General features: G+C 72.5%; 100 protein-coding genes, 1 tRNA gene and 2 pseudogenes (2 of these 103 running past the window's edge). 56 read left to right on the forward strand and 47 right to left on the reverse strand.

What is annotated here, in order from left to right; all coding sequences use genetic code 11:
• The 5 genes in view from ACQZOG_RS13950 to ACQZOG_RS13970 are tightly spaced (at most 28 nt apart) and all read left to right on the forward strand, a layout consistent with a single transcriptional unit that may run on beyond the window.
• Positions 1-155, forward strand: partial view of a sugar ABC transporter substrate-binding protein gene (locus ACQZOG_RS13950; RefSeq protein ID WP_033277292.1) — the final stretch only. 865 nt of this gene lie to the left of the window's left edge; 155 of the gene's 1020 nt are visible here — the last part of the coding sequence; the start codon falls outside the window, past its left edge; the stop codon is at positions 153-155.
• A complete protein-coding gene (locus tag ACQZOG_RS13955) occupies positions 155-1234 on the forward strand; it encodes an ABC transporter permease (protein WP_430741530.1) in 1080 nt (359 codons plus the stop codon). The genes ACQZOG_RS13950 and ACQZOG_RS13955 overlap by 1 nt, the downstream gene beginning before the upstream one ends.
• 5 nt (positions 1235-1239) lie before the next feature.
• Positions 1240-2151, forward strand: a complete 912-nt coding sequence (locus ACQZOG_RS13960; RefSeq protein WP_033277294.1) for an ATP-binding cassette domain-containing protein — start codon at positions 1240-1242, stop codon at positions 2149-2151.
• 1 nt (position 2152) lies between these two features.
• A complete protein-coding gene (locus ACQZOG_RS13965; RefSeq protein WP_033277295.1) occupies positions 2153-3055 on the forward strand; it encodes a sugar phosphate isomerase/epimerase family protein in 903 nt (300 codons plus the stop codon).
• Positions 3056-3083: 28 nt separating this feature from the next.
• Positions 3084-4103 (forward strand): Gfo/Idh/MocA family protein, encoded by a 1020-nt coding sequence (locus ACQZOG_RS13970; RefSeq protein ID WP_193468505.1) that lies wholly within the window; start codon positions 3084-3086, stop codon positions 4101-4103.
• 45 nt (positions 4104-4148) lie between these two features.
• Here ACQZOG_RS13970 and ACQZOG_RS13975 read toward each other — a convergent pair whose 3' ends face one another.
• Entirely contained in the window at positions 4149-4823 is a 675-nt protein-coding gene (locus ACQZOG_RS13975) for a hypothetical protein (protein ID WP_430741531.1), read from the reverse strand.
• Between the two features lie 187 nt (positions 4824-5010).
• On the opposite strand from ACQZOG_RS13975, the gene ACQZOG_RS13980 reads away from it, so the two are divergent.
• The 3 genes from ACQZOG_RS13980 to ACQZOG_RS13990 all read left to right on the forward strand — a co-directional run bounded on the left by ACQZOG_RS13980 (position 5011) and on the right by ACQZOG_RS13990 (position 9462).
• Complete coding sequence (locus tag ACQZOG_RS13980; RefSeq protein ID WP_193456198.1) at positions 5011-6204, forward strand: HupE/UreJ family protein; 1194 nt, start codon at positions 5011-5013, stop codon at positions 6202-6204.
• Positions 6205-6327: 123 nt separating this feature from the next.
• Positions 6328-8283 carry an FN3 domain-containing metallophosphoesterase family protein gene (locus tag ACQZOG_RS13985; RefSeq protein ID WP_058917455.1) on the forward strand — a complete coding sequence of 652 codons (1956 nt, stop codon included), beginning with the start codon at positions 6328-6330 and terminating at the stop codon, positions 8281-8283.
• A 174-nt stretch (positions 8284-8457) separates the two neighbouring features.
• Complete coding sequence (locus tag ACQZOG_RS13990; RefSeq protein WP_430741532.1) at positions 8458-9462, forward strand: WxL protein peptidoglycan domain-containing protein; 1005 nt, start codon at positions 8458-8460, stop codon at positions 9460-9462.
• 342 nt (positions 9463-9804) lie between these two features.
• Here the strand turns inward: ACQZOG_RS13990 and ACQZOG_RS13995 are convergent, their stop codons facing one another.
• From ACQZOG_RS13995 to ACQZOG_RS14010, 4 genes are read right to left on the reverse strand one after another with little or no spacing between them, the layout of a single operon-like run.
• Positions 9805-10815 carry a Gfo/Idh/MocA family protein gene (locus ACQZOG_RS13995; protein WP_382001026.1) on the reverse strand — a complete coding sequence of 337 codons (1011 nt, stop codon included), beginning with the start codon at positions 10813-10815 and terminating at the stop codon, positions 9805-9807.
• Positions 10812-11816 carry a Gfo/Idh/MocA family protein gene (locus tag ACQZOG_RS14000; protein WP_037642948.1) on the reverse strand — a complete coding sequence of 335 codons (1005 nt, stop codon included), beginning with the start codon at positions 11814-11816 and terminating at the stop codon, positions 10812-10814. Before ACQZOG_RS14000 ends, ACQZOG_RS13995 begins: the two co-directional genes overlap by 4 nt.
• 36 nt (positions 11817-11852) lie before the next feature.
• Positions 11853-12629, reverse strand: coding sequence for an SDR family oxidoreductase (locus ACQZOG_RS14005; protein ID WP_033276354.1), 777 nt, complete (start codon positions 12627-12629; stop codon positions 11853-11855).
• A gap of 14 nt (positions 12630-12643) precedes the next feature.
• Positions 12644-13819 carry a phytanoyl-CoA dioxygenase family protein gene (locus ACQZOG_RS14010; RefSeq protein ID WP_193468509.1) on the reverse strand — a complete coding sequence of 392 codons (1176 nt, stop codon included), beginning with the start codon at positions 13817-13819 and terminating at the stop codon, positions 12644-12646.
• 109 nt (positions 13820-13928) lie between these two features.
• On the opposite strand from ACQZOG_RS14010, the gene ACQZOG_RS14015 reads away from it, so the two are divergent.
• Entirely contained in the window at positions 13929-14963 is a 1035-nt protein-coding gene (locus ACQZOG_RS14015) for a LacI family DNA-binding transcriptional regulator (RefSeq protein WP_191882399.1), read from the forward strand.
• Between the two features lie 93 nt (positions 14964-15056).
• Positions 15057-15632 carry a TMEM175 family protein gene (locus ACQZOG_RS14020; protein WP_354793864.1) on the forward strand — a complete coding sequence of 192 codons (576 nt, stop codon included), beginning with the start codon at positions 15057-15059 and terminating at the stop codon, positions 15630-15632.
• A 12-nt stretch (positions 15633-15644) separates the two neighbouring features.
• On the opposite strand, the gene ACQZOG_RS14025 is transcribed toward ACQZOG_RS14020, so the two are convergent.
• Positions 15645-16808: a Gfo/Idh/MocA family protein gene (locus ACQZOG_RS14025; protein WP_033276351.1), complete on the reverse strand. Its 1164-nt coding sequence runs from the start codon at positions 16806-16808 to the stop codon at positions 15645-15647.
• A gap of 182 nt (positions 16809-16990) precedes the next feature.
• Here ACQZOG_RS14025 and ACQZOG_RS14030 point away from each other — a divergent pair.
• A tRNA-Pro gene (locus ACQZOG_RS14030) sits at positions 16991-17064 on the forward strand.
• 118 nt (positions 17065-17182) lie between these two features.
• On the forward strand, positions 17183-17851 hold the full coding sequence (locus tag ACQZOG_RS14035) for an MSMEG_1061 family FMN-dependent PPOX-type flavoprotein (protein ID WP_193456204.1): 669 nt from the start codon (positions 17183-17185) through the stop codon (positions 17849-17851).
• Here ACQZOG_RS14035 and ACQZOG_RS14040 read toward each other — a convergent pair.
• The 4 genes from ACQZOG_RS14040 to ACQZOG_RS14055 form a co-directional block, all read right to left on the reverse strand.
• Positions 17842-18234, reverse strand: a complete 393-nt coding sequence (locus tag ACQZOG_RS14040) for a DUF6069 family protein (RefSeq protein WP_193468515.1) — start codon at positions 18232-18234, stop codon at positions 17842-17844. The two genes, ACQZOG_RS14035 and ACQZOG_RS14040, sit on opposite strands and share 10 nt — an antisense overlap.
• Positions 18231-18770, reverse strand: a complete 540-nt coding sequence (locus tag ACQZOG_RS14045; RefSeq protein WP_371232576.1) for a TetR/AcrR family transcriptional regulator — start codon at positions 18768-18770, stop codon at positions 18231-18233. The genes ACQZOG_RS14040 and ACQZOG_RS14045 overlap by 4 nt, the downstream gene beginning before the upstream one ends.
• Before the next feature lie 149 nt (positions 18771-18919).
• Positions 18920-19351 (reverse strand): ankyrin repeat domain-containing protein, encoded by a 432-nt coding sequence (locus ACQZOG_RS14050; RefSeq protein ID WP_037642954.1) that lies wholly within the window; start codon positions 19349-19351, stop codon positions 18920-18922.
• A 55-nt stretch (positions 19352-19406) separates the two neighbouring features.
• A complete protein-coding gene (locus tag ACQZOG_RS14055; protein ID WP_430741533.1) occupies positions 19407-22013 on the reverse strand; it encodes a CHAT domain-containing protein in 2607 nt (868 codons plus the stop codon).
• A 127-nt stretch (positions 22014-22140) separates the two neighbouring features.
• Here ACQZOG_RS14055 and ACQZOG_RS14060 point away from each other — a divergent pair, with 127 nt between their 5' ends.
• Genes ACQZOG_RS14060 through ACQZOG_RS14070 form a run of 3 tightly spaced genes read left to right on the forward strand, consistent with a single transcriptional unit; the run spans position 22141 to position 24685 of the window.
• On the forward strand, positions 22141-23574 hold the full coding sequence (locus ACQZOG_RS14060) for a S8/S53 family peptidase (RefSeq protein WP_351033824.1): 1434 nt from the start codon (positions 22141-22143) through the stop codon (positions 23572-23574).
• 59 nt (positions 23575-23633) lie between these two features.
• Positions 23634-24209 (forward strand): RNA polymerase sigma factor, encoded by a 576-nt coding sequence (locus ACQZOG_RS14065; RefSeq protein WP_037644295.1) that lies wholly within the window; start codon positions 23634-23636, stop codon positions 24207-24209.
• Complete coding sequence (locus tag ACQZOG_RS14070; protein ID WP_037642963.1) at positions 24206-24685, forward strand: hypothetical protein; 480 nt, start codon at positions 24206-24208, stop codon at positions 24683-24685. Before ACQZOG_RS14065 ends, ACQZOG_RS14070 begins: the two co-directional genes overlap by 4 nt.
• Positions 24686-25258: 573 nt before the next feature.
• On the opposite strand, the gene ACQZOG_RS14075 is transcribed toward ACQZOG_RS14070, so the two are convergent.
• The 5 genes from ACQZOG_RS14075 to ACQZOG_RS14095 all read right to left on the reverse strand — a co-directional run bounded on the left by ACQZOG_RS14075 (position 25259) and on the right by ACQZOG_RS14095 (position 31752).
• Positions 25259-26050: an N-formylglutamate amidohydrolase gene (locus ACQZOG_RS14075; protein WP_037642965.1), complete on the reverse strand. Its 792-nt coding sequence runs from the start codon at positions 26048-26050 to the stop codon at positions 25259-25261.
• Between the two features lie 174 nt (positions 26051-26224).
• Positions 26225-28444 carry an NADP-dependent isocitrate dehydrogenase gene (locus ACQZOG_RS14080; RefSeq protein ID WP_033276343.1) on the reverse strand — a complete coding sequence of 740 codons (2220 nt, stop codon included), beginning with the start codon at positions 28442-28444 and terminating at the stop codon, positions 26225-26227.
• A gap of 220 nt (positions 28445-28664) precedes the next feature.
• Positions 28665-29762, reverse strand: coding sequence for a mechanosensitive ion channel family protein (locus tag ACQZOG_RS14085; RefSeq protein WP_033276342.1), 1098 nt, complete (start codon positions 29760-29762; stop codon positions 28665-28667).
• Positions 29763-29987: 225 nt separating this feature from the next.
• Positions 29988-30752 carry a crotonase/enoyl-CoA hydratase family protein gene (locus ACQZOG_RS14090; RefSeq protein WP_191882389.1) on the reverse strand — a complete coding sequence of 255 codons (765 nt, stop codon included), beginning with the start codon at positions 30750-30752 and terminating at the stop codon, positions 29988-29990.
• Between the two features lie 70 nt (positions 30753-30822).
• Positions 30823-31752 carry a lysylphosphatidylglycerol synthase transmembrane domain-containing protein gene (locus ACQZOG_RS14095; RefSeq protein ID WP_203549664.1) on the reverse strand — a complete coding sequence of 310 codons (930 nt, stop codon included), beginning with the start codon at positions 31750-31752 and terminating at the stop codon, positions 30823-30825.
• Positions 31753-31893: 141 nt separating this feature from the next.
• Between ACQZOG_RS14095 and ACQZOG_RS14100 the strand changes: the two genes are divergently transcribed.
• Positions 31894-33786 (forward strand): ABC transporter ATP-binding protein, encoded by a 1893-nt coding sequence (locus ACQZOG_RS14100; RefSeq protein ID WP_430741534.1) that lies wholly within the window; start codon positions 31894-31896, stop codon positions 33784-33786.
• A gap of 192 nt (positions 33787-33978) precedes the next feature.
• On the opposite strand, the gene secD is transcribed toward ACQZOG_RS14100, so the two are convergent.
• From secD to ACQZOG_RS14120, 4 genes are all read right to left on the reverse strand, one after another.
• The gene (gene secD / locus ACQZOG_RS14105) at positions 33979-36261 is read right to left on the reverse strand and encodes a protein translocase subunit SecD (protein WP_051747735.1); all 2283 of its coding nucleotides are present in this window, start codon (positions 36259-36261) and stop codon (positions 33979-33981) included.
• Between the two features lie 65 nt (positions 36262-36326).
• Complete coding sequence (locus ACQZOG_RS14110) at positions 36327-36758, reverse strand: hypothetical protein (RefSeq protein WP_058917461.1); 432 nt, start codon at positions 36756-36758, stop codon at positions 36327-36329.
• The gene (locus ACQZOG_RS14115; RefSeq protein WP_051724584.1) at positions 36755-37447 is read right to left on the reverse strand and encodes a response regulator; all 693 of its coding nucleotides are present in this window, start codon (positions 37445-37447) and stop codon (positions 36755-36757) included. Before ACQZOG_RS14115 ends, ACQZOG_RS14110 begins: the two co-directional genes overlap by 4 nt.
• Positions 37444-38421, reverse strand: a complete 978-nt coding sequence (locus ACQZOG_RS14120) for a HAMP domain-containing sensor histidine kinase (protein ID WP_193456211.1) — start codon at positions 38419-38421, stop codon at positions 37444-37446. The genes ACQZOG_RS14115 and ACQZOG_RS14120 overlap by 4 nt, the downstream gene beginning before the upstream one ends.
• Positions 38422-38710: 289 nt before the next feature.
• Here ACQZOG_RS14120 and ACQZOG_RS14125 point away from each other — a divergent pair, with 289 nt between their 5' ends.
• From ACQZOG_RS14125 to ACQZOG_RS14150, 6 genes are all read left to right on the forward strand, one after another.
• Positions 38711-39034: a TraR/DksA C4-type zinc finger protein gene (locus ACQZOG_RS14125; RefSeq protein ID WP_033276337.1), complete on the forward strand. Its 324-nt coding sequence runs from the start codon at positions 38711-38713 to the stop codon at positions 39032-39034.
• Between the two features lie 64 nt (positions 39035-39098).
• On the forward strand, positions 39099-39467 hold the full coding sequence (locus tag ACQZOG_RS14130) for a TraR/DksA family transcriptional regulator (RefSeq protein WP_033276336.1): 369 nt from the start codon (positions 39099-39101) through the stop codon (positions 39465-39467).
• Positions 39464-40267 (forward strand): rod shape-determining protein, encoded by an 804-nt coding sequence (locus tag ACQZOG_RS14135; protein ID WP_261676007.1) that lies wholly within the window; start codon positions 39464-39466, stop codon positions 40265-40267. The genes ACQZOG_RS14130 and ACQZOG_RS14135 overlap by 4 nt, the downstream gene beginning before the upstream one ends.
• Before the next feature lie 656 nt (positions 40268-40923).
• A complete protein-coding gene (locus ACQZOG_RS14140) occupies positions 40924-41547 on the forward strand; it encodes an Rv1733c family protein (protein ID WP_033276334.1) in 624 nt (207 codons plus the stop codon).
• A gap of 237 nt (positions 41548-41784) precedes the next feature.
• The gene (locus ACQZOG_RS14145) at positions 41785-42813 is read left to right on the forward strand and encodes a glycoside hydrolase family 11 protein (protein ID WP_037642975.1); all 1029 of its coding nucleotides are present in this window, start codon (positions 41785-41787) and stop codon (positions 42811-42813) included.
• A 26-nt stretch (positions 42814-42839) separates the two neighbouring features.
• Positions 42840-43847 carry a polysaccharide deacetylase family protein gene (locus ACQZOG_RS14150; RefSeq protein WP_193456212.1) on the forward strand — a complete coding sequence of 336 codons (1008 nt, stop codon included), beginning with the start codon at positions 42840-42842 and terminating at the stop codon, positions 43845-43847.
• Between the two features lie 48 nt (positions 43848-43895).
• On the opposite strand, the gene ACQZOG_RS14155 is transcribed toward ACQZOG_RS14150, so the two are convergent.
• Entirely contained in the window at positions 43896-44540 is a 645-nt protein-coding gene (locus ACQZOG_RS14155) for a dienelactone hydrolase family protein (protein ID WP_033276331.1), read from the reverse strand.
• 135 nt (positions 44541-44675) lie between these two features.
• On the opposite strand from ACQZOG_RS14155, the gene ACQZOG_RS14160 reads away from it, so the two are divergent.
• A complete protein-coding gene (locus ACQZOG_RS14160; protein WP_058917463.1) occupies positions 44676-45011 on the forward strand; it encodes a DUF6343 family protein in 336 nt (111 codons plus the stop codon).
• 639 nt (positions 45012-45650) lie between these two features.
• Here the strand turns inward: ACQZOG_RS14160 and ACQZOG_RS14165 are convergent.
• Positions 45651-46670, reverse strand: a complete 1020-nt coding sequence (locus tag ACQZOG_RS14165) for a LacI family DNA-binding transcriptional regulator (RefSeq protein WP_078493077.1) — start codon at positions 46668-46670, stop codon at positions 45651-45653.
• Between the two features lie 138 nt (positions 46671-46808).
• Here ACQZOG_RS14165 and ACQZOG_RS14170 point away from each other — a divergent pair, with 138 nt between their 5' ends.
• The 5 genes from ACQZOG_RS14170 (at position 46809) to ACQZOG_RS14190 (ending at position 53035) form a co-directional block, all read left to right on the forward strand.
• Entirely contained in the window at positions 46809-48113 is a 1305-nt protein-coding gene (locus tag ACQZOG_RS14170) for an ABC transporter substrate-binding protein (protein ID WP_037642980.1), read from the forward strand.
• Between the two features lie 10 nt (positions 48114-48123).
• Positions 48124-49083: a carbohydrate ABC transporter permease gene (locus tag ACQZOG_RS14175; RefSeq protein WP_033276327.1), complete on the forward strand. Its 960-nt coding sequence runs from the start codon at positions 48124-48126 to the stop codon at positions 49081-49083.
• The gene (locus tag ACQZOG_RS14180) at positions 49080-49898 is read left to right on the forward strand and encodes a carbohydrate ABC transporter permease (protein ID WP_033276326.1); all 819 of its coding nucleotides are present in this window, start codon (positions 49080-49082) and stop codon (positions 49896-49898) included. The genes ACQZOG_RS14175 and ACQZOG_RS14180 overlap by 4 nt, the downstream gene beginning before the upstream one ends.
• Complete coding sequence (locus ACQZOG_RS14185) at positions 49895-52264, forward strand: glycoside hydrolase family 3 N-terminal domain-containing protein (protein WP_106963355.1); 2370 nt, start codon at positions 49895-49897, stop codon at positions 52262-52264. Before ACQZOG_RS14180 ends, ACQZOG_RS14185 begins: the two co-directional genes overlap by 4 nt.
• Positions 52265-52393: 129 nt before the next feature.
• The gene (locus tag ACQZOG_RS14190) at positions 52394-53035 is read left to right on the forward strand and encodes a hypothetical protein (protein WP_051747854.1); all 642 of its coding nucleotides are present in this window, start codon (positions 52394-52396) and stop codon (positions 53033-53035) included.
• A gap of 12 nt (positions 53036-53047) precedes the next feature.
• On the opposite strand, the gene ACQZOG_RS14195 is transcribed toward ACQZOG_RS14190, so the two are convergent.
• The 4 genes from ACQZOG_RS14195 to ACQZOG_RS14210 form a co-directional block, all read right to left on the reverse strand.
• Positions 53048-56017 carry a carbohydrate binding domain-containing protein gene (locus tag ACQZOG_RS14195; protein ID WP_037642983.1) on the reverse strand — a complete coding sequence of 990 codons (2970 nt, stop codon included), beginning with the start codon at positions 56015-56017 and terminating at the stop codon, positions 53048-53050.
• Between the two features lie 243 nt (positions 56018-56260).
• Positions 56261-56455 carry a DUF397 domain-containing protein gene (locus tag ACQZOG_RS14200; RefSeq protein ID WP_033276324.1) on the reverse strand — a complete coding sequence of 65 codons (195 nt, stop codon included), beginning with the start codon at positions 56453-56455 and terminating at the stop codon, positions 56261-56263.
• Complete coding sequence (locus ACQZOG_RS14205) at positions 56452-57309, reverse strand: helix-turn-helix domain-containing protein (RefSeq protein WP_037642986.1); 858 nt, start codon at positions 57307-57309, stop codon at positions 56452-56454. Before ACQZOG_RS14205 ends, ACQZOG_RS14200 begins: the two co-directional genes overlap by 4 nt.
• 128 nt (positions 57310-57437) lie before the next feature.
• The gene (locus ACQZOG_RS14210) at positions 57438-58175 is read right to left on the reverse strand and encodes a nitroreductase family protein (RefSeq protein ID WP_037642987.1); all 738 of its coding nucleotides are present in this window, start codon (positions 58173-58175) and stop codon (positions 57438-57440) included.
• A 144-nt stretch (positions 58176-58319) separates the two neighbouring features.
• Between ACQZOG_RS14210 and ACQZOG_RS14215 the strand changes: the two genes are divergently transcribed.
• Together ACQZOG_RS14215 and ACQZOG_RS14220 are read left to right on the forward strand one after the other, a co-directional pair.
• Entirely contained in the window at positions 58320-58556 is a 237-nt protein-coding gene (locus ACQZOG_RS14215) for a hypothetical protein (RefSeq protein WP_033276321.1), read from the forward strand.
• 94 nt (positions 58557-58650) lie between these two features.
• A complete protein-coding gene (locus tag ACQZOG_RS14220) occupies positions 58651-58890 on the forward strand; it encodes a hypothetical protein (RefSeq protein WP_037642988.1) in 240 nt (79 codons plus the stop codon).
• A 94-nt stretch (positions 58891-58984) separates the two neighbouring features.
• On the opposite strand, the gene ACQZOG_RS14225 is transcribed toward ACQZOG_RS14220, so the two are convergent.
• A complete protein-coding gene (locus ACQZOG_RS14225; RefSeq protein ID WP_430741535.1) occupies positions 58985-59824 on the reverse strand; it encodes an SDR family NAD(P)-dependent oxidoreductase in 840 nt (279 codons plus the stop codon).
• 165 nt (positions 59825-59989) lie between these two features.
• Positions 59990-62575, reverse strand: coding sequence for a GmrSD restriction endonuclease domain-containing protein (locus ACQZOG_RS14230; RefSeq protein ID WP_033276318.1), 2586 nt, complete (start codon positions 62573-62575; stop codon positions 59990-59992).
• 222 nt (positions 62576-62797) lie between these two features.
• Between ACQZOG_RS14230 and ACQZOG_RS14235 the strand changes: the two genes are divergently transcribed.
• The 3 genes from ACQZOG_RS14235 (at position 62798) to ACQZOG_RS14245 (ending at position 65625) form a co-directional block, all read left to right on the forward strand.
• Entirely contained in the window at positions 62798-63145 is a 348-nt protein-coding gene (locus tag ACQZOG_RS14235; RefSeq protein ID WP_359497609.1) for a deoxyxylulose-5-phosphate synthase, read from the forward strand.
• A 55-nt stretch (positions 63146-63200) separates the two neighbouring features.
• On the forward strand, positions 63201-64118 hold the full coding sequence (locus ACQZOG_RS14240) for an oxygenase MpaB family protein (RefSeq protein ID WP_430741536.1): 918 nt from the start codon (positions 63201-63203) through the stop codon (positions 64116-64118).
• Between the two features lie 277 nt (positions 64119-64395).
• A complete protein-coding gene (locus tag ACQZOG_RS14245) occupies positions 64396-65625 on the forward strand; it encodes an oxygenase MpaB family protein (RefSeq protein ID WP_058917468.1) in 1230 nt (409 codons plus the stop codon).
• 63 nt (positions 65626-65688) lie between these two features.
• On the opposite strand, the gene ACQZOG_RS14250 is transcribed toward ACQZOG_RS14245, so the two are convergent.
• From ACQZOG_RS14250 to ACQZOG_RS14265, 4 genes are all read right to left on the reverse strand, one after another.
• Positions 65689-66885 (reverse strand): TetR/AcrR family transcriptional regulator, encoded by a 1197-nt coding sequence (locus ACQZOG_RS14250; protein WP_430741537.1) that lies wholly within the window; start codon positions 66883-66885, stop codon positions 65689-65691.
• Between the two features lie 73 nt (positions 66886-66958).
• Entirely contained in the window at positions 66959-68050 is a 1092-nt protein-coding gene (locus tag ACQZOG_RS14255) for an NAD(P)-dependent alcohol dehydrogenase (RefSeq protein ID WP_033276314.1), read from the reverse strand.
• Entirely contained in the window at positions 68047-68565 is a 519-nt protein-coding gene (locus ACQZOG_RS14260; RefSeq protein ID WP_033276313.1) for a DUF4334 domain-containing protein, read from the reverse strand. The genes ACQZOG_RS14255 and ACQZOG_RS14260 overlap by 4 nt, the downstream gene beginning before the upstream one ends.
• Before the next feature lie 56 nt (positions 68566-68621).
• Positions 68622-69332 carry a TetR/AcrR family transcriptional regulator gene (locus tag ACQZOG_RS14265; RefSeq protein WP_033276312.1) on the reverse strand — a complete coding sequence of 237 codons (711 nt, stop codon included), beginning with the start codon at positions 69330-69332 and terminating at the stop codon, positions 68622-68624.
• Between the two features lie 259 nt (positions 69333-69591).
• On the opposite strand from ACQZOG_RS14265, the gene ACQZOG_RS14270 reads away from it, so the two are divergent.
• The 6 genes from ACQZOG_RS14270 to ACQZOG_RS14295 all read left to right on the forward strand — a co-directional run bounded on the left by ACQZOG_RS14270 (position 69592) and on the right by ACQZOG_RS14295 (position 78370).
• The gene (locus tag ACQZOG_RS14270) at positions 69592-70746 is read left to right on the forward strand and encodes a CaiB/BaiF CoA transferase family protein (RefSeq protein WP_084207038.1); all 1155 of its coding nucleotides are present in this window, start codon (positions 69592-69594) and stop codon (positions 70744-70746) included.
• Positions 70746-71771, forward strand: a complete 1026-nt coding sequence (locus ACQZOG_RS14275) for an LLM class F420-dependent oxidoreductase (RefSeq protein WP_430741538.1) — start codon at positions 70746-70748, stop codon at positions 71769-71771. Before ACQZOG_RS14270 ends, ACQZOG_RS14275 begins: the two co-directional genes overlap by 1 nt.
• Positions 71768-72931, forward strand: coding sequence for an acyl-CoA dehydrogenase family protein (locus tag ACQZOG_RS14280; RefSeq protein ID WP_430741539.1), 1164 nt, complete (start codon positions 71768-71770; stop codon positions 72929-72931). Before ACQZOG_RS14275 ends, ACQZOG_RS14280 begins: the two co-directional genes overlap by 4 nt.
• A 51-nt stretch (positions 72932-72982) precedes the next feature.
• Positions 72983-74197: an acetyl-CoA C-acetyltransferase gene (locus tag ACQZOG_RS14285; protein ID WP_033276309.1), complete on the forward strand. Its 1215-nt coding sequence runs from the start codon at positions 72983-72985 to the stop codon at positions 74195-74197.
• A 51-nt stretch (positions 74198-74248) separates the two neighbouring features.
• Entirely contained in the window at positions 74249-76429 is a 2181-nt protein-coding gene (locus ACQZOG_RS14290; RefSeq protein ID WP_033276308.1) for a 3-hydroxyacyl-CoA dehydrogenase NAD-binding domain-containing protein, read from the forward strand.
• Positions 76430-76537: 108 nt separating this feature from the next.
• The gene (locus ACQZOG_RS14295) at positions 76538-78370 is read left to right on the forward strand and encodes an AMP-dependent synthetase/ligase (protein ID WP_193468549.1); all 1833 of its coding nucleotides are present in this window, start codon (positions 76538-76540) and stop codon (positions 78368-78370) included.
• 13 nt (positions 78371-78383) lie between these two features.
• On the opposite strand, the gene ACQZOG_RS14300 is transcribed toward ACQZOG_RS14295, so the two are convergent.
• A complete protein-coding gene (locus ACQZOG_RS14300) occupies positions 78384-79523 on the reverse strand; it encodes an acyl-CoA dehydrogenase family protein (protein WP_033276306.1) in 1140 nt (379 codons plus the stop codon).
• Between the two features lie 127 nt (positions 79524-79650).
• On the opposite strand from ACQZOG_RS14300, the gene ACQZOG_RS14305 reads away from it, so the two are divergent.
• Entirely contained in the window at positions 79651-80277 is a 627-nt protein-coding gene (locus ACQZOG_RS14305; RefSeq protein WP_033276305.1) for a TetR/AcrR family transcriptional regulator, read from the forward strand.
• A gap of 37 nt (positions 80278-80314) precedes the next feature.
• Here ACQZOG_RS14305 and ACQZOG_RS14310 read toward each other — a convergent pair whose 3' ends face one another.
• Together ACQZOG_RS14310 and ACQZOG_RS14315 are read right to left on the reverse strand one after the other, a co-directional pair.
• Positions 80315-81832 (reverse strand): aldehyde dehydrogenase family protein, encoded by a 1518-nt coding sequence (locus ACQZOG_RS14310; RefSeq protein WP_033276304.1) that lies wholly within the window; start codon positions 81830-81832, stop codon positions 80315-80317.
• A 521-nt stretch (positions 81833-82353) separates the two neighbouring features.
• A pseudogene (locus tag ACQZOG_RS14315) lies at positions 82354-83235 on the reverse strand (oxygenase MpaB family protein); the annotation flags it as partial.
• 217 nt (positions 83236-83452) lie between these two features.
• Between ACQZOG_RS14315 and ACQZOG_RS14320 the strand changes: the two are divergent.
• A complete protein-coding gene (locus ACQZOG_RS14320; protein WP_033276303.1) occupies positions 83453-84835 on the forward strand; it encodes a DEAD/DEAH box helicase in 1383 nt (460 codons plus the stop codon).
• Between the two features lie 90 nt (positions 84836-84925).
• Positions 84926-85165 (forward strand): DUF5302 domain-containing protein, encoded by a 240-nt coding sequence (locus ACQZOG_RS14325; RefSeq protein WP_122216202.1) that lies wholly within the window; start codon positions 84926-84928, stop codon positions 85163-85165.
• 54 nt (positions 85166-85219) lie between these two features.
• On the opposite strand, the gene ACQZOG_RS14330 is transcribed toward ACQZOG_RS14325, so the two are convergent.
• Entirely contained in the window at positions 85220-86200 is a 981-nt protein-coding gene (locus tag ACQZOG_RS14330; RefSeq protein ID WP_261676013.1) for a DUF2804 domain-containing protein, read from the reverse strand.
• 199 nt (positions 86201-86399) lie between these two features.
• Positions 86400-86891 carry a carboxymuconolactone decarboxylase family protein gene (locus tag ACQZOG_RS14335; protein ID WP_430741540.1) on the reverse strand — a complete coding sequence of 164 codons (492 nt, stop codon included), beginning with the start codon at positions 86889-86891 and terminating at the stop codon, positions 86400-86402.
• Positions 86892-87064: 173 nt separating this feature from the next.
• Between ACQZOG_RS14335 and ACQZOG_RS14340 the strand changes: the two genes are divergently transcribed.
• Entirely contained in the window at positions 87065-87997 is a 933-nt protein-coding gene (locus tag ACQZOG_RS14340) for an RNA polymerase sigma-70 factor (protein ID WP_430741541.1), read from the forward strand.
• A gap of 87 nt (positions 87998-88084) precedes the next feature.
• On the opposite strand, the gene ACQZOG_RS14345 is transcribed toward ACQZOG_RS14340, so the two are convergent.
• From ACQZOG_RS14345 to ACQZOG_RS14355, 3 genes are all read right to left on the reverse strand, one after another.
• The gene (locus ACQZOG_RS14345) at positions 88085-88654 is read right to left on the reverse strand and encodes a DUF6328 family protein (RefSeq protein WP_033276298.1); all 570 of its coding nucleotides are present in this window, start codon (positions 88652-88654) and stop codon (positions 88085-88087) included.
• A 104-nt stretch (positions 88655-88758) separates the two neighbouring features.
• Positions 88759-90732, reverse strand: coding sequence for an FAD/NAD(P)-binding protein (locus tag ACQZOG_RS14350; RefSeq protein WP_430741542.1), 1974 nt, complete (start codon positions 90730-90732; stop codon positions 88759-88761).
• Positions 90729-91757, reverse strand: a complete 1029-nt coding sequence (locus tag ACQZOG_RS14355; RefSeq protein ID WP_430741543.1) for an amino acid ABC transporter permease — start codon at positions 91755-91757, stop codon at positions 90729-90731. The genes ACQZOG_RS14350 and ACQZOG_RS14355 overlap by 4 nt, the downstream gene beginning before the upstream one ends.
• Positions 91758-92358: 601 nt before the next feature.
• Between ACQZOG_RS14355 and ACQZOG_RS14360 the strand changes: the two genes are divergently transcribed.
• The 8 genes from ACQZOG_RS14360 to ACQZOG_RS14395 all read left to right on the forward strand — a co-directional run bounded on the left by ACQZOG_RS14360 (position 92359) and on the right by ACQZOG_RS14395 (position 100410).
• A complete protein-coding gene (locus ACQZOG_RS14360) occupies positions 92359-92904 on the forward strand; it encodes a GNAT family N-acetyltransferase (RefSeq protein ID WP_037643035.1) in 546 nt (181 codons plus the stop codon).
• The gene (locus ACQZOG_RS14365) at positions 92901-93845 is read left to right on the forward strand and encodes an ABC transporter substrate-binding protein (RefSeq protein ID WP_037643036.1); all 945 of its coding nucleotides are present in this window, start codon (positions 92901-92903) and stop codon (positions 93843-93845) included. Before ACQZOG_RS14360 ends, ACQZOG_RS14365 begins: the two co-directional genes overlap by 4 nt.
• 19 nt (positions 93846-93864) lie before the next feature.
• Positions 93865-94881: an amino acid ABC transporter permease gene (locus tag ACQZOG_RS14370; RefSeq protein WP_037643038.1), complete on the forward strand. Its 1017-nt coding sequence runs from the start codon at positions 93865-93867 to the stop codon at positions 94879-94881.
• On the forward strand, positions 94878-95642 hold the full coding sequence (locus ACQZOG_RS14375) for an amino acid ABC transporter ATP-binding protein (protein WP_033276293.1): 765 nt from the start codon (positions 94878-94880) through the stop codon (positions 95640-95642). Before ACQZOG_RS14370 ends, ACQZOG_RS14375 begins: the two co-directional genes overlap by 4 nt.
• Positions 95643-95681: 39 nt before the next feature.
• Entirely contained in the window at positions 95682-96662 is a 981-nt protein-coding gene (locus tag ACQZOG_RS14380; protein ID WP_261676019.1) for an ABC transporter substrate-binding protein, read from the forward strand.
• 89 nt (positions 96663-96751) lie between these two features.
• Complete coding sequence (locus ACQZOG_RS14385; RefSeq protein WP_430741544.1) at positions 96752-97954, forward strand: LLM class flavin-dependent oxidoreductase; 1203 nt, start codon at positions 96752-96754, stop codon at positions 97952-97954.
• A gap of 21 nt (positions 97955-97975) precedes the next feature.
• The gene (locus ACQZOG_RS14390) at positions 97976-99349 is read left to right on the forward strand and encodes an NtaA/DmoA family FMN-dependent monooxygenase (RefSeq protein ID WP_354793785.1); all 1374 of its coding nucleotides are present in this window, start codon (positions 97976-97978) and stop codon (positions 99347-99349) included.
• Complete coding sequence (locus tag ACQZOG_RS14395; protein ID WP_193468574.1) at positions 99346-100410, forward strand: LLM class flavin-dependent oxidoreductase; 1065 nt, start codon at positions 99346-99348, stop codon at positions 100408-100410. Before ACQZOG_RS14390 ends, ACQZOG_RS14395 begins: the two co-directional genes overlap by 4 nt.
• Positions 100411-100476: 66 nt before the next feature.
• Here ACQZOG_RS14395 and ACQZOG_RS14400 read toward each other — a convergent pair.
• From ACQZOG_RS14400 to ACQZOG_RS14415, 4 genes and pseudogenes are all read right to left on the reverse strand, one after another.
• Positions 100477-101306 (reverse strand): annotated as a pseudogene (locus ACQZOG_RS14400) (DUF1684 domain-containing protein).
• A gap of 27 nt (positions 101307-101333) precedes the next feature.
• A complete protein-coding gene (locus tag ACQZOG_RS14405; RefSeq protein WP_033276287.1) occupies positions 101334-101936 on the reverse strand; it encodes a nitroreductase family protein in 603 nt (200 codons plus the stop codon).
• A gap of 11 nt (positions 101937-101947) precedes the next feature.
• Complete coding sequence (gene metX, locus ACQZOG_RS14410) at positions 101948-103153, reverse strand: homoserine O-acetyltransferase MetX (RefSeq protein WP_430741876.1); 1206 nt, start codon at positions 103151-103153, stop codon at positions 101948-101950.
• Complete coding sequence (locus ACQZOG_RS14415) at positions 103150-104514, reverse strand: bifunctional o-acetylhomoserine/o-acetylserine sulfhydrylase (protein WP_084207037.1); 1365 nt, start codon at positions 104512-104514, stop codon at positions 103150-103152. Before ACQZOG_RS14415 ends, metX begins: the two co-directional genes overlap by 4 nt.
• A 351-nt stretch (positions 104515-104865) precedes the next feature.
• Here ACQZOG_RS14415 and ACQZOG_RS14420 point away from each other — a divergent pair, with 351 nt between their 5' ends.
• From ACQZOG_RS14420 to ACQZOG_RS14440, 5 genes are all read left to right on the forward strand, one after another.
• Positions 104866-104946: a putative leader peptide gene (locus ACQZOG_RS14420; RefSeq protein ID WP_350328476.1), complete on the forward strand. Its 81-nt coding sequence runs from the start codon at positions 104866-104868 to the stop codon at positions 104944-104946.
• A gap of 225 nt (positions 104947-105171) precedes the next feature.
• Positions 105172-105726, forward strand: coding sequence for an NADPH-dependent FMN reductase (ssuE, locus tag ACQZOG_RS14425; protein WP_037643050.1), 555 nt, complete (start codon positions 105172-105174; stop codon positions 105724-105726).
• 117 nt (positions 105727-105843) lie between these two features.
• Complete coding sequence (locus ACQZOG_RS14430; protein ID WP_430741545.1) at positions 105844-107001, forward strand: LLM class flavin-dependent oxidoreductase; 1158 nt, start codon at positions 105844-105846, stop codon at positions 106999-107001.
• A gap of 40 nt (positions 107002-107041) precedes the next feature.
• Positions 107042-108586 (forward strand): NAD(P)-binding domain-containing protein, encoded by a 1545-nt coding sequence (locus ACQZOG_RS14435; protein WP_430741546.1) that lies wholly within the window; start codon positions 107042-107044, stop codon positions 108584-108586.
• The gene (locus tag ACQZOG_RS14440; protein WP_058917490.1) at positions 108579-110021 is read left to right on the forward strand and encodes a class I adenylate-forming enzyme family protein; all 1443 of its coding nucleotides are present in this window, start codon (positions 108579-108581) and stop codon (positions 110019-110021) included. The genes ACQZOG_RS14435 and ACQZOG_RS14440 overlap by 8 nt, the downstream gene beginning before the upstream one ends.
• 60 nt (positions 110022-110081) lie before the next feature.
• Here ACQZOG_RS14440 and ACQZOG_RS14445 read toward each other — a convergent pair whose 3' ends face one another.
• The 4 genes in view from ACQZOG_RS14445 to ACQZOG_RS14460 are tightly spaced (each overlapping or abutting the next) and all read right to left on the reverse strand, a layout consistent with a single transcriptional unit that may run on beyond the window.
• Positions 110082-111368, reverse strand: a complete 1287-nt coding sequence (locus ACQZOG_RS14445; RefSeq protein ID WP_033276283.1) for a cation:proton antiporter — start codon at positions 111366-111368, stop codon at positions 110082-110084.
• Positions 111365-112729, reverse strand: a complete 1365-nt coding sequence (locus ACQZOG_RS14450) for a cytochrome P450 (protein ID WP_037643053.1) — start codon at positions 112727-112729, stop codon at positions 111365-111367. Before ACQZOG_RS14450 ends, ACQZOG_RS14445 begins: the two co-directional genes overlap by 4 nt.
• Positions 112726-113796: an alpha-hydroxy acid oxidase gene (locus ACQZOG_RS14455; protein ID WP_359521174.1), complete on the reverse strand. Its 1071-nt coding sequence runs from the start codon at positions 113794-113796 to the stop codon at positions 112726-112728. The genes ACQZOG_RS14450 and ACQZOG_RS14455 overlap by 4 nt, the downstream gene beginning before the upstream one ends.
• Positions 113793-114304 carry the 3' portion of an FAD-dependent oxidoreductase gene (locus tag ACQZOG_RS14460; RefSeq protein WP_359521173.1) on the reverse strand. It continues 1063 nt past the right edge of the window, so 512 of the gene's 1575 nt are visible here — the last part of the coding sequence; the start codon falls outside the window, past its right edge; its stop codon occupies positions 113793-113795. The genes ACQZOG_RS14455 and ACQZOG_RS14460 overlap by 4 nt, the downstream gene beginning before the upstream one ends.

The raw sequence follows: 114304 nt of genomic DNA on the forward strand, positions 1-114304 counted from the left end.
TCCAGGGCTACCTCGCCGTCGACGGCCTGTGGCTCTACAAGAACAACGGCAACTACAGCGGCGGCGGCGAGCAGCCCGTCCTGACGGGCCCGGCGTTCGTCGACAAGTCCAACGTCGAGGCGGTCTCCCAGTTCGCCGCGAAGGGCACCCGGTGATGAGCATGGCCCAACAGGCTGAGCCGGCGGCGACCACGCCGCCGGCCCCCGGCCCCGAGAGGCAGAAGGACGGACGCACCGCACGGCGCCCGCTGGCGCTGCGGCTCCTCGCCCGGCCCGAGGTCGGCGTGTTCCTCGGCGCGGTCGCCGTCCTCGTGTTCTTCCTGTTCGCCGCCCCGCCGGTGCGCGACGGCAGCTCGATGGCGAACATCCTGTACCAGTCGTCGACCATCGGGATCATGGCGCTGCCCGTGGCGCTGCTGATGATCGGCGGCGAGTTCGACCTCTCGGCCGGCGTCGCCGTCGTCACCTCGGCGCTCACCGCGAGCATGCTGAGCTACCAGCTCACCCTGAACGTGTGGATGGGCGTGATCGTCGCCCTCGTGGTGTCGCTCGCCGTCGGCTTCTTCAACGGCTGGATGCTGGTGAAGACCGGGCTGCCGAGCTTCCTCGTCACCCTGGGCACCTTCCTGATCCTCCAGGGCGTCAACCTCGCGGTGACCAAACTCGTCACCGGCAACGTCGCCACCGACAGCATCGCCGACATGGACGGCTTCGACCAGGCCAAGGCGCTCTTCGCCTCCAGCTTCGAGGTCGGCGGCGTCCAGGTGAAGATCACCGTGATCTGGTGGCTCGTCTTCGCCGCCCTCGCCACCTGGGTCCTGCTGCGCACCAAGTACGGCAACTGGATTTTCGCGGTCGGCGGCAACAAGGAGAGCGCCCGCGCGGTCGGCGTCCCCGTCACCTTCACCAAGATCTCGCTCTTCATGCTGGTCGGCCTCGGCGCGTGGTTCGTCGGCATGCACAACCTGTTCTCCTTCAACACCGTGCAGTCCGGCGAGGGCGTGGGCCAGGAGCTCATCTACATCGCCGCGGCGGTCATCGGCGGCTGTCTGCTGACCGGCGGCTACGGCTCGGCGATCGGACCCGTCTTCGGCGCCTTCATGTTCGGCATGGTGCAGCAGGGCATCGTCTACGCCGGCTGGAACCCGGACTGGTTCAAGGCCTTCCTCGGCGTGATGCTGCTCGGCGCCGTCCTCATCAATCTGTGGGTCCAGCGCACGGCGACCCGGAGGTGACCGCAATGACCGACAAGACGACCGGCACCGACGGTGCCGTCCGCACGGACACCCCGGCCGACGGGGACCGCCCCCTGGTCGAGCTCCGCGCCGCCGGCAAGTCCTACGGCAACATCCGCGCCCTGCACGGCGTCGATCTGACCGTCCACCCCGGCAAGGTGACCTGCGTCCTCGGCGACAACGGCGCGGGCAAGTCCACCCTCATCAAGATCATCTCGGGGCTGCACCAGCACACCGAGGGCGAGTTCCTCGTCGACGGCGAACCGGTGCGCTTCTCCACCCCGCGCGAGGCCCTCGACAAGGGCATCGCCACCGTCTACCAGGACCTCGCGGTCGTCCCGCTGATGCCGGTCTGGCGGAACTTCTTCCTCGGCTCCGAGATGACCAAGGGCCCCTGGCCCCTGCGCCGCCTCGACATCGAGCGGATGAAGAAGACCGCCGACGAGGAACTGCGCAACATGGGCATCGTCCTGGACGACCTGGAGCAGCCCATCGGCACGCTCTCCGGCGGCCAGCGCCAGTGCGTGGCGATCGCCCGCGCCGTCTACTTCGGCGCCCGCGTCCTCATCCTCGACGAGCCCACCGCCGCCCTCGGCGTCAAGCAGTCCGGGGTCGTCCTGAAGTACATCGCCATGGCCCGCGACCGCGGCCTCGGCGTCATCTTCATCACCCACAACCCGCACCACGCCTACATGGTCGGCGACCAGTTCAACGTGCTGCGCCTGGGCACCCTCGAGCTCAGCGCCGACCGCAGCCAGGTCGGCCTCGAGGAGCTGACCAACCACATGGCCGGCGGTGCCGAACTGGCCGCCCTCAAGCACGAGCTGGCGCAGGTCCGCGGCGTCGACACGGAGGGCCTGCCGGAGTCCGGCGACCTCCGGGCACCCACGGCCGCGACCCCGGAAGGGAAGTCCTGACATGGCAGTCGCCCTCGACCGCATCCGGGTCGGTTCCGCCCCCGACTCCTGGGGTGTCTGGTTCCCCGACGACCCCCAGCAGGTGCCCTGGCAGCGCTTCCTCGACGAGGTCGCCGAGGCCGGATACTCCTGGATCGAACTCGGCCCCTACGGCTACCTGCCGACCGACCCGGCTCGCCTCAAGGACGAGGTGAGCCGCAGGGACCTGAAGGTCTCCGCCGGCACCATCTTCTGCGGGCTGCACCGCGGGCCGTCCGAGTGGGACTCCACCTGGGAGCAGGTCAGCCGCGTCGCGGCGCTCACCCAGGCGATGGACGCGAAGCACCTGGTCGTCATCCCGTCGTTCTGGCGGGACGACAAGACCGCCGAGATCCTGGAGCCGCCGGAGCTCACCACCGAACAGTGGGGCCACCTCACCCGGGGCATGGAACGCCTCGGCCGCGAGGTGAAGGAGACGTACGGGCTCGACATCGTCGTCCACCCGCACGCCGACACCCACATCGACACCGAGGAGCACGTCGAGCGCTTCCTCGACTCCACCGACTCCGGCCTGGTCAACCTCTGCCTCGACACCGGTCACTACGCCTACTGCGGCGGCGACAGCGTCAAGCTGATCGAGACCTACGGCGAGCGCATCGGCTACCTGCACCTCAAGCAGGTCGACCCGGAGATCCTCGCCGACGTCGTCAAGAACGAGATCCCCTTCGGGCCCGCCGTCCAGCGCGGGGTGATGTGCGAGCCGCCCGCCGGCGTGCCGGAGCTGGGCCCGGTGCTGACGGCCGCGCAGAAGCTGGGCGTGGACCTGTTCGCGATCGTCGAGCAGGACATGTACCCCTGCGAGCCGGACAAGCCGCTGCCCATCGCGGTGCGCACCCGCAAGTTCCTCCGCTCCTGCGGCGCCTGACCACCACCCGCACCGGGAGGCGACACACATGAACCGGCGCGAGCCCCTCGGCATCGCCGTGATCGGCACCGGCCGCATGGGCGCCGACCACGTGCGGCGGATCGACCGGGTGATCAGCGGGGCGCGGGTCGCCGCGGTCGTCGACGTCGACGAGGAACGGGCCAGGACCGTCGCGGCCGGCGTCGACGGCTGCACCGCCCACACCGACGCCGACGAGGCGATGGCGTCGCCGGACGTCGACGCCGTGCTCATCGCCTCGTCCGGGCCCGCCCACGAGGCGGCCCTGCTCGGCGCGTTCGCCCGCGACCTGCCCGTCCTGTGCGAGAAGCCGCTGACCCCCGACGCGGCCTCCGCGCTGCGCGTCATGGAAGCCGAACAGGCCCTCGGCCACCGCCGGGTGCAGGTCGGCTTCATGCGCCGCTACGACACCGAGTACGTCCGCCTCAAGGCGCTGCTCGGGACCGGGCAGCTGGGCCGGCCGCTGATGCTGCACAACCGCCACCGCAACGTGGCCAGCCCGTCCTTCTTCACCAGCTCCATGCTGATCAGCGATTCCGTCGCCCACGAGGTCGACGTCACCCGCTGGCTGCTGGGCCACGAGATCACCGCCGTGACGGTGCTCCGTCCGACGCCCTCCTCGGGCGCCCCCGAGGGACTGCGCGACCCGCAGTTCGTCGTCCTGGAGACCGACGGCGGCGCCCTCTCCGACGTCGAGATCTTCGTCAACTGCGGCTTCGGCTACCAGGTGCAGGCCGAGGCGGTCTGCGAACGCGGCACCGCCCGCATCGGCGACGGCCACCAACTGGTCACCAACATGGCCGGACGCTGGGGCGGCACCATCGCCCAGGACTGGACCGAACGCTTCGCCCAGGCCTACGACGACGAGGTCCAGGCGTGGGTCGACGCCACCCGCCGCGGCGAGGTCACCGGCCCCAGCACCTGGGACGGCTACGCCGCCGCGGCCGTCTGCGAGGCCGGCGTCCGGGCGCTCGGTCAGGGCGGACGGGTCGAGGTCGAGCTCGCTGACAAGCCGCCGCTGTACGCCTGAACCCGCGATTTCCCCAGGGCCGGCCGTGTGTCCGCACGGCCGGCCCTACACCGCGTCGTCCAGCCACACCACGATCCCGGTCAGGCCGTTGAGCACCGCCGCCACCCCCGCCCGCACGGCGGCCCCGCAGCGGGCCGCCGTGAACGACGCGGGGTCGTACGTCGACGACATGCCGAGCCCTTCGCCGCGGAACGACGCCCCGCTCCAGTCGGCCGCCGTGACGTTCTCCGTCGGCTCGGCCAGCTCCGCGCCCACCACCAGGAACTGCTGGTCCAGATGGCTCGGCGTGACCGCCGCGAGCGGGTCCACCAGGTCGTTGCCCGCGCCGACCACGAGGTCCGGGCCCATGTCCACCGCCTCGCGGACCGCCGCGACGTGGCGGGCGGGGTCGTCGGCGGTCACCGTGCGCAGGTCGACGTCCTCCCCCTCGGCCCAGTCCCGCACGGCTGCCACCAGCGCCCGGGTCGGCCGGTCGTCCCCGGCGGTCAGCAGCACCACCCGGTAGCCCTCCGGCGGGTGCACGCCGTTCCACGACCCGGGGCGCGGGGTGACCGTCGCCTCCGGGGTGGGGGTGGCCGTCGGGTCGGTGAACCCCGGGCCGAGCGCGCCCACGGGGGTGGGGGCCGCGTGCGGACGCGACCAGTCGTCGGCGGAGGCGCATCCGGAGACCAGGGCGGCGACCGCCGCCAGCGTGGCGGCGGCCCGAAGCGGTGAACGCAAGACGATCGTCCCTCGAAGCTGTGGATGGTGCGGGCGGTGCGGGCGGTGCGGGCGGTGCGTCCTCATCCTGCGCCGCCGCACGCCCCACGGGAGCCCGGGGAACGGCTTGTTGTCCGACGTTTCGCCGCCGCGTCGGTTGCCGTTCATCCGTCCCGCGCACGGTGCTCCGGACACCTGAAGGAGCACCATGTCACAGCGGATTCGCCGCACTCTTCTCACCCTGTGCCTCGCCGTCGCCGCCCTCGCCTGGTCCGGCGGGCAGGCGCAGGCGCACGGCTTCACCTCCACCGCGTACGCCGACGTCGTCGAGACCGACGGCCGGCCCCGCACCACCCTGGAGCTCGAGTACGACCTGCTCGTCGTCTCCGCCGCCGACGCGGAGGACGACGACGCCCTCTTCCGGGAGGGCACGGCCGCCTTCGACAACGGCGACGACCGCGGCCGGGCCCGGGTGCTCGACACCCACGCGAAGGCGGTGACCGAGTACGTCACCGGCCGCTTCCTCCTGTCCTCCGGAGGCACGCCCTGCACCGCCCGCCCGCACGGAGGCGCTTCCATGACGAGGCGCGAAGGCGTGCCGTATGCCGTCGTCGTCCTCGACTGGAGCTGCCCGGACGGCGGTGGACTCCGGCTGCGCAGCACGCTGTTCCCCGACCGGGAGCAGTACGTCAAGGACACGAAGACGATCGTCACGTACACGGTCGACGGGCTCTCGGGAAGCGCCGCGCTCGACGGCAACCACCCGTCCTTCTCCGTCGACCGGCCCTGGTACGAGCGGTTCGGGGAGTTCTTCCGCCTGGGCGCCGAGCACCTGCTGACCGGGATCGACCACATCCTCTTCCTGCTGGCGCTGATCGTGGGCTCGCGCGGCCCGCGCGAGGTCGTCCTCGCCGCGACCTGCTTCACTCTCGCCCACTCCGTCACCTTCCTGCTCGCCGCGCTCGGCCTGGTGGACGTTCCCGCGGACGTCGTGGAACCCGTCATCGCCGCGTCGATCGCCGTCGTCGCGGGCTGGCACCTGTGGCGGCTCGCCCGCCCCGCCGACCGGCAGCCCTCGCTCGGGCGGGGACACCTGGAACTCGACCGGGCCGGCTGGACCCGCCTGGCCGTGGTGTTCTGCTTCGGCCTGGTGCACGGCCTCGGGTTCGCGGGCGCGCTCGGCATCGACGCCGCCTGGTCCTGGACCCTGCTGTGGTCGCTTGCGGTGTTCAACCTCGGCATCGAGGCCGTGCAACTGGCGCTCGTCGCCCTCACGTTCCCGCTCCTCGCCGTGGTGCGGCGCCGGGCGCCCGGCGCCGCGCGGCTGGTGACCGGCCTCGTCGCCGCCGGGGTCGCCGTCATGGGCCTCGTCTGGTGCGCGCAGCGCATTACCGAATTCTGAACCGCCCTTGGCGGAACGTTCAGGCAAGGCGGCCGGACCGTTCCCCGCCGGTTCATGGCGGGCCGACACCGTTCACACCGCCACATCCGTGCACTCATGGACGCGCAAGGAACGAAAGAACGCATGAGACCCAGCAGCAAGACCCAGACCGACGGCTCCGTCGGACGCCGTGTCGCCGGCGGCGCCGCCACGGTCGTCCTGGGACTGACCATGGCCCTCGCCGGCGGGACGGCGGTCCCGGCCGTCGCGGCCGACTCCGCCGGACCGTCCGGGGTCGTCCTCGGGGTGGGCGCCGACGAGACCCAGCGGATCGTCTCCTGGTACTCGACCGAGGACACCGCGCAGCAGCTCCAGGTCGCCCCCACCGCCACGCTCGTCGGCGGTGAGTTCCCCGCCGGCGCGGCCACCTTCGCCGCGACCGGCGGCGCCAACATCACCTCCGGCGGCGGCTACAACCGCCACGCCACCGTCACCGGACTCAAGGAGAACACCGCGTACTCCTACCGGGTCGGCTCCGAGGGCAACTGGTCCCCGGTCCACACCTTCAAGACCCGCGACTTCGAGGGCGACTACGACTTCCTCTTCCTCGGCGACCCGCAGATCGGCTCCAGCGGCAACGCCCAGAAGGACGGCGCCGGCTGGGCCGACACCCTGAAGGTGGCGACCGAGGCCAACCCCGACGCCGAACTGCTCGTGTCCGGCGGCGACCACGTCGAGAGCGCCAACAACGAGGAACAGTGGACCTCGTTCCTCGCCCCCGAGCAGCTCCGCCAGGTCCCCCTGGCCGCCACCATCGGCAACCACGACGTCGGCGGCAAGGCCTACGAGCAGCACCACTTCACGCCCAACACCGACAAGTCCGACGCGTACTACGACAAGGACGCGGCGACCCGGTCCGGCGGCGACTACTGGTTCATCCACAAGGACGTGCTGTTCATCGACATCAACAGCAACGCCCAGAGCGACACCAAGGACGCCCAGCACGTCGGTTACATCACCGACGTCATCAAGAAGCACGGCTCCGAAGCGAAGTGGAAGGTGCTGGTCTACCACCACTCCATCTACTCGCCCGCCAGTCACTCCTACGACCAGGGCAACAAGGACCGCAGGAAGAACTTCACCACGGAGTTCTCCGACCTGGGCATCGACATGGTCCTCCAGGGGCACGACCACAGCTACTCCCGTAGCTACGCCCTGAAGAACGGCCAGAAGGCCGATCCGTCGGAGCAGCCGGGGCAGGCCGAGGTGTATCCGGGGCCCGGCGGGGTCATCTACGTCACCGCCAACTCGGCGTCGGGATCGAAGTACTACGACATCCGGAAGCCGGACGGTTCCGGCACCGGCGTCACGGGGAACGGGCCCGACCCGCTCAACCCGGACAACTTCTGGTTCAACTCGGTGGAGAACCAGGAGCACGTGCGGTCCTACGTCCGGGTCAAGGTGCGGTCCGACAAGCTGGTGCTGGAGAACGTCCGCTCGGGTACGTGCGACGCGCCGAACCCGGCCGTCGACAACGGCAACGTTCCCTGTTCCAACCCGGACAAGCCGGTCGGCTCCGTCGTCGACAAGGTCACCGTCCACCCGTACAACGGTGACGGACAGTCCCTCCAGGTGAACGTCCCCGACGCGGCGCCCGGCGAGTTCGGCTGGACCATCGACGGCTACAACGGCCTGGTGGACCTCGGTACGGCCAAGGAACGCGACGGTGACCACTTCGAGGCCGCGGGCAGGATCAACCCGATCCGGGTGACCGACAGCCGCCGCTCGCTCTCGCCCTGGTCGGTCTCGGCCAACGTGAGCGACTTCCAGGACGCGGACAAGAAGTTCTCCGGGTCCTACCTCGGCTGGAAGCCGTACGTCCTGAACGGCGGCGCCGGCGCCAAGGCGGCCTCCGCCGTGGCCTCCGGCTACGACGACAAGGGCGCCGGTCTGTCCGTCTCGCGGGGGCTCGCCTCCGCCGAGCAGGGCCACCCGCGGGGCGAGGCCCGGCTGGGTGCCGACCTGGACCTGAAGATCCCGGACAGTGTCGCGAAGGGCTCCTACCGGGCGACCCTCACGATCACCGCGCTGAGCAGCTGATTCTTCGTCCGAGTCCGAGTCCGAGTCCTAGTCCGACGGCGTGGCGGGGCACGCACCTTGAGTGCTGCGCCACGCCTCCCGCTTCTGGAGAACCCTCCTATGCACGTGCTCGCCGTGTCCCGACGGATTTGGATACCCCGCCTTCCTTTCCGCCTCTCCGTTCCGGTCCGGGCCGTGGTTCTCGGACTGCTCACGGCCCTCGCGCTCGTCTGCGCGCACCCGACACCCGCGGCGGCCGCCGACGGCGACGTCAGCTGGCGGGTCCGCACCGGCGCCAACGCCTACGGCGACGACCGCTCCAGCTTCAGCTACGCGGTGAACCCGGGCGGCACGGTCGAGGACACCATGGTCGTCACCAACCGCGGCAGGACCCCGCTGCGGCTCGCCGTCTACGCATCCGACGGCTACACCACCGACGCCGGACAGCTCGACCTGCTCACCCGCGACAAGAGGTCCACCGGTGTGGGCGTGTGGACCCACCCGAAGGTCACCTCCGTCACCGTCGCGCCCGGGAAGTCGGCCGACGTCCCCTTCACCGTCACCGTCCCGGGCAACGCCACCCCCGGCGACCACGTGGGCGGTCTCCTCACCTCCCTCAAGCAGGCCGACACCGCCGCCGGCATCAACGTCGACCGGCGCCTCGGCCTCCGTGTCGCCGTCCGGGTCGGCGGCGAGCTGAAGCCGCGCCTCGCGGTGGAGGACGCGCACCTCGACTACCACGGCAGCGCGGGGCCCTTCTCGAAGGGCTCGGCCACCGTCACCTACACGGTCCACAACACGGGGAACGCCCTGCTCTCCGGGCGGCAGGAGGTGGCCGTGCGGGGGCCGTTCGGATGGCTCCGCACGGGCGCGGGCGACCTGCCCGACACGCCCGCGCTGCTGCCGGGGGAGCGGTGGAAGGTGACGGTGCCCGTGCCGGATGTCGCGCCCGGGGTCCGGCTCACGGCCACCGCGACGGTGCTGCCGCTGCTGACGGACGCCTCCGGGTCCACGACGCCGCTCGACCCGGTCGAGGCGAGCGCGGGGGCGTGGGCCGTTCCGTGGGCCCTCGCGCTGATCGTCCTGCTGCTGCTCGCGGCGGTCGTCGCGGTGGTGCTCCTCGCCCGCCGCAACCGCGCCCGCCGCACGGCCCGCGAGGCGGCACTGGTCCGTGACGCGGTGCAGGCTGCCTTGAGCTGAGGTGTGACGCCTGCGGCGCATTCACCTGTCCGGTGGGGGTTGATGTAGCGCCCAGGGTGGGGTGGTGGTGCGGGGCCGGGGCGGGGGTGGTCGTCCTCGGTCTGGCGCGAGAGTGCGTGTTGGAGAGGTTCAGGGGGCGGACGCGCCAGCCGCTGCGGGCGCCCACCCCCACCCCGTCCCCTCCCCGCCGCGTGCGGCTACACCGACACCGGTGGCGGCGCCAGCCCCGCCCACTGCGGGCAGTCGTGCCGCTGGGGCGGCACGGGTGGGCGCGGCGGCACCTCGTTGGCGCCGAGGTGCGCCGACACCCCCCGGCCCGCACCCACACCGGTACCGGAGTGATCAGCGCTCCGTGCGGGGCCGCGGCCCCAACCCCGCCGCCGTGTAACACGCGTCAACCATCCGCATCGTCGCCACCGCGTCATCCGCGTCGAGGGGCAGGGACGCCTCCCGCCGTACCCGTGCGGCGAACGCCTCCAGCTGGTAGGCGTACGACGACCGCGTACCCAAGTGCTCCGTACGCTCGCCCGAGCCCGTGCGGACCACCACCCGGTCGTCCATCTGCGGCAGCACGAAGTTCGGCGCCGTCGCCTCCCCCCGGCTTCCGACGATCCGCAGGCTCATCTCCAGGTGGTCGTACGCCATGTGGCAGCGGGCCGTGCCGGTGGCGCCCCCGGGGAACGACAGGTCCGCGTCCAGCCACTCGTCCACCCCCGGAGCCCCCGCCCGCTCACCCGCCCGCGCCGCGACCACGCGCGGTGCGCCTCCCGCCCACGGGGCGAGCATCCGCAGCGCGTGCAGGCCGTAGCAGCCGAGGTCCATCAGGGCGCCGCCGGCGAGGGGGAGGGACCAGCGCGGGTCGTAGGCCCCGGGGGCCGGGATCGCCACCATAGCCTCCGCGTGGCGGAGTTCGCCCAGCTCGCCGGAGGCCAGCAGTTCGTGCAGCCGCCGGGTCACCGGGTGGAAGAGGTAGTGGAACGCCTCCATGAACACGGTGCCGGACGCCCTCGCGGCCAGCATCACTTCCTCGGCCTCCGCCGCGTTGCTCGCCGACGGCTTCTCCGTCAGGACGTGTTTGCCCGCCGCGAGCGCGGCCAGGTTCCAGGGGCCGTGGAGTCCGTTGGCGAGAGGGTTGTAGACCACCTCGACCTCCGGGTCGGCGAGCAGGTCGGCGTAGGAGCCGAGCGTCCGCTCCACACCGTGCGCGGCGGCGAACGCCTCGGCGCGGGAGCGGTCGCGGGCGGCCACCGCGACCAGGCGGTGGCCGCCGGCCCGGGCCGGGGCGACGAGGGAGCGCTCGGTGATGCGAGCGGCCCCCAGGATTCCGATGCGCAGGGGAGCGGACTCGCTCATGCCTGCCGTACCTCCTCGAGCGTGACCGGACGGTGCTCGTGCAGCGACAGTGTGCACGCCTCGGCGATCCAGCCCGCTTCGAGGGCGTCCTCGATCGTGCACGGCGACGGGCGCGCGCCCGCCACCACCTCGGTGAACGCGAGGAGTTCGGCGCGGTAGGCGTCGGTGAAGCGGTCCATGAAGAAGTCGTGCGGCACGCCCGCCGGGAAGGTGACGCCGGGTTCGACCGAGCGCAGCGGCAGCTTGTCCTCCAGGCCCACCGCGATCGAGTCGGCGAAGCCGTGGATCTCCATGCGGACGTCGTAACCGCGGGCGTTGTGGCGGCTGTTGGAGACCACCGCGAGGGTGCCGTCGTCCAGGGTGAGGATCGCGCCCGTGGTGTCGGCGTCGCCCGCCTCCTTGATGAAGTCGGCGCCCCGGTTGCCGCCGGCCGCGTACACCTCGGTCACCTCGCGGCCGGTCACCCAGCGGATGATGTCGAAGTCGTGCACCGAACAGTCCCGGAAGATGCCCCCGGACGCGGCGATGTACGCGGCGGGCGGCGGCGCCGGGTCCAGGGTCGTCGAGCGTACGGTGTGCAGCGTGCCCAGTTCGCCCGACAGGACTGCCGCGCGGGCTGCGGTGAAGCCCGTGTCGAAGCGGCGGTTGTAGCCGATCTGGACCGGCACGTCCCGGCCGGCGACGGCCTTCAGCACCTCGACGCCCTCGGTCATGGTGCGGGCGACCGGCTTCTCGCAGAAGACGGGCACGCCCGCCTCGACGCAGGCCGTGATCAGGTGCGGGTGGGCGTCGGTCGCGGCGGCGACGACCACGCCGTCCACACCGGCCGCGAGCACCGCCTCGGGGGAGTCCGCGACCTGCGCGCCGAAGCGCTCCGCGGCGGCCTTCGCGGCGTCCGCGAACGGGTCGGAGACGACGAGGGACTCGACGGCGTCGAGCCCGGACAGGGTCTCGGCGTGGAAGGCGCCGATGCGGCCGAGGCCGAGGATTCCGATGCGCATGGGGTGGTGCTCCTTGGTGAGGGGGAGTGGGGCAGGTCAGTCGAGGCCGCCGAGGACGTTCTGGTCCCAGTCGACGACGGAGCCGGTGACCACCCCGGAGCGGTCGGAGAGCAGCAGGACCACGAAGTCGGCGATCTCGTCCGGCTGGCCGAGCTTGCCCATCGGCAGCCGAGCGGCGGCCTGCTCCCGCCAGTCGTCGCCGGCACCGTGGAAGGTGCGCTGCGTGGCGTCCTCGCCCTCGGTCGCGGTCCAGCCGATGTTCAGGCCGTTGATACGGATACGGTCCCAGCGGTGGGCGTGCGCCGCGTTGCGGGTCAGGCCCATCAGGCCCGCCTTGGCGGCGACGTACGGGGCGAGGAACGGCTGTCCGCCGTGCGCCGAGGAGGTGATGACGTTGACGATCGTGCCCGGCTCGGCGCGTCGCACCATGTCCGCCACCGCCGCCTGCATGGCGAAGAACGGCGCCTTGAGGTTGATCGCGATGTGCTGGTCGAAGAGGTCGGGGGTGGTGTCGAGCAGGGTGCCGCGTGAGGTCAGACCGGCGGAGTTGACCAGGCAGTCGATGCGGCCGTAAGCCTCCACCACGTGGGCGACCGTATCCCTGGCCTGCTCGGCGTCAGCCAGGTCGGCCCGTACGAACATGGCCTTGCCGCCCTGCCCGGCCAGTTCGGCGACCAGCGCCTCGCCCGGCTCCGGGCGGCGGCCGCTGACCGCCACGACCGCGCCTTCGCGCACCGCGGCCCGTGCGACGGCGGCACCCACACCCTGGCTGCCGCCGTTGACGAGGACGACCTTGTCGTCGAGGAGTCCCATGATGTCCTTCCAGGTCAGCTCGTGCGGCGGGCGATTGCGGCCCGCAGTTCGTCGCGCAGGGCTCGGGGGGACCGGCCCTCGCGCAGCGCCTTGCGGACCAGGTCCGCCTGGGACGGCGGGGCGAGGCCGTCGACCGGCGGGTCGTTGTCCAGGTTGGTGGGGAACGGGTAGCCCTCGGCGCTCGCCGCGATCACGTTCTCCAGCCACTGCTCCGAGGCGCCTTCGGCCTTGCGGGCCAGCAGCACCGGGTAGACGGCGCCGACCACGGCCTCACGGTCCACGGTCTCCATGGCCCGGCCGAAGGCCGAGGACACCTGGAGCAGGTTGGCCGCGCGCCGGATGTCCGCCGAGTGGTTCGATCCGGCCGCGTGGAACAGCGCCGGGTTGAAGAACACCGCGTCGCCCTTGGCCAGGGGGAGCTGGATGTGGTGGTCGTCGAAGTACGCCTGGAACTCGGGCAGCCGCCAGGCGAGGTAGCCGGGCTCGAACTTCTGCGAGTGCGGCAGGTACAGCGTCGGACCGGACTCCACCGGCATGTCGCAGTGCGCGACGGCGCCCTGGAGGGTGAGCACGGGGGAGAGGCGGTGCACGTGCGCCGGGTAGGCGGCGGCCGTCTCGTTCGAGAGGAAGCCCAGGTGGTAGTCGCGGTGCACGGTCTGCGCCGCGCCGCCCGGGTTGACGACGTTGACCTGCGAGGTGACCTGGTAGCCGGGGCCCAGCCAGGCCGTGGAGACGAGCGCGACCATGTCGTTCGCGTAGTAGTCGGCGAACGTCTCCGGGTCGTGCAGCGCGGCCTTCTCCAGCGCGTTCCACACCCGGTCGTTGGCGCCCGGCTTCGCGAAGTGGTCGCCGGCGGTGGCGCCCGACGCCCGCTGCTGGGCGATCAGGGCGTCGAACACGGCCGTGGCCCGGTCGACCACCGAGGTGTCGGAGAAGGCGCCGCGGATCACCACGATGCCGGGGCCGTCGGCGAGAGCGTGGACCAGCTCGGCCTGGGCGGTGCGGCGGTCGGCGAGCGCGAGCCGCTCGGCGTCGTAGAGCAGCACGTTCCGCTCGACGGCGGAGGCCAGCGGGTACGAGGAGGCGTCGGTCGACTGCTCGACCAAGGCGCGGAAGGCATCCAGATCGCAGTCCCGCTCCGACAGCCAGGCGGCCGGCGCGGGGGTCTGCACGGAAGACGATGCGGACATGGAGTCGTCCCTTCGGGTCACGGAGCGACGCTGGTGATGTCATTCTTGTCAGAACAAACCCCTCGCACCACCATCAGGAACCCATCAAAAACCCCTCAGGAGCAGTCGCATGGGGCACCCCTTCCCGATCCGTGAAATCGCACGTCAGGCCGGACTGAGCGAGGCCACCGTGGACCGGGTCCTCAACGGCCGGGGCGGGGTGCGGGAGAGCACCGCGCGTGAGGTGCACCGGGCCATCGCCGACCTGGACCGGCAGCGCACCCAGGTCCGCCTGGTCGGCCGGACCTTCATGGTGGACATCGTGATGCAGTCGCCCGAGCGGTTCTCCACGGCCGTCCGCGCCGCCCTGGAGGCCGAACTTCCCTCCCTGCACCCGGCGGTGGTGCGTTCCCGCTTCCACTTCCGGGAGACCGGACCGGCGGAGGAACTGGTCGCGGTTCTCGACCGGATCGCCCGCCGCGGCTCGCAGGGCGTGCTCCTCAAGGCGCCCGACGTCCCCGAGATCACCGCCGCCGTCGGCCGCCTCGCCGCGGCCGGCATCCCGGTCGTGACCCTGGTGACCGACCTGCCGGTCAGCGCCCGGATCGGTCACGTCGGCAGCGACAACCGCGCGGCCGGCGCCACCGCCGCCTACCTCATGGGGCAGTGGCTCGGCGACCGGCCCGGCAACGTGCTCACCAGCCTCTCCAGCGGCTTCTTCCGCAACGAGGAGGAGCGCGAGATGGGCTTCCGCAGCACCATGCGCGCCCGCCACCCCGAGCGCACCCTCGTCGAGATCGCGGAGGGCCAGGGCCTGGACGCCACCCAGTACGACCTGGTCCGCGCCGCCCTGGAACGCGACCCGGAGATCCGCGCGGTCTACTCGATCGGCGGCGGCAACATCGCCACCCTGCGCGCCTTCGAGGACGCCGGACGCGAGTGCGCCGTGTTCGTCGCCCACGACCTCGACCACGACAACACCCGGCTGTTGCGCGAGCACCGGCTGTCCGCCGTCCTCCACCACGACCTGCGTCACGACCTGCGCGAGGCCTGTCACATGGTGATGCGCGCGCACGGCGCGCTGCCGCCCGCGGGACCCACCCTGCCGTCCGCGATCCAGGTGGTCACCCCCTACAACATGCCCGCGCCCGCCGTGGCCGGGTGACCCGCCTGGCGTGTATCCCCGCCCGCCGGGGTGGCCGTGCCTACCGTCGTGCGCATGAGGAAACCGACCACGGAAGGCGGGCCCGACCGGCTGCTGGCACTGTCCGACGGCGTCTTCGCCATCGCCATCACCCTGCTGGTCCTCGACATCCACGTGCCGCAGGGACTGGACTCCGACGGGTTCCACCAAGCGCTCGGCGACGTCGTGCCCAATCTGGGCGCCTACGCGATCAGCTTCGCCGTGCTCGCCGGCTTCTGGCGCGACCACCGGGCGATCTTCCACCGGGTGCGGCTGGTGGACGCCGACGTGATCGGGCTGACCGTCCTCGGCCTGGGCCTCACCGCGCTGCTGCCGTTCCCCACCGCCCTGGTCTCCGAGTACGGCGACGAAAGCACCTCCGTCGTCATCTACTCGGCGGCGGTGGCCTCCCTCGGCGCCGTCCACCTCGCCCTCGCCGCCGTCGTCGCCCGCCGGCCCTGGCTCCACGGCGACGCGCAACCCCTGCGGAACGAGTTCCTCTACGCCGTCGACCTGGGCACCATGGTGGCGGTGTTCCTGGTGACCATTCCCCTGGCCCTGGTGGTGGGGCCGGCCGCCATGTGGTGGTGGCTGGTACTGGTACCGATCAAGGTGTGGCTGGGGCGGAAGGGGGACGCGGCGGCGAGGTGAGCAGCCGGTGACTCACGCGGGAGCGTCCACCGTGACCCACGCCCGGTCCTCCGCCGACCGTGCCATCGCGTCCAGCACGGTCGCGCTGTGCACCGCGTCCGCGAGGGTGGCGCCGTACGGGACGCCCTCGGCGACCGACCGCAGGAAGCGGTACGCCTCGATCACCTTCAGGTCGTCGTAGCCCATGGCGTTGGCCGCGCCCGGCTGGAACGCGCCGAACTCGCCGTCGCCCGGCCCGACGTACACCGTGCTCACCGGCTGGTCCTGGTAGCCGGCGCCGCGGCTGACGTTCAGTTCGTTCATCCGGCGGAAGTCCCAGAACACGGCCCCCTCGGTGCCGTGCACCTCGAACCCGTAGTTGTTCTGCTCGCCCACGGAGACCCGGCAGGCCTCCAGCACGCCCCGCGCGCCGGAGGTGAACCGCAGCAGGCAGTTCACGTAGTCCTCGTTCTCCACCGCGCCCAGCTCGCCGCCCGTCGCGCGGGAGTGCCCCGCGGTGGCACCGGCCGGGCGGGCCCGCTCGGGCAGGAAGATCGCCGTGTCGGCGGTCAGCGCGGCGATGTCGCCGAGCAGGAAGCGGGCCAGGTCCGCGCCGTGCGAGGCGAGGTCGCCCAGCACGCCGCTGCCGCCGCGCTCCCGCTCGTAGCGCCAGGTCAGCGCCCCTTCGGGGTGGGCCGCGTAGTCGCTGAACAGCCGGACGCGGGCGTGCGTGACCCGGCCGATCCCGCCGGACGCGATCAGCTCGCGGGCGGCCTCCACGGCGGGCGCGTTGCGGTAGTTGAAGCCGACCGCACCCTGGACGCCGGCCTTGGCGACCGCGTCCGCGACCGCGCGGGCGTCCTCGGCGGTCAGCCCGACCGGCTTCTCGATCCAGATGTGCTTGCCGGCCTCGGCCATGGCCACGCCGATCTCGCGGTGCAGGAAGTTCGGCGCGGTGATGCTGACCGCGCGCACCCGGGGATCGGCGGCCACGTCACGCCAGTCGCGGGCGGTCGAGGCGAACCCGAACTGCGCGGCGGCCTCCTCCGCCCGCCCCGGTACCTCCTCGGCGACGGTGACCAGTTCCGGGCGCAGCGGCAGCCCCGGGAAGTGGTGCGCCACCCGCGCGTACGCCTGGGTGTGCACCCGCCCCATCCAGCCGAATCCGACGACGGCGACGCCCAGCGCATCCACCATGACTGCCTCTCTCCGGCCGGGTCCTGTCCTGCCCGCCCACCTTCGGGCCGGGCGGTGTGACCTGTCAACCATTTGACAGGACAAATGTGCGGGCTCGCGGAGCCGCGGCCCCGGCTCACCCGCCCCTCCGCATACGGTAGGGTTGACCTGCGAGATCACGCGGTTCGCCGCGGGAGTCGCATCGGGACGTGGCGCAGCTTGGTAGCGCACTTGACTGGGGGTCAAGGGGTCGCAGGTTCAAATCCTGTCGTCCCGACGATGCGAGGGCAGAGGCCCGCCGGACATCCGGCGGGCCTCCGACGCATTCCGTGCACACCGCACGGAATCACGCGGAGCCCTGCACAGGACCAAGGTCGTCTTCTAGGGTCGTACGCATGACCACCGACACGGGGACCGCCACCGGCCTGCTCTTCGACGCCCTGAAGGCGGACGCCCTCACCAGCACGGAACAGTTGCGCGAGCTGTACCCGGAGCCGAACGAGAACGCGCTCCGCAAGGAGATCGACCATCTCACCGACGAGACACGGGCGTTGATCGGCTGTGCCTCGCTGGTCCTCGTCGGCAGCACGGACGCCGAGGGCCGGGCCGACGTGACCCCGCGCGGGGGCCCGCCCGGGTTCGTCGCGAGGCTGGACGACCGGACGCTGGCGATCCCCGACGCGACGGGCAACAAGCGGCTCGACACCCTGCAGAACGTGGTGGAGACGGGACGGGTCGGCCTGCTGTTCGTCGTCCCCGGCCGCACGACCACGCTCCGCGTCAACGGGAGCGCCTTCGTCTCGGCCCGCCCCGAACTGCTCGACCGGCTCACCGCCGTGGGCAAGCCGCCCGTCTCCGCGATCGTGGTGCACATCGAACAGGCCTACCCGCACTGCCCGAAGTCGCTGATGCGGGGCAACGCCTGGCAGCCGGAGAAGTGGCTGCCCGCCGACGCCCAGCCGAGCAGCGCCCAGGTGACGCTGGCCCAGCTGAACCTGCCGGGCCTGACCGTCGAGCAGATCGAGGAGATCGAGCGGGAGTCGCTGCGCACGCGCTACGAGTGAGCGCGCGGCCGTCCGGCGAGTCCGGGGATCAGCGCGGCCGCCACGGCGAGGTGCATGAGTGCGAGCGCCGTGCGCGTCCCGGAGTCCAGGCCGTCGCCGGCCAACGGCAGGAAGGACACAGCCAGTACGGCGACGGCCACGCCGGTCCACACCGCGCGGGCACGCCGTACGCCGAAGCGCTCCAGCGCGGCGAGGAGTGCCCACCCGGCGAGGGAGGCGAGCAGGGCGACGACGGCGACCGGCGCGGCGCCGAGGTCGAGCGTCTCCTCGCCGTCGGTGATGCGCAGGGGGTGTCCCAGCAGGGGGTCGGTGACGGCCCATATCGTCACCGGGGCCAGTACGGCCGCCGCCGTGGCCGCGGACCGCCGTGCCCGCGCGCTCACGTCGCGCCTCCTGCGAGCGCCCCGTGCAGGAACAGCTCGACCAACTCCCGCGGTTCGAGATCGGGTTCGCCGTCCGTACGCGGCTGGGTGAACAGCAGTCCGATGAACAGCGCCGCGATCTGCTCCGCCGGCCGGCGCAGAGAGTCCCCCTCGGGCTCCAGCAGGTCCGCGAGCGCCGCGCGGATGCGGGCAGTCGACTCCTCGCGGCCCGCACCGCGCACCGTCCCGGCGTGCTTGCCCCCACGGTGCCCCAGCGAGCCCATGATCGCGCCGAGCCGGTCCATGTGCGCCTGGAGCGCCTCGGCCGCCTCCGCGAGCCGGTCGGGCAGCGGCTGGGACACGTCGATCGCGTCGAGCTCGCGCACGGCGTGCTCGGGGGAGAGGGCCTCGGCGATGCACGCCCCCAACAGCTCCTCCTTGTCGGCGAAGACCCGGAAGATCGTGCCCTCCCCGATACCCGCCGCCCGCGCGATCTTCGCGGTCGTCACGGCGGAGCCGTACTCGGTGATCAGCGGGATCGCGGCCTGAATGATCATCGCCCGCCGCTGCTCCGGCGACATGCCGGGGGCGCGGCGACGGGCGGGTGTGGTTGGTTCGTCCTTGGCTGCCGTCATGGCGCCAGCGTACGGAGTGAGTACTCACTCCGTCAATGAGTGAGTACTCACTCCGTTGTTGCCCGATGGCGTCAACCGGCTGTCCGGTGCTCCCGGGCTCCCGCGGCGAGAAGTGCGTCGACCGTCTCCGGGTGCGGCCCGTTCCGCGCCCACCGCAGCGGTGACCACCCGGTGCCGTGGTCCTCACACAGGTTCGGATCGGCCCCGTGCTCGAGGAGGGCGCGCACCGTGTCGACGTGTCCCCAGCACGCGGCCCCGCACAGGGGCGTGCCCTGATCCCCGTGGCCGCTCTCGGCGTCCGGCGAGGCCCCGGCCGCGAGCAGACGCCGTACCTTGTCGGTCGCTCCATGGACCGAGGCGGCGTACAGGGGTGTCGTGCCGTCGGCGTCACGCCCGTCCGGGTCGGCCCCGGCCCGCAGCAGCGCGTCGACCCCGCCGACCTCGCCGAACATGACCGCCTCGACGAGCTTCCGGGCCAGTTTCTTCTGTCGTCGTCTGTTCACGCTCGCCAGCGTAGATCCGGGACACCGTGTCACAGCCCGCCCGCCAGAGCCGCCCTCACGTCGCCCCGAACGCCGTGAAGGCCCACCCCGTGGCCCGGTGCAGGGCGTCGTCCGGCATCGCCGACCGGGCGTCGCGGAGGGCCTCCGGGAGGGGGAGGCCCTTGGCCAGGCCCTCGTGGAGGGCGAGCATCAGGGGGACGACCGCCGCGTCGTTGACCGGTGCGCTGCACGCCACCACGCCCGCCGTGCCCAGCGGCAGCAACGCCGTCACCAGGCCCAGGAGTTCGTCCGCGCCGACCGTGGCGAAGCGGGCCGTGTCGCAGCAGGACAGGATGATGCGGTACGGGCTGCGGCCGAGCCGTTCGAAGTCGTGCACGATCAGCGGGCCGTCCGCCATCCGCAGCGCGGAGAACAGGGGACCGTCCGTGCGGAACGTCCCGTGCGCCGCGATGTGCGCGAGCCCCGCCCCGTCCAGCTCCGTGAGCACCCGCGGCACCGTCGCGTCCCGGTGCTCCAGCACCGTCGCCCCGCGGTACCGGTCCGCCAGCCGGGTCACCTCCGCGCCGCCCGTCGCCAGACCCGGCCCGCGCACCAGCACCTGGCGTCCGCCCCGCGGCGGCCGCGTCTCGCGCGCCCGCAGCCAGCTGCTCGCCGACGGCGACACGCTGACGACCCGTTCCCGCAGCGACGGCAGCAGCGCCCACGGCACCCGGTGCAGCCGCCCCGGCGGCACGATCACCACCGGACCGTCGCCCAGGTGCGCCGCCGCGGGGCCCAGCAGCAGTTCCTCCAGGCGGCGGCCCGCCGCCTCCACCACCGGCAGCCGCGCCTGCGCCCCCGGATGGGCCAGCCGCCGCAGCCCCGCCTGCACATGCTCGGCCTCCGTCTCGGCGGCCGCCAGCGACCCGGCTTCGAACCGCCGCACCCGGCTCTGCCCGCACAGCAGCACCTGCACCCGCCCGTCCACCACCGCCAGCTCCACCAGCCGGACGCCGTCGCCCAGCCGCTCCAGCAGCCGGCCCACGTCGAAGCGGGTGTCGTCGCCGCGCGCCTCGCCCCGCATGTGCAGCGTGCGGGAGCGGATCGCCCGCTCCAGACGGCGCTGCTCCCGCTCCAGCGCCGGCACCGGCCTGCCCTCCATCCGGGCCTCCTCGGCGCGCGCCGCGATCTCCCGGTACGCGGTCATGTGGCTCAGCAGCTCCGGATCGGCGGGCGGCCGGGTCGGCGGCGCGGACAGCGCCGTGGCCCGCCAGCGTTCGCTCCACACCAGCAGCCGCCGCGCCCCGCCCGACCGCAGCGCGGCCTGCTGCGCCAGCGCCGCCAGCTCCGCGCCCTGCGCCGTGGCGCGCGCCCGCAGCTCCGACGCGCCCAGCGTCATCCGGTGGTCGTCCAGCACGTCCAGCCCGCGCCGGCACGCCTCCAGCACGCCCCGCGTGGAGCCGGCCGCCCGCGCGCGCAACGCCTGCGCCGCCCAGCCTGTCATCCGGGCGAGCGGAGGCCCGTTGTGCCGGCTGCGCGCGGCCACCGCCAGATGCCGCTCCGCGTCCGCCGTCCGGCCCAGGTCCAGCGCGATCCGCCCGGCCAGCAGGAACGCCTCCGGGGCGGCCGGCGCGCCGAGCTCCACCAGCCGCTCCGCCACCGCCGCCGCGTCCCGCACCAGCCGGCCCGACCTCTTCCCGGCCGCGTGCCGGGCCCCGATCAGCACCAGCCGGGCGTGCGCCTCCCACCAGGCGCGCCGCTGTCCCGCGAACAGCCGCACGGCGAGCCCCGCGCGCGCCGTCGCCGTCGCCGGGTCGTCCGCCTGCCGGGCGGCCCGCGCCGCCGCCAGCAGCAGCTCCGCCTTGCGCGTCGACTGCCCGCCGATGGAGTCCAGTTCGGCGACCGCCGTGTCCGCCTCGGCCAGCGCCTCCGCCGCGAGACCCGCGGCCATCAGCACCTCGCAGCGCCGGATGCTCAGCATGAACGTCGGCGTGCCCAGCTTCGCGTACCGCTCCTCCGCCTCGTCCAGCAGCCGCAGCGCCGCCGGGACGTCACCGGAGCGGAAGGCGGCGAGACCCCGGCTCTCCACCGCGTCCGCCTTGTCGTGCTCCTGGTCCGTGACCGCCCACAGGTCCTCCGCCGACGCGAAGTCCGCCTCGGCCCGCTCCACCGCGCCCAGCGCCAGATGCACCGTCGCGCGCAGCGTCAGCGCCCGCGCCGTCCAGATCACGTCCCCCGCCTGCCGCAGCACCGGCACGGCCCGCCGTACGTCCTCCAGCGCCTCCCGGTGATGGCCCAGCACCCACCACGAGTACGCCCGCCGGAACAGCACCCGGGCCCGGGTGTGGCCGGTGCCGCGCCGCACGCCCCGGCCCAGGGCGTCCAGGCCCTGCCGGGTGCGCCCCGAGTGCACCAACGCGACCCCGAGGGTGGCGAGGACGTCCGCCTCCCGGTCCGCCGAACCCGCCCGAGCAGCCCAGTCACGTGCCCTGCGCAGATGACGCAGGGCGAGCCGCATGTCCCCGAAGTCCCGCTGCCAGATGCCGATCACCTGATGCGCCACGGAGGCGTGCAGCGGATCGGGGCGGTCCCGCAGTACGGACTCCGCCTTGGTCAGCGCCTCGTTCGGGGCGGCGAACACCAGCGGAAGGAGGTCCTGCACCGCTTCGCTTCCCGCTGTCACCTCCACGATGGTAGTGGTCCGCAACCACGCCTCACAGGTACGGCGTTGTATCAAAGGAGCCCTCGCAGGCTCTTCATCACGACAGCTCCGCGGCTCCGGCCCCGTCGCCCCAGTGGAGGACCACGCCATGCCACCCCAGCGCTTCCGTGAGCAGTTCCGGCAGATCCAGCGCTCCATGCCCGACATCCCGCTGGCCATGGGACCCGACGACGCGGGGGAGTTCCTCTACGAGAAGGGCGTCGTCCTCGCCCGCGAGGGGGAGGAGGCGCAGGTCGTCGAGGACACGGTGCGCGGTCACTTCCGCACGTTCGCCGCCGGCGCCCCGGACCGCGTCCGCCGCCTCGGCCCCGCCGGCAACCGCTCCGGCGTCGTCCGCATCCAGGTGTCCGACCCCGGAGAGGGCGACGCCGGCGGCGACCCGGCCGTCTCCGGCGCCCTGCGCTCCCTCGCCGCGGTGGAGGGCCGCGCCGGACGCCGCCTGGTCACCCGCAACCACGTGGTGCACATCGCCGTCAACGCCTGCCCCGGTGACGAGCCGGTGCCCGTGGCGCGCGACGCCCGGCCCAACCCGGCCGTCGCCGAGACCGACGGCGAACCGGGCGAGGACGCCGCGCGCGTGCTGGTCGTCGACACCGGCCTGATGCACGACTACCGCTCCTACCCGCCGCTCGCCCGCACCCACGGGGACGCCCAGGTCGCCGAGTGCGACGGCGACGGGATCCTCCAGCAGTACTGCGGACACGGCACGTTCATCGCCGGACTGGTCGCCGCCGTCGCCCCGCACACGGACGTCACCGTCAGCGGCGCGCTCAACGACGCCGGGGCGGTGCTGGAGCACGAGTTCGGCGAGAAGCTCTTCGACGCCGTCGAGGCGGGCGGCTGGCCCGACGTCCTCAGCCTCTCCGCCGGCACGTCCAACGGCCGCACCGACGGGCTCCTCGGCGTCGACGCCTTCATGCGCGAACTGCGCGAGCAGCGCACCCTGTTGGTCGCGTGCGCGGGCAACAACGGCAGCGCCACGCCGTTCTGGCCCGCCGCCTACGCCGACCTGCCCGGCTACGAGGACGCCGTGCTGTCGGTCGGCGCGCTGCGCGCGGACGGCGAGTCCGGCGCCTGCTTCTCCAACCACGGCGGCTGGGTGAAGGCGTACGCTCCCGGCGAGCGGCTCACCAGCGCCCTCACGGGCTTCGGAACGCCCGTCCCGTACGTGTACCAGCACTCCACCTACGACGCCTGCCGCTACGGTTTCGACTACGCCTGCACCTGCCACCACCCCCGCCACACCGGCGTGTTGAGCGAGGACGGGGGATCCACCAAGCCGGACCAGGTGATGTTCGAGGGGCTCGCCCAGTGGAGCGGCACCTCCTTCGCGACCCCTGTCGCGGCCGGCATGGTCGTCTCCCACATGGCGACGCGCGGTGAGCGTGACCCGCGCGCGGCCCGTCGGCAACTCCTCGATGCCGTCGACGAGTTCGTGGACGTGCGCGGGGCGCACAAGCCCGCGCTGCTGCCGCCCACCTGGCGCCCGGTGCGCGTCCCGGCGCCCACCGCGCGGCCATGACGATCGGAACCATCCCCTCCGCGGCGTACCATGACGTGCCGTACACGAGGGGTGGCACCGTGGAGCGTTCGGAAGTCGGCGCGTTGGTCCGGTCCGCTGTCGACGGAGACGCGGCGGCCTGGAAGGCGATCGTGGAGGGGCTGGGCCCGCTGGTCTGGTCCGTGGTGCGCGCGCACCGGTTGTCCGACGCCGACGCCCACGAGGTGTACCAGACCGTCTGGTTCCGCTTCACCCAGCATCTGGACCGCATCCGGGAGCCGGAGAAGGCGGGCTCCTGGCTGGCCAGCACCGCGCGCCACGAGTGCCTGAAGGTGCACCGGCAGGCGCGCCGGCTGGTCCTGACGGACGATCCGCACGTGCTCGACACGGTCAGCCAGGACGGGGAGCCCGAACAGACGCTGCTGGAGACGGAGGAGGCCGCCGCGCAGGGGGAGCGGGTACGCCGGCTGTGGCAGGCGTTCGAGGAACTGGGCGGGCGGTGCAGGCAGTTGCTGCGTGTGCTGATCGCTTCTCCGCCGCCCAGCTATCAGGAGGTGTCCGCCGCGCTCGACATCGCGGTGGGCAGTATCGGGCCGATGCGCCAGCGCTGCCTGCGCCGGCTGAGGGCCCGGCTGGAGGCACGGGGGACGGTATGAGCGACGACATCGGCGACGGCACGGGCTTCGGCGACGGACCCGACGTCGAGGAGGAACTGCTGGAGGAGGAGCTGCGGCAGGCCGCGTCCCTCCTGGACCCGGTGCCCCCGGCGCTGCTCCAGAGCGCCGTGGACGCCTTCGCGCTGCGCGACCTGGAGACGCGGGTCGCCGAGCTGACCTTCGACTCGCTCGTCGACGCGATCCCCGTGCGGGGCGCGGCGGCGGCTCCGCGCATGCTGACGTTCAGCGCGGGGGAGACGGTGCTGGACGTCGAGCTGACGGACGAGGGCCTGATCGGCCAGGTCCTCCCCCCTGCCCCCGCCCGCATCGACATCCTGACGGGCCCCTACCCGGCCGCGACCGCCGAGGCCGACGACATGGGCCGCTTCACGTCGACGGTGACCCCGTCGGGCCCGTTCGCCCTACGGCTGCACACGACGGACGAGACCGTCATGACGGAGTGGCTCCGCGCCTGAGGGTCGCCTGCCGGGCCGCTCGCGTCGCGTCGCGCCCGGTGGGTGCGTCGGGCGGGAGTTCCGTGCGTCGCAGAGTCGGGCACCGGCGGCGTTGGTCGTTCCACCGCCGGCGGGCGTTGCCGGACGTGCCGGTCACAGAAGCCGGCGCGCCGCACGGGCGGTCGGCTTCCGCGGACCGTCCCCTCCGCGGTGAGCCGAGGTCCCGGCCGCGTGGGACGGCCCAGGCGAAGGCCGGTGGCACCGGTCCTCCCGCGTCCGGCGCCGGGTGACGTGCTCGGGGTGCGGGCCGGGAGGTGTGCCGCCTCCCGGCCGAGAGAGGTGCGCCGCGCCGTGCGGTCCGGCGAGGACGGTCGGCTCCCGGAGACCTGGCGTCGGAGGCATACCGCCCTTCCGGCCCCGTAGGCGAGGGCCGGCGCCCTTGGCTTCCTGCAGCGAAGGCCGGGGCATGCCCGTCGCGGCCGGGTGCGGCGCGTCCCCGCCCGGCCGGACGTCGTGCGTCCCCGCCCGGCCGGGGCGCCTGACCACCCCGCACGAGCCGGGCGCGGCCTCACCTGCAAGCGGCCCGTGGCCGGCTCACACCGCGTCGACCAGGGACGCCAGCGCCGACGCCAGGCGCGTCACCCCCTCGTGGGCCGGGCCGCCCGGCTCCGTCATGTACGTGTCGCGGCGGATCTCCACCATCAGGGCCGTCACCTCCGCCCGCTTGCCGTAGTACCTCAGCGGGACGTACGTGCCCGCGAACGGGCTGTCCAGCCCCGTCCCGCCGCACCGGGCGAACGCCTCACGCGCCGTGTCGAGGAGGGCGGGCGGGGTGTGGAAGGGGTCGGTGCCGAGGCACACCGGGGGTCGGGGGCCGCCGGCGTGGAGTTCGTAGGGCAGCGGGGCCGTAGGGTACGAGTGCACGTCGACGATCACGCAGCGCCCCGTCGCCGCGAGCCGGTCCGACACCGCCTCCGTCATCGCCGACGCGTACGGGTGGAAGTACCGCTCGATCAGCGGGCCCGCGTCGAAGCCGTCGGGGCGGAGCACGTCCTTGTGCGTGGTCCGCGTGTAGACCGCGCCCATGCCGACGGCGAGCATCTCCTCCCGCTCGTCCGGGAACCGCTCCGGGTCCACGACCAGCCGCGACAGCCGGTTCACGAACCGCCACGGCGTGACCCGGGCCGCCCGGGCCGCCTCCTCGGCGATCGCGGCGGTGTGCGCGTCGGTGATGTGGTCCAGCTCGCGCTCCAGCGCGGCGTCGTCCAGGACGATCCCGGGCCGTACGTCGTCCGGGACCTCCCGCGCCGAGTGCGGCACGTGCAGGATCACGGGGGAGGCGGGGTCGCCGGGGAGGAGGTCGAACGAGGGCGGCACGACGGTCATGCGCTGCTCCAAAGGTGCTGTCGGTGAAGTACGACGATCAAGGTGCCACACGCCACTGACAACGCCCCCGGACGTCCCCCACCAGGCCGTGGACGGGACCCGCCCGACCCCCGGACACGGCTCCGCCCCGGCCGGGCAGGTCGCCGGCCGGGGCGGAGCTCAGGGTCGTCCGGTTCAGCTCAGGGACGCCAGCGCCTCGTTCCACGTGGCGGACGGGCGCATGACCGCGGAGGCCTTCGCCGGGTCGGGCTGGTAGTAGCCGCCGATCTCGGCCGGCTTGCCCTGGACGGCGGCGAGCTCCTCGACGATCTTCGCCTCGTTGGCCGCGAGGGTCTCGGCGAGCGGCGCGAACGCCTTCGCGAGGTCCGCGTCCTCGGTCTGCGCGGCCAGCTCCTGCGCCCAGTACAGGGACAGGTAGAAGTGGCTGCCGCGGTTGTCGATGCCGCCGACGCGACGGGTCGGGGACTTGTCCTCGTTGAGGAAGGTCGCCGTGGCGCGGTCGAGGGTGTCGGCGAGCACCTTGGCGTGCGCGTTGCCGGTGGTGGCGGCGTACTGCTCGAACGACGGCACCAGGGCGAAGAACTCACCGAGGGAGTCCCAGCGCAGGTAGTTCTCCTTGACCAGCTGCTGCACGTGCTTCGGGGCCGAGCCGCCCGCGCCGGTCTCGAAGAGGCCGCCGCCCGCCATCAGCGGGACGACCGACAGCATCTTGGCGCTGGTGCCCAGCTCCAGGATCGGGAACAGGTCGGTGAGGTAGTCGCGCAGCACGTTGCCGGTGACCGAGATGGTGTTCTCGCCGCGGCGGATGCGCTCCACCGACAGCTTGGTCGCCTCGACCGGGTTGAGGATCCGGATGTCCAGGCCCTCGGTGTCGTGCTCCGGCAGGTACTGCTTCACCTTGGCGATCAGGTTGGCGTCGTGCGCGCGGGTCTCGTCCAGCCAGAAGACGGCCGGGTCGCCGGTGGCGCGGGCGCGGGTGACGGCCAGCTTCACCCAGTCGCGGATCGGCGCGTCCTTGGTCTGGCAGGCGCGGAAGATGTCACCGGCGGACACGGCCTGCTCGATGACGGCGTCGCCGTTGGCGTCGACCAGGCGGACGGTGCCGGTGACGGGGATCTCGAAGGTCTTGTCGTGGCTGCCGTACTCCTCGGCCTTCTGCGCCATCAGACCGACGTTCGGGACCGAGCCCATCGTGGACGGGTCGTAGGCGCCGTTGGCGCGGCAGTCGTCGATCACGGCCTGGTAGACGCCCGCGTAGGAGGAGTCCGGGAGCACCGCGAGGGTGTCGGCCTCCTGGCCGTCGGGGCCCCACATGTGGCCGGAGGTGCGGATCATGGCCGGCATGGAGGCGTCCACGATGACGTCCGAGGGGACGTGCAGGTTCGTGATGCCCTTGTCGGAGTCGACCATCGCCAGGTCCGGGCCCTCGGTGAGCTCGGCGTCGAAGGACGCCTTGATCTCGGCGCCCTCGGGCAGGTTCTCCAGGCCCTTGTAGATGCCGCCCAGACCGTCGTTCGGGGTGAGACCCGCGGCGGCGAGCTTGTCGCCGTACTTCGCGAACGTCTTCGGGAAGAAGGCGCGCACCACGTGGCCGAAGATGATCGGGTCGGAGACCTTCATCATCGTGGCCTTCAGGTGCACGGAAAACAGCACGCCCTCCTGCTTGGCGCGGGCGACCTGCGCGGTGAGGAACTCGCGCAGCGCGGCGACGCGCATCACGGAGGCGTCGACGACCTCGCCCTTGAGGACCGGCACCGACTCGCGGAGCACGGTCGTGGAGCCGTCGTCGCCCTTGAGCTCGATGCGCAGCGCGCCGTCCTCGGCGATCACGACGGACTTCTCGGTGGAGCGGAAGTCGTCCTGGCCCATGGTGGCGACGTTGGTCTTGGACTCGGAGGTCCAGGCGCCCATGCGGTGCGGGTGGTTCTTGGCGTAGTTCTTCACCGAGGCGGGGGCGCGGCGGTCGGAGTTGCCCTCACGCAGGACCGGGTTCACGGCCGAGCCCTTGACCTTGTCGTAGCGGGCCTGGATGTCCCGCTCCTCGTCGGTCTTCGGGTCGTCCGGGTAGTCCGGCAGCGCGTAGCCCTTGCCCTGAAGCTCGGCGATCGCGGCCTTGAGCTGCGGGATCGACGCCGAGATGTTCGGCAGCTTGACGATGTTGGCCGCGGGCGTCTTCGCCAGCTCGCCGAGCTCGGCGAGGGCGTCCGGGATGCGCTGGTCCTCGGTGAGGTACTCCGGGAACACGGCGATGATGCGCCCGGCGAGCGAGATGTCCCGCGTCTCCACGGCGACACCCGCCTGCGAGGCGTACGCCTGGACCACCGGCAGGAAGGAATACGTCGCCAGGGCCGGGGCCTCGTCAGTGTGCGTATAGATGATGGTCGAGTCAGTCACCGGGTGCTCCGCTCCACGTCTGCAACATTGCTCGACATCAAGATATCTTGTGACGGCCCCGGGCTCGACAGGGGTCCACGCCGAGTATCCCGGCACTGCCCCGTCAGGGGCGCGGGGAACCGCGCGAACGGGGTCCGGGGCGGAGCCCGGAAAAACCCGCCGAAGGCGGGTGCGCCGGGCCGCGGCGGCGGTGAGAGTCGCCACGGCCCGGGGGAGACCGTCAGACCGGCCGCCCGGTGATCATGTCGTCCGCGGCCGCCGCCCCGTCCCGCTGGGACGGAATCAGCACGGTCCCCTGCTGAAGGGCGACCGTCCGCGCGGGCGACGGAATCCGGATGCCCTCCTCGCGGTAGCGCCGGTGCAGCCGCTTGATGAACTCGTGCTTGATCCGGTACTGGTCGCTGAACTCCGCCACGCCCAGGATCACGGTGAACCCGATGCGCGAGTCGCCGAAGGTGTGGAACCGCACCGCCGGCTCGTGCTCCGGCACCGCCCCGGTGATCTCGGTCATCACGTCCGCGACGACCTCCTTCGTCACCCGCTCCACGTGCTCCAGGTCGCTGTCGTACGACACGCCGACCTGGACCAGGATGGTCAGCTGCTGCTGGGGCCGCATGAAGTTGGTCATGTTCGTCTTGGCGAGCTGGCCGTTGGGGATGACCACCAGGTTGTTGGACAGCTCACGGACGGTCGTCTGGCGCCAGTTGATGTCCTCGACGTACCCCTCCTCGCCGCTGCTCAGGCGGATGTAGTCGCCCGGCTGCACGGTCTTGGAGGCGAGGATGTGGATGCCCGCGAAAAGGTTCGCGAGCGTGTCCTGGAGCGCCAGCGCCACCGCCAGACCGCCCACGCCGAGGGCGGTGAGCAGCGGGGCGATGGAGATGCCGAGCGTCTGCAGCCCGATGAGGAAGCCGATCGCGAGGACCAGGATCCGGGTGATGTTCACGAAGATCGTCGCCGACCCGGCCACTCCGGACCGCGACTGGGTGACCGAGCGCACCAGGTCCGCCACCACCCGCGCCGTCGCCACGGTCGCGACGAGGATCACCAGCAGGGTCAGCACCTGGTTGGTCGTGTGCTGCACGGCCCGGGTCAGCGGCAGCGCCGCCGCCGCGGAGGCCGTCCCGCCCGCCACGGCCGCCCACGGGGCGACCGTACGCAGCGCCTCCACCAGAATGTCGTCGCCGCGCCAGGCGGTGCGCTCCGCGTGCCGCGCCAGCCAGCGCAGCAGCATGCGGAGCAGGAACGCCGCCAGCAGGCCGGCGGCGAGGGCGATTCCGGCGTGCACCAGATCGTCCACGGTGAGGGAGCGGGTCACCGCCCACCCCCCGCGCACCCCTGGGCCGACGGCCGTCTCTCCTGGGCCGAGAGCCCTATGTGAAGTCGTGTCACGTGAAGTCACCTGCTCGAGGTATACGGGATCCACCGGTGCCGCACCCGCGTTGACCTGCGGGGGCACCGTCGCTCATCCTGCCGTATGCAGAAGGGTCGTTCGTACCAAGCGGTGGTCCCGCACCGGGCCCGCACCGCTCCCGCGGCCGTCTCACGACCCGTCGAACGCACCGTGCCGCCCCGCCCCGGACGCGAACCGGGCCGCGCCCTCCAGGCTCTCCGCCAACACGGCGGCTCCGTGGCGGAGTTCGGCCGCCAGCGCCTCCTCCTCGCCCAGCCCCTCCTGCTCCAGCACCGACGCGCGGTCCGAGCGCAGGCACGCCTGCGGGAACCGGGCCAGCGACGCCGCCAGTTCCTCCGCCTCCTCGCGTGCCCGCCCCACCGGCACCACCCGGTTGGCCAGCCCCATCGCGTACGCCTCGGCGGCCGGCACCGGACGCCCGGTGAGGATCATGTCCATCGCCCTGCTCGTCCCGACCAGCCGGGGCAGCCGTACCGTCCCGCCGTCGATCAGCGGCACGCCCCAGCGGCGGCAGAACACGCCGAACACGGCGTCCTCCTCGGCCACCCGCAGGTCGCACCAGAGCGCCAGCTCCAGACCACCCGCCACGGCGTGCCCGGACACCGCCGCGATCACCGGCTTGGACAGCCGCAGCCGGGTCGGCCCCATCGGCCCGTCGCCGTCCTCGGTCACCCGGTTGGCGCGCTCCGTGCCCAGCGCCTTCAGGTCCGCTCCCGCGCAGAACGTGCCGCCCTCGCCCCACAGCACCGCCGCCCGCGCCTCGTCGTCCGCCTCGAACGCGCGGAAGGCGTCGGCGAGTTCGGCGGCCGTCGGCCCGTCCACCGCGTTGCGCGCCTCGGGGCGGGAGAGCACCACCGTGGTGACGGCTCCCCGGCGTTCGATCCGTACCGGCATGACAAGGTCCCTTCCGTGAGTGGGACCGGGACCCTACCCGCGTCCCGCACCACCTCACCCGTCCCGCACGTCAGATCACCTTCATCCGCACCAGCGCTGCCAGGGTCAGCGCGCCCGGCAGCAGCGGCAGCCACACCGTGAGCAGCCGGAACACCACCACGACCGCCGTGGCCGGCGCCGCCGCCCCGCCGGCCGCCACCAGCGCCACGACCAGCGCCGCCTCCACCGAGCCGATCCCGCCCGGGGTGGGCACCAGCGCCACCGCCACCGTCGCCGCCAGGTACGCCACCGCCAGATGGGCGGACGGGACCGCGAGACCGAACGCCCGCGCCACCAGCACCAGTACGCCCGCCTGGAGCGCCGGGAAGGCCAGCGCCCCGCCCCACAGCGCCACCGCCCGCGCGGGCCGGGCGTGCACCGAACGCGCCTCGCGCAGTGCCGTCCGCAGGAACCCGGCCACCACCGTCCGCACCCGCCGTACGGCGGCGAGCCCGCCCACCACCAGCACCAGCACCGCGCCCGCCACGAGGAGCGGCCCGGCCGGCGCCTCGTCGGGCAGCAGCGCCCCGAAGGGCAGCGCGTCGGGGAACGCCACCAGCAGCGCCGCCAGCAGGCCCACCCGCCCGACGCTCTCCGCGAGCAGATACAGCGCCAGCGCGGCCGAGGACCGGGCCGTGCTCAGTCCGCACACCGCCATGAACCGCAGGTTGACCGCGCTCGCCCCCAGCCCCGTGGGCAGCAGGTGGTTCGCCGCGCCCGCCGCGAACTGCGTGGCCACCAGCCGCCGCCCGGGCAGCCGTTCGAGCACGGCGCCCTGACGGGTGCACGCGGCGGCCGGCCAGGTCAGACACGTCAGACCGGCCGCGGCCAGCAGCCACGGCCACCGGGCGGTCGTCACCAGCCCCAGCCCCTCGGCCAGCACCTCCCGCTGCCGTACGGCGACCACGGCCACGAGCAGCAGCGGCAGCACGCACAGCACCCGGCGGATCGTCACCGTCATGTCCACGGAGGATGAACGTCGCGGGCGAACGGAGAGTTGCGACGAGCCGGACACCGGGCGACGGCCGTCGCCCGCGGGCCGGGGCATCAGCACCGCGGCGTCCTTGACCTCAATCATGGTCGAGGTCCTAGCGTCTCCGGCATGAGCATGGAGACCACCGCGTGGGCGCAACTGCGCAGCGTCATGACCGCCGAGGACGAGCGCCGGCCCGTCACCCGGGACACCCTGCGCCGCATCGGCGCCTTCGCCGGCCCGCACCGCCGCAAACTGATCCTGTTCCTGCTGCTCGGCACGGCGACCGCGGCGCTCGCCGTGGCCACGCCCGTGCTCGCCGGGCGGGTGGTGAACACGATCGTGTCCGGCGGCGCCCCGGACACGGTGGTGCGTCTGGCGCTGCTCATCGCGCTGATCGCGGTGGTGGAGGCGGCCCTCGGCGTGCTGGGCCGCCGACTGTCGGCGGCGCTCGGCGAGGATCTCATCCTGGGGCTGCGGACGGCGGTCTTCGACCACGTGCAGCGGATGCCGGTCGCGTTCTTCACACGCACCCGTACGGGCGCGCTCGTCTCCCGGCTCAACAACGACGTCATCGGAGCCCAGCGGGCGTTCAGCTCCACGCTGTCCACCGTGGTCGCCAACGTCGTCACCCTGGTCCTCACCCTCGGCGTGATGCTCACCCTGTCCTGGCAGATCACCCTTCTGGCGCTGGTCCTGCTCCCCGTGTTCGTGATTCCGGCGCGGCGCATGGGCCGCCGGATGGCCGGCCTCCAGCGTGAGGCCGCCACCCTCAACGCGGCCATGGGCACGCGGATGACGGAGCGGTTCTCCGCGCCCGGCGCCACCCTCGTGAAGCTGTTCGGGCGACCCGAGGAGGAGTCCGAGGAGTTCGCGGTACGAGCACGGCGCGTGCGGGACATCGGCGTGCGGACGGCCACCGCCCAGACGGTGTTCATCACCGCCCTCACCCTGGTCTCCGCCCTCGCCCTGGCACTGGTCTACGGCCTCGGCGGCCGGCTCGCCCTCTCCGGCACCCTCGACGCCGGCGCGGTCGTCGCCCTCGCCCTGCTGCTCACCCGCCTGTACGCGCCCCTCACCTCGCTGGCCGGGGCGCGGGTGGAGGTCATGAGCGCGCTGGTGAGCTTCGAGCGGGTCTTCGAGGTGCTGGACCTCGACCCGCTGATCCGGGAGAAGCCCGACGCCCGCGCGGTGCCCGAGGGGCCGGTCGCCGTGGAGTTCGACGACGTCCGCTTCGGCTATCCGTCCGCCGACAAGGTCTCCCTCGCCTCCCTGGAGGAGGTCGCCGCGCTCGACACGCGCGGCGGCGAGGAGGTGCTGCACGGCGTCTCCTTCCGCGCCGAACCCGGTCAGACCGTCGCCCTCGTCGGCTCCTCCGGCGCCGGCAAGTCGACGATCGCGGCCCTGCTGCCGCGGCTGTACGACGTCGACGCGGGTGCGGTCCGCGTGGGCGGGGCCGACGTACGGGACCTGAGCGCGGCGTCCCTGCGGGCCACGGTCGGCATGGTGACGCAGGACGGTCACCTCTTCCACGACACGGTCCGCGCCAACCTGCTGCTGGCGCGGCCGGACGCGGGGGAGGAGGAGCTGTGGGACGCGTTGCGCCGGGCGCGCCTGGACGCGCTGGTGCGGGCGCTGCCCGACGGGCTCGACACGGTCGTGGGGGAGCGGGGGTACCGGCTCTCCGGCGGGGAGCGGCAGCGGATGACGAGCGCGCGGCTGCTGCTGGCACGGCAGCGGGTCGTCGTTCTCGACGAGGCGACGGCTCATCTGGACAACACGTCCGAGGCGGCGGTGCAGGAGGCGCTCGGGGAGGCGCTGGAGGGGCGGACGGCGCTGGTGATCGCGCACCGGCTGTCGACCGTGCGGGCGGCCGATCTGATTCTCGTGGTCGAGGCGGGGTGCGTGGTGGAACGCGGGACGCACGAGGAGTTGCTGGACGCGGGTGGGCGGTACGCGGAGCTGTATCGGACGCAGTTCGAGGGGGAGGAGGAGGGGGTGGATGCGGGGGTGAGTGTGTGAGGGGCGGGGCGGGGCGTGGGGCGTTTTGCGCAGTTCCCCGCGCCCCTGGAGTCGTGCGTTCTGCGGGTCGGTGGGGGTTGGTCGCGCAGTTCCCCGCGCCCCTGAAGGCGCTTCTTCTGGGGGCTGGTTGGGTAGCCCCCCCCGCGCCCCTGAGGGGGTGCAGGCGGGGATGTCCGCCTGCACCCCCTCGGGTCATACCTCGGTCGTCGTGCGCTCCGTTCGGGGGGTCGGTTTGCGGGGGGCGGTTCGGCGGGGCCGCTTTCCGCCGCCCGCGCGGGCGTCCAGCTCGATCGCGAGGGGAGACGCGGTGAGGACCGACGAGTACGTGCCGACCAGCATGCCGATCAGCAGCGCCAGGGAGAAGTCCGTGAGCGAGTCGCCGCCCAGCAGGGCCAGTGCGGCCAGGATGAAGATCACGCCGATGCCCGTGTTCACCGTCCGCGGCACCGTCTGCAGGATCGCCTGGTTGGTGACCTGCGCCAGCGGCGCCTTCGCGTCCTTGCGCCACAGTTCGCGGATGCGGTCGAAGACCACCACGGAGTCGTTCACCGAGTAGCCGATCACGGTGAGCAGCGCCGCCAGGAACACACCGTCGACCGGCTTCCCCAGCCAGGCGAAGATGCCGGTGAGGATCACCACGTCGTGCGCCAGCGCGGCCACCGCGCCCGTGCCGAACATCCACCGGAACCGCACGGCGAGGTACAGAAGCTGGGCGGTGAGGGCGAGCCCGAGCGCGATCAGCGCGTTGCGCCGCAGCTCGTCGCCGAGGCTCGGGCCGATCAGTTCGTCGCGGACCTTCTCCGCGCCGCCGCCGACCTCGGCGACGGTCTCCTCGACCTTCACCGCCTCCTCGTTGGTCAGTTCCTCGGTACGCACCGTCAGACCGCTGTCCCCGGAGGACTGCACGACGGCCTGCGGGAAACCGGCGTCGGCGAGCGCGGCGCGTGCCCGGTCCGGGTCGACGGTCTGCTCCGTGGAGTACTCGATCAGCCGGCCGCCGGTGAACTCCACGCCGAAGTTCAGCCCGCGTACGACGATGCCCGCGGCGGCGACGGCCAGGACGACCGCGGACACGGCCAGCCAGCGGCGGGGACGCCGCATCAGCTGCGGGTCGCGGCGGGTGAGGTAGGCACGGACCCGGCCGACGGAGGCCAGCCCCGTGACCGCGGGGCGCCGGTGCACCCAGCGGCGCGCCACCGCGAACTCGGCGAGCACCCGGGTGATCACCAGGGCGCTGATCATGGACGCCAGCACACCGATGCCGAGCGTGACGCCGAAGCCCTTCACCGGGCCGGACGCCAGCACGAACAGCAGCGCCGCCGCGATGAGCGTGGTGACGTTGGAGTCCGCGATCGCGCTGAACGCGCCCTTGAAACCGGCGGTCAGGGCCGAGCGGCCACTGGGCCGGTTGCGCTTGGCGTACTCCTCCCGGGCGCGTTCGAAGACCAGCACGTTCGCGTCGACGGCCATGCCGATGGCCAGCACGAAACCGGCGAGGCCGGGCAGCGTCAGCGTCGCGCCGAGGGCGGCGAGACCTGCGTAGGAGATCAGGCCGTAGCAGAGCAGGGCCACGACCGCGAGGAGGCCCATGAGGCGGTAGACGACGAGAACGAACAGCGCCGTGAGGGCGGTGCCGACGACGGCGGCCCAGGCGCTGGCGCGGATGGCCTCGGCACCCAGCGTCGGGCCGACGGTCCGCTGCTCCACCGTCTCCACCGGCACCGGCAGCGCGCCGCCGTGCACCAGCAGTGCGAGCTCCTTCGCCTCGTCGCTGGTGAACGAGCCGGTGATCTGCGTCGACCCGCCGGTGATGCCCGCACCGCACGCCACGGACGGGTCGACCTGCGGCGAAGAGATGATCTTGTCGTCGAGGACGATGGCCACCCGGCGCTGCGGGTCGCCCGCCGGGTGGCAGGCGGCCTCACCGGTCAGCCGGGCCCAGCCCTTGCCGTCCTCGAAGTCGACGGTGACGTGCCAGCCTGCCCCGCTCTGCGGGTCGAAGCGGGACTCGGCGCTCTTGACGTCCTGGCCGCTGAGCGCGGCCTTGCCGAGGTGCAGCCTCTCGCCGGACTCGTCGGGCAGCACCCGCTCGCCCTGCGGCAGCTTCTCCGCGTCCCCCGTGCCCGGCCCCTTCACCGGGTGCACGGAGAGCTGCGCGGTGCGGCCCAGCACGTCGGCCGCCTTCCGCGGGTCCTGTACGCCCGGCAGCTCGACGATGATCCGCTGGTCGCCGGAGCGGACGATGGTGGGCTCGGCGACGCCGAGGGCGTCGATCCGGCCGCGCAGCACCTCCAGGGTGCGGTCGGTGGCCTCGGCGTCGGCCTCCAGGGTCTCGGTGGAACGGGTCTCCAGCACGATCTGGGTGCCGCCCCGCAGGTCCAGTCCGAGGCGGACGGGGACGGTGACGGCGACGAACACGGACACGGCGATCACGGCTAGCGCGAACAACGCCCTGACGCGGGCGGGACGTTTCACAGATGCCTCCAGCAAGGCACACGTGCCCGTCGGCGGGCACGCGGAAAGCGGAAATGGGGGACGGCTCAGGTGCTGGAGGCGGCGGGCGGCGCCCGCCCCAGGTCCGCCGGGACGTGCGCGGCGGCGGGCGGCGCGTGACCGGCCGCGGGAGCGGGACGCGCGGGCCGGGGCGGGACGCGCGGGGTGTACGCGGGCGTGAACAGCAGGGGACCGGCGGCCGTGTCCTGCCTGCCGGCGTCCCGCTCCGGCCGGGCGAGCACCGTACGGGCGGCGACGTACGCCTCGTCGCTGTGCGGCTGCGTCCCGGAGGAGTACGTCGGCGTGCCGGGGGACGCCGGGAAGTAGGCGGGGGCGGCCGGGCCCGCCGCGACGGCCGACGCGGGAGCCGCGCCCGAGGTGAAACCGAGGGTCAGCAGCACGGCCGCGAACGCGGCCAGGACGGCGGCGGCGGCTCTCAGCGGAAGCCGGGCGGCACGGCCCGGGGCGTGGGGAGTCAAGGTTCCACGAGCCCCGCGCGGATCGCGTAACGCGTCAGTTCGAGGCGGTCCCGCAGCCCCAGCTTGTGCAGCAGGTTCTCCCGGTGCCGCTGCACCGTCTTGACGCTGATGAACAGCAGTTCCGCGATCTCCTTCGACGAGTGGCCCTCGGCGACCAGCTTCAGCACCTCCTCCTCACGCGGAGTGAGGAGCTGCTCCGGCGCCTCCTCGCCGTGCCGCACCCGGTCCAGGTAGTTGCGGATCAGGGCGGTCACCGCCCCCGGGTACAGGAACGGCTCGTCCCGCATCGCCGCCCGGCAGGCGGCGACCAGGTCACGGTCGGCGACGGACTTCAGGACGTAGCCGCCCGCCCCGGCCTTCAGCGCCTGGAACAGGTACTGCTCGTTGTCGTGCATCGTCAGCATCAGGATGCGCAGCCCCGGCTTCAGCGAGGTCAGCTCCCGCGCCGCCTGGAGACCGGTCAGCCGCGGCATGGCGATGTCCAGCACCGCGAGGTCCACGTCGTGGGTGCGGGCCATGGCGATCGCCTCGGCCCCGTCGCCCGCCTCGGCGACCACCTCCAGGTCCGGCTCCCGGTCGAGGATGAGCCGGACTCCGCGCCGCACCAGCGCGTGGTCGTCGGCGAGGAGGATGCGGATCTTCTCCGCGGAGCGGTCCGCGTGGTCCGCGTGGATGTCCTGGTCGTTCATGACTGCTTCCTGACGGCCGGCACGGTCAGCCGGATTCGGGTACCGGTTCCTGTGGCGGAGGCCTCGTCCGGGCTCCAGACGTCCAGAGTGGCCCCGATCAGCAGCGCACGCTCACGCATTCCGCGAAGTCCCGCGCCCTCTCGGGCGGCGCCGATGCCGCGCCCGTCGTCGGCCACCTCCAGCACGACGGCGTCCCCGGCGGTGCGCAGGGCCACCTCCACCCGGCGGGCCTCGGCGTGCCGGGCCGCGTTGGTGAGGCCCTCCTGCGCCACCCGGTAGATCACCAGCTCCGTCTCCTGGTCCAGCGCGGGCAGGTCCGGGTCGAAGCGGCGCGCCACACGCAGCCCGGTGTGCGTGGAGAACTCCGTCGTCAGCGACGTCACCGCGCTCACCAGACCGAGGTCGTCCAGCACCCCGGGGCGCAGCCGGCGCACCAGCCGCCGTACCTCGTCCAGGCTGCCGCGGGTGATCTCCTGCGCCTGCTGCAGTTCCTCGCGCAGCGGCTCGGACGCCTCGTCGGACGCCCGCTTCAGGGCCAGCAGCACGGCCGTCATGCTCTGGCCCACCTCGTCGTGCAGCTCCTGGGCGATACGGCGCCGCTCACCCTCCTGGGCGAGGATCGCGCGGGCGCTGCTCGCGGCGCGTTCCCCCTCGAGGCGCTCCAGCATCGCGTTGAAGGTGCTCACCAGCTCGGCCACCTCACCGCCGCCCCGCACGGGCAGCCGCTGGCCGGGGCGCAGCAGGTCGACGGTGGTCATCAGCCGGGTCACGCGGTCCAGCGGGGCGAGTCCGATGCGCAGCAGTGCCGCGTTGGCGACGAGCATCACGACGAGACCGCCGACGAGGATCACCGCCTCCGTCAGCAGCACCGGCACGGACACGGTCACCGGAGCCCACAGCAACAGCGCCGTGGCGCTGCCGAGCACCACGGCGTTCAGACCGAAGATCCGCCAGTACAGGGACACGGAGGTCACGCCTTCCTCTTTCTCGTCTGCCTCTACTGTCGGTCACCGCGGCCCCTGATGCGGCAGCGACCCCCTGTCCCGGGCGGACACCGGCCAGCCTGCCCGGTCCGCACCGACCGGGTCGATGGGCCCCACAGCCCATTTCCCCTCGGCCGGCGGACCCATGCCGCACGGGGTGGGTCCTCGGACCCCGCGGAGATGGGTCCCGCGCCCGATGGGAAGACGGACGGGCCCGGGCCATGGTGGAAGCGTCATCCCGTACATCTCCCACGTCACCCATGCCTTCCAGGAGGAACACGTGTCGCTCGACCTGCCCCGCACCGACCCCCGTGCCGCGAACCTCGCCGCGGACGAGGTCCGCCGGCGTCTGGAGCACGCCCGAACGACCAGGCTCGCTCAGCTCAAGGCGCTGGACGAAACCGGGGCCGCCCCGGGCGACCACCTGATGTCGAACCAGAAGGACGCCATCAAGCGGGTCCTCCAGGAGATCGACGAGGCCTTCGCCCGCGTGGAGGACGGCAGCTACGGCACCTGCCTGGGCTGCTCGAAGCCGGTACCGCCGGAGCGGCTGGAGATCCTGCCGCACACCCGGTACTGCGTCGGCTGCCAGCGCGCGGCCTGACCCGCACCGCGGCCTGCCCCGCACCCCCGCACGTCCGTCCGCCCCGCTCTGCCCGAGAGGTGCAGTGGTGACCCATCAGACCATCGGCGAGCACGACGAGATCCTCAGCGCCGAGGACCTCGCCGCGCTCCGCGAGAACCTGCACGAACAGCTGCTGTTCCGCCGCGAACAGCTGCGGCAGTTCGCCACGGTGAGCCGTGCCGACGCCCGCCGCGTGCGCGAGGACGCCGCGCAGGTCGAGGTCGGCGTCAAGCTCGCCGCGTCGGCCCGCATGGTGCTCGCCGACGTCGAGGAGGCGCTGTCCCGGATGGACTCCGGGACGTACGGCGTCTGCCACCTCTGCCGCCGTCCGGTGGAGCGCCACCGCCTGCTGATAGTCCCCCAGGCCCGCTACTGCGGGCGCTGCCAGCAGGTGCGCGAGGCCGGCCGGTGACCGTGATCCGGCACCCCCGGCCGGCTCCCGTACGGCACCGGCACTGGCCGCTGTGCAGGCGCTGCTCAGGTCTCGCTCTCGACCTGGGCAGCGCCCGCACCCGCGCGTTCGTCGCCGGACGGGGCATGGTCCTGGACGTGCCCACGGTCACGTTCCCCGGGTCGGGAGCCGTCCATCCCGTCCAGCGCGGCACCATCGTCGACACCCCCGGCACCGCCCGCATGCTGGAGCGGCTGCTCGGCCACCGCCTGCCGCGCATCGGCCGCCCGCTGGTCGTCGTCACCTCCCCGGTGCTCGGCGGTCCCGCCTACCGCGCCGCGGCCCGTACGGCCGTCGAGGTGCTCCGCCCGCGCGCCGTCCTGACGGTCCCCGGCGCGCGGGCGGTCGCGCTGGCCGCGGGCGCCGACCACGTCCGGCCGCTGCTGGTGGCCGACATCGGCGCGCATCTCACCGAGGTGGTGCTGCTCGCCGACGGCGCGGTCACCGACGCCCGGCGCACCGCCCTGGGCACCGCCGACCTGTCCGACGACACGCCGGGAGAGCTGATCACGGACGCGGTGATCGGCATGGTGACGGAGATGCTGCGCCAGGACCGCACCTCCCTCACGCGCACCGCGCTGCGCCGCGGCGTGCTGCTGGCCGGCGGGGGAGCGCTGCGTCCTGACATCACCGGCGGACTGCCGGGCGGCCTCAACTGCGCGGTGCAGCCGGTGCCGTCCCCGCACACCGCCGCCGTCCGCGGCGCGGCGGGCCTGCTGACGGCGGCGCACCGGCACCCGTCGGCGGACGGCGTCCTCTGACAGGTCTGCACCTGCCCGACCGACCCTCGCCGACCCGACAGACCGGCCTGTGCAGGGCCGGACTCTGCCGGCCTGACCGCCCGCCCGGCCTGTGCAGGGCCGGACTTTGCCCGTCTGACCGCCCGCCCGGCCTGTGCAGGGCCGGACTTTGCCCGTCTGACCGCCCGCCCGGCCTGTGCCGGGCCAGACTCTGCCCGCCTGACCCGCACCGCGGCTTGACCCGCACGTCCATCCGCCCGGCCTGTGGCGGGCCGACCTTCGCCCGCCTGACCTGACCGCCCGCCCGGCCTATGCCGAGCCAGACTCTGCCCGCCTGACCTGACCGCCGAACCGACCTTCGCCCGCCTGACCTGACCGCCGGAGGGACGACTTTCGCCCGCCTGACCGACCGCGCGCCCGGCCCCGTGCCGGACCGAACTTTTCCCGCCTGACCTGACCGCCGGAGGGACCTTCGCCCGCCCGCCCGGCCTGAGACCGACCGACCTCTGCCGCGCCGACCGACCTGTTCCCCGACCGACCTGTCATCCCACGGCCGACCAGTCATCCCACGCCGACCGGTTACCGGGCGACCCGGTGCCGACCGACCTGTTGCTTGGCCGGCCCGCCCAGGCCGGCGCCCATCTCCGCCTGCGACCGCTATCGGAAGGAGACGTGACGTGGCGGGCACCGTACCCGCGCCGCAGCCGCCCCCCGGACCGCCGCCGCGCCCCCTGTTCTGGCCGTGGCGGGCCAACCCGCTGCGCCGCCGCACCGACACCGCGCGGGCCTGGCTGGGGCTCGGCGTGCTGCTGGCCGTCCTGGCCGTCGCGCCCTTGGCCGGCGCTCTGGTGGGCGACGCCGCCCACCGTCACTACCAGGACGTCGCGCGTCACCAGCAGCAGACGCGTCACCTCGCCGACGCGACCCTCCTCCACGACGCGCCCCGGCACCCGGAGCCGGGCTCGGACGAGGAGAAGAAGACGCGCTACCCGGTCGACGTCCGGGTCGTCACCCGTGAGGGACGGACCCGTACCACCCGCGCCGAGGTCGCACCCGGACTGACCGCCGACAGCATCGTCAGCATCTGGATCGACGCCGACGGCGAGGCGACCGACGCGCCCCTGACCGGCAAGGAGGTCCGCAGCCGCGCCGCGGGCTGGGCGCTGCTCACCGCGATCGGCGTGGCCCTGGCGGGCGCCGCCGTGCACGCCGTCACCGGCTTCGTGCTGCACCGCCGCAACCTTGCCCGCTGGGCCGCCGCCTGGGCGGAGACGGCCCCGCGCTGGACGACTCCGACGTAGGGCGAAAGTTTCGTAAGCGCTTGATCGATCTTCGATGAGAACCTGTGCCGCCTGACTCTGTTTTACAACTCAAGTACTCATATAGGTGAGGTGAACTGGCAAGACAGCGGAGCGTCACGATCTTCGGTCACGCGAACTTTTCGAAACTCTCACCGAAACTGTTGACGGTTGACGCGCTCAGACCAACACTGTCACGGCATCGACCTCCCCATCGAGCCGTAACAGGAGGCGTCACCCATGCACGTGTCCGTTCCTCCCGGCGGCCGCAGACGCGGCCGACTGATCATGAGCGTGAAGAGCGTCTGGACGATCGCTCTCGCCGCGCTCACCGCACTGCTCCTCACCACCGGCACCGCGACCGCCGCCCCCGTCATCTCCACCAACCAGACCGGCACCAACAACGGCTGGTGGTACTCCTTCTGGACCGACGCCCAGGGCACGGTCTCCATGGACCTGGGTTCCGGCGGCAACTACAGCACCCAGTGGAGCAACACCGGCAACTTCGTGGCCGGCAAGGGCTGGAGCACCGGCGGCCGCAAGACCGTCAACTACTCCGGCAGCTTCAACCCGTCCGGCAACGCGTACCTGACGCTGTACGGCTGGACCACCAGCCCGCTGATCGAGTACTACATCGTCGACAACTGGGGCACCTACCGGCCCACGGGTGAGTACAAGGGCACCGTCACCACCGACGGCGGCACCTACGACATCTACAAGACGACCCGGTACAACGCCCCCTCCATCGAAGGCACCCGCACCTTCGACCAGTACTGGAGCGTCCGGCAGCAGAAGCGCACCGGCGGCACCATCACCAGCGGCAACCACTTCGACGCCTGGGCGAGCAAGGGCATGAACCTGGGCAACCACAACTACATGATCATGGCGACCGAGGGCTACCAGAGCTCCGGCAACTCCAACATCACCGTGAGCGAGGGCTCCGGCGGTGGAGGCGGAGGCGGCGGCGGTGGTGGCGGCGGTGGCGGTGGTGGCGGCGGCAACGGCGGCTGCACCGCGACCCTCTCGGCCGGCCAGCAGTGGGGCGACCGCTACAACCTCAACGTCTCGGTGAGCGGCTCCAGCAACTGGACCGTGACCATGCGGGTCCCGTCCCCCGCCAAGGTCTCCTCCACCTGGAACGTGACCGCTTCCTACCCCGACAGCCAGACCCTCGTCGCCAGGCCCAACGGCAACGGCAACAACTGGGGCGCGACGATCCAGACCAACGGCAACTGGAACTGGCCGTCGGTCTCCTGCAGCGCAGGCTGATTCCCGCACGAGGAGGACCCCCACACATGAGCACCGGAAAGCGCCGGCCCGTCACCCGGTACCTGGTTCCGGGTGTGGCCGCCGCCGCACTCACCGTGGCCGCCACCGTGACCACGGGCGTCGGCGCCGCCCCCGCCGAGGCGGCCGCCTGCAACGGGTACGTCGCCCTCACCTTCGACGACGGCCCGTCGGCCGGCAGCACCATGAACCTGCTCAACGCGCTGAAGCAGAACGGCCTGCGGGCCACCATGTTCAACACCGGCCAGAACGCCGCCGCCAACCCGTCGCTGGTCAAGGCCCAGGTGGACGCGGGGATGTGGGTCGCCAACCACAGCTACACCCACCCGCACATGACCCAGCTGAGCCAGTCCCAGATGGATTCCGAGATCTCCCGCACCCAGCAGGCGATCGCGAGCGCCGGGGGCGGCACACCCAAGCTGTTCCGCCCGCCCTACGGCGAGACCAACTCCACCCTGCGCTCGGTGGAGGCCAAGTACGGTCTGACCGAGGTCATCTGGGACGTCGACTCGCAGGACTGGAACAACGCGAGCACCGACGCCATCGTCCAGGCGGCCTCCCGCCTGAACAACGGGCAGGTCATCCTGATGCACGACTGGCCGGCGAACACCATCGCCGCCATCCCGCGGATCGCGCAGAACCTCGCCTCCCGCGGGCTGTGCGCCGGCATGATCTCCCCGCAGACCGGCCGCGCGGTCGCCCCCGACGGCTCCGACGGCGGGGGAGGGGGCGGCGGAGGCGGCGACAACGGCTCCTGCACCGCCACCCTGTCCGCGGGCAGCGTCTGGGGCGACCGGTACAACCTCAACGTCGCGGTCAACGGTTCGAACAACTGGACCGTGACGATGAACGTGCCGTCCCCGGCGCGGGTGCTGAGCACCTGGAACGTCACCACCTCCTACCCCAGCAGCCAGACGCTCGTCGCCCGGCCCAACGGGAGCGGGAACAACTGGGGTGTGACGATCCAGACCAACGGCAACTGGAACTGGCCGACGGTCTCCTGCAGCACCGGCTGAGCACGACGGGCGAAGCCGCGCCGGCCTTCCGGCGCGGCTTCGCCGCGCTCACCCCAGGTGTTCGGTGAACCAGCCGGCGGCCAGCTCCGCGACCCCCTCCAGCGCGCCCGGCTCGCCGAACAGATGCGTGGCGCCGGGCACCACGTCCAGCCGGTGAGGCGCGGACAGCCGCCGCGCGGCCTCACGGTTCAGGTCCAGCACCTGCGTGTCCGCACCGCCCACCACCAGCAGCACCGGGCACGCCACCAGGGGCAGCGCGTCGCCCGCCAGGTCGGGGCGCCCGCCCCGCGAGACGACCGCCGACACCCGCCGCGCCCGCTCCGTCGCCGCGACGAGCGCCGCCCCCGCTCCCGTACTGGCCCCGAACAGCCCCACCGGCAGGTCCACCGCGTCCGTCCGGTCCTCCAGCCAGTCCACGGCGTGCGCCAGGCGACCCGCCAGCAGCCCGATGTCGAAACGGTGCCGGCCCGTCGCCTCGTCCTCGTCCTCCTCCGCCGCGGTCAACAGGTCCAGCAGCAGCGTGCCGAACCCCGCCCTGCGCAGCACCCCCGCGACGGCCCGGTTGCGCGGGCTGAGCCGCGAACTGCCGCTGCCGTGCGCGAACAGCACCACACCGCGCGCCCCCACGGGGATCTCCAGATCACCGCGCAGGGCCGCGGCTCCCGACGGAACCGTCACCGACGCGCTCACCATGCCGCCCACCTCCTCCGGCCACTCCCGTCCGGGGCTCCGGGTACCCGTGCGGGGCGGGTCGAGACGGGGCCCGGTTTGCCGCCCGCGACCGGGGCTACCCGGCCCCGGAGGACGAGGCGGAGGAGGTGCGCGGACGTGGGCGACAGCCGTAACGGACCGGGCCGCGAGCCGGTCTCCCGTGCCCGCTCGGGCATGGTCGGCCGCAGGTACCCACGAACCGGCACCGAGCCGGTCACCGCGCGCAGCCCGCTGAAACTGCGGCTGCTCATGGCGTCCGTCTTCCTGCCGCTCTTCGTCGCGGGAACGGTGCTGTTCGCCGTGTGGGCGGCGGGATCGAAGGAGGGCGACAGCCCCGGCAGCGGCCCCCTGACGCTCCTCGCCGTGATCTGCGGCGTCCTGGCCCTGACGGCCGCACTGGACCTCACGGTCGTGCGACGCCGCCTACGCCGCGAGCGGGGGTCCACGGGCTGACGCCCGCAGCTCTCCGGCGGGCGGTGCGCCGTCGTGCGCGGCGCGGTTCCACACCGGGGGCGGCTGCAACTGCGCGGCGTCCGGGCCGCGGTCGGCCGGAGCGATGCCCTGTGACCGGCCCGGGCGGGGCGTGCGCAGTGGCCGACGACGCCTGATTCCGCACAGCGCCGGCCGGGCAGGCGCCCAGACTGCGCGGCCTCTGCGCCGTGACGATCGCGCTCGCCGAGGGCGTTGCCCGTGGTCGGCTCAGCGGGGGGCGCAGTGTCGGCGACGGGCGGTCCCGCGCAGTGTCGGCCGGGCGGGGTCCGTGAGTCCCCGTGGCGGCCGTGTTCGTCTGGCGTGTTGCCCGGTGCCGAGCCGGCTGGGCGTGTGCGGTGGCACGGGACGCTGGGTTCCGCACAGTGACAGCTGGGCGGGTCCGTGAGTCCCCGTGGCGGCCGTGTTCGTCTGGCGTGTTGCCCGGTGCCGAGCCGGCTGGGCGTGTGCGGTGGCACGGGACGCTGGGTTCCGCGCAGTGTCGGCCGGGCGGGTCCGTCGACGGTGCCGCGTCCCTGCCGTCACGGCCGTACCCTCGCGTCCCGGCGTCTGCGCGGGGAGCGGGCGACCCGCACTGGGGCTCGTACTGGGCCGGGCGCCGTGTCAGTCCTCCAGCACCGCCGTGCTCTGCCGCACCACCAGATGCGTGGCCAGCTCGATCCGCTGGGCCGACGCGCCTGGGTCGTCCGGGCGCAGCAGCATGCGGGAGGCCTCCTCCGCCATGTGCCGCAGCGGCTGGTGGACCGTGGTGAGCGGCGGGCTGGACCACTGGGCGAGCGGTACGTCGTCGTAGCCGACCACCGACAGGTCCTCGGGCACCCGCAGCCCTTTCACGCGGGCCGCCTCCAGCACGCCCAGCGCCTGGAGGTCGCTGCCCGCGAAGATCGCCGTGGGCCGGTCGGGGCCCTCCAGCAGCTCCATGGCCCGCTCGAAACCGCCCTGGACGTGGAAGTCGCCGAAGCGGGTCAGCCGCGGGTCCACCTCGAGGCCCGCCATCGCCATGGCCGAGCGGTAGCCGTCGAGGCGCGCGAGCGAGCACAGCATGTCGTTGGGGCCGGTGATGATGGCGATGCGCCGGTGGCCGCGCTCGGTGAGGTGGCGGGTGGCGGCGAGGCCGCCGGCCCAGTTGGCGGAGCCGACCGACGGCACGTCAGGGTCGGGATCGCCCGCCGGGTCGATGACGACGAACGGGATGGCGGCCGCCCGCAGTTGGCGCTTGATGTCCTCGGGCAGGCTGGAGAAGACCAGCACCACGCCGAGCGGACGCCGCTGCAACACGCCCGGCAGCCAGTCCGGGTCGGGAGTGTGCCGGGTACCGCTCTCGGTGAGCACGACCGTCGCGCGATTTTCCTTCGCGACGTTCTCCACGCCCCGTATCAGCTCCATTGCCCACACGCTCTCCAGCTCGTGGAACACGATTTCGATGAGCGGATAGCGGGCGGCGGGCTGCACGCGCCGCCGATAGCCGTGCAGGTCGAGCAGCTTTTCCACCTTCGCACGCGTCGCGCGTGAGACATCCGAGCGGCCGTTGAGCACCTTCGAAACTGTCGGCATCGAAACCCCGGCCTCTTTCGCTACCGCAGCCAGGGTGACACGCCCGCTCGCCTCGTCGTCTTCACGCATACCCGCAGGATAGAGCACCGCGTGTCCATAACGTTTCGGGCGAGTTGCGACCCGACCGTTGACCCCAACTCCCGTCTGACCTACTGTCCCTCGGCATGGACTTTCGGCGATGAAGCCGAAACTTTCGAAAGGCGAACGATGAAGACACGTGCGCGCTTGCCCAGACTGATCGCCACCGGTGCGACGCTCGCCCTGGCCCTGAGCCTGTCCGCCTGCGGTGACGGCAACGGCGGGGCGTCGGCGGACGACGGCAAGATTCATATCCTTGTCTACGGGGACGCCACCAACAAGATCGAGAAGCAGATCGTCGACAAGTTCAACGAGACGTCCGACGTCAAGGCGGTCCTCGACACCATCCCCGGTGCCGACTACCAGAAGAAGCTTCAGACGATCATCAGCACCCCGCAGGCCCCGGACGTCTTCTTCAACTGGGGCGGCGGCAGCATCAAGCCCTTCGTCAAGGCCGACCTGCTGCTCCCGCTGGACGACTTCATCAAGAAGAACCCGGAGCTGGAGAGCAAGTTCCTCCCGTCCGTCTTCAACAACGCCGTCGTCGACGGCAAGCCGTACGGCATCCCGATGCGCGGCACGCAGCCGGTCCTGCTGTTCCACAACAAGAACGTCCTCAAGAAGGCGGGCGTCCAGCCGCCGAAGACCTGGGACGAGCTGCTCAACGCCGTGGACGCGCTGAAGGACGAGGGCGTCACCCCGATCGCGCTCGGCGGCGGCGACGTCTGGCCCACCCAGATGTGGTTCCAGTACCTCTTCGACCGCATAGCCGGCCCCGAGCTCTTCGCGAAGGCCATCGAGGGCGACAAGAGCGCCTGGGAGGCCCCGGAGAGCAAGAAGGCCCTGAAGATGATCAGGGAGCTCGTCGACGCGGGCGCCTTCGGCAAGAACTACGACTCCGTCAAGTACACCAACGGCGGTTCGGTCGCGCTGGTCGCCCAGGGCAAGGCCGGCTTCGAGCTGATGGGCTCCTGGTACTACTCCCAGCAGCTCACCGACCACCCGGACTTCGCGGAGAAGGGCCTCGGCTACTCCGCCTTCCCGACCGTCGAGGGCGGCAAGGGCGACCCGAAGAACGTCGCCGGCAACACCAACAACTACTACTCGGTGCTGAAGAAGACCAAGCACCCCGAGGCCGTCGCCAAGTTCCTCGAGCTGATGTACTCCGACGAGTTCGTCAAGGCGCAGCTCGACGTCGGCAACCTCACCACCACGACCAACACCGACGAGTTCATCGAGACGTCCGCGACGCCCGAGTACTCCCGCTTCCAGTACGACCTGGTCGCCAATGCCCCGTCGTTCCAGCTCAGCTGGGACCAGGCGTACCCGCAGTCGGCGGCCTCGGACATGCACAAGGCCATCCAGCAGTTCTTCAACGGACAGCTCGACGCGGACGGCTTCATCAAGGCCATGCAGGCCCTCCCGACCGAGTGACGAACGGCTCATGACCACAAAGATCACGAGCGCCCCGCCCGCCGCCGGGCTCCGCAAGGAGTCCCGGCGGCGGCCGGCCGCCTCCCCCTCCATATCCACGGTGGGCCGCCCGGGCTTCGCCTGGGCGCTGCCCGCCGCCCTGTTCTTCACGCTCTTCGCCATCGTCCCGCTCGTGATGGTCGCGGTGCTGTCCTTCATGAGCTGGAACGGGCTCGGCTCGCCCCAGTGGGTCGGCACCGACAACTGGTCGCGCCTCTGGGACGACCCGGTGATGCTGAAGAGCGTCTGGCTCACCCTCCTGCTGACCGCGCTCGGCGTGGTCATCCAGACCCCGCTGAGCATCCTCCTCGGCGTCTGGGCGGCCGGCTACCAGCGCAACCGCGCGGTGCTGTCCGTCATCTACTTCATCCCGCTGCTGCTGTCCGCCACCGCCGTCTCGGTGCTGTGGCGCGCGCTGCTCGACCCGAACTTCGGCATCCCCGCCGACGCCACCTGGCTGTTCGGGGACGGCAACCTGTTCGGCGAACAGGCCACCGCCATCGGCGTACTGGCGTTCGTCAGCACCTGGCAGTTCACCCCGTTCCACACGCTGATCTACCAGGGCGCCGCCCGCTCCATCCCGCAGGTCCTGTACCAGGCCGCGGAGATCGACGGCGCGGGCCGCTACCGGCAGTTCTTCCACATCACGCTGCCGCAGCTCCGCAACTCCATGATCACGTCGATGATCCTGATGATCGTCGGTGGCCTCACCACCTTCGAGACCGTCCTCATCCTCACCCAGGGCGGCCCCGGCACCGACACCACCATCAGCGCCTACTACATGTACGACAAGGCCTTCAAGGGCTTCGACTTCGGCGCCGGCTCCGCCATCGCCCTCGCCCTGGTCGTCGCCGCCACCATCATCTCCCTGGTCGTGGTGAAGGTCTCCGGCTACGACAAGATGCGCAGCTCCATGGAAGGTGTGTCATGAGGCGCCGCCCCAACTACCTGGCCGGCGCCGGCTCGCTCGTCTGGCTGGTGCTGGTCGGCCTGCCGCTGTACGTGATGCTCGCGGCGACCCTGCGCACCCGCCAGGACTACGCACAGAACGGCCCGGTGTCCTTCCCGGACACCTTCACCCTGGACAACTTCACCGGCGCCTTCGACTCGGGCTTCGGCCAGTACTTCCTCAACACGCTCGTCGTCACCGCCTGCGTGATCGGCATCGTGCTGCTGCTGGTCCCGCCGCTCGCCTACGCCATCGTGCGCAGCCGCGGCCGGGCCACGTCGGCGATCTTCCGGCTGTTCCTGCTCGGCCTGGCGATCCCCGCCCAGGCCGTGATCGTGCCGATGTTCTACCTGATCAGCGAAGCCGGCCTGTACGACAACCTGCTCGGCGTCATCCTGCCCACGGCCGCGTTCTGCCTGCCGATGTCGGCGCTCATCCTCAGCGGCGCCATGCGCGACATCTCCCCGGAGCTGTACGAGGCGATGGCCATGGACGGCGCCACCCCGCGCCGGATGTTCTTCCAGCTCGTGCTGCCGCTGTCCCGGGGCGGACTGTCCACCATCGTGGTCTTCTCCGCGCTCCAGGCATGGAACGGCTTCCTGTTCCCGCTCGTGCTGACCCAGTCCGACGCCACCAAGGTCGTCACGCTGGGCCTGTACGACTTCCAGACCGAACACGGCATCGACATCCCCGGGCTGCTGGGAGCCGTGGTGCTGTCCATGGTGCCCATCCTGCTCGTCTACCTGTTCGCCCGTCGTGCCCTGGTCCAGGGTCTGATGGGTGTCGGAGGAAAGTGACCGCGAACGTGGCCGTAGAGACCACCCCCGAAATCCCCCTCTGGAACGATCCCTCCCACCCCGTCTCCGCCCGGGTCGACGCGCTGATCGGCGCCATGACCCTCCAGGAGAAGATCGCCCAGCTGTACGGCGTGTGGGTCGGCGCCTCCGCCGACGGCGGCGAGGTCGCCCCGCACCAGCACGACATGGAGGAGGCCGTCGAGCTCGACGACCTCCTGCCGTCCGGCCTGGGCCAGCTCACCCGCCCCTTCGGCACCGCTCCCGTCGACCCGGCGCTCGGCGCGCTCTCCCTGCTGCGCACCCAGACCAGCATCACCTCGGCGAACCGCTTCGGCATCCCCGCCGTCGCGCACGAGGAGTGCCTGGCCGGCTTCGCCGCCTGGGGCGCCACCGCCTACCCGGTTCCGCTGTCCTGGGGCGCCACCTTCGACCCGGACGTGGTCCGCCGGATGGCCGCCGCCATCGGCCGCGACATGCGCGCCGTCGGCGTCCACCAGGGACTCGCGCCCGTCCTGGACGTCGTCCGCGACGCCCGCTGGGGCCGCGTCGAGGAGACCATCGGCGAGGACCCGTACCTCGTCGGCACCATCGGCACCGCGTACGTGCAGGGCCTGGAGTCCGCCGGGATCGTCGCCACCCTCAAGCACTTCGTCGGCTACTCGGCCTCCCGCGCCGGACGCAACCTCGCCCCCTCCTCCGTGGGGCCACGCGAGCGCGCCGACGTGCTGCTGCCGCCGTTCGAGATGGCGATCCGCGAGGGCGGCGCGCGTTCCGTCATGCACGCCTACACCGACATCGACGGCGTTCCCTCCGCGGCCGACGAGAGCCTGCTCACCGGGCTGCTCCGCGACACGTGGGGCTTCGACGGCACGGTCGTCGCCGACTACTTCGGCATCGCGTTCCTCAAGACGCTGCACGGCGTCGCGGGCGACTTCGCCGACGCGGCCGGCGCCGCGCTCAAGGCGGGCGTCGACATCGAACTGCCCACGGTCAAGACGTTCGGCGCCCCGCTCGTGGAGGCCGTCACCGAGGGCCGGGTGCCGGAGTCGTTGATCGACCGCGCCCTGCGCCGCGTCCTGACCCAGAAGGCGGAGCTGGGCCTGCTCGACCCCGACTGGAGCCCGGTGCCGCCCGCGTTCGACGGCGCCGACCTGGACGACCCCGAGGCGCTGCGCGGAAAGATCGACCTCGACGGCCCCGAGAACCGCCAACTGGCCCGCGAGATCGCCGAGAAGGCGGTCGTCCTGCTCAGCAACGACGGCACCCTGCCGCTGGACCGCCCCCGCCGGATCGCGCTCGTCGGCCCCAACGCCACCGAGCCGGCGGCCGTCCTCGGCTGCTACTCCTTCCCGCAGCACGTGGGCGTGAAGTACCCCGACATCCCGGTCGGCATCGAACTGCCCGACCTGCGCGAGAGCCTGACGGCCGAGTTCCCCGACGCCGAGATCACGGTCGTCCGCGGCACCGGCATCGACGACGGCGACCGCTCCGGCATCGCGGAGGCGGTGGACACGGCGCGGGACGCCGACATCGTCGTCGTGGCGCTCGGCGACCGCGCCGGCCTGTTCGGCCGCGGCACCAGCGGCGAGGGCTGCGACGCGGAGTCCCTCGAACTGCCGGGCGCGCAGCAGGAATTGCTGGACGCGCTGCTGGACTCCGGCACCCCGGTGGTCACGGTGCTGCTCGCGGGCCGCCCCTACGCGCTGGGCCGCGCGGTGGAGGACTCGGCGGCGATCGTGCAGTCGTTCTTCCCGGGCGTCGCGGGCACCCGCGCCATCGCCGGCGTGCTCAGCGGCCGCACGAACCCGTCCGGCCGCCTCCCGGTCAGCGTCCCGCGTACGTCCGGCTCCCAGCCGACGACCTACCTCGGCGCGCGGCTCGCCCAGGCCAGCGAGGTGTCCAACATCGACCCGACGCCGGCGTTCGGCTTCGGACACGGCCTGACGTACACGACGTTCGCGTGGAGCGACCTGACGGTCGACGCCGAAGAGGCGCCGACGGACGGGGAGTTCACCGCGTCCCTCACCGTGCGCAACACGGGGGAGCGGACCGGCACGGAGGTCGTCCAGCTGTACCTGCACGACCCGGTCGCCTCCGTGGTCCAGCCGGTCCAGCGCCTGGTCGGCTACGCCCGCCTGGACCTGGAGCCGGGCGAGGAGCGCAGGGTGCGCGTGACGGTCCCGGCGGACGTGGCGTCGTTCACGGGCCGCGACGGGCGCCGCATCGTCGAACCGGGCGACCTGGAACTGCGCCTGGCCGCGTCCAGCACGGACGCCCGCCTCACGACGACGGTCACCCTGACGGGGCCGGCGCGGGAGGTGGACCACACGCGGAGGTTCCGGGCGGAGTTCTCGGTGGAGAACTGACGCCACCACCCTCTTGTGGAATTCCACCGGCCCGGACCGCTCCTGCGGTCCGGGCCGGTGCACAATGGGCGCGCGGCCGGGATCGACGACAGGAGCACAGTGAATCCCTACCAGGCACCGGAGGACGGCGTGAGCGGTACCGGGGGTGCCGGCGGTGGCCGTCGGCCGTGGCTCGTCGCGGGGGTGGCCGTGGGCGTCCTGACCTTGGTGGGCGCCCTGGTGGCGACGGGCCGGCTGCCCGGCGGGACGGACGACGGCGGTGACCGCCTGGCGGAGCAGGCGGCGGACGCACGGTGGGCCGAAGGCGTCACGCCGGAGTGGATGAGCGAGCAGATGGGTCTCGACATCCCGGTCACGGCCCGCTCCCCGCGGGCCGCGTACGAGGTCACGTCCCGTTTCGACACGGGGCTGCTCACCTTCACCCTCACCAGGGTGGAAGCGGAGGCGTACCTGAAGGAGCACCCACCGGAGGGCGACTGGCTCGAACCGACCTCCGCACAGACCGACGTGCCGCCTCACGACTTCGCGCACTTCGGTCTCCCGGAGCCCGAGACGCTGAAGGACGGCATGCGGTACGGCGTCGTCTGCCCCGGGGCCGCGGAGGCCGCCTTGGATCCACACGCCCCAGGCGTCGACACGTCCGACGCGTCATGTGTCCGCCTCTACGCCCACGCCTACACGCCGACGCGTACGCGCATCTACCTCCGCGACCACTACGAACCCGGCATCAGCCCCCTTCCTACGCCGCCCTCGTCGACGCCGACGGGATGAGGGAGGGCCGGCCTATCTGAGGTAGGGGCCGTCCGCGCCGATCTTGCCCGGTCCGTCGAGGACGTAGACGCGGAGGTTGCCCTTGCCGGGGGCGGCGACGGTGAGGGTGCCGGTGGTGACGGTGCGGGTGTCGCCGGTGACCGCGTCCCGGTAGGTGCCGTTGGGGACGCCCGTGAACGTCGCGCCGCCGGAGACGGTGACGAGGGCGAAACTGTCGGTGCCGCCCGCGGTGTAGCGCCGTTTGAAGGCCATGTCGCCGCTGATGCCGGCCGTGGAGTACTGGCCCGTCTGGAGGGCCGGGACGGCACGGCGGATCTGGTTGAGGCGCTGCACGTGCTTGACCAGGGGCTGTTGCAGCGTGGTGGCGACCGCCCCCGAGGCGGACTCGACCTGGGAGAAGCCGGACGCCTTCACGTCACCGGCGAGGTGATCGCCGTAGTACGCCCTGCCCGTGGTGGCGAGAGGGCAACTCGGCCCGCAGTCGATCTTCTTGCCCTTCTGGAACTCGATCTCCGAGCCGTAGTAGAGGGTGGGAATACCGCGGAAGGTCCACATCAGCGACATGTTCTCGGCCCAGGCGTCGGTGCCGCCGGTGTAGCGTTCGCTGCTCTTGTCGGGGCCGTAGTCGTGGCTGTCGACGTAGACGACGTTGTAGGTGGCGTCGTTGTAACTGTCGTCGGAGTCCCTGCCGTTGTGGAAGGCGTTGCTCGCGTCGCCGAAGTTCATGTGCATCCGCATGTCGATGACGTTCATGCCGGAGGCGCGGCTGTGGTCGGGGGCGTGGTAGCTGTTGCCGTCGAGGAAGGCGTTGGTGGACGTGGGCTGGTCGCCCGTGCCCCGCTGCTGCTCGTAGTCGTACATCTCCAGCGCGGCCCGCCTGTCGTCGGCGCTGTACTCCTTGCGCTCCTTCCAGGTGTAGAACTGCGCGGAGTGGTTGACCGAACCGCGGTTCCACTTGTCGTTGACGAAGGCGGCGACCTCGCCGAAGACGAAGAAGTTCTTCGCGGCCTCGGGGTCGTGCCGCTGGGCGACGCGTTCCTGGATGGCGGGCAGGAAGCGGCGGTTCCAGGTGGTGCGCGGTATGTGCACCGCCGTGTCGACGCGGAAGCCGTCGACGCCCATGTCGATGTACTTGTCGTAGGCGCCGATCAGGTAGTTCTGCACCTGGGTGTTCTCGGTGTCGAAGTCGGCGAGGTCCTCGTGCAGCCAGCAGGAGCGGGAGTCCTCGCCCTCCCAGTTGCCGATCCAGCACTGGTGGTAGAGCGCCTTGGGGAACATGCCCGACGTCGGGCTGGGCCATTGGCAGTTGTAGAGGGTGTAGCCCTCGGGACTTCTGCCGCCGGTGGGGACGCCCCAGTTGACGCAGGTGTTGCCCGACGGCTCGGCGGTCGACCAGAGGTCGCCGTTGTAGTACGACTTGCCGCTCTTGGGCTCGACGGTGAGTCCGTCGTACTCGAAGCCGGGCTGCTTCTCGTCGTAGTACCAGCTCCATTGCGCGTCGCGCACCCCGTACACCGTGGGGGTGAACAGCCCCTTGGCGCCCCAGCGGGAGGAGTGGTTGTAGACGACGTCCTGGTAGATCTTCATGCCCTTGGCGTGGGCGGCGTCGATGAGGTCCTGGTACGAGGCGCCGGCGGACTCCAGGCGTGGGTCGACCTTGTAGAAGTCCCAGCCGTGGTAGCCGTGGTAGTCGTAGTCCGAGCGGTTGAGGACCACAGGAGTGATCCACACGGCGGAGAACCCGAGCGCCTTGATGTAGTCGAGCTTCTGGATCAGCCCCTTGAAGTCGCCGCGGAACATCGGGTCGTCGTTGGCCGCGTTGCCGGACTTCACGTGCTGGCTGCCTCCGCGGTTGTTGGCGGGGTCGCCGTCGTGGAAGCGGGCGGTGAGGACGAAGTAGATGGGGTCCTTGCGCGGGTCGGTGCCAAGAGGCGTGCCTGGAGCGGGCGTCGACGGCTTGGCACCGGTGGTCGCGGTGACGGAGGCCGAGGCGGCGGAGAGGTTGCCGGCCGCGTCGACGGCCCGGACGGTGTAGGTGTAGGCGGTGTTCTCCTCCAGCCCGGTGTCCGAGAAGACGGTGGAGCCGACGTCGGAGACGACATCGCCCTCGGTACCGCCGGTACGGGTGACCTGGTACGCGGTGACGCCGGTGTCGTCGGTGGAGGGCTCCCAGGTGAGAACGACGGAGACGCCGTCGGCGCGTGCCGTCACGCCGGTGGGGGCGGTGGGCGCCCGGGTGTCGGGCGCCTGGTCCGCGCAGGGGTCGTCCGCGTCGCGGGTGACCTTGCGCTCGGCGACGGTGGTGACTCCGGCGGGGATCGTGTAGTCGGCGCCGCCGTTGTTGTCCCAGACGCCGTTGCCGTTGTTGAAGGCGGCGGTGAGGACAGTGGCGGCGCCGAGGTCGAGGTCCTGCTTCCACCATCCGGTGCAGGCGGGCCGCATGCCGACCCCGGGCACGGTGGTCCACGCACCTCCGGCGGGCTGGTAGTGGATGTTGGCGGTGGTCCAGCCGAGGGTGCGGGTGGAGTAGTAGACGGTGGCGCTGTTGCCGTCCCCGTCGGAGGCCGCACAGGGGTCGGAGTGGGCGACGACGCCGTCCTTGACGGTGATGTCCCCCGTGCCGAGGGCGTAGTTGCGGCCGGAGTTGTTGTCCCAGGTGCCCGAGCCGTCGGTGAAGGTGGCCTGTAACCCCTCGGCGGCGCCGAGGTCCACTGTCCTCTTCACCCATCCGGTGCAGGCGGCCTCCATCGCCACGCCGGGGACGGTGGTCCAGGGGCCGCCGTCGGGGGCGTAGTGGAGGTGGTAGCGGTCCCAGTTCTTGGTCGTCGTGGAGTAGTAGACGGTCGCGGTGTTCCCGGCCGAGCTGGCTTCCGGGTCCGTCGTCGCGGCGGGGGAGGGGGCGGAGAGGAGCCCCATGACGGCTCCGGCCGCCACGGCGACGGCGAGCGGACGGCCACGGAGGCGCGTACGGGTGCGTCTCATGCGTGTCTCCAGGGAGGAGGGGAGAGACAAGGGGGTACGCCGGAGGGCGCAGGGTGCAAGCCCTAACGGAAAGTTGCAGAAACTTCTTACGGCAGCGGCAAGTTACCGCCGGGGAACGGGGGCGTAAAGGGGGTGCGCTTCAACTTGTCGGGAGCTGGGCGCAGCAGAACGCCCACCCTCGCAGTCGTCGTTGCAACGACTTGCAAGGATGGGCGGGTCGAGCGGTGGTGAGTGTTCTCCGGGTCAGCGGGAGGCGAGGGATACGAAGGCCGCCCACACGTCACGGCCGACCCGCAGCACGGGGCCGTCGTCGACGGCCTTCGAGTCCCGCACATACACGGTGTTCCGGTGGGCGGCCACCTCTACGCAGTCGCCGCCGTTCGTTCCGCTGTAGCTGCTCTTGATCCACGCGAGGTCGCGAACCTGCTCGATGCTCATAGCTCCCCTGCCATGTGCTCGATCACCCTGGCAGACTCCTCGGAGTTGAGGGCCTGTGAACGCAGCATTCCATAGCGTAGCCAGAACTCGCTGACCTCGTCCCGGTCCGACCGGATGTTCACGATGCCCTGGGCCTCGATGGAGACGAACCGCTGCCGTTCGACGGTCTCCAGCAGGACGATCTGCCCGTTGACCCCGCTGTGCGCGGCCCGTTGGGTCGGCATCACCTGAATCTCCACGTTGCGCATGCGGGTGCACTCCAGCAGGTGCGCGAGTTGCTGCCCTAGGACCGCTGTGCCGCCCACCGCCCGACGGAGAGCGCCCTCCTCGAGGATGAATGAGAACACGACGCACGGGTTTCTGCGCGTCAGCAGCGACTGCCGGGCCAGCCGTGCCGTGAGGTGTTGCTCGATGGCCTCTTCTTCGAGGGGAGGGAAGTGCGCCTGGAGCAAGGCGCGGGCATACGCTTCCGTCTGCAACAACCCCGGCACCAGCATCGGGTCGTACGAGAAGCGGCTCACCGCCTCCGCCTCCAGGAGGGCGAAGTCCTGGAAGAACAACGGGAGTTTGGCCCGGTCCACGTCCGGCTGGAGCACGCGCAGCGCCCCGCCCGCGTCCAGGACGCGTTCCGCCGCCTCCGTGAAGACCGCCTTCGCCGGGCGGCGGCCCTGCTCGACGGACGCGACCTGTTCCATGGAGTAGCCGATGGCGTCGGCGAGGGCCTGCTGGGTGAGCCCGGCGCGTTCGCGGAAGAGGCGGACCAGCTTGCCGTACGCGCTCCACGCCGCCGGGCGTTCCTTGTCGGGCCCGCGCCGGCCGGCCGTACCGCACTCCCGCTGGGTGGTCCTGCCCATCGCGCCCCCTGCTCCACCGCACAGTGATCTGTCGTGGAGCACAACGACCGAGCCGCCCCTCCGGCCACGGCGCGAGGCCGTACGGCGGCCGTACAGATCCGTACGACCGCCGTACCGCGTCGTACGCCCTACCAGCGGTCCCGGTGGACGACCTCCGAGACCGCCCGGCGCCGGACCGGGCCGAAGTTGCCCCGCGGCCAGCCCACCGGGATGGCGGCGAAGGTGTTCATGTCCTCCGGAATCCCGAGCGCCGCCTTCCATTCCGTCTCGAGGAACAGGTGCCAGATGGTGATGTTGGCCGCCAGGCCCAGCCCGCGCGCGGCGAGCAGGAGGTTCTGCACGCCCGGGTAGACGCACGAGCCCTCCGCGAGGGCGGAGAACCGCTCCTGGATGCGTCCCATCCGCTCCGTCGCCTCCGCGCCCAGCGCCTCGGCGTAGATCCGCAGGCCTTCCTCCTCGATCCGCGGCGGCGGGAACTGGTAGCACGGGATGATCAGCGCCGGGGTGTCGGCGAAGTGGTCGCGCTGGTACTCGATCGCGGCGACCATGCGCCCGTACGCGGCCTCGTCCATGCCCTCGGGGGCGTACTTGCCGGTCGTGGCCAGGTACGCGTCCACGCACCGCTTCCACAGCGGCGCCAGCTCCGCCATGACCGCCCGGTCGGTGACGACGACGTACTCGTAACGCTGCATGTTGCCGCCGCTCGGGCCCCACACGGCCGCCTGTATCAGCTGGTCGAGCAGCTCGTCCGGCACCGGGTCGGGGCGCAGGCGGCGCATCGCCCGCATCGTGGACATGGTCGAGAAGAGGGACGGCTCGGCGGCACCGTCGGCCACGGACCCCGCGAGAGGCGTTTCAGTTGTCATGATCGTGAGTGTAGGGACTGTGAACTTCCCATGTAACTCCTCTACTTGACTTCAGGATCGCCTGTCCCGCACGGCTCCGCATCTCACGCGCATGACGTCGGCCTCGGCGCGGTACTCGGCTCGTACTGCGGAAGGGAGCGGATCATGGCGGTCTGTGAAGTGTGCGGGAACGACTACGCCCTCTCCTTCGAGGTGCACACGGTCGACGATTCGGTCCACACGTTCGACAGCATCGAGTGCGCCGCCCACAAACTGGCGCCCATCTGCGACAACTGCGGCTGCAAGGTGCTCGGCCACGGCCTTCAGGCAGGCGGCCAGTTCTTCTGCTGCGCCCACTGCGCCCGCGCCCAGGGACACGCGGAGCTGGCCGACAGCGCGTGACCGTGACCGTGACCGCGGGCGTGACGGTGCGCAGAGTGACGACGAAAAGCGCGCGGAATACCGCGCCACCGACCGACTCACCGGAGGGTGACGCATGATCGACGAGGGCCATGTCAGAGAGCTCTGTGACGCCGCGAACGACGAGGCCGCGCTCGTCCTGCTGGAAGGCAGGGCGCGCGTGGTCGACCAGCCGTCGGACGAGGAGTCACAGGGCGCGCTGCTCGTGATCACCAAACGCGATCTGGTCGAGCGACTGGGCCCCGATCCCAGCGACCAGGCCCTGCACGACGTGGCGGGGACCCTGAGCGACACGGTCGGCAAACTGGGCGCCTGACCTGGTTCTTCTATCCAGGTGGTGACCGCCCGCCCCGGCACGTCCGGCACGAGGGCAGACGGTCACCGCCTGTCGCGCAGCCTGTCCCGCACGGTCACTCCGCACGTCCCTCGGCGTTCCCGTAGCGCGGTGCCAAACGGCGCCCCGACCCGGCGCGCAGGTCCAGTTCCGCCCCGGCCAGCCGGGCCACGGCCTCCGCGTCCGTCAGGCCCGGCACGCACACCACCTCACCGGCCTCCAGCCCGGCCAGGGACGCGGTCACCACGTCCGCCGCGGGCATCCCGCCGTCGTCGTGGACGCGGCGCTCGCCGCTCACCGGGGTGTCGCCGGCGCCCAGGTGGAACTCGGTCGCCGTGAGCCCGGGGCACACGACCTGCACCCGTACCGGAGTGCCGGCCAGCTCGGCGGCCAGGGTGCGGGTGAAGGTCACCGCGTACCCCTTGGTCCCGGCGTAGACGGCCCGCCGGGGGAGCGGGTCCGGCGGGAGGTCGCCGGCGAAGGCGAGGAGCGACGCCACGTTGATCACGGCTCCCCGGCCGCGCGCCAGCATGCCGGGCACGGCGGCCCGGGTGAGCGCCGTGAGCGCCACGACGTTCACGTTCACCACCCGGGTGAGGAGGTCCGGGTCCACCTCGGCGAACGTGCCGTAACCGTTGATGCCCGCATTGTTGACCACCAGGTCCACGTCGTCCCCGGACGACCGCTCCACGACACGGGACAGGTCCTCGGGGCTCCCCAGGTCCGCCACCAGCGTCTCGACGCCCGCCGCGCCCTCCTTGAGCGCCTTCTTCGCGAGGACGTCCAGCCGCTCGGCCCGCCGGGCGACCAGCACCAGCCCCCAGCCGCGCGCGGCCAGCCGGGTCGCGTACTCCCACCCGATGCCGGAGGACGCCCCCGTGACGAGGGCCGTGCCGGGTGAGTCGTGCGAGGTCATGAGCGTGATCCCTCCGTCGCCGGGTGGTGCCGTGCCGAACCGCCGTCCGACCTGCGCCGGGTGACCCGGCGGCCGGTGCGTGAAACGCGGGGACGGACGCGACGGTGGCGTCGCGCCGGCCGGAGAGCCGCCCGCCGGGCGCCAGGAGCATCCGGCGGGCGGTGATCACGAAGAATGCCTGCTGTTCCAGCGGTCCCGGAACCATGTCAGCGCTTCGAGCAGCAGCGTTCGGCTGCTCTCCTTCTCGAAGAGGGACAAGCGGATGTTGGGGCGCAGCTCCAGCTTGCCGTCCGGGATGTCGACACCGTCAAGAACGTTGAGGCGAGTGAGGAACTCGGCGCGGAGCGCGCGGTCGGTGAACGGCTCCCGCGCGGCCATGTACTGGAACACCACCTCCGCGGTGCCCCCTCGGCCGGCCCCCGGATACAAGGTCATGGGCCAGATGCCCCGGCCGGGGGCACCCGCCTCACCGAGCATGAGGTAGGCGCTGGTGGTGACGTGCCCGGCGCCGTGACCGATCCAGCCGCCCAAAGACTCCCAGTGGGCGAAGACGGCACGCACCGCATCCACGGTCTCGGGGGAGTCGTCCGCCGCGAGCTGCCGGAAGAACCGTTGGGCGCGGGTTTCCGCTTCCGGTGCGCCGGCGGTCGCGTGCTGGGCGGTGTCCTCACCGTCCGTCCGGTCGTCGTCCGTTCCGGCGAGCAGGGAAGCGAGCTCGTCGGCGGTGAGCCGCTGCGCCGGGTCGGCCGCGCCGGTCGCCGTGAAACGGACGCCGTCGGCGGCCAGCCGGGCGCGGACGTCGGAGTGTCCTTCGTCCTGGGGCGTCGCCCACCGGAAGCCGTCGGAGATCCTCCCTTCGGAGGTCAGGACGCGGTACGCGTTGATCACCCCGGGCGTGTTCGCCAGATGGTTGCCCACGGCCTGTGCCCCGGAGCCGAGGAACGCGGCGAGGTCGCCGTACGCGGTCCAGGTGCCGTGCGGGAGCGCGGCGAGGACCTCGTGGGCCAGCTGCCAGTCCCGGTTGCGCTCCGCCCTGCCCACTCCGCGCAACGGCGCGGGCCACAGAGCGATGGCGCGTTCGGCGAGTTCGTCGGCGCGAGCCAAGATCTCCCGCACGCCCCAGCGCTCGGTCGCGGCGATGCGGCGGTTCATTTCCAGGTGGCTGCCTTGCAGCAGGTCCTGCTTGCGGTCGAAGGGGTGGTTGGACAGCTCCGCGTTGACCGCGGTCAGCGTCAGGTTGCCGAGCGTGTGCTGGAACCGGGCATGCAGTTCCTCCGGGGTCTCCCCTTCCTCGGCCTCCTCGCGTAGCGCGCGCAGCCACTCGTCGCCGGGAGACTGCGGCATGACGTGCTCGACGGTGAGCTGTGCGGCGGCGAAGTCGACGGGTTCGGGATGCCCGTAGCTCTCCTCCAGCCGCTGCAGCACCAGCTTGCGCTGCTGCCACCGGCCGAACTGGTAGAACGGCGCGGTCCTGATCTTCTCGCGCAGGTCCGCGTCGTCGGGCCAGAAGCGGTTCTCCGAGGAGAGGAGCCGGTGCAGCCCCTCGGCGACCGGCACGTCACCTGGAAGCTGCCCTGGAACGGCCTGGAAGATGCGGTTCAGGTTGTTCGTCGGGACCCGGCAGATCATCCGGCGGACGAGGAAGCTCTCGATGTATGCCAGGGCGCGGACCATGCCGGCGGAGTCCAGCTCTCCGCGCTCGCGGCGATCGAAGAGCAGCATCAGCGCGGGGTAGGTGGCCGAGGCCTGCCACGCGTCCAGGCGGCGCAGTGCCTCCCGGACCGCCGGGTCGGTCTCCTCCTCGGGGTGCAGCAACCGACGGAAGTGGGCACTGCGGCGGTGCAGATTCCTGATGTACGCCTCGATCTCCTCGTCGCCGGCCTGCTCTTGTTCAAGACGCCTCTGCTGGGCGGCATACAGGTCCTGGCGGCGGACCCGGTCGTCCCCGTCGAGTACGAGCTGCAGCCACATGAGCTGTTCGAGCTCGTCGTTGCTCAGGCTGTTCTGCAGGGGCAGCCAGTACGTCGCGTAGATGTGCTCGCCACGTTCTTCGAGCTTCATGAAGAGGTAGTTGCGGAGCAGGTCGGCCTGACTCAGCTTGAGACCGGTGTTGTTGAGCGACTCGAAGATGCGGTGCACGTTGTCGCGGCGTTCGGCGGTCACCGCCACCAGTGCCAGCCGCGACGTGATCGCCTGCTCGATCCGGAACACGTCCTGCGGCGCGGCCGGGTCCTCCGCCTCGACCAGCTTCTTCCGGAAGAAGGCATAGGCGGTGGCGACTCCGCTCCCTGCGCCCAGGCCGGTGACAGTGCCGTGGATGTGCGCGGTGAACTGTGCCCGGTCCGCCTGGGTGGGCAGCAGACGGAGCTGGTCGTCGCCGGTCTTCCACTTGTTGATCAGGTACTGCTCGTTGATGCGGTCCGCCTCTCTCGGCGCTGCTTCCGCGACGTGGTCGCGAATCGCGGCCAGGGCCAGGGACAGCGTGGTCAGCCGCTGCTGGCCGTCGACGACGAGCCAGCGAGGGAAAGTGGCGTCGTTCTGAGGTGAGGGCGCGAGCACCACCGAGCCCAGGAAGTGCGTGCTCCCCTTGTCCTCGGCCGACTCCACTAAGCCGGCCTGTTCCGTGATGTCGCTCCACAGCTGCTTGAGCTGTTTTTCGGTCCAGGAATACGTCCGCTGGTAGAGCGGCACCTGGAACTGCTGAGTTCGGCCCTGCATCAGATCGGCGAACAACGTCTCCTTGGCCTGCATGGTGGCCCCCCTTGATCGGCGGTCGTTCGCGCCGATTACAGCAGGCTCAGCCGCTGTGCGGAGCGGAAAAGAGCCAGGATGCACGGGATCGAGCGGCTCCTGATCAACCGTGGCGGCGGAAACCGCGGCCGTGCCCCCACCCGAACACGGAGAGCACCTGTCACCGGCGTGGGTGCGGTAAAGGGGTGGAGGGGATGTGCGCCCTCCCTCTACCGTGCCCCCATGCCTCCCGCCAAGACCTCCTTCGTCTGTCTGCCATGCCGGGCCTCCTACAAGCAGCCGTACCCGACGCCTGCGAGGAGCGCGAAGAGCGACGAGCGGGTGTGTCCGCGCTGTGCCCGCACGCTGATTCACGTCGGCTCCGCCTTCGCCCCGCCGCCCCGCAGGGACACCGAGGGGTGGAGGGTGCTCTCCCTGCTGCTGCACGCCGGCATCCGTTTCCACAAGAGCTGTTGCGCCGGGCCCGGGTACCGGCCGCGCTCGCTCCGCGAGGTGCGGGAACGGATGACGTATGCCCGGCGTACCGGCGAGCCGATCGCCAGAGCGCTGGTGCGTCCCGAGCTGCCCTGACGGCCCGACCGGACGCGCCCGCACCGCCACAGGAGGGGCGTGGGAGGCTGGAGGCATGGACACGGGACGGGCGGCGCACTCCGCCGACAGGGTGATACCGGCACCGGCACCGGGTGATGACCGTGCGTCCCGCACCGATCCCGTGCCGTTCACCCCCGACACCCTCCTCTGGGACATGGTCGGCGACGTCCGCGTCCTGCTGTACCTCCCCGCCGCCCTCGTCCTCCAGGTCGCGCATCCGGCCGTAGGCGCCGGCGTCGACGAGCACAGCGTCTTCCGCACCGATCCCTGGGGCCGCGCCCGCCGCTCCCTGGACTCGTTGCAGCTGTGGATCTACGGCGGTGACCGCGCCGTGGAGGAGGGGCGCAGGCTGCGCCGGTTGCACCGGGACATCAAGGGCACCGACACCCGAGGGCGCGCGTACCACGCGCTGAACCCGGCCCCCTACGCCTGGGTGCACGCCACCGGCTTCCCCGTCTTCCTGCGGGCCGCCGAGTATCTGTTCCGGCCGTTCGACGAGGCGGGGGAGCGGCGACTGCACGCGGAGGCACGCCGGCTCGGGCGCATCCTCGGTATCCGGGAGCGCGACATGCCGGGCTCCGTCGAGGAGTTCTGGACCTACTTCGACAGGGTCGTCCACGACGAGCTCGAACGGACCGTCGTCGTCGACGAGTTGCTCGACCCGCGCCGGTCCGTGCCGCCCCCGGACGGGTCGGTGGCGGCGCTGCGGCTGCTCTGGCCCGTCCTGCGTCCCGCCTTGCTGCGGCTTCAAGTCTTCGTCACCAAGGGGCTGTTGCCGCCCGTCGCGCGTGAGCGGCTGGGCATCGACTGGTCGTCGCGCGACGAGCGGCGGCTGAGGCTGCTCGGCCGCGTCGTCCGTACCGTGGTGCCGCGCCTGCCGGAACGGCTCCGCTACCTGCCGGTCGCGTACGCCGCCCGCGCCGCCCGCGCCGCCCGCGCCGCCCGCCCCTGACCGTCCCGGAACGGCCGTACCGAGACGGTCAGGCGCGGTGCCCGCCCCGCAGTAAGGCCCGCCTGGCGCGGGGTCCGCCCCCTTCAGGCCCGCCCCGAGGCGGGCCGCCACCCCCGTCACCTACCTGTGTCATGCCCATTGCCCGCGCTCCCGACCCTCGCTATGTTAATCGAAAATCACATCGGTGCGACGAGGGTCAACCCGCGTCTGTCGCGCAACTGGCAAGTCTGCGAAGGCATCCGGAACGGTCCGGCCCCTCAGGGAAGCAGGTAAGTCAATGGAGAACCTCAGCAGGAGAAAGGCTCTGACCCTCGGTGTCGCGCTGGGCATCGTCGGCGCCGCGGCCCCCGTGCCCGCCTGGGCGTCGGCCGGCTCGGCCGCCGGGACCGGAGCCCTCACCGGAGTCGGAGCCGGAGCCGCCGCACGGCCCGGCCCCGAGTGGATCTGGGACGAGGCGGCGGACCCCTTGATGGCCCGGATGATCGACGGCGGCCACGTCCCGGCCATCAACCGGGCGTGGGAGAAGTGGGTGAACAACAACGACCCGATCCCCGGCGGACTCCCCTCCGACTTCGCCGCCTACCTGGCGCAGGCCAACCACCTGCCCTCCTGGGCCGACCAGGCCAAGCTCCAACGCGCCGCCGACTTCAACCGCCGCCGGGACACGTACCTGTTCATGCTCTACGGCCTCGGCAGCGGCATCATGAGCACCGTCATCCCCCGTGAGGCCAAGAGCGTCTACTGGTCCGCGGGCGGCGCCGACATGCAGGACCGCGCGGCCAAGACGTTCACCTTCGGCTACGACCTCTCCCAGCTCGGCGCGTTCAAGCCGACCGGGCAGTTCGTGGTCACCGCCAACAAGACCCGCGTGGTGCACGCCGCCGTACGGCACCTGCTGCCGCAGTCGCCGCACTGGAAGGCCGTCGCCGACGAGTCCATCCCGATCAGCGCCGCCGACATCCTCGTCACCTTCCACAGCCTCGGCACCTACGTGCACCAGAAGCTGCTCGAGTGGAGGATCCCGTACCCGGCCGCCGACCAGGAGGCCTTCCTGCACATGTGGCAGGTGGCCATTCACCTGCTCGGCGTGCCCTACGAGCACATCCCCAAGACCTGGGCGGAGGCCCGCGCGCAGTCGCAGCAGGTCCTCACCCCGATCCTCACCCCGTCCACCGAGGGCATCGCGCTGGCCGAGGACCTGCTCGGCCTCACCGCGCAGATCGACCTCGGCGTCACCCGCGGCTTCCTCAACGAGTTCGTGCGCTACGTCCTCAGCGACCAGGTCGGCGACTGGCTGGGCCTGCGGCGCGACTACGCGGCCGCCGCCCTGGTGCGCACGGCGTGGCCGGCGTTCATCCTCTTCCGTGAAGGGCTGTCGCCCGTCATGCCGGGCACCTTCTACATGTTCGACCAGTTCATCCGGGCCATCGCCATGCTGTTCCTCAACAAGGGCTCCTCCGGGACCACCACGCCCATCACCATCCCCACCGGCAACCGGGCCGGTTGAGCGGACGGGCCGCGCGGACGCCCACCCGACCCCGCCTCACGGCGACCGGGCCGAGAGGCGGGGTCACAGGCCGAGCGCGCCCAGCACCAGCGCGGTCACGGCATCCCGGTTCTCCGGGGCGTCCCGCCACCGTAGGGCCCGCCCCGCCTCGACCACCACACCGAAACCCGCGTGCACCAGCACCCGGGCCTGCCGGGGGTCCAACTCCGGGCGCACCAGCCGCAGCTGCTGCTCCCACACGGCGATGTGCTCACGCTGCGCCAGCACCACAGGACGCCGCAAGTCGTCGGGCAAACCGGCGAGTTCGGCCTCGGCCACGCTGTTCAGCTCGGTGTGCTCAAAGCTGTACGCCACGTACGTCGCCGCCAGCGCGACGACCGCCTCGCGCGGGCCGGCCACGCCCTGCAGACTCCGCTCCACGCCCTGCGACAGCAGCGCCGCCGCCTGGAGGCAGGCCGCCGCCAGGATGTCGATCTTTCCCGGGTAGTGCCGGTACAGCGCGGACGGGGTCAGGCCGACCGCCCGCGCGATCTCCCCGTTGGTGACGTTGGCGAAGCCGTTGCGCGCGAACAGCGGCACGGACGCGGCAAGGATCTCCGCGCGCCGGGTGCGCGGGACCGGCCGGGCGGGCAGCTCCACCGGGTGCGCCCCGGGCGGCACCCCCGCCGGGTCGCTCGCCGCCACCCCGAGCGCCGCCGCCAACAGCAGTTCCTCCGCGCGCCGTTGAGCGATGGAGATGTGGTGCATCGTGACCGACCCGATCGCGCCGAGGGCCGCCACCGCCCGCAGCCGCTCGTCCGGCAGCGGATGCTCCCGCTGCACGGCGGCGTCGACCCGCTCGACCAGACGCCCGAACTTCACCCGCAGACGCCGTCGGTCCTCACGGTTGAGGTAGCGCGCCTCCCACCGGTACACGCCGCCCGAGGCCCGGTGCGCCACCGTGATCCGGGTGAGCGGCGTCAGCACGCCCCTGAGGCCCGCCCCGTCCGGAACCTCGTCCAGCGCCGCGACCAGACCGTCCACCATGACGTCAGCGCACTCCGCGAACAGCGCGTACTTGTTCGGGAAGTGCCGGTAGAGCGCCGCCGCGGAGATGCCGACCTGAGCGGCGACCTCCTCCATGGAGGCCGTGTGATAGCCGCGCTCGCTGAACACCCGCCCGGCCGCCTCGACGATCAGCTGTCTGCGGTTACGGGGCCGCGTGGCCGGAGCCGGCTCGGCGGGCGCGGCCGAACGGGCGGACGAGGAGCCGGGAGCCATGGCGATTAGTCAATCACACGGGGTGAGGCGGCCGGGCTCCCTCCGTTTCCGCTCCGGGATGCCGGAAGCCCGCTCAGTCGAACAGCAGCACCGGCTTCACCACCCCGCCCCCCTCCATCGCCCTCACCGCCGCCCCGATCTCCTCGAACGGGAACGTCGTCGCCAGCGTCTCCAGGGGGAACAGGCCGCGGCGCCACAGGCCGATCAGGTCCGGCAGGAAGCGCCCGGGGCGGGAGTCGCCCTCGATCACCCCGTGCACGCGCACGCCCTTCGCCAGCAGGTGCATCGCGTCGAACGTCACCTCGCCACCCAGGCCGACCAGCGCCAGCTCGCCGCGCGGGCGCAGCGCGGCGACGGCCTGCCGGGCCACGTCCGGGCGCCCCGTGGTCTCCACGACGTGGTGCGCGCCGCCGCCCGTGAGGTCCCGCAGCGCCTCCACCAGACCGTCACCCGGAGGAAGCGCCGTCTTCGCGCCCAGCTCGACCGCCAGGGCCCGGCGTCCGGGGACGGGGTCGACCGCCACCACCGGGTCGCAGCCCACCGCCACCGCCGCCATCACCGCGCTCAGCCCGACCCCGCCCGCCCCCATGACGACCAGCGACGCGCCCGGCTCGGGCCGCAACCGGTTGAGCACCGTGCCCGCGCCCGTCTGCCCGCTGCACCCGAGCGGTGCGGCGACCTCGTCGGGCAGGTCCGCCGGCACCGGAACCACACCCCGCTCCCGCACCACGGCATACGTGGCGAAGCTGGACTGGCCGAAGAAGCCGCCGTGCACGGGAGTGCCGTCGCGGGCGAGGGGAGTGGTGCCGTCGGCGCGCCCGCCGGAGAAGTTCAGGGTCCGCGCGTGGAGACAGTACGCGGGATGCCCCGTCGCGCACTGCTCGCACGCGCCGCAGCTCGCGAAGGTGAGGCACACCGGGTCGCCGGGCGCCACGCCTCTCACCTGCGCGCCGACCGCCTCGACGCGCCCCACGCCCTCATGACCGAAGACCATCGGGGTGAGCCGGCGCGGCCAGGTGTCCCGCATGCCCAGATCGGTGTGGCAGACGCCGGCCGCCGTCATCCGCACCAGCACCTCGTCCGGCCGCGGCTCCTGCAGCTCCAGGTCCCGCACGGTGAACGGCGCGCCCGGCGCCTCGACCACGGCCGCGCGGACCCGCCTCACGCGCCCTCTCCGGCACCGAGCCCGGCACCGGGCGCGGCGCCGGACTCGGGCGCGCGCTCCAGGTAGAAGTAGTAGAACGGCCCCTCGGCCGGCACGCCCTTCCCGTTCATGATCCCCAGCAGCGTGTCCTCGTCCACCCACTTGAAGTGGTCGAACACCGGCCGCCCGTCGTACACCATCGTCGCCGTCGACTCGCCCCGGAACTCCACCGTCCACAGGCTTGCCTCGCCCTGCCCCAGCTCGGTGTTCGAGTACAGCTCGCCCGCCTCGTTCAAGCACATCAACGGTTTGGCGTCATGCGGCGAGTGGAACGTCTTGCCGTACCAGCCGGCTTTCTCCAGCATGCCGTTGAGCGGGTGACCGGTGTCGAACTCGCCGCCCTTCCACGCCCCGAGGATCTCCTCGGGGCGGACCGTCGGCAGCACGGCCCAGATCGCGTCCAGCTCGCCGGGGTCGACCCGGCCGTCCCGCTCCGTGAGCTCACGGAACAGGGATCGAGCCTCGTGCACGTCCATCTCAGGTGTCCTCTCGTCGGTCGGTGCGGGCCGGCGCGGTCAGGACCCGGGGTGCCTCAGCCCGACGACCCGCGGGGCGCCGCGCCGCGCCCCGCCGGGGTCCGCCTCGGGAACGGCGGTGCGCCGCCGCCGGTGACCGCGGGCGGGTGGCCCACCGTGCCGAGGCTCAGCAGCACATGCCGTTCCGCGACCTCCTCGGCGGTGAGCGGGCCGTCCTCGCGGAACCAGTTGGCGACGCCCTGGCACATCACGAGCACCGAGCGCACCGCGTCGGCCGGGATCGGGGTGGTGAACACGCCTTGGGCGCGGCCCTCCTCGACCGTGTCCAGCAGCATGTGCTCCAGATAGTCGCGCAGGGCGACGTACCGGGCCCGGTTCTGCGGCTCCAGGCTGCGTATCTCCGTGTCCAGGAACGCCAGTTGGCGACGGTGGGCCATGTACAGCACGATCGACTCGACCATGCCGCAGAAGCGGGCCAGCGGATCGTCCCCGGCCTCCCGGGCGGCGGCGCGGCAGCGGTCCAGGACGTCCTTGATGGACGTCTCGAGGAGCGTCGCCAGCAGCGCCTGCTTGTTCTCGTAGTGGTAGTACAGCGCGGGCACGGTGACCCCGACCCGGCTGGCTATGTCCCGCACCGAAGTGCCGTGGTAGCCCTGCTCGTTGAAGGCCCGCATGGCGTGCATCAGGATCGGGTGCAGGTCGAGCGGGGCGTAGGAGCGCCAGTGCCCCGCCGACGGGGTGGTGTCCTGGCTTGGGGCGGTGTTCAACGGCTCTCCTCCGGGGCTGCGGCGGTCGGCGTCATCGTACGGCGGTGCGTCCGGTCCACCCCTCCTTCCTCGCTTAGCGATCGTTCAGGAGATCGCGGCGCGCGACGGTCGACCCGCAGTCACTGTCCCCCTCCCCTTCCGGAAAAACAAGTCCCGCACGGGGAGTTGACCGCCCTGCCTCCCGCTCCTACGTTTAGCGAACGCTCAGTAAGTCCCCGGTCGCCGTCGGCAGGTTCGCCACGCACCGAGAGAGGAACCCATGAGCCCCACTTCCACCCACCGTCCCGGCCGCACGGTCGCGGGCCCGCTGGACGGTGTGCGCGTGGTCGAACTGGCCGGCATCGGACCGGGACCGTTCGCCGCGATGCTGCTCGCCGACCTGGGCGCCGACGTGGTGCGGGTGGACCGCCCCGGCCGCGCCGCACTCGGCGGCGACCCCGCCCGCGACCTGACCAACCGCAACAAGCGGTCCGTCGTCGTCGACCTCAAGACGTCCGAAGGGCCCGCGACCGTAAGGGCGTTGGCGGCGCGCGCGGACGTCCTGCTGGAGGGGTACCGGCCGGGCGTCGCGGAGCGGCTCGGCGTCGGCCCCGAGGACTGCATGGCCGCCAACTCCGCGCTGGTGTACGGCCGGATGACCGGCTGGGGGCAGGACGGCCCGCTCGCCCCGCTGGCCGGCCACGACATCGGCTACATCGCCACCGCCGGCGCCCTGTCCATGATCGGGACCTCCGACGGGCCGCCCGTCTTCCCCGCCAACCTGCTCGGTGACTACGCGGGCGGCTCTCTTTACCTCACCACCGGAGTCCTCGCCGCGCTGCTCGCCGCCCGCACGACCGGCGAAGGCCAGGTGGTGGACGCCGCCATCGTCGACGGCACCGCCCACCTGACGAGCCTGTTCTGGGGCATGCTCGCCGAGGGCACCTGGCGCGACGCGCGCGGCCGCAACCTGCTCGACGGCGGCTGCCCCTACTACGCCGTCTACGGGACCTCCGACGGCGGCTGGATGGCGGTCGGCGCCCTCGAACCCCGCTTCTACACCGTGTTCGTCACCCTGCTCGGCCTGGACGCCGACGAGCTGCCCGACCGCGCCGACCCGCGCAACTGGCCCGCCCTGCGCTCCACGTTCACCGCCCGCTTCAGGACCGCCACGCGCGCCCGCTGGACGGCCGTCTTCGAAGGCACCGACGCCTGCGTCGCGCCCGTGCTGACCCTGACCGAGGCGGCGGACCACAAGCACCTCACCGCGCGCGGCACGTACACCGAGGCGCACGGCGTCACCCAGCCCGCCCCCGCACCCCGCTTCTCGGGCACACCCGGCACGCTCCGGCGCCCGCCGGCCGTCCCCGGCGCCCACACCTTCGACGTGGCCCGCGACTGGGACGTGCCCGACCTGCTGAAGGGCCGCCGCTGATGGAACTGTCCTCACCCCTGGCCTACGCGGAGGACCCGCGCACCGCCGCGGACCGTGCCGCCGCCCTGGAGACCGCCGGGCTCGACGCCGTGTGGGTCGCCGAGGCGTACGGCTTCGACTCCCCGACGATCATGGGCTACCTCGCCGCGAGGACCGAGCGCATGCGCATCGGCTCCGCCATCCTCAACGTCTACTCCCGCACTCCCGCCCTGATCGCCCAGACCGCCGCCGGACTCGACGCGATCAGCGGCGGACGCGCCCTCCTCGGCGTCGGTGCCTCGGGACCGCAGGTCGTCGAGGGCTGGCACGGCCGCCTCTACGACCGGCCGCTGCGCCGCGCGCGCGAGGTGATCCAGCTGTCCCGGCGGATCTGGCGGCGTGAGGTGATCGAGCACCACGGCATCACCGACCTGCCCGTCCCACCCGAGAAGGGCGGCACCCTCGGCAAACCCCTCAAGCTGCTCAACCACCCGGTGCGCGACACCATCCCGGTGTACCTCGCCGCCCTCGGCCCCGCCAGCGTCCGTACGGCTGCCGAGATCGCCGACGGCTGGCTGCCGTTCCTCTACGCCCCCGAGCACGCGGAGAAGGTGTGGGGTCCCGCCCTCGCCGAGGGCACGGCGAAACGCGACCCCGCGCTCGGCCCGCTCCAGGTGGTCGCCGGCGGACTGCTCGCGATCGGCGACGACGCCGAAGCCGTACGCGACCTCATGCGCCCCACCGTCGCCCTTTACGTCGGCGGCATGGGCGCCCCCGGCCGCAACTTCGACTTCGACCTCGTCTGCTCCTACGGCTACGAGGCCGCCGCGGCCGCCGTCCAGGAGCACTACCTCGCCGGACGGAAGAAGGACGCGGAGGCCGCCGTACCGGCCGAACTGCTGGAGCAGCTCTGCCTGGCCGGTCCCGAGGGATACGTCCGCGACCGCGTCGAAGTCTTCCGCGAGGCGGGCGTGACCATGCTCAACGTCACTCCCGTCGGCCCCGACCCCGCCCGACTGATCGAGCACGTGAGGAGCTGGCTGTGACCGCCCCCGAACGCGCCCCGGGACGCCCCCTGTACGGACCCGACCACGAGGCTTTCCGTGAGACGGTGCGGACCTTCCTCACCAAGGAGGTGCTGCCGCACCACGAACGCTGGGAGAGGGACGGGGTGGTGGACCGCGAGGTGTGGCGCTCGGCGGGTCGCCAGGGACTGCTCGGCATCGCCGTCGACGAGGAGTACGGCGGCGGAGGCACCCCCGACTTCCGCTACAGCGCCGTCCTCATCGAGGAGTTCGCCCGTGCCGGAGCCTCCGGACTGGCGATCAGCCTGCACAACGACATCGTCGGCCCCTATCTCACCCGCCTCGCGGACGACGAGCAGAGGCGCCGCTGGCTTCCCGGGTTCACCTCGGGCGACCTGGTCACCGCCATCGCCATGACCGAACCCGGCGCGGGTTCCGACCTCCAGGGCATCCGCACCACCGCCACCGACCAGGGCGACCACTACCTGCTCAACGGCGCCAAGACGTTCATCTCCAACGGCGTCCTCGCCGACCTCGTCGTCGTGGTGGCCCGCACCACGCCCGAGGGCGGCAGCGGCGGGCAGAGCCTGCTCGTCGTCGAGCGCGGCATGGGCGGCTTCGAGCGCGGCCGCAACCTCGACAAGATCGGCCAGAAGGCGCAGGACACCGCCGAGCTGTTCTTCACCGACGTGCGCGTCCCCAAGGAGAACCTGTTGGGGGAGGAGAACCAGGCCTTCGCCTACCTGATGGGCAACCTCGCCCAGGAGCGGCTGGCCATAGCCGTCGGCGCCGCCGCCGCGGCCGAGGAGATCCTCGACGTCACCACCCGCTACGTGAAGGAACGCGAGGCGTTCGGCAAGCCGCTCGCCCGGCTCCAGCACATCCGCTTCGAGATCGCCGAGATGGCCACCGAGAACGCCGTCACCCGCGCCTTCGTGGACCGCTGCGTCTCCGACCACAGCGACGGCCGGCTCGACGCCGTGCACGCCTCGATGGCCAAGTGGTGGGCCACCGAACTCAACAAGCGCGTCGTCGACCGGTGCCTCCAACTCCACGGCGGCTACGGCTACATGAGCGAGTACAAGGTCGCCCGCGCGTTCCTCGACAGCCGCATCCAGACGATCTACGGCGGCACCACCGAAATCATGAAGGAGATCATCGGCCGCTCCCTGCTGCGCTGAGCACCGGCCGGCTCCGCATCCCCTGTGAACCGACCTGGAAGGGCAACCGAGGTGAGCACCGAAGCGTACGTGTACGACGCGATCCGCACCCCGCGCGGGCGCGGCAAGGCGAACGGCGCCCTGCACGGCACCAAACCCGTCGACCTGGTCGTCGGTCTCATCCACGAGATCCGCGCCCGCTTCCCCGGACTCGACCCGGCCGCCGTCGACGACATCGTCCTCGGCGTGGTCAGTCCGCTGGGTGACCAGGGCGCGGACATCGCCCGCACCGCCGCCGTCCTCGCCGGGCTGCCGGACACGGTGGCCGGCGTGCAGGAGAACCGCTTCTGCGCCTCCGGCCTGGAAGCGGTCAACATGGCCGCGATGAAGGTCCGTTCCGGCTGGGAGGATCTGGTCCTCGCGGGCGGCGTGGAGTCCATGTCCCGCGTGCCGATGGGCAGCGACGGCGGCGCCTGGGCGGCGGACCCGCGCACCAACCACGACACGGGCTTCGTCCCGCAGGGCGTCGGCGCCGACCTCATCGCCACCATGGAGGGCTTCTCCCGCCACGACGTGGACTCCTACGCGGCGCTCTCCCAGGAGCGGGCGGCCACGGCGTGGAAGGAGGGCCGCTTCGAGCGCTCCGTGATCCCCGTGCGGGACCGCAGCGGTCTCGTCGTCCTCGATCACGACGAGCACCTGCGCCCCGGCACCACCGCCGACTCCCTCGCCACGCTCAAGCCGTCCTTCGCGGACATCGGCGAGCTGGGCGGCTTCGACGCGGTGGCCCTGCAGAAGTACCACTGGGTGGAGCGCATCGAGCACGTCCACCACGCGGGGAACTCCTCCGGGATCGTCGACGGCGCCGCGCTGGTCGCGGTCGGCTCGCGCGAGATCGGCGAGCGGTACGGACTCACCCCGCGCGCCCGGATCGTCTCCGCCGCCGTGTCCGGCTCCGACCCCACGATCATGCTGACGGGACCGGCGCCGGCCTCCCGCAAGGCGCTCGCCAAGGCCGGGCTGACCATCGACGACGTCGACCTCGTCGAGATCAACGAGGCGTTCGCCGCCGTCGTGCTGCGGTTCGTGAAGGACATGGGCCTGTCGCTGGACAAGGTCAACGTCAACGGCGGCGCCATCGCGCTCGGCCATCCGCTCGGCGCGACCGGCGCGATGATCCTCGGCATCCTGATCGACGAACTCGGTCGCCAGGACAAGCGCTACGGGCTGGCGACCCTCTGCGTCGGCGGAGGCATGGGCATCGCCACGGTCGTCGAACGCCTCTGAACCCTCTCCCCGGATCACTTGGATCACACGGATCACCAGGAGCGCATCCGCATGAGCATCGAGTCCACCACCATCCGCTGGGAGCAGGACGACACCGACGTCGTCACCCTCGTCCTCGACGATCCCGACCAGTCGGTGAACACCATGAACGCGGCGTTCATCGACTCGCTGGACGCCGTCACCGCGCGGCTCGCCGCACAGCGCGACAGCGTGCGGGGCGTGATCGTCGCCTCCGCCAAGAAGAGCTTCTTCGCCGGCGGCGACCTGCACGACCTCATCTCCGTCACCCCCGAGACGGCCGGCGCCTCCTACGAGGCGGGCATGCGCGTGAAGCGCGCCCTGCGGGTCATGGAGACCCTGGGCAAGCCCGTCGTCGCCGCGATCGACGGAGCGGCCCTCGGCGGGGGGTACGAGATCGCCCTGGCCTGCCACCACCGCATCGCCCTGGACGCGCCCGGCACCAAGGTCGGCTGCCCGGAGGTCACCCTGGGCCTGCTGCCCGGAGGCGGCGGAGTCACCCGCACGGTCCGCATGTTCGGTGTGACGGAGGCGCTGCGGAAGGTGCTCCTGGAGGGCACCCAGTACGGTCCCGCCCGCGCGCTGGAGGCCGGACTGGTCGACGAGCTCGTCTCCGACCCAGGTGAACTCCTCGCCCGCGCACGGGCGTTCATCGACGCCCACCCCGAGTCCGCACAACCCTGGGACGCCCCCGGCCACCGCATTCCCGGCGGCGCCCCGTCGAGCCCCGAGCTCGCAGCTCAGCTCCCGGCTCTTCCCGCCCTGTTGCGCAAGAAGACCGGCGGCGCACCGTACCCGGCCCCGCGCAACATCCTCGCGGCGGCCGTGGAAACCGCCCAGGTCGACGTGGACACGGCCTTCGAGATCGAGGCGCGGTACCTGACCGAGCTGGTCACCGGGCAGATCACCAAGAACATGATCCAGGGCTTCTTCTTCGACCTGCAGGCGGTCAACTCCGGCGCCAGGCGCCCCCAGGACGTCCCGGTCCGCAAGGTCACCAAGGTGGCGGTGCTCGGCGCGGGAATGATGGGCGCCGGCATCGCCTACTCCTGCGCCCGCGCGGGCATCGACGTCGTCCTCAAGGACGTCTCCGTGGAGGCCGCACTCAAGGGCAAGGGCTACTCCGAGACGCTCTGCGGCAAGGCCGTCGCCCGCGGCCGTACGACGCGGGAGAAGGCGGACGCGCTGCTCGCCCGCATCACCCCGACCGCGGACACCGGCGACCTGGCCGGCTGCGACGCGGTGATCGAGGCCGTCTTCGAGGACACCGCTCTCAAGCACCGGGTGTTCCAGGAGATCCAGCACGTGGTCGCCCCCGACGCCCTGCTGTGCTCCAACACCTCCACCCTCCCCATCACCGTGCTCGCCAAGGGCGTCGAGCGCCCCCGCGACTTCGTCGGCCTGCACTTCTTCTCGCCCGTCGACAAGATGCCGCTGGTCGAGATCGTCAAGGGCGAGAAGACGGGGGAGGAGGCGCTGGCCCGGGCGTTCGACCTGGTGCGGCAGATCCGCAAGACGCCCGTCGTGGTCAACGACTCCCGCGGCTTCTTCACCTCCCGCGTCATCGGCCACTTCATCGACGAGGGCGTCGCCATGGTCGGCGAGGGCGTCGAACCGGCTTCCGTCGAGCAGGCCGCGGCCCAGGCCGGCTACCCCGCCAAGGTCCTCGCCCTCATGGATGAGCTCACCCTCACGCTGCCCCGCAGGATCCGTGAGGAGAACCGCCGCGCGGTCGAGGCGGACGGCGGCGCCTGGCAACCGCACCCCGCGGACGCGGTCGTCGACCGCATGATCGACGAGTTCGGCCGCCCCGGCCGGTCCGGCGGCGCCGGCTTCTACGACTACGACGAGCAGGGCAGGCGCGCCGGCCTCTGGCCCGGACTGCGCGAGCACTTCACCGCCCCCGCGAAGCAGCCCGCCGACCTCACCGAGCTGAAGGAACGGATGCTCTTCGTCGAGGCGCTGGACGCGGTCCGCTGTCTTGAGGAGGGCGTCCTGGAGTCGGTGGCCGACGCCAACGTCGGCTCGCTGCTCGGGATCGGCTTCCCGCCGTGGACGGGCGGCGTCCTGCAGTACGTCAACGGCTACGACGGCGGCCTGCCCGGCTTCGTCGCCCGCGCCCGCGAGCTCGCCACCCGCTACGGCGACCGCTTCACGCCGCCCGAACTGCTGCTGCGCAAGGCCGAGCGGGGCGAGACGTTCACCGACGCCTGAGCGCCGCCCGTCCGTCCCCACCGACACCGGGTACGCCCGCAGGGGCATTCCCCCACGCCCCGGTCTCCCCGACGTTCTCTCCCCGACCCGCAACGCAAGGAGGCCCCGATGACGTCACCACCTCCCGCCGCAGGCGGCCTGCCCGACGACCCCGCCGCCCGCACCCTGCCCCAGCTCCTCGCGCACAACGCGCACGCGTATCCCGAACTGCCGGGCCTGTCATGGCAGTCGGACGACCCCGGCACCGACTGGACGACGCTCAGCTGGGGCGAGATCCACGAGCACACCCGCACCCTCGCCGCGGGGTACCGGGCCCTCGGCGTCGGCCGCGGCGACCACGTGCTGCTGATGATGGCCAACCGGCCCGAACACTGGCTGTCCGACCTGGCGCTCGTCCGCCTCGGCGCGGTCCCGGTGAGCGTCTACGGCACCGCGGCCCCCGAGCAGATCACCCACATCGCCCGCAACTGCCGTGCCCGCCTCGCGGTGGTGGGCGGTGCGGACCAGCTCCCGGTGTGGGAGCCGCTGCTGGCCGATCCGGACACCCCGCTGGAACGGCTCGTGGTGGCCGACGCGGGAGCGGAAGGCGCTCACGTACCGTACGCGTCGCTGGGACGCGAGCCCGTGCCCGAGGAATTCGGCAAGAAACTCGACACCGCCCGGCCCGAGGACCCGCTGACCGTCGTCTACACCTCCGGCACCACCGGCGAGCCCAAGGGCGTCGTCCTCACCCACCGGGTGGTGCTGTCCAACGCGCTCGCCCTCGACGCCGTGGTGGAACTCCCGCCGCACGTCGAGCACATCTGCTATCTGCCCTTCGCGCACATCGCCGAGCGGATGCTGGGCATCTACCTGCCCTGTCACCGCGCCTCGCACGTGTACCTGTGCGCCGACCCGACGAAGGTCGGCGAGGTGGTGCGCAAGGTGCGTCCCGCGCAGTTCTTCGGCGTGCCGAGGATCTGGGAGAAGCTGTCCGCCGCCGTGCGGGCCGTGCTCTCGCTGATGCCGGACGAGCAACGGGCGGTGATCGACGAGGCGTTCGGGGTGGCCCGGGAGCACGTCGGGTACCGCGAGCGCGGCGAGACCCCGCCGCCCGAGCTGGAGGAGCGCTACGCCCAGGTCCGCAAGGAGGTGCTGCTGCCCATGCTGGCGGCCGGCGGGCTGGACCGGGTGACCTGGTCGGCCAGCGCGTCCGCGCCCATGGCGGCCGACGTGGTGCGGTTCTGGGCCGGGTTCGGCATCGTCATCATGGACGCCTGGGGGCTGACCGAGACGACCGGCGTCGCGACCAGCAACAGCCCGAGGACCGGCTTCCGGCTCGGCTCGGTGGGCCGCCCCGTGGAGTCGGTGGAGGTCCGCGTCGCCGAGGACGGCGAGATCATGGTGCGCGGCACGTCCGTGTTCGACGGCTATCTCCTGCCGGACGGCTCGGTGCGGTCCGCGCTCGACGCCGACGGGTGGCTCGCCACCGGCGACATCGGCCGGATCGACGACGAGGGCTACTTGTGGCTCACCGACCGCAAGAAGGAGATGATCATCACCTCGACCGGCAAGAACGTCTCGCCGGCCCTGGTGGAGAACGCCCTCAAGGAACATCCGCTGATCGGCCAGGCCATGGTGCACGGCGACAACCGTTCCTACCTGGTCGCCCTGCTGGTCCTCGACCCGGAGTCCGCACCCGCCTGGGCCGCCAGGCACGGCATCGGCACGGACGGGGACCTGGCCGCGCTCGCCCGGCACCCCGAGGTCCGCGCCGAGGTGGACCGCGCGGTCGCCGCCGCCAACACCCGCCTCAACCGCACCGAGCAGGTCAAGCGGTACGAACTGCTCGCCGAGGAGTGGGGGCCGGCGACCGGAGAGCTGACGCCGTCGCTGAAGATGCGGCGCCGCGTCATCCGCGACAAGTACGCCGACGCCCTGACCGCCCTCTACGACGACTGATCCCGCGCGCGGCTCAGAGCCCGTACGTCTTGCCGATGACGTCCCGCTGGATCTCGCTCGTCCCCCCGTACACCGTGGAGACGACCGCGGCCCGCAGGTGGCGCTCCATGTCGAACTCGGTGGTGTAGCCGTAGCCGCCCATCATCTGCATGCCCTCCAGCGTGACCCGCTTGGCGAGTTCGGTGGCCTTCAGCTTGGCCATCGACGCCTCGCGCGAGAACAGCTTCTCGGGGTACGCGTCGCAGTCCAGCGCCACCTCGCGCACCAGCAGCCGCGTGCACTCGATCTCCGTGGCGAGGTCCGCGACGCGGTGCCGCAGCGCCTGGAACGTGCCGACGGGCCGCCCGAACTGCTCCCGCTCACGGACGTAGGCGACCGCGTCGTCGAAGGCGCGGCGGGCCAGACCCAGCATGTTCGCGGCGAGGAAGAGCCGCTCGTGGTCGAGGCCGGCCATCAGCTGCTTCCAGCCGCCGTCCACCTCACCCACCACGGAGTCCGCGGGCAGCCGTACGTCCGCGAGGTAGACGTCGTTGACCTCCCGGCCGCGCATCGTCCCGATGCCCCGGATCTCCACCCCCGGGGTGCCGGCGGGCAGATGGAACATGGTCAGCCCGCCGTGCTTGTCCTCGCCGGTGCGGGCCACCAGCAGGATGCTCTTGGCGCAGTGCGCGTTGGAGATCCATGTCTTCTGGCCGTCGATCACCCAGGCGCCGCCCCGTTCCTGCCGGGCCCGGCAGCGCAGCGCCCCCACGTCCGAGCCCGCCCCCGGCTCCGACATCGCGACGGCCAGTACGTCCCCGCGCACCACGCCGGACAGCACCTCCCGCCGCTGCCGCTCGGAGCCGAACCGCTCGTACGCCTTCGCCGTGATGACCGTGGTGATGAAACCGCCGCACGGCACCATCCCGTACGACGTCTCCTCCAGGAACAGACAGGCGTCCGCCGTTCCGCCGCCCGAGCCGCCGTACTCCTCCGGCAGGCACACCCCCAGCCAGCCCAGGTCGGCGAGCCGGCGGTACAGCTCCGGATGGTGCGCCTCGCGGCCCCTGTCCGTCAGCGCGTCCCGCTGCTCTCGGGTGCCGCACTCGCGCTTGGCGAAGTCGCGTACGGCCGCCGCGAACGCGGCCTGTTCCTCGGTGAGTCGACTGCCCATCAGGTCCTCCGGGATCCGGTGCCGTTCGGCGGCTCGGTACGGGTGGGGCGCGTTCCGTAGATACAAAGTTATGGTAGTTGTATCAGCGTCTCTGAGGGAGTCGTTCGCCGGTATCGTGAGGAGCACCATGAGAACTGACACGAACGACTCGTGGCTCGCCCGGGCCCTCGCCCGCCCGGAGCCCGAGGACGACACGGCGCGGCGCATCCTCGACGCGGCACTGGAGCAGTTCACCCTCCTCGGCGTGCGCCGTTCCTCCGTGGACGACGTCGCCAAGCGGGCCGGTGTCTCCCGGGTGACCGTCTACCGGCGCTTCCAGACCAAGGACCGTCTGGTCGAGGAGACCCTGCTGCGCGAGCTGAGCCGCTTCTTCGCCCGGCTCGACGCCGCGGTGGCAGGCCTGCCGACCATGAAGGAGCGCGTCGTCGAGGGCTTCGTCGTCGCCCTGCGCCACACCCGCGCCCACCCCCTGTTCGGGGGCATGCTGCGGCTCGAACCGGAGGTGGTGCTGCCGTACCTGACCGTGCAGGGCGGCGCGTCGCTGTCCGCCACCGTCGAGTACCTGACGGGCCATCTGCGCCGGGCGCAGCAGGTCGAGGGGCGGCCCGACGAGGACCCGCGCCCGGTGGCCGAGCTGATGGTGCGGGTCGCCGTGTCCTTCCTGCTCAACCCGTCCAGCTGCATCGAGATGGAGGACGCGGAGCAGGCCCGGGCGTTCGCCCGGCGCTATCTGGCGCCGCTGCTGGACGCCTGACCGCGCCGACGGCGACGGGCAGGCGTCCGAGGGGCTTTCAGCGTCGCCGGTGCAGGGCACGCGCCAGCCGTACCGCGCGCTCGCGGGTGGCCGCCGGGACCGAGAAGGAGGTCAGCGCGATCGCCGGGGCGAACCGCTGCACCGTCACCGACTGCACGGAGGTGAACGCCCGCAGCCCCTCCTCGCCGTGTATCCGCCCGAACCCGGAGTCCTGCGAACCGCCGAACGGCAGCGCGGGCACCGCCGCGAAGCCCAGCACCGAGTTCACCGACACCGCGCCCGCGCGCAGCCGCGCCGCGATCGCCGCACCCGTGCGCCCGCTCCCGCAGAACACCGCCGCGCCGAGGGCGTAGGGGGAGGCGTTGGCGCGTTCCACGGCCTCGTCCACACTCCCCACCGCGTTGACGGTCACCACCGGCCCGAACGTCTCCTCCGTCATCGCCGGCGCGTTCTCCGGCACGCCGGTCAGCACGACCGGGGCGACGTACGGCGCGCGCACCGCCTCGGGCCCGCCCAGCAGCGCCCGCCCGCCCGCCGCGACGGCGCCGCTCACATGACGCTCGACCACGGCGACCTGGCCGGGCAGCGTCATCGGTCCGTACGCGGCGTCCGCGCCGGCGCCCGTGCGCAGCGCCTTGGCCTTCTCCACCACGAGGGTGCACAGCTCCTCGTGCACCTCGCGCACCGCGTAGACGCGCTCCACGCCCGCGCAGGTCTGCCCCGCGTTGCTCAGCGCGCCCCACACGATCGCGTCGGCGGCCGCCTCCAGGTCGGCGTCGGCGGTGACGATCACGGCGTCCTTGCCGCCGCACTCGGCGAGGAACGGCGTCAGCGTCTCCGCGCACACCGCCATCACCTTCCGCGCGGTCCCCGGCGACCCGGTGAACGCCACCTTGTCCACTCCCGACCGGACCAGCGCGTCCCCGGTCGCGGCCGCGCCCGTGACCGTGGTGAGCAGCCCCGCGTGCTCGGGCGCCGCGGAGTCGAACAGCTCCGCCAGCAGCACTCCGGTGCCCGGCGTCAGCTCCGACGGCTTGAACACGACCGCGTTCCCCGCGGCGAGGGCGTACCCGATCGAGCCCATCGGCGTGTAGAGGGGATAGTTCCAGGGGCCGATCACGCCGACCACGCCGAGCGGGCGGTGCACCAGCGAGGCCCGCTGGTGCACCGTGAACAGCCCCGTCCGCACGCGTCTGCGGCCCAGCACGCGGGGCGCGTTGCGGGCCGCCCACGCCAGGTGCTCCAGCGTGAGCACGACCTCGAGCTCGGCGTCGCCGGCCGGCTTCCCGGTCTCCTGCGCGATGGTCCCCGCCACCTTGTCCAGATCCTCGGCGATCGCCTTCTTCCACCGCAGCAGCAGCTCCCGGCGCCGGGACGCGGGCAGCGCCGCCCACCCCGCCTGCGTGGTGCGGGCACGGGCCACGACCCGGGAGACGTCCTCAGGCCCGTGCACGGGGTACTCGGCGAGGCGCTCACCGGTCGCGGGGGAGCGGGTGGTGAAGGTGGCGGCAGCGGTGACCCGCGGGGCGGCGGCCGCCGGGGCGGTCTCGGTCATGGGTTCTCCTCACGAGGGGCTCGGACGGCGGGGGCGGCGGAGGAGCGGGAGCCTCCCTGCCGGCGCCTCCGCCCCGAGGGCTTCCGGGCGGAGAGCTCGACGCCCGGCGGCTGTCCGCCAGGGTGCTCGACGCAGGGCGGGTCGGCGTCAGGTGGGTCGGCGACCGGTGGCTGGGCGTCCGGCGGTTCGGCGTCCGGCGGCTCTTGGGCTGACGGCTCAGCGCTCGATGGCTGCGCGCCCGGTGGCCTGTCGGTCGGCGGTTCGGCTGCCGAGGGCCGTGTGACCGGCGGCTCGGCGCTCGGTGGCTGCCCGTCCTGTGGCCCGTCGCCCGGTGGCTCGGCGTCCCGTGGCTCTTGGATCGGCGGCTCGGCGGACGGTGGGTGGGTGGCGAGCGGCCGTGCTTCCGGCGGGTTTTGCCCCGGAGACTTTCGGCGCGAGGGATCCGTGCCCGACGGGTGTTCGTCCAGCCGTTCGGCACCCGGTGGCTCGGCGTCGAGCACCTCGGGGCCCGTCGGTGTCCCGTCCGCCGGCCTCTCGTCCCGCAGGGGCTCCAGCGGGCGCGACTGGGCCCAGTGCGGGCCCAGGTCGTCCAGCGTCCAGCCGAAGGGATACGTGCGGGGCTTCGGCCCGCGCGGAAACCGCTCCGGGCGAGCCGGAAGCAGCCGGACGCACGCCGCGCGCAGACGGAACGCCCGGTGCACGAGACCCCGCACCCAGGCCGGCTGCGGCCGGAACCCGAGCGCCCTCAGCAGAGGTTCGTCCAGCACGGCCAGCGACGCCCGTACGGCGATACGGCGCAGCGGGGCCGGATACCACGCGGCCATCACGCGTAACGTGGCCGCGGCGACACGGCGGTTGGCGGGGTCGTAGGCGAACATCTCCCGCTCGTAGGCGTCGTGCATCCGCTCGAACTCGGCGTAGGTGGCGGGCACGTGGGAGATGCCCATCATCTCGCCCATCCGCCGGCCCACCAGCGCCAGGGTCTCCGTCTCCTGCGCGCACAACGGCCGCCACCCGAACCGGTCGATCCACCGCTTCGGCCCGACCACCGTGGTGGCCAGCACGTACAGGAAATCCTCGTTGGGGATCCGGTACCGGCCGTGGATGCGATTCAGGTGACGCGCCGCGGCACGCCCGTGCTCCGAGTCCATGCCGTCGCGCACCATCTCGTACGCGATCAGCACCGTGTCGTCGTACCGCTTCTGCCCGGCGCGCTCGAACTCCTGCGTGCGGTCGAGCAGTCGGGAGATGCGCGGGACGCCGTAGTCGCGCAGGAAGGCGACCGACGTGCCGTGCAGGTAGTCGCGGGGGAACTCGTACTGGGTGATCCACCGGTAGATCTGCTCGAAGTCCCGCTGCGGATCCATCTGCCGCATCCGGGCGAGCCGGCCGTAACGGCCCATGCTGATGCCTCCTGTCGGCAACGCGGCCCCTGGTGCAACGGTGATACTGAAACTATTGACTTGTAACATCGCCCGTCAATACTCGGGACGGCCCGAGCCGGTCCCGGGTCAGGTCCCGCGTCCGGTCCGGCCATGCCGCGCGGGGCGCGTCCGGTGGGTGGTACGGTGACCCTTTTGCCGGGCCTTCCTCGGCACGTCCCCCTGCGGAAGGCTCCCTGTGACCCACCCCGACGCCCCGACGCCCGCCCACGCGCCGGACGGCTCCTTCGCCGCCCTGGGGCTTCCGGAGACCGTGCTGCGCACCCTGGACCGGCTCGGGGTGCGTGAGCCCTTCCCCATCCAGGCCGCCACGCTGCCCGACGCCCTGCGCGGACGCCACGTCCTGGGCCGCGGACGCACCGGTTCCGGCAAGACGCTCGCCTTCGGCCTCCCCCTGCTGACCCGTACGGCGGGGCGCCGCGCCGAACCCCGGCAGCCCCTCGCCCTGGTCCTGGTGCCCACCCGCGAGCTGGCCCAGCAGGTCACCCAGGCCCTGGAGCCGTACGCCGAGGCCCTGCGACTGAGGATGGCGACCGTCGTCGGCGGCCTGTCGATCAGCCGCCAGACCGCCGCGCTGCGCCAGGGCGCCGAGGTGGTCGTCGCGACCCCCGGGCGTCTGCACGACCTCGTCGAGCGCAACGCCTGCACGCTGGGACGGGTGAGGATCACCGTCCTGGACGAGGCCGACCAGATGTGCGACCTCGGCTTCCTGCCGCAGGTGTCCGGACTGCTCGCCCAGGTCCGTCCCGACGGTCAGCGCATGCTGTTCTCGGCCACCCTGGACGGCGACGTCGGACAGCTGGTCCGTGACCACCTCCACGACCCCGTCGTCCACTCCGTCGACCCGGCCGGCGCCGCGGTCGCCGGCATGGAGCACCACCTCCTCGTCGTCCACGGCCCCGACCGCTACGCCGTCACCACGGAGATCGCCGCCCGCGACGGCCGCGTCCTGCTGTTCCTCGAGACGAGGCACGCCGTCGACCGGCTCACCCGGCATCTACGGGCGAGCGGGGTGCGCGCGGGGGCCCTGCACAGCGGCAAGTCCCAGCCGCAGCGCACCAGGACGCTGGCCCAGTTCAAGGAGGGCGGCATCACCGTCCTCGTCGCGACCGACGTCGCCGCCCGAGGTCTGCACGTCGACGACCTCGACCTCGTCGTCAACGTCGATCCGCCCGCCGACGCCAAGGACTACGTGCACCGCGCGGGCCGCACCGCCCGCGCCGGCGCGTCCGGCCGCGTGGTCACGCTGGTGGCGTCGGGCGGGCGCCGCGAGACGCTCCGCATGCTGGCCGAGGCCGGCATCAAGGCCACCGTCACCCCCGTGCGCTCCGGCGAGGCGGAACTGACCCGCATCACCGGGGCGAAGGCCCCTTCCGGCGTCCCCCTCGACGGCGGGCCCGCCGCGCCCCGCCCCAAGAACGTCAACGAGCCCTTCCGCGGCCTCGGTACGAGCAAGGGAGCCCCGCGCGGCGGCGGCTCGGGCGGCAGGTCCCGCAAGGCCGGCGAGGCGCGCAAGCTCGCCGAGGCGCGCCGGGCCGCCCAGGTGCGCCGCGGCGGCTGAGCGGCACCGCGCCGCGAAATTCGCTGCACCTACGGCGCGCGCCGTGACAAGCTGAGCCCGCCCGTCCGTCCCCGAACCCAGGAGGTCACCATGACCGCAGAACCCCCCGCCACGGAAGGTTCGGAGCCGGCCGACGCCGCGACGTCCCCGGTCACACCGGAGGCCGACGGCACCTACGACCTCAAGCGCAAGTTCCGCGAGGCGCTGGAACGCAAGCGCGGCGCCCAGGCGGAGGCGGCCGAGGCCGCGGGCAACCCGAACGCGTCCAAGGTGCGTGCCACGCACGGGCCGGCGACGCACCAGCGGTCCTTCCGCCGCAAGAGCGGCTGACCCGGTCCGTCCCGTCCGGCCCGTGACGCCCGCGCGTCACGGGCCGGACGGCTCTCACCACCGGTTGCGGGCCTCCTCCGCCCAGCCCGTCAGCCCGTCGAGGTCCACCCAGGAACCGTCGTCGGCGCGGGCGCGCCCCGTGAAGCCGCCGAAGCACTGGTGCGTGTCGTTGGACACCACCAACAGGCTCGTCCTGGCCGCCCGTACGTGGAAGGGGTGGAACTCCGCCTCCACCCGGGGCCCGGTGATCCGCCACGGCCGCAGCCAGTCCGTCCGGTCGTACTCCCAGACGAGGTCGTCACCGATCTTGTGCAGCCGGCCGTCCAGGAACAGGGCGTTCTCCGTCGAACCCGTGCCGTCGGTCCACCGCCCGCCGAGCTGGACCGCGCGCCCCGGCGCCCAGCCCGCCGCCCAGTTCCAGGACACGGAGTACGGCCACTTGCCGCGCCCGTGGTCCAGGACGGCGAACGAGTCGGACGCGTCGAAGGCGACGTCCCGCGAGCCGAGTCGCATCCGGCCGTGCACCGGGCGGCCGAGGTCCTTCACCGTGTACTGGAACCGGCGTCCGCTCCACGGCACGACCACGCCCAGCGACTCGTGCCCCGGCACCAGGGGCGCCTCGGCGTCCAGCCGGAACCCCGGGGCGGACGCGGTGATCGTGGTGCCCTCCGCGTGCTGGACGAACTCCACCGCCACCCCGCCGCCCCGCGCGGACGCCGTCCCCTCCCCGCTGCGGTCCGGCATCCGCACGCCCCGCGCCAGCGGAGTCACCGCGTCCTTCGCCAGCTCACGGCCCGTGGCCCGGTCCAGCACGTAGACGCCGTGCGTGCCCGCGTAGTCGAGGGACGAGGCGACCAGGCCCACGATGTGGGTCGGCGTGACGACGCCCCAGTACTCCCAGCGCTTGACGCGCCCCCAGCCGCGCAGGTTCGCCCGGTGCAGCGGACGCCTGGTCCAGCCGACCGCCGCCGGGTCGAGCCGCCCGTCGGGGAGGCACAGGTCGACGGGGGAGGTGATCTCACGTTCGGCGGTCATCTCGGCTGCGGCCCCTTCACCAAGGCGGATGCCTGTCGGCTTTCGGGGTCGAACGGTACCGGTCGAAGATCGGCGGACTCAGCCGCGGTCGTCGTCCTCGTCGCCGCCGCGGCCTCGCCCGACGCCGACGACGGTCCCGGCCGGGAGGGCGGGGAGGCGGGCGGACGAGCCCGCCTCCGCGGCAGGCACCTCTCTCTGATCACCCCTGCGCGACCACCGCCCCGAACATCCCCGCCTCGTACGAGCCACCCTTCTGGTGGGTGATGACCGCCAGCCGGTTGGCCGCGTTGATCATCCCGACCAGGCAGACCAGGGCGGCCGTCTGGTCGTCGTCGTAGTGCTTGCGGACCAGCGCCCACGTCTCGTCGGACACGCCCCGGTGGGCGTCGGCGAGGCGGGTGCCCTCCTCGGCGAGCGCGAGGGCGGCCCGCTCGGCCTCGGTGAACACCGTGGTCTCGCGCCAGACGGCGACCAGGTGCAGCCGTACCTCGCTCTCCCCGGCCGCGGCGGCCTCCTTGACGTGCATGTCGACGCAGTGGCCGCAGCCGTTGATCTGGCTGGCGCGCAGCGACACCAGCTCCTGCACGGACTTCGGCAGCGGCGAGTCGTGGAGCACCAGCGCCGCGCCGGCGAACCGCTTGGCGAAACGGGAGGCGATCTCGTTCTCGAACAGGTGGAAACGGGCGTCCATCGTGTGGTCCTCACTCGTGGTCGTGTTCCGGACACCCACCAGATGCCGGGCGGCCGTACCGTGTGACGGGTGGCGGGAGTGAGGTGGACCACACGCCGCCGCTGTCACAGAACCGGCCCGGCCGGCGTCCTGTGCGTATGACTGTGATCGGGAGCCGGAACCAGGGAGCGGACGTGACCGGCGGCAACGGCAACGGCAACGGCAACGGCAGCAGCGGCGGCGGGGGAGCCGGGCCCGCCACCGAGGACTTCCTCACCCACCGGAACCTGCTGTTCACCGTGGCCTACGAGATGCTCGGCTCGGCCGCCGACGCCGAGGACGTCCTCCAGGAGACCTGGCTGCGCTGGGCCGCCGTCGACCTCGCCGAGGTGCGGGACCGGCGCGCGTACCTGGTGCGCATCACCACCCGCCAGGCCCTGACCCGGCTGCGCACGCTGGGCCGCCGCAAGGAGTCCTACGTCGGCTCCTGGCTGCCCGAGCCGCTGCTCACCTCGCCCGACGTCGCGGAGGACGTCGAACTGGCCGACAGCGTCTCGATGGCGATGATGCTGGTCATGGAGGCCCTCGCGCCGACCGAGCGCGCGGTGTTCGTGCTGCGCGAGGTGTTCGACGTGGGCTACGACGAGATCGCGGAGGCCGTCGGCAGGTCACCGGCGGCGGTGCGGCAGATCGCGCACCGGGCCCGCGCCCATGTGGCGGCCCGGCGCCCCCGCGGGGACGGGTCGCCGGAACGCACCCGTGACGCCTTGGAGGCGTTCCGGCGGGCCGTGGAGACGGGCGATCTGCAGGGACTGCTGGACGTCCTCGCGCCGGACGTCGTCCTCCTCGGCGACGGCGGCGGAATCAAACAGGCGGTGCTGCGGCCCGTCGTCGGCGCGGACAAGGTGGCCCGGCTGCTGCGGGGAGGGCTGCGGAAGGTCCCCGCCGAGGTGACGCTGCGGCCGGCCCTCGTCAACGGCGGTCCCGCACTGGTCCTGCACCTCGACGGCGAACTCGACAGCGTGCTCGCGGTCCGCGTCGACGACGGCCTCGTCACCGGCCTGTACGCCGTGCGCAACCCCGAGAAGCTCTCGCACATGGACCGGGAGACCGTGCTGCACCGGTGAGGTTGGCGGCTTCCCGAGGGGCGACATCCACGTGCGGGGCAGCGAGATCAGCGCGGTCGGCGACGCCACGGAAGGCGGCGACGGCCGTCAGGCCTGCTCACGCCGAGCCCGGCGGGCCGCCCGGCGGCGCAGCCGCAGCGGCAGCACGTACCAGCACAGCCCGAACCACGCCATGACCCCGCCCACCAGCACCTCGGCGAGCACGCCCGGCACCACGAACCGCAGGATCAGCAGCAGCGTGCAGCCGATGGTGAGCGCGAGCAGCACCATCCCGCACACCATCAGGCGACCGGCCGCCTCCACCACTTCGTCCTTCATCCGCTGTCCGGACAGGAAACGGTGGATGGACACGGGCGCGATCAGCGATCCCGTCGCGGAGGCGCCGAGCACCACGGTGATCACGTAGATCACCTTGTCCGGGGTCTCCAGCTCACGGAACAGCGGGGTGAACGCCACGCTCAGCAGGAAGCCGAAGAGGATCTGCACCCCGGTCTGCGTGACACGTGTCTCCTGGAGCACCTCGTTCCAGCGGCGGTTGACCCGCTCACGCGCCGACTCGGGCGGCTCCGCGTCGGGCCGCCCGGCATGGTCGTCGTGGTGCGCGCAGCAGGCGCTCTCCTTCTCCGCCGGCTCGGCCGGCTGCTCCGTCATCGTCATGGTGTCCTCCCCGGTTCCAGGCGAACCGTTTGCCCCGATCGGCGCCGGTCATGCCGGATCCGGGACGAACGAGGGCGAACACACGGGCCGCGTCCCGGAAGCCGTCACACGGCGACCGACGCGTGGCCGGTCCCCGGTGACACCGTCGGCGCCACCTCCGTGAGCGTGCGGAGCAACGCCCGGGCCACCGCGTCGTTCTGCCGGAAACCCGGGGAGTCGGTGCGGGGCCGGGCGAACGCGGCGACGGCGCGGCTGTTGGTGGGCGCGCCCAGCGCGACCCTGCGCGGGTGCGGCCCGCCCAGTGACGGGTCGACGAGCCGCCCGTCCTCCGGGCTGACCGTCAGCAGGCCCGAGCGGTGGGTGAACCCCGGGTCCGTGACGACCTCCTCGGCGAGCGCCCCCGAGCGGTGCAGGTCGCGCAGCAGCGGGTCCTCGGTGCGGTCGAGGCTGTGGCCCGGCAGGTACGCCTCGATCAGCGCGGTGGCGCGGGTGGTGCGGCCGGGGACGGTGGGGCTGGTCGCGGTGAAGGTGCCGGTGGAGTCGTCGGCGGCGATCCGGACGTCCGCGCCGAGGAAACGGACCACACCCGCCTCGGACAGCGCGAGCAGCTGACGCAGCCGGAAGCCGGGCGGGCCCGAGGCGAGGAAGCTGAAGAAGCCCTGCCACCAGCCGTCGAGCTGCCCGGCCACGGAACGCGCGGTCAGCCGGCCCGACTCCACCAGCCGGGGCAGCTGCCCGTAGAGGGACAGCAGGGCGAGGAACGCGCCGAGGTCGGCGCTGAACTCCGGGTTCTCGCGGCGGGCGACGTCCTCGGTGACGTAGGTCCGCAGGTGGTCCTGGAAGGCGTCCGGCGACGCGAACGCCAGCCCGTCGAGCGGCCGGTCCAGCGCCTCGAAGTCCAGCCGGTCCGCCGGGTCCGGCACCGCCGACGCGACGAGCTCCGTCATCTCCGCGTCGTACCAGCCGAGTCGGTCGTAGACACCGGCGAAGCCCTCCCAGCCGAGCGTGGTCCGGCCGGGGTGGGCGTGGAACAGCTCGTGGTAGTGGCCGTAGCCGATCTCCTTCGCCATCAGCGGCCACACGTCCCGCCGCAGGTCCAGCGGGCGGCCCTCGGCGAGCAGCGCGTCCACCGCCTCCGGCCCGAAGTACCGGGGCAGTGCGGGGCGCGGACCTTGGAGCCGGTAACGGGTCTTGGAGTGGTACGGCACCCCGCGCCGCGACCCCACGTGCAGCACGGGTTCCCGGCCCGAGGGCAGGTACTGGAGGGTGCCGTCGGGGCGGGTGCGGAACCGGCCGCCGCGCCCCTCCGTGAGCAGCGACATCAGGTCGACGAAGGCCAGCCCGAAGCCGCGCACGAGGACGTGTTCGCCGGGCCGCAGCCCGGACAGGTCGGCGTCGGCGGAGAATGCCGGCGGCAGGTGGAAGCGGCCGTGCCGGCGGGCGAAGGCGGCGAACGCGCGGTGCTCGTGCGACGGTTCGGTGCCGATGTGACCCTGGGCGAGGACCACCAGGTCGGCGGTGAGCGGGTCGTCCCGGCCGTCCAGGCGCACCTGCTGCCGACCGTCCGGGGGACCGGTGACCGAGGTCGCGGTGGTCCGGTGCCACTCGACGGTGACCGACGCCGGCAGCTCGGTCAGCACCCGGCGGAACACCCAGTCCAGGTAGGCGCTCTGGGCGCGGCGGGTGGGGAAGTCGGCGGGGTCCAGCGTGCGCAGCTCGGCGAGCACCTCCGGGTCGGCGGGCTCGGCGTACGGGGCGTGGCGCGGGCCCCGGCCGGAGAACTGGGCCGCCCACTCGGCCAGTGAAGGGCCCGGCCGCACCGGGCCCTCGATGGTCGAGGACTCGTCGGTGAACATCGTGACGTCCTCCGCCATCGAGTTCATCCGCAGCAGGCCCGACTGCTCGTGCCGCCATATCCGACCCGGTCCCGGCGGATGCGGGTCGATCAGATGGATGTGCAACGCCCTTGTGCCGTCCCAGAGTTCGGGTGCGTTGGCGGCGATGCGTTCCAGCAGTCCGGTGGCGCGCGGCCCCGCGCCGACGACGGCCAGGACCGCGGGGGCGGGAGTGCCGCTCACCGGTCACCGCCGATCGCCGGACGGGCGTCGGCCGCGGTCGTCTTGCGTAGCCACAGCTGCAGCGCCGTCAGCTGGAGACGCAGCCGTTGCAGCGGAGTCGGCGGCAGCGAACGGGAGTTGCCGCGCGCGTAGTACCGCTCGACGTAGAACTGGGCGATGCTCAGCGCGGTGGTGACCGCGATGTACCACAGGGTGGCGACCATCAGCAGTGGGATGATCTGGTACGTCTGGTTGTAGATCAGCTGCACCGAGTACAGCAGGTCGTGCACGGCCAGCACGCTGACGATGCTCGTGCCCTTGAGGGTGCCGATCAGCATGTTGCCGGCGGTGGGCACGATGGAGCGCATCGCCTGCGGCACGACGATCCGGCGCAGCGTACGGCGCCTGCTCAGCCCCAGCGCCTGCGCCGCCTCGGTCTGCCCAGAGTCCACCGAGAGGATGCCGCCGCGCACCACCTCGGCCGCGTACGCGCTCTCGTGCAGGGTCAGCCCGATCACGGCGGTCAGCGTCGGCCCGAGCAGGTTGACCGTCTGCACGGTGACGAACTGCGGACCGAACGGGATCCCGAGGCCGAGCGTCGGGTACAGCGCGCCGATGTTGAACCAGAACAGCAGCTGCACCAGCAGCGGCGTGGACCGGAAGATCCAGATGTAACCCCAGCTGAGCGTGCGCAGCACCGGGTTGCCCGACAGCCGCATCACCGCCAGCACGGTGCCGGTCAGGAATCCCAGCACCATCACCACGGCGGTCAGCCACAGCGACAGCAGCAGCCCGTCCAGCACGGCGGAGGTGGTGAAGTACCGCCCCACCACGCTCCACTGGAAGGCGTCGTTGCGGACGACGGAGTTCAGGACCATCGCGAACAGCAGCAGGGCGAGACCGGCGGTGATCCAGCGGCCGACGTTCCGGCGCGGCACGATCCGCGGCACGTCCGCGTCGGGGACGGGGGAGGAGGTGGGGGCGTCCGGCTGTTTTCTCGGCGGGACCGCGGAAGGGGCCGGCGTGACGCCGGAAGGCATGACCATCGAAGGACTCTCCGGGGGAGGGGCGCAGACGTGGATGACGGCCCCGGCGGCACCCGTGTCCCGGGGCGCGGCAGTGGCTGTCCGCGCGGGCACGGTGCGCCGGGGTCCGGCGTCGTCACATGCGCCGCGTCCCTCAACGCGGCCGGAGCGGACACCCGTTCCACACGGGTGGCCCGTCCGCCGCCGATCGTAAGTGCGCGTGGCCGCGTGCTGTCAACAGTGCCGGGTGGGCGTCCCGGCATCCGGGCGCCGCTTGACGTGCGGCGCGATGTACTGCTCAATAAGTCGCATGAATGCCCAGCAGCGCTTGGTGTCGCGCGATCACATCGACTTCGGTCGAGTGTGGTCGGCCGCGTGTTGCGCCTGACTCGGCAGCGGGCCGTCCGACCGGCCCTTCCCTCCCTCGGTGACCCCGTCGCGGGCCGAGCTCTTCTCCCACGCGCGCTGCCGCACCCCTGAATCTCCCGACGCCCGGCGTCGTCACGCTTCCCTGCACCCGTCCGTCTGACGGTTCGCCATCCCCGCTCGCAGCGCACCCGTGGTCCAGCCATGCGTGCATGCGGCCGGGACGCCCCGAGAGGTCACGCCCATTTTCGCCCAAGTGACGCCTGAAGAAGCCGAGTTCACCTTCGTCGAAGTGCCGGTGTCCGACCCCCGGGTGCGCCCGCTGCTGCGCGAACTCGGCGACGAGTACTCCTCCCGCTACGGCGGCGACGCCCACGCCGAGCTGTCCCGCTACCCCGACGAGGAGTTCACCGCGCCGCACGGCGGCGTCCTGCTGCTGCTCCTGGAGCGGGGCGAGCCGGTCGCCGGCGGCGCCTTCCGCCGCTACGACCCGCACACCGCCGAACTCAAGCGCATCTGGACGCACTCCGCGCACCGCCGACGCGGCCTCGCCCGCCGCGTCGTCGGCGAGCTGGAGCGCGTCGCCCGCACCCGCGGCTACCGGCGCCTGTACCTCACCACCGGCCCGCGCCAGCCCGAGGCCCGCGGCCTCTACCTGGCCACCGGCTACACACCCCTGTTCGACACGGACGCCGACCCCGAAACCATCGGCCCGCTGCCCTTCGAGAAACACCTCGCCCACACGGCACGCCCCGAGCAACTCGCGACCCCTCCGCACACCCGAAAGGCCTCCCGCCCGTGAACCTCAGAACTCGGCTCCACCACGCCGCCGCGCTCGCCCTGCTCCCGCTGCTGGCCCTCACCGCCTGCGGCTCCGGCGACACCGACGGCACGGCACCGGCGGGAGCCCAGGCCGCTCCGAAGGACGACCCGGTCGCCGACGTCCGCACGGTCGACTCGATCGCCGCCCTGCTGCCCGCCGACGTCCGCAAGGCCGGCACGCTCCGCGTCGGCAGCTCGGTCGGCTTCCCGCCCGGCGCCTACTACCCCAACGGCACCGACAAGGACCCCGAGGGCCAGGACATCGACGTCGCCGACGCCGTCGCCAAGGTGCTCGGCCTTGAACTCCAGCGTCAGGACGCCTCCTTCGAGACGATCCTGCCCGCCCTCGGCAGCGGCAAGTACGACGTCGGCACCGGCAACTTCGGCGTCACCGCGGAACGCCTCAAAACCATCGACTTCGTCACCTACATCAACGACGGCCAAGGTTTCGCCGTCCGCAAGGGCGACACCGAGCTCGGCAAGAAGAAGATCACCGACCTGGTCCAGCTGTGCGGCCTGACCATCGGCACCGGCGCCGGCACCACCTTCGAGGCCACCCTCACCGCCGAGAAGGGCGTCTGCGCCAAGGCCGGCAAGAAGCCGTACGACGTGAAGGTCTACGCCGAGAACGCCGCCACCCTCACCGCGCTCCAGCAGGGCCGCATCGACGTCATCATGTCGACCATCAACGGCCTGCGCCACCAGGCCTCGCAGCCCGCCTCGCAGACCGAGTTCCTCGGCGAGTTCCACCGCCTCGACGTCGGCTTCGCCTTCAAGAAGGGCTCCCCGCTCACCAAGGCGTTCCAGGCCGCCGTCAACGAGCTGATCAAGAACGGCACGTACACCCGGATCCTCGAGAAGTGGGGCACCACCGCCTCGGCGATCGACGCGTCCGAGATCAACCCGCGCGAACACCTCTGAGCCGAGCAGGAACCACGCCATGGCATCCACCACCGACACCGCGCCACCCGGCCCGACCGCCCCCGGCGCGCAGGCCCCGCCCCTGCCCGACGACCCGGCGGGACTGAAGGTCGTCCCCGCCCGCCACTACGCCCGCTGGGCCGCGGCCGCCGCCGTGGTCGTGCTGGTCGCCCAGTTCACCCACGGCCTGGCCACCAACCCCGTCTGGGAATGGGACGTCTTCCGGGACTACGTGCTGTCCGAGACGATCGTCCAGGCGGTGTGGGTGACGCTCCAGCTCACCGCCTACGCCACCGTCCTCGGCTTCCTGCTGGGCACCGTCCTCGCCTTCATGCGGCTGTCCCGGAGCCCCGTGCTGCAGACCGTCGCCTGGACCTACATCTGGATCTTCCGGTCCATCCCGATGATCGTGCAGCTGGTGTTCTGGTTCAACCTGAGCGCCCTCTACGACCGGCTGGGCTTCGGCATCCCCTTCGGCCCGGTGTTCTGGTCCGTCGACAGCAACAGCATCATCGGCACCATCGGCGCCGCCGTCATCGGACTGACCCTCCACCAGGCCGCCTACGCCGCCGAGATCGTGCGCGGCGGCGTCCTCGCCGTCGACGAGGGCCAGCTGGAGGCGGCCGCCGCACTCGGCATCCCCCGGCTGCGGCAGATCCGGCGCATCGTCCTCCCGCAGGCCATGCGCGCCATCCTGCCCACCGCCGGCAACGAGATCATCGGCCTACTCAAAGGCACCTCGGTGGTCTACGTGATGTCCATCGGCGAGCTCTTCTACCAGGTGCAGGTCATCTACGGCCGCAACGGCCGGGTCATCCCCCTGCTGCTGGTCGCCACCGCCTGGTACGTCGTCCTGACCTCCCTGCTGTCGGTCGCCCAGTACTACGTGGAACGCCGCTACGCCCGCGGCGCCGACCGCACCCCGCCGCCCACCCCGCTGCAGCGCGCCCGCCGCTTCGTCCGCACCCTGCGCGCGGAAGCGGGCCGGCGCCACCGGCCCGTCGTACCGTTCAAGCCCCTGGGAGACATCCGATGAGCGACGTCATGGTGGACGTGCGCGGCGTCCACAAGAGCTTCGGCCCGCTGGAGGTGCTGCGCGGCGTCGACCTGAGGGTCCGGGCCGGCGAGGTCACCGTCGTCCTCGGCCCGTCCGGCTCCGGCAAGTCCACACTGCTGCGCACCATCAACCACCTGGAGAAGGTCAACCGGGGCTGGATCAGCATCGACGGCGAACTCATCGGCTACCGCCGCTCCGGCAACCGGCTGCACGAGCTGAAGGAGAAGGACGTACTGAAGCAGCGGACCCACATCGGGTTCGTCTTCCAGAACTTCAACCTCTTCCCGCACCTCACCGTGCTCGACAACCTCGTCGAGGCGCCCGTCGCCGCCCTGCGCCGCCCCCGCAAGGAGGCCGTGGAGACGGCCCGGCGGCTGCTCGCCCGCGTCGGTCTCGCCGACAAGGCCGACGCCTACCCGCGGCAGCTCTCCGGCGGACAGCAGCAGCGCGTCGCCATCGCCCGCGCACTCGCCCTCGAACCGAAGGTGCTGCTGTTCGACGAGCCCACCTCGGCCCTCGACCCCGAGCTGGTCGGCGAGGTCCTCGACGTCATCAAGGACCTGGCCCGCACCGGCACCACCATGATCGTCGTGACCCATGAGATCGGCTTCGCCCGCGAGGTCGCCGACACCGTGGTGTTCATGGACGGCGGAGTCGTCGTGGAGCAGGGGCCGCCCTCGGCCGTCCTGGACGAGCCGCAGCACGAGCGCACCCGCGCCTTCCTCTCCAAGGTCCTCTGACCGCCCCGCCCGTCCCTCTCGCACGCAAGGAGCACCCCTGTGTCCCCCTCGACCCTCCGCCGCACCGCCGCCGCGCTCGCCCTGACCTCCGCCCTCGCCCTCTCCGCGTGCGGCAACCCCGACGACGGAGGCACCACCGAGGTCGACTCCGGCAACGGCGGCAAGACCAGGATCAACCTGACCGCCGACCAGGACCGCGTCCGCACCGACAAGGTCGACGCCATCGCCGCCAAGGTCCCGGCGGAGGTACGTAAGAGAGGCACCCTGGAGGTGGTGAACTCCTCCGGCTCCGCCGCGCCGCTCACCTTCGTCGCCACCGACAACAAGACCGTCATCGGCGTCGAACCCGACATCGCCTCCCTGGTCGCCGACGTGCTCGGCCTGGAGCTGCGGCTCAACCCCGTCTCCTGGGAGAACATCTTCGTCGGCATCGACAGCGGCAAGTACGACGCCGGCTTCAGCAACATCACCGTCACCGAGGAACGCAAGGAGAAGTACGACTTCGCCACCTACCGCGAGGACAACCTCGGCTTCGAGGCGAAGAAGGGCAGCGGACTGAAGATCGACGGCCCCGAGGACGTGGCAGGACTGACCGTCGCGGTCAGCAGCGGCACCAACCAGGAGAAGCTGCTCGTCGAGTGGAGCAAGGAGAACGAGCGGGCCGGCCGCGAACCGGTGGACATCAAGTACTACCAGAACGACAGCGACACCTATCTCGCCCTCCGGTCCGGCCGCATCGACGTCTACCTCGGCCCCAACCCCACCGCCGCCTACCACGCGGCGACCACCGGCAAGACCGAGGTCGTCGGGACCTACTCCGGCGCCGGCGCCGACCTCCAGGGCCTCATCGCCGCCACCACCAAGAAGGACAGCGGACTGGTCGAGCCCCTCGCCGAGGCGATCGACCACGTCATCGAGAACGGCACCTACACCAAGGTCCTCAAACGCTGGGGCCTGTCCGAAGAGGCCGTCACCACGTCCGAGATCAACCCGCCCGGTCTGCCCAGGACCGCGAGCTGACCACCGGGCCCCGGCGCGGGGACGGCGCTCCCCGCCGTCCCCGCGCCCTCCACCCCGCCACCGTCACGGACTTCCAGGAAGGCACCGACGTGTCCCCGACACCCGCATCACCCCTGCACCTCGCCGTAGCCCTCGAAGGCACCGGCTGGCACCCGGCCTCCTGGCGCGAACCGGTGTCCCGCCCCCGCGAGCTGTTCACCGCCCGCTACTGGGCCGACCTGGTCACCGAGGCCGAACACGGCCTGCTCGACTTCGTCACCCTGGAGGACGGCCTCGGCCCCCAGACCTCCCGCTTCCTCGAACCCGACGACCGCACCGACCAGGTACGCGGACGCCTCGACGCCGTCCTCACCGCCGCCCGCATCGCCCCGCTCACCCGGCACATCGGCCTGGTCCCCACCGCGGTGGTCACCCACACCGAGCCGTTCCACCTCTCCAAGGCGATCGCCACCCTCGACTACGTCAGCACCGGCCGGGCCGGCGTTCGCGTGCAGATCACCGCCCGCCCCGACGAGGCCGCCCACTTCGGCCGCCGTACCGTCCCCCGGATCGACGGCTGGGACGACCCGACCGTGCGGGAGGCGGTGACCGAACTGTTCGACGAGGCCGCCGACTACGTCGAGGTGCTGCGCCGGCTCTGGGACAGCTGGGAGGACGACGCCGAGATCCGCGACGTCGCCACCGGCCGCTTCATCGACCGCGACAAGCTGCACTACATCCACTTCGAGGGCCGCCACTTCAGCGTCAAGGGCCCCTCCATCACACCCCGCCCGCCCCAGGGGCAGCCCCTGGTCAGCGCGCTCGCCCACGACACGGTCCCCTACCGCCTGGTGGCCCGCTCCGCCGACGTCGGCTACGTCACCCCGCACGACACCGGCCAGGCCCGGGACATCGTCGCCACCGTCCGGGAGGAGCAGGAGGCCGCCGGACGCGCCGCGGAACCCCTGCACGTCTTCGGCGACCTCACCGTCTTCCTCGACGACGACCCGGCCAAGGCCGCCGCCCGTTGCGCCCGCCTGGACGACCTCGCCGGGGAGCCGTACACGCCCGACGCCCGCGTCTTCACCGGCACCCCCGCCCAACTCGCCGACCTCCTGCTGGAGTTCCAGGCAGCCGGGCTCACCGGGTTCCGGCTGCGGCCCGCCGTCCACGGCCACGACCTTCCGGCGATCACCCGCGGCCTGGTCCCCGAACTCCAGCGCCGCGGCGCCTTCCGCCGCGCCTACGAGGCCGGCACCCTGCGCGGCCTGCTGGGCCTGCCCCGGCCCGCCAACCGCTACGCCACCGCCTGAGCCGGAGGAACGACCACCGCCATGAGCAAGCCGCTGAAGCAGATCCACCTCGCCGCCCACTTCCCCGGCGTCAACAACACCACCGTGTGGAGCGACCCCGCGTCCGGCAGCCACATCGAGTTCAGCTCCTTCGCGCACTTCGCCCGCACCGCCGAACGCGCCAAGTTCGACTTCCTGTTTCTCGCGGAAGGGCTACGGCTCCGCGAACAGGGCGGCCGCATATACGACTTGGACGTCGTCGGCCGCCCCGACACGTTCACCGTGCTGTCCGCCCTCGCCGCCGTCACCGAGCACCTCGGACTGACCGGCACCATCAACTCCACCTTCAACGAGCCCTACGAGGTGGCCCGCCAGTTCGCCAGCCTCGACCACCTCTCGGGCGGCCGCGCCGCCTGGAACGTGGTCACCTCCTGGGACGCGTTCACCGGCGAGAACTTCCGCCGCGGCGGCTTCCTGCCGCAGGCGGAGCGCTACTCCCGCGCCAAGGAGTTCCTGGCCACCGCCCACGAACTGTTCGACTCCTGGCACGGCGACGAGATCCTCGCCGACCAGGAGACCGGCGTCTTCCTCCGCGACGCCAAGGCCGGCGCCTTCGTCCACCGAGGACAGCACTTCGACATCCACGGCCGGTTCAACGTCCCGCGCTCCCCGCAGGGCCGCCCCGTCATCTTCCAGGCGGGCGACTCCGAGGAGGGACGCGAGTTCGCCGCGTCCGACGCCGACGCCATCTTCAGCCGCCACGCCACCCTCGACGCCGGGCGCGCCTTCTACACCGACGTCAAGCGACGCCTCGCGAAGTACGGCCGCCGTCCCGACCAGCTGCTCATCCTGCCCGCCGCGACCTTCACCCTCGCCGACACCGACGCCGAGGCGCGGGAGCTGGCGAAGGAGGTGCGCCGCCAACAGGTCAGCGGCGCCACCGCCCTGCGCCACCTGGAGTTCGTCTGGAACCGTGACCTGTCCGGCTACGACCCCGACGGACCGCTGCCCGACATCGACCCGGACGTCACCAGCCGCCACCTCGCCGAGGGCCGCGCCCAGGTGCGCATGTACCGCGACCCGCTGGCCACCGCCCGCGAGTGGCGCGAACTGGCCGCCGCCAACAACTGGTCCATCCGCGACCTCGTGATCGAGACCGGCAACCGGCAGAACTTCATCGGCTCCGCCGAGACGATCGCCCGCACCATCGACGAGTACGTGCAGAACGACGCGAGCGACGGCTTCATCCTCGTCCCGCACGTCACCCCCACCGGACTCGACGCGTTCGCCGACAAGGTCGTCCCGCTCCTCCAGGAACGCGGCGTCTTCCGCACCGACTACGAGGGCCCCACCCTCCGCGACCACCTGGGCCTCGCCCACCCGGACGGCCTCGGCGACCGGCGGGCCGCCTCATGAAGTTCCTCGCGGTCACCCTGATCGTCCACCGCCCCGACCCCGTCACCGGCGTGCTCGAGCCGACGCACGACCGCTTCCGCGAGGTCCTCGACAACGCCGTCCTCGCCGAGGAACTCGGCTTCGACGGCTTCGGTGTGGGGGAGCGGCACGAGCGGCCCTTCCTCTCCTCCGCGCCCACCGTCGTCCTCAGCCACATCGCGGCCCTGACCCGCCGCATCCGCCTCTTCACCGCGGTCACCACGCTCAGCCTGCTCGACCCGGTGCGCGCCTACGAGGACTACGCCACCCTCGACCACCTCTCCGAAGGCCGCCTCGACCTCATCATCGGCAAGGGCAACGGCACCGCCCAGCGTGAACTGTTCCAGGTCACCCCCGAGGACCAGTGGGACCGCAACGCCGAGAGCTACGACGTCTTCCGCCGGATCTGGCGGCAGGACACCATCACCGCCGACACCCGCTTCCGCCCGCCGCTGAAGAACGCCGAGGTGTGGCCCCGCCCCTACCAGCGGCCCGTCCGCGTCTGGCACGGCAGCGCCACCAGCAAGGAGTCCGTCGACCTGGCCGCCCGCCACGGCGACCCGCTGTTCTCCGCGAACGTCACGCACCCCATCGAGCCCTACGCCGAGCTGATCGACCACTACCGGGAACGCTGGGCGCACCACGGCCACGACCCGGCGCGGCTCACGGTCGGCGCCGGCACGGCAGGGCTGCTGGTGGCCCGTACCTCCCAGGAGGCCGTCGAGACGTACCGGCCGGTCTTCGAGGCCAACCTGGCCTTCCAGAAGGAGACCGGGCTGCCGGTGGTCTTCGAGACGGTGGAGGACTTCGTCGAGCGCAGCTCCGCGCTGATCGGCAGCCCGCAGCAGATCGTCGACAAGGTGCACCGCTACCACGAGCGGTTCGGGCACAGCGTCCTCCATGTGCACGCCGACGCGGGCGGACTGCCCGACTCCGTGCACCGCGACTCCCTCGAACGCTTCCAGTCCGAGGTGGCCCCCGCCCTCCGCCACGCCCTCCCGGACCCGCCGTTCCCGTGGGAGCCGGTCCACCCGGTCCCGTAAGGGGCCCGTACGTTCAGCGACCCCTCCGGCCCGTGGATGCCGGAGGGGTCGCCGTCCGTACGGTGCTCAGGCCGCGGCGGACTTCCGCTCGTACGGGATCGTCTCACCGGCCTCGATCGCGACCGACAGCCGGTTCTCGGCCGGCGGGAGGGGGCAGGTCGCGAAGTCGGTGTAGGCGCACGGGAGGTTGGTGGCGCGGTTGAAGTCCAGCACCACACGGCCGTCCGGACCCGGCGCGTCGATCTTCAGCGCCCGGTTGGCGGCGTACGTGGTCACCCCGGAGGTCGCGTCGGTGAACAGCACCAGCAGGTCGCCCGGCCCGCCGCCCTCGAACGCGGTCAGCTCCAGCTCCTGCCCGTCCAGCTCGAAGCGGACCTTCCCGGGCGCGTCGTAGACGTGCTCCAGCCCCTCCACGGCGGCGCCCACCGTGGTGGGGCGCGGCTCCGGGAACGCCACGTACGTGCCGGTGATCCGCCAGCGCGGGTCCGGCGCGTAGGCGGGGGTGCCGGCGAACCGGGTGCGCAGCGGGTGGTCGGGGTGACGCGGCCGGACCACGTCCTGGCCGCCCCGGCGGGCTGTCTCGATCACCGCGTCGCCCCAGACGGCGTTCACGGAGGCGCGCTCCGCGAGGACACCGAAGTGGTGCCGGCCGCGCACGGTGACGCCGTCGACGACCAGCTCCTCCCCGTCGTCCAGCTCGACGGTCACCCCGTCGTCGCCGGCCGACCAGACGCCGGGCGCGCCGGGGAACCGCTGCGGCTCCGCGTTCGGCCAGTACAGGCCGGTAACGGCGAGGAACCGTGCTCATGGGCGAGCGCCGCGTCCTTGTGCCGGTGCCACTCCTCCCACTCGGCGACGAAGACGTCGGTGCCGGCGGGTGATTCCTGGACGGTCATGTGCACTCCTCGGGTGGAGAGTCGGTGTCAGGGCAGGACGGGCAGCGGGGTGCCCCAGGTGTGGGCGAAGAACGTCTCCGCGCCGGGACGCCGCTCACGGACGGCGGTCTCCCGCTCGCGCAGCGTCGGCGGCAGCAGGTCCGCGGGGGCCAGCGCACCCACGGCGACGACGGACAGCGGCCGGAACCCCTCCGGCACGCCCAGCGACGCGTGCAACGCGTCGGCGTCGAAGCCGGACATCTGATGCGCGTGCAGCCCCAAGGCGTGCGCCTGCAGCACCAGTTGGGCGACCGAAAGCCCGGTGTCGTACGCGGGGCCGTGCTGCGGCACGCCGTTCTCGGCGCGTTCCTCCGCCACTGCCGCGACCAGCAGCGAACTGGTGCGCGCCCACTCCTGGTTGAAGGGGACGAGCGCGTCGAGGATGCGCAGGTACGTGGTGTCGCCGCGCCGGCCGACGAGGAACCGCCACGGCTGGGCGTTGTAGGCGGAGGGCGCCCAGCGGGCCGCCTCCAGCAGGGAGACCAGCTCCTCGTCGTCCAGGATGTGCGTGGCGTCGAACGACCGGGGGCTCCAGCGGTCGGCGAGCAGCGGATGGACGGCCGCGGCGGTGGTCGCGGTGTGGGGTGACATCGGGGAAGTCCTCATTTGTCAGGGGTGTGTGCGGTGACGTGTCCCGGCGTCCGCGCCGGGACCGGGGGAGGGGCGGGCAGGAGTTCGCGCACCAGCGCGGCGACCTGCTCCACCTCGATCAGGAAGCCGTCGTGCCCGTACGGCGACTCGACGACGCGCGGCCCGTCCGCCGTGGGGATGCCCGCCGCCAGCTCCGCCTGCTGGACCGGCGGGTAGAGCCGGTCGGAGTCCACGCCCGCCACCAGCGTGGGTGCGGTCACCCGGCCGAGCGCGGCGCGCACCCCGCCCCGTCCGCGGCCGACGTCGTGGCTGTTCATCGCCTCCGACAGCACGACGTAGCTGCCCGCGTCGAAGCGGCGCACCAGCTTGTCCGCGTGATGGTCCAGGTAGGAGGCGACCTGGTAGCGGCCGCCGCGCCATGGGTCCTCCGCGTCCTGCGGGCTGCCGGCGAAGCGGCTCTGCAGCTCCGGCTCGCTGCGGTAGGTGATGTGGGCGATGCGCCGGGCCAGGCCGAGTCCGGCGTGCGGGCCGCGCCCGGTGTCGTGGTAGTGGCCGCCGTGCCAGTGCGGGTCGGCGCGGATGGCGTGCACCTGCGTCGAGGCCCACGCGATCTGCTCGGCGCTCGCCGCCGCCGTCGTCGCGAGCAGCAGGAGCGCGCCGGTCCGCTCCGGGTGGGACACGGCCCACTCCACGGCCCGCATCCCGCCCATGGAGCCGCCGACGACCAGCGCCCAGCGGTCGACGCCCAGCGCGTCGGCGAGGGCGGCCTCGGCGGCGACCTGGTCGCGCTGGGTCAGGAACGGGAAGTCACCGCCCCAGCGCCGTCCGGACGGGCCGCGGGAGGACGGTCCGGTGCTGCCCTGGCAGCCCCCGAGCACGTTCGGCGCGACCACGAACCAGCGGTCCGTGTCGAGCGTCCGCCCCGGTCCGACGAGCCCGTCCCACCAGCCGGGCGTGGGATGCCCGGGACCGGCGGGACCGGCGACATGGCTGTCGCCGGTGAGGGCGTGCAGCACCAGCACCGCGTTCGATCTGTCCGGCGCCAGCCGACCCCACGTCTCGAACGCCAGCCGCACGCCCGCGAGTTCGTCACCCGCCTCCAGCGGAAGCGGCCGCGGGTGCGCGTACCACTGCCGCCGCCCGGGCGGGTCCCCCTCCCGCCAGGCCCCGGAGGCCGGCGGGAGGGGGACCGGGGACGGCCTCAGGACGGTGTTCAGGACGCGCCCTTCGCCGCGCGGAACCCGGCCTCCAGGTCGGCCTTGAGGTCGTCGAGGGCCTCGATGCCCACGGACAGCCGCACCAGGCCGGGCGAGGTGCCGGTGGCCGCGAGCTGCTGCTCGTCGAGCTGGCTGTGGGTGGTGGACGCCGGGTGGATGATGAGGCTGCGCACGTCACCGATGTTGGCGAGGTGACTGAACAGCCGTACGGCGTCCACGAACCGCTTGCCGGCCTCGACGCCGTCCCGCAGCTCGAAGGAGACGATGGCGCCCGCGCCGCGCGGCAGGTACGTCTGCCCCGCCTCGTACCAGGGGCTGGACGGCAGGCCCGCGTAGTGCACGGCGGCCACCTCGTCGCGCTGCTCCAGCCACTCGGCGAGCGCCCGCGCGTTCGAGGAGTGCCGCTCGATGCGCAGGCTGAGCGTCTCCACACCCTGCAGCAGCAGGAACGCCGAGTGCGGGGACAGCGCGGGACCCAGGTCGCGCAGCAACTGCACCCGCAGCTTCACCGCGAACGCGCCCGGACCGAGCGCCGGCCAGTAACGCAGGCCGTGGTAGCTCGGGTCGGGCTCGCTGAAGTCGGGGAACCGGTCGGCGTGCGCCCCGAAGTCGAAGGTGCCGCCGTCGACGACCACACCCGCGATGGCCGTGCCGTGACCGCCGAGGAACTTCGTCGCCGAGTGCACCACGACGTCCGCGCCGTGCTCCAGCGGACGCAGCAGGTACGGCGTGGGCACCGTGTTGTCCACGATCAGCGGCACACCCGCCGCGTGCGCGACGTCCGCGACCGCCCGCACGTCGAGCACGTTGCCGCGCGGGTTGCCCAGGGATTCCGCGAACAGCGCCTTGGTGTGGGGGCGGATCGCCGCCCGCCACGCCTCCGGGTCGTCGGGGTCGTCCACGAAGGACACCTCGACGCCGAACTTCGGCAGCGTGTGACGGAACAGGTTGTACGTGCCGCCGTACAGGGAGGTGCTGGACACGATGTGGTCGCCGGCGCTCGCCACGGTCAGCAGCGCCAGCGTCTCCGCGGCCTGCCCCGAGGCGAGCGCCACGGCCGCGACACCACCCTCCAGCGCGGCGATCCGCTGCTCGAAGACGTCCTGGGTCGGGTTGTGGATGCGGGTGTAGATGTTGCCGGGCTCGGCCAGGGCGAACAGGTCGGCGGCGTGCTGCGTGTCGCGGAACACGAACGACGTCGTCTGGTAGATCGGCGTCGCCCGTGCCCCGGTCGTCGGGTCGGGCTCGGCGCCCGCGTGCACCTGCTTGGTCTCGAAGGACCAGGCGGGTGTGGTGTCGGCGGCGGACTCCCCGTCGGGGGTGTGGCCCGCGGTGACGGAGTCGATGGGCTGGCTGCTCATGAGAGTGCTCCCTGGCGAAGAGTGGGGGAGGGGGTCGTGCCCGAGGACGCCACGGCGCCACGCGCCAGGGCCCCGGACATGCGGGGGCCATGGTCAGCGCGGTGCGGTGAAGCGCGAAGGAGAGAAGAGAGGCCGGACTACGGCCGGGCGCGCGGCGTCAGCTCGCGGCGGAACAGCCCGTGGTGGTGACACGCACGTAATCGACGTGGCGGCGGGTCACGAGCACGGTCATGCGCTCAGGTAACCACACGCCGGCGGCGCCGCGCCAGATCGACGGACGCCGTCTCACCCGCCGGGACGACGTCCAGGCGTCCTTGACCCGTGTCACCGACTGCTGTTTTGATCGACGGCATGAAGCGACAGGACCTCACGCGGCGACGCCACGTCGACCTTGCGCGTGTCTCCAGCTCCTGCTGTCGCACCCGGGCCTGAGCGCGACCGAGGACATCCCTCGCCCCGCTCCCTCTCCCTGATCACGGCCTCCGGCCGCACCGCCGACGTTTGCCGTCGTCGCCGCGCCGTCGCCTGACGTCCACTCACGCATCCCTCCGCCTGCCGGTCGGTCAACGGACCCCGTTCGCCCCGCTGTTGTCCGCGGGCTGACCGGGGGCCACCCGTCGCCGCCCCGACCCGCATCGATCCCCGGAAGGTCCTCGCATGGCCACCGTCCTGTCCGTCTCCGGAAGTCCCTCCGCCACCTCCCGCACCGCCCGGCTGCTGCGCCACCTCGACCAGCGGCTCGTCGCCCAAGGGCACGAGGTGATACCGCTCGACGTGCGCACCCTCCCGCCCGAGGCGCTGCTCCTCGCCGACTTCCACCATCCGGCGATCGTCGAGACGGCCGCCCTCTTCCAGCAGGCCGACGGCGTCGTCATCGGCACGCCCGTCTACAAGGCCGCCTACTCCGGGCTGCTGAAGGCACTGCTGGACCTGCTGCCGCAGTACGCGCTCACCGGCAAGACCGTCCTGCCGCTCGCCACCGGCGGCAGCACCGCCCATGTCCTCGCCATCGACTACGCGCTGCGGCCCGTGCTCAACTCCATGGGCCCCGCCCACATCACGCCCGGCTGGTTCACCCTCGACAAGGAGATCACCGTCGGCGACGACGGCACCCTGACCGTCGCCCCCACCGCGGCCGAGGCACTGGCCCAGGTCACCGACCAGTTCTCCCGCGCACTCGGCGGCCGCACCCTGCTGGCGGCCACGGGCTGAGCGTCTCCGGGCGTACGGCGGACCGCTGTCCCTCGCACCCGGAGCCGTGACGAGCCGTGAACGGGCCACCCTTCCGAGCCCGCCACCGACGACGAACTCCCCGAACGGAGCCCTCGCGTGACCCTCACCTTCCACTGGTTCCTGCCCACCAACGGCGACAGCCGGCACGTCGTCGGCGGCGGCCACGGCACCCCGGCCACGGCGTCCGGACGGGACCGGCCGCCCACGGTCGCCTACCTCAGCCAGATCGCCCGCGCCGCCGAGGACCTGGGCTTCACCGGTGCGCTCACCCCGACCGGCGCGTGGTGCGAGGACGCGTGGCTGACCACCGCCATGGTCAGCCAGAACACCGAACGGCTGAAATTCCTCGTCGCCTTCCGCCCCGGTTTCGTCTCGCCCACCCTCGCCGCGCAGATGGCGTCCACCTTCCAGCGGCAGAGCGGCGGACGGCTGCTGCTCAACGTCGTCACCGGCGGCGAGAGCCACGAGCAGCGCGCCTACGGCGACTTCCTCGGCAAGGACGACCGCTACCGCCGCACCGACGAGTTCCTGCACATCGTGCGGCAGTTGTGGCGGGGGAAGACGGTGGACCTGGACGGCGACCACGTACGGGTGTCGGGCGCCCGGCTGGCCCGGGTACCCGACCCGGTGCCGGAGGTGTACTTCGGCGGCTCCTCGCCCATCGCCGGCCGCGTCGCGGCGAAGCACGTCGACGTCTACCTCACCTGGGGCGAACCGCCCGCCGCCGTCGCGGAGAAGATCGCCCGGATCCGCCGCCTGGCCGCGGAGGAGGGCCGCACCCTGCGCTTCGGCATCCGTCTGCACGTCATCACCCGCGACACCTCCGAGCAGGCGTGGGCGGAGGCGGGCCGCCTCCTCGACGGATTCGACCCGGAGACGATCCGCACGGTGCAGGAGGGACTCGCCCGCAGCGAGTCGGAGGGCCAGCGGAGGATGCTCGCCCTGCACGGCGGCGGCAGCCGCGACGGCCTGGAGATCCACCCCAACCTCTGGGCGGGCATCGGCCTGGTCCGCGGCGGCGCGGGCACGGCCCTGGTCGGCAGCCACGAGGAGGTCGCGGAACGCATCAAGGAGTACCACGCCCTCGGCATCGACGAGTTCGTCCTCTCCGGCTACCCGCACCTGGAGGAGGCGTACTGGTTCGGGGAGGGAGTGCTGCCGCGGCTGGAGGCGGAGGGGCTGTGGGCCCATCCGTTCCGGGCCGGGACGGGACATCGAACCGAGGCCGGGCACCCAGCTCTGTCCGCGTCGTAATCTCAGAGCCCTCTGATCCCCGCCCGTTAGCGTCCCGTCCATGGTGCGCGACTACATCGTCATCGGGGCCGGACCGGCCGGACTTCAGCTCGCCGCTCTGCTGGAACGGGAGGGACGCGACTATGTTGTCCTGGAGCGGGGGAGCGGGCCCGGCACGTTCTTCACCCGCTTCCCCCGTCATCGGCAGCTGATCTCGATCAACAAGGTCAACACCGGGTACACCGACCCGGAACTCGCCCTCCGCATGGACTGGAACTCGCTGCTCACCGACGACCCGGAGCTGCTGTTCACCCGCTACACCGAGCGCTACTTCCCGGCCGCCGACGACCTGGTGCGCTATCTGGGCGACTTCGCCCGCCGCACCGGCGTCCGCGTCGAGTACGGCGTCCACGTCGCCCGTGTCTCCCGCGACGGCGACGGCTTCCTGGTGCGCGACGACGGTGGCCGGACCTGGCAGGCCCGGCGGCTCGTCGTCGCCACCGGCGTGTCCCTGCCGCACGTGCCGGACATCCCCGGCATCGAAACAGCCGAACGGTACGACGACTTCGACACCGACCCGGCGTCCTTCACCAACCAGCGCGTCCTGGTCCTCGGCAAGGGCAACTCCGCGTTCGAGACGGCGGACGCCCTCATGGAGAAGGCCGCCGTCATCCACGTCGCCGGACCGCACTCGCTGAAGATGGCGTGGCAGACCCACTTCGTGGGCCATCTGCGCGCGGTCAACAACAACTTCCTCGACAGCTACCAGCTCAAATCGCAGAACGCCGTCCTGGACGGCACCGTCGAGCGCATCGAACGGCGGCCGGACGGCGGCTACCGGGTGGAGTTCCGCTACGCCCGCACCACCGAACGCCTCCGCGAACTGCACTACGACCGCATTCTGGTCTGCACCGGCTTCCGCTTCGACGCCTCGCCGTTCGACGACACCTGCGCGCCCGAGACGGTGATCGACGGCCGCTTCCCCGCCCAGACCTCCGCCTTCGAGTCGGTGAACGTCCCCGGCCTGTACTTCGCCGGCACCCTCACCCAGCAGCGCGACTTCAAACGCTCCACCAACGGCTTCATCCACGGCTTCCGCTACGGCGTCCGCGCCCTGCACCGCATCCTCGGCGCCCGCCACCACGACACGCCCTGGCCGTCCCGCGACCTGCCCGCCGAGCCCGAGACGGTCGCCGACGCCCTGGTCGAGCGGGTCAACCGGTCCTCCGGGCTGTGGCAGCAGTTCGGTTTCCTCGGCGACGTGGTCACCGTCCACGACGACCGGGCCGTGTACCAGGAGGAAGTCCCGCTCGACTTCGTCGCCGACGGCGGGCTCGGCCCGGCGCGCGACCGGTTCGTGGTGGACCTGGAGTACGGGCCCGACCACGACCACGGCGACCCGTTCGACGTGACCGTGCCGCGCGTCCGCGAGAACGACCCGGAACACGCCATGGAGTCCACCTATCTCCACCCCGTGGTGCGGCACTACCGCGACGGCGCGCTCGCCGGCACCCACCACCTGGCGGAGAACCTGGAGAACGACTGGGACATCCCGGCCGTCCACCGGCAGCCGCTCGCCGCGTTCGTGAAGTCCTGCCTTGGCTGAGCAGTTCCCCGGCGCCGTGCTCGACCTCCTGGAGGCGGCGGGCGACCGCCCCGTCTTCGAGCACGGCGACCGGGCGGTCTCCGGACATCAACTCCTCGCACTGGTCAGGCGGGTGACCAACGGACTGCGCGCCCGCGGGGTCCGCCCCGGCGACGGTGTCGCCCTGCTGCTGGGCGTCACCCCCGAGGCGTTCGCCGCCGTCCTCGCCGCCCACACCGCCGGCGCGCGCGTCGTCGGCGTCCGGCCGGGGCTCACCGACGCCCAGCGCGAGCACCTGCTCGCCGACACCGCCGTCCAGGTGACCGACCGCCCGGACGGCACGGCAGCCGGCGCGCTCACGCTGTCCGACCTGCTCGCCGCCGAGGACGACGGGACCCGCCCGCACGTCTCGGGCCGGCCCCAGGACGTCGCCCGGCTCGTCCACACCAGCGGCAGCACCGGCATGCCCAAGGCGTGCGCCCAGACCTACGCCGCCATGACCGCGGCCTGGGCGGCCCACCCCGACCGCTGGCCCCCCGCCGTCCGCGAACTCGCCCCGCGCCTGCGGCGGTTCCTCGTGTTCGGCACCCTGGCCAGCCAGGTCATGATGGAGTACGGACTGCTCGCCCTCGCCGCCGGCGGCACCCTCGTCGCCGACGACCACCCGTCCTTCCCCGACAGCCTCGTCCGCCACCGGGCCACCGGCAGCGTCATCACCGTGGCCCGGCTGACCCGGCTCGTCGCGGACGTGCGGGAGCGGCCCGTCGACCTCGGCGCGCTGCGCGCGCTGATGGTGTCCGGCTCGCCCGTCGACGCCGCCCGGCTGCGGCAGGCCGCCGACGTCCTCGGACCGGTCGTCTTCCACGGCTACGGCCAGACGGAGACCGGCATGATCTCCATGGCCACCCCGTACGACGAGCCAGGCTCCCTGGGCGTACCGCCGGTCGACCTGGAGGTGCGCGACGCCGACGGCAGACCGCTGCCACCCGGCGCCGACGGCGAGCTCTACGTCCGCACGCCCTCCCAGGGCTGCGGCTACTGGAGTGAACCGGGCCTGAGCGCCGAGGTGTTCACCACCGGCGGGTGGGTCCGCACCCGCGACATCGGCCACCTCGACACGCGGGGACGCCTCTGGCTGACCGGACGCGCCCGCGACGTGATCATCGTCAACGCCAACGTCCACTACGCCGGCCCCGTCGAGCGGGTCCTCGCCGCCCACCCGTCGGTGGCGGAGGCGTACGTCGTGGCCGCACCGGACGAGCACACCGGCGAGGCCGTCCACGCCTACGTGGTGCCCGCACCCGGCCGGACGCCCCGGCTCGGCGAGCTGCACGCGCTCGTGGCGGCCGAACTCGGCGAGGCCACCGCCCCCACCCGGCTCACCCTGATCGAGGAGGTCCCGCTCACCCCGGCCGGCAAGCCCGACAAGCGCGCCTTGGCGGAACGCGGTCGGTGACCGCGGCCAACACTGCGGGGCCCCGGCACACGGTGTGTGCCGGGGCCCCTCAGTGTCCGCTCAGCGGACCAATGGCTTCACCGGGTCCGCCGACCCGCTCTCCACGGGCCCGGACAGGCCCCCGCCCCGTGCCCGCTCCCTCCGGTCCATCCAGGTCAGCAGGGGCGACGCCATCACGGTCGTCACCACCGCGACCACCACCAGCGCACTGAACAGCGCCTGTGTGACGATGCCCGCCGCCAGCCCCAGGTTGAGCGCGATGAGCTGCATCAGGCCCCGCGCGTTCATCAGCGCCCCCACCCGCAGCGCCACCGACGGCGGCTCCCCGGCCACCCGTGCCGCGAGCCAGCACGCACCGAACTTCCCCACCACCGCGACGACCACGCAGCCCAGCGTGAGCAGCAGCACCGGACCGGAGCCGAGCAGCGCGAAGTCGGTGTTCAGACCGGAGTAGGTGAAGAACAGCGGAAGGAACACCACGCCCACCGGCCGGAGCTTCTCCACCGTCCCGTCGAGCCGCTCCGAGCGCGGGAACACCAGCCCGAGGCTGAAGGCGCCGAACACCGCGTACAGGCCGATCTCGTCGGTGTACCAGGCGACCAGGAACAGCACACCGACCAGCATCGGCAGGAGGCTCTCCGGCGCGGCGCGCTCGGCGAGCCGTACGGTGCGGGCGCGCAGCCGGGCCACCGCCGCCAGGACCACGACCAGCCCGAGCCCGCCGGCGACGGCCAGCGACACCAGGCCGGCGCTGCCGCCGGAGATGCTGAACACCCCCGCCAGCAGCACCCACGCGACGGCGTCGTCCACGGCCCCCGCGCCCAGCGCCAGCGACCCGAACCGCGTGCCGGTCAGGCCGCGTTCGGAGATGATCCGCGCCAGCATCGGGAACGCCGTCACCGCCAGCGCGACCCCGACGAACAGCGCGGACACCACCAGCGGCACGTCCGGTGCCAGCGTGCCCGTGCGTTCGCCGACGAGGGCGATCAGCGCCGCGCCGAGCGCCACCGGAGCCAGCACGCCGGCCACCGAGACCAACCCGGCCGGCCGGGCGACCCCGCGCAGCCGGTCCACCCGGAACTCCCAGCCGACGCGGAACATGAACGCGACGAGCCCGATCTGCCCCACCACGTACAGCACCGGCCGCAACTCCTGCGGGAACAGTCCGTTCTCGACGTCCGGGAGGAGAGCGCCGAGCACCGAGGGGCCGAGGACGACCCCCGCGAGCATCTCCCCGACGACCGGCGGCTGCCCGACCCGCTGCAGCAGGGCGCCGACGAGCTTGCAGACGGCGAGGATCACCACGACGGCGAGGAAGAACGCGGGGGCGAGTTCTGTGGGGGTCATCCGTTGTCTCCTCCGGTGTGGACGACCGGGCACCGGTCGGGGGGCGTCCGTTCGAAGTACCGTCCCGCCAGGCGCTGCCGGCGGGCGTGCAGGACCATCACGGTGCCGAGGACGAGCTGCCGCACCCCGCGGGTGACGTCCTCCACGCCGTCCCGTACCCGCAGGAAGGTCCGCAGCGGCGCCAGCCGCGTCCCGGGGTCGAGACCACGCGGGATGAGCAGGCACGGCGCGCGGTGCGGGATGGAGCGGGTGTGCGACACCGTGGAGTCCAGCCGGAAGCGGCGCAGCACCTCCCGTACGGCGGCCCGCAGCACGAGCGGGGACAACCGCCAGGCCGGACACGGGCGGTTGGCGGCCACCCCGAACGGGATGTGGTGGGCGTCGCGCGCGGACAGGGACGTCCAGCGGTCCGGGTCGAAGACGTCCGGCCGGTCGTAGCCCGTGGCGTGGTAGTCCGGGTAGCTGAAGCAGACGACCGACCCGGCGGGCAGCGTGGTGTGCTCGTCCAGCGGGATCTCGTCCGAGGTGATGCGGTGCGCGATCCCGAACAGCGGGTACAGCCGCATCGTCTCGTCGAGGACGTGCGTCAGACTCCGGTCGTCGTCCGGGTCGTCCGCGAGCCGCGCCTGCACCCCGGGGTGCCGGGCCAGCGCCAGCAGCACGTGCGCGGTCGCCTCCGACAGCTGCACGACGGCCGTGTTGAAGAACGTCCCCTGGAGGTAGAACACCTGCTCCTCGGGCGACAGCGACTCGGGCAGGCGGTGCGGCACCTCACCGGCCGCGAGCCGTTCACGCAGATACGCCGTCAGTCCGGCTCGGCGGCGCGGGTGACGCAGCCCCGTGCATTTCAGGGCGTTGATCACGTCCGCCGCGTGGTCGGTGATCAGTTTCCGGGCATGCGGCGGACACGGCTCGCGGAACACCAGCTCGTGGCAGAACTCCGCCCAGGCGGGCATCACCAGATCGCGCAGCCGCACCAGGCTGATCCGGTCGTCGGGCAGCCGGTCCAGGACCCCGGCGACCGCGTGGACGGCCGCCGCCGTCAGCTCCTCGGACCCGCCCGCGAGCATCCGCCGCGTGGTGGCCGCCACGTCCTCGTAGCGCGGGCCGGGCTCCAGATGCTCCTGATGCACCTCGGGGCCCGGCGACAACCAGTACCAGAACAGGTCGGACAGCCCGGCGCCGGCGCTGCGGCCGTCCGCCGCCGGATGCGCGTACACCCGCTCGAACACCTCCGGGCCGTGCGTCGCGTTCGGCAGCGTCACCACCCGGTCGCCGTTCACCTTCTCGAAGATGCGGACCCGCAGCGCCACCACACCGCGCGGCAGCCACCACGTGTCCGGCTTCCGTCCGCCGCTCACCGCGCCTCGCCTCTCCGGACCACCATGTCCCGCGTCAGATCCGCGTTCCGCCCGCCGCCGCACAGTGCGAGCGTGTGGTCGTGGCCGTCGCGCAGCTCCGCGAGGACCCGCCGCACGCCCGCCTCACCGTCGGCGGCCAGCCCCCACAGCACCGGGCGGCCCACTCCGACGGCCGTCGCGCCCAGCGCGAGCGCCACGGTCACGTCCTCACCCCGCCGCACCCCGCCGTCCAGCAGCACCGGCACCCGGCCCGCGACCGCGTCCACGACCGCCGGAAGGCAGTCCACGGCGGCCGGCACGGCGTCGCACTGACGGCCGCCGTGGTTGGAGACGAGGACCCCGGCCGCCCCGTGCGCGACGGCCAGCTCCGCGTCCGCCGGATGCAGCACGCCCTTCACCAGCACCGGCAGCGCCGTCGTCGACAGCAACGCGTCCAGGTCGGACCAGGACAGCGCCGGGGACATCGGGATGTCGGTGAGGCCGCCAGGCGGGGAGCCGGGCAGGTCGCGCATGTTCTCGGCGGCGTAACCGGGCGGCAGGTCCGTGAACCCGTTGCGCAGGTCACGGGGACGCCGCCCGAACACCGGGGCGTCGACGGTCACCACGAGCGCCGAGCAGCCGGCCTTCTCCGCCCGCCGCACCAGCGCCTCCGTGACCTCGGGGCGCGGGTGCAGCGACAGCTGGAACCACACCGCCGCGTCCCGCGCCGCCTCCCGGGCCGCCGCGGTCACCTCGCCGACCGCGACGGTCGCCGCCGTGCCGGTCACCAGGACGGCGCCCTCCGCCGCCGCCCCGCGGGCCGTGGCCCGCTCGCCGTCCGGGTGCGCCAGCCGGTGGAACGCGGTCGGCGCCACCACCACCGGCCCCGCACCCGGGGCACCCGGCAGGTCCACGGAGGTGTCGCGCCGCGCGTGGCCGCGCAGCACCCTCGGCAGCAGCGCGTACCGGTCGAACGCCCGCTCGTTGTCGGCCAGGACGCGTTCCTCGCCCGCTCCGCCCGCCATGAAGTCGTGGTGCACCGGGTCCAGGACCTGGCGGGCCCGCTCGTGCAGCGCGCGCAGCGTCACGACGCCACCGGGGCGACGGGGGAGCGGTGGGCGGAGAGGAACGCGCGCAGCGGGGACCGGTGCACGTCCTCGCTGTCCCACTCGTTCTCCAGGTTCTCCGTCAGATGGTGCTCCGCGGTGAACTCCCCGGCCCGGTACCAGCGGACGACCGGATGCAGATACCGGCCGTCGAGCCCGGTCGCCTCCTGCTGCGAGGGGCGGCCGGCCGACACGTCGAACGGGTCCACCTTGTCGTGGTCGGCCCCGTACTCCAGGGTGACCACCGCGTGCGCGGCCACCTCCCCGAAGTGCCCGGCGCGGACCGCCTCCGGCACGTACGCCACCGGCACCTCCTCCGCGTACCGCAGGGTGCCGTCCGGGGCGAGCAGCAGCAGGTCGCCCAGGACGGCGAACTGCTGCCACAGCGCCGACGACCGGTTGACCCGCTCGACGATCCGGTCCACGGCCGCCTCCGTGTCCCCGCCCAGCTCCGTCACCGGCCAGGGCTCGCCGTGATGGCGCCGGCGCA

The organism is Streptomyces sp. P13-3-3 (assembly GCF_050571355.1).
Taxonomy (GTDB): Bacteria; Actinomycetota; Actinomycetes; order Streptomycetales; family Streptomycetaceae; genus Streptomyces; species Streptomyces althioticus.

Coding starts and splice junctions, on each gene's coding strand:
- ACQZOG_RS14370 (WP_037643038.1), top strand. CDS start 93,865: ATGGCATCCACCACCGACACCGCGCCACCCGGCCCGACCGCCCCCGGC.
- ACQZOG_RS13960 (WP_033277294.1), top strand. CDS start 1,240: ATGACCGACAAGACGACCGGCACCGACGGTGCCGTCCGCACGGACACC.
- ACQZOG_RS14435 (WP_430741546.1), top strand. CDS start 107,042: ATGGTGCGCGACTACATCGTCATCGGGGCCGGACCGGCCGGACTTCAG.
- ACQZOG_RS14115 (WP_051724584.1), bottom strand. CDS start 37,447: ATGAACGACCAGGACATCCACGCGGACCACGCGGACCGCTCCGCGGAG.
- ACQZOG_RS14270 (WP_084207038.1), top strand. CDS start 69,592: ATGAGCCCCACTTCCACCCACCGTCCCGGCCGCACGGTCGCGGGCCCG.
- ACQZOG_RS14295 (WP_193468549.1), top strand. CDS start 76,538: ATGACGTCACCACCTCCCGCCGCAGGCGGCCTGCCCGACGACCCCGCC.
- ACQZOG_RS14250 (WP_430741537.1), bottom strand. CDS start 66,885: ATGGCTCCCGGCTCCTCGTCCGCCCGTTCGGCCGCGCCCGCCGAGCCG.
- ACQZOG_RS13985 (WP_058917455.1), top strand. CDS start 6,328: ATGAGACCCAGCAGCAAGACCCAGACCGACGGCTCCGTCGGACGCCGT.
- ACQZOG_RS14220 (WP_037642988.1), top strand. CDS start 58,651: ATGATCGACGAGGGCCATGTCAGAGAGCTCTGTGACGCCGCGAACGAC.
- ACQZOG_RS14175 (WP_033276327.1), top strand. CDS start 48,124: ATGACCACAAAGATCACGAGCGCCCCGCCCGCCGCCGGGCTCCGCAAG.
- ACQZOG_RS14210 (WP_037642987.1), bottom strand. CDS start 58,175: ATGACAACTGAAACGCCTCTCGCGGGGTCCGTGGCCGACGGTGCCGCC.
- ACQZOG_RS14100 (WP_430741534.1), top strand. CDS start 31,894: ATGAGCATGGAGACCACCGCGTGGGCGCAACTGCGCAGCGTCATGACC.
- ACQZOG_RS14045 (WP_371232576.1), bottom strand. CDS start 18,770: ATGATCATTCAGGCCGCGATCCCGCTGATCACCGAGTACGGCTCCGCC.
- ACQZOG_RS14405 (WP_033276287.1), bottom strand. CDS start 101,936: ATGTCACCCCACACCGCGACCACCGCCGCGGCCGTCCATCCGCTGCTC.
- ACQZOG_RS14420 (WP_350328476.1), top strand. CDS start 104,866: ATGAAGCGACAGGACCTCACGCGGCGACGCCACGTCGACCTTGCGCGT.
- ACQZOG_RS14305 (WP_033276305.1), top strand. CDS start 79,651: ATGAGAACTGACACGAACGACTCGTGGCTCGCCCGGGCCCTCGCCCGC.
- ACQZOG_RS14195 (WP_037642983.1), bottom strand. CDS start 56,017: ATGAGACGCACCCGTACGCGCCTCCGTGGCCGTCCGCTCGCCGTCGCC.
- ACQZOG_RS14015 (WP_191882399.1), top strand. CDS start 13,929: ATGGGGCACCCCTTCCCGATCCGTGAAATCGCACGTCAGGCCGGACTG.
- ACQZOG_RS14275 (WP_430741538.1), top strand. CDS start 70,746: ATGGAACTGTCCTCACCCCTGGCCTACGCGGAGGACCCGCGCACCGCC.
- ACQZOG_RS14235 (WP_359497609.1), top strand. CDS start 62,798: ATGCCTCCCGCCAAGACCTCCTTCGTCTGTCTGCCATGCCGGGCCTCC.
- ACQZOG_RS14300 (WP_033276306.1), bottom strand. CDS start 79,523: ATGGGCAGTCGACTCACCGAGGAACAGGCCGCGTTCGCGGCGGCCGTA.
- ACQZOG_RS14150 (WP_193456212.1), top strand. CDS start 42,840: ATGAGCACCGGAAAGCGCCGGCCCGTCACCCGGTACCTGGTTCCGGGT.
- ACQZOG_RS14170 (WP_037642980.1), top strand. CDS start 46,809: ATGAAGACACGTGCGCGCTTGCCCAGACTGATCGCCACCGGTGCGACG.
- ACQZOG_RS14225 (WP_430741535.1), bottom strand. CDS start 59,824: ATGACCTCGCACGACTCACCCGGCACGGCCCTCGTCACGGGGGCGTCC.
- ACQZOG_RS14180 (WP_033276326.1), top strand. CDS start 49,080: ATGAGGCGCCGCCCCAACTACCTGGCCGGCGCCGGCTCGCTCGTCTGG.
- ACQZOG_RS13980 (WP_193456198.1), top strand. CDS start 5,011: ATGTCACAGCGGATTCGCCGCACTCTTCTCACCCTGTGCCTCGCCGTC.
- ACQZOG_RS14375 (WP_033276293.1), top strand. CDS start 94,878: ATGAGCGACGTCATGGTGGACGTGCGCGGCGTCCACAAGAGCTTCGGC.
- ACQZOG_RS14345 (WP_033276298.1), bottom strand. CDS start 88,654: ATGACGATGACGGAGCAGCCGGCCGAGCCGGCGGAGAAGGAGAGCGCC.
- ACQZOG_RS14165 (WP_078493077.1), bottom strand. CDS start 46,670: ATGCGTGAAGACGACGAGGCGAGCGGGCGTGTCACCCTGGCTGCGGTA.
- ACQZOG_RS14095 (WP_203549664.1), bottom strand. CDS start 31,752: ATGACGGTGACGATCCGCCGGGTGCTGTGCGTGCTGCCGCTGCTGCTC.
- ssuE (WP_037643050.1), top strand. CDS start 105,172: ATGGCCACCGTCCTGTCCGTCTCCGGAAGTCCCTCCGCCACCTCCCGC.
- ACQZOG_RS14335 (WP_430741540.1), bottom strand. CDS start 86,891: ATGGACGCCCGTTTCCACCTGTTCGAGAACGAGATCGCCTCCCGTTTC.
- ACQZOG_RS14355 (WP_430741543.1), bottom strand. CDS start 91,757: ATGGTCATGCCTTCCGGCGTCACGCCGGCCCCTTCCGCGGTCCCGCCG.
- ACQZOG_RS14260 (WP_033276313.1), bottom strand. CDS start 68,565: ATGGACGTGCACGAGGCTCGATCCCTGTTCCGTGAGCTCACGGAGCGG.
- ACQZOG_RS14245 (WP_058917468.1), top strand. CDS start 64,396: ATGGAGAACCTCAGCAGGAGAAAGGCTCTGACCCTCGGTGTCGCGCTG.
- ACQZOG_RS14005 (WP_033276354.1), bottom strand. CDS start 12,629: ATGGGACTCCTCGACGACAAGGTCGTCCTCGTCAACGGCGGCAGCCAG.
- ACQZOG_RS14060 (WP_351033824.1), top strand. CDS start 22,141: ATGCCACCCCAGCGCTTCCGTGAGCAGTTCCGGCAGATCCAGCGCTCC.
- ACQZOG_RS14075 (WP_037642965.1), bottom strand. CDS start 26,050: ATGACCGTCGTGCCGCCCTCGTTCGACCTCCTCCCCGGCGACCCCGCC.
- ACQZOG_RS14155 (WP_033276331.1), bottom strand. CDS start 44,540: ATGGTGAGCGCGTCGGTGACGGTTCCGTCGGGAGCCGCGGCCCTGCGC.
- ACQZOG_RS14390 (WP_354793785.1), top strand. CDS start 97,976: ATGAGCAAGCCGCTGAAGCAGATCCACCTCGCCGCCCACTTCCCCGGC.
- ACQZOG_RS14310 (WP_033276304.1), bottom strand. CDS start 81,832: ATGACCGAGACCGCCCCGGCGGCCGCCGCCCCGCGGGTCACCGCTGCC.
- ACQZOG_RS14090 (WP_191882389.1), bottom strand. CDS start 30,752: ATGCCGGTACGGATCGAACGCCGGGGAGCCGTCACCACGGTGGTGCTC.
- ACQZOG_RS14205 (WP_037642986.1), bottom strand. CDS start 57,309: ATGGGCAGGACCACCCAGCGGGAGTGCGGTACGGCCGGCCGGCGCGGG.
- ACQZOG_RS14010 (WP_193468509.1), bottom strand. CDS start 13,819: ATGTCCGCATCGTCTTCCGTGCAGACCCCCGCGCCGGCCGCCTGGCTG.
- ACQZOG_RS13970 (WP_193468505.1), top strand. CDS start 3,084: ATGAACCGGCGCGAGCCCCTCGGCATCGCCGTGATCGGCACCGGCCGC.
- ACQZOG_RS14200 (WP_033276324.1), bottom strand. CDS start 56,455: ATGAGCATCGAGCAGGTTCGCGACCTCGCGTGGATCAAGAGCAGCTAC.
- ACQZOG_RS14025 (WP_033276351.1), bottom strand. CDS start 16,808: ATGGTGGATGCGCTGGGCGTCGCCGTCGTCGGATTCGGCTGGATGGGG.
- ACQZOG_RS13965 (WP_033277295.1), top strand. CDS start 2,153: ATGGCAGTCGCCCTCGACCGCATCCGGGTCGGTTCCGCCCCCGACTCC.
- ACQZOG_RS14445 (WP_033276283.1), bottom strand. CDS start 111,368: ATGACCCCCACAGAACTCGCCCCCGCGTTCTTCCTCGCCGTCGTGGTG.
- ACQZOG_RS14330 (WP_261676013.1), bottom strand. CDS start 86,200: ATGACCGCCGAACGTGAGATCACCTCCCCCGTCGACCTGTGCCTCCCC.
- ACQZOG_RS14395 (WP_193468574.1), top strand. CDS start 99,346: ATGAAGTTCCTCGCGGTCACCCTGATCGTCCACCGCCCCGACCCCGTC.
- ACQZOG_RS14325 (WP_122216202.1), top strand. CDS start 84,926: ATGACCGCAGAACCCCCCGCCACGGAAGGTTCGGAGCCGGCCGACGCC.
- ACQZOG_RS14240 (WP_430741536.1), top strand. CDS start 63,201: ATGGACACGGGACGGGCGGCGCACTCCGCCGACAGGGTGATACCGGCA.
- ACQZOG_RS14290 (WP_033276308.1), top strand. CDS start 74,249: ATGAGCATCGAGTCCACCACCATCCGCTGGGAGCAGGACGACACCGAC.
- ACQZOG_RS14070 (WP_037642963.1), top strand. CDS start 24,206: ATGAGCGACGACATCGGCGACGGCACGGGCTTCGGCGACGGACCCGAC.
- ACQZOG_RS14215 (WP_033276321.1), top strand. CDS start 58,320: ATGGCGGTCTGTGAAGTGTGCGGGAACGACTACGCCCTCTCCTTCGAG.
- ACQZOG_RS14230 (WP_033276318.1), bottom strand. CDS start 62,575: ATGCAGGCCAAGGAGACGTTGTTCGCCGATCTGATGCAGGGCCGAACT.
- ACQZOG_RS13955 (WP_430741530.1), top strand. CDS start 155: ATGAGCATGGCCCAACAGGCTGAGCCGGCGGCGACCACGCCGCCGGCC.
- ACQZOG_RS14145 (WP_037642975.1), top strand. CDS start 41,785: ATGCACGTGTCCGTTCCTCCCGGCGGCCGCAGACGCGGCCGACTGATC.
- ACQZOG_RS13995 (WP_382001026.1), bottom strand. CDS start 10,815: ATGAGCGAGTCCGCTCCCCTGCGCATCGGAATCCTGGGGGCCGCTCGC.
- ACQZOG_RS14035 (WP_193456204.1), top strand. CDS start 17,183: ATGACCACCGACACGGGGACCGCCACCGGCCTGCTCTTCGACGCCCTG.
- ACQZOG_RS14415 (WP_084207037.1), bottom strand. CDS start 104,514: ATGAGCAGCCAGCCCATCGACTCCGTCACCGCGGGCCACACCCCCGAC.
- ACQZOG_RS14000 (WP_037642948.1), bottom strand. CDS start 11,816: ATGCGCATCGGAATCCTCGGCCTCGGCCGCATCGGCGCCTTCCACGCC.